The sequence below is a fragment of the Dyadobacter sp. genome (assembly GCF_039919315.1).
Lineage (GTDB): Bacteria > Bacteroidota > Bacteroidia > Cytophagales > Spirosomataceae > Dyadobacter.
In genome coordinates this window covers 1-115343 of the sequence record NZ_JBDSFX010000033.1, presented here as the reverse complement: position 1 = coordinate 115343, position 115343 = coordinate 1, and the positions used below count along the sequence as shown (strand labels likewise).

Annotated in this window: 116 protein-coding genes and 1 riboswitch (1 of these 117 running past the window's edge); of the genes, 62 read left to right on the top strand and 54 right to left on the bottom strand. The window is 44.4% G+C overall.

The features are described 5' to 3' along the window. From ABIO93_RS09705 to ABIO93_RS09695, 3 genes are all read left to right on the top strand, one after another. Nucleotides 1-194, top strand: partial view of an RNA polymerase sigma factor gene (locus tag ABIO93_RS09705; protein ID WP_348066968.1) — the 3' end only. It extends 421 nt beyond the left edge of the window; the window shows 194 of its 615 coding nt (coding positions 422-615); its start codon lies off the left edge, out of view; the stop codon is at nt 192-194. Then, entirely contained in the window at nt 184-1695 is a 1512-nt protein-coding gene (locus ABIO93_RS09700) for a hypothetical protein (RefSeq protein ID WP_348066966.1), read from the top strand. Before ABIO93_RS09705 ends, ABIO93_RS09700 begins: the two co-directional genes overlap by 11 nt. A gap of 92 nt (nt 1696-1787) precedes the next feature. Then, nucleotides 1788-2672, top strand: a complete 885-nt coding sequence (locus ABIO93_RS09695; RefSeq protein WP_348066964.1) for a phosphatase — start codon at nt 1788-1790, stop codon at nt 2670-2672. A gap of 33 nt (nt 2673-2705) precedes the next feature. On the opposite strand, the gene ABIO93_RS09690 is transcribed toward ABIO93_RS09695, so the two are convergent. The 10 genes from ABIO93_RS09690 to ABIO93_RS09645 all read right to left on the bottom strand — a co-directional run bounded on the left by ABIO93_RS09690 (nt 2706) and on the right by ABIO93_RS09645 (nt 14474). Further along, complete coding sequence (locus tag ABIO93_RS09690) at nt 2706-3074, bottom strand: SxtJ family membrane protein (RefSeq protein ID WP_348066962.1); 369 nt, start codon at nt 3072-3074, stop codon at nt 2706-2708. Between the two features lie 100 nt (nt 3075-3174). Then, nucleotides 3175-3324, bottom strand: coding sequence for a DUF5989 family protein (locus tag ABIO93_RS09685; protein ID WP_169719989.1), 150 nt, complete (start codon nt 3322-3324; stop codon nt 3175-3177). 73 nt (nt 3325-3397) lie between these two features. After that, on the bottom strand, nt 3398-4519 hold the full coding sequence (locus tag ABIO93_RS09680) for an SGNH/GDSL hydrolase family protein (protein WP_348066959.1): 1122 nt from the start codon (nt 4517-4519) through the stop codon (nt 3398-3400). 27 nt (nt 4520-4546) lie between these two features. Next, nucleotides 4547-6409, bottom strand: coding sequence for a carbamoyltransferase (locus tag ABIO93_RS09675; RefSeq protein ID WP_348066957.1), 1863 nt, complete (start codon nt 6407-6409; stop codon nt 4547-4549). 236 nt (nt 6410-6645) lie between these two features. After that, nucleotides 6646-7680 carry a hypothetical protein gene (locus tag ABIO93_RS09670; RefSeq protein WP_348066955.1) on the bottom strand — a complete coding sequence of 345 codons (1035 nt, stop codon included), beginning with the start codon at nt 7678-7680 and terminating at the stop codon, nt 6646-6648. 183 nt (nt 7681-7863) lie between these two features. Then, complete coding sequence (locus tag ABIO93_RS09665; protein ID WP_348066953.1) at nt 7864-8898, bottom strand: hypothetical protein; 1035 nt, start codon at nt 8896-8898, stop codon at nt 7864-7866. Between the two features lie 135 nt (nt 8899-9033). Beyond that, nucleotides 9034-9420 (bottom strand): acyl-CoA thioesterase, encoded by a 387-nt coding sequence (locus ABIO93_RS09660; protein ID WP_348066951.1) that lies wholly within the window; start codon nt 9418-9420, stop codon nt 9034-9036. Nucleotides 9421-9510: 90 nt separating this feature from the next. Then, nucleotides 9511-10653: an acyltransferase gene (locus ABIO93_RS09655; protein ID WP_348066949.1), complete on the bottom strand. Its 1143-nt coding sequence runs from the start codon at nt 10651-10653 to the stop codon at nt 9511-9513. A 161-nt stretch (nt 10654-10814) separates the two neighbouring features. After that, the gene (metE, locus tag ABIO93_RS09650; protein WP_348066947.1) at nt 10815-13136 is read right to left on the bottom strand and encodes a 5-methyltetrahydropteroyltriglutamate--homocysteine S-methyltransferase; all 2322 of its coding nucleotides are present in this window, start codon (nt 13134-13136) and stop codon (nt 10815-10817) included. Nucleotides 13137-13338: 202 nt separating this feature from the next. Further along, nucleotides 13339-13567: riboswitch (cobalamin riboswitch) on the bottom strand. A gap of 172 nt (nt 13568-13739) precedes the next feature. Next, the gene (locus ABIO93_RS09645) at nt 13740-14474 is read right to left on the bottom strand and encodes a glucosamine-6-phosphate deaminase (protein ID WP_348066945.1); all 735 of its coding nucleotides are present in this window, start codon (nt 14472-14474) and stop codon (nt 13740-13742) included. Between the two features lie 157 nt (nt 14475-14631). Here ABIO93_RS09645 and fumC point away from each other — a divergent pair, with 157 nt between their 5' ends. From fumC to ABIO93_RS09585, 12 genes are all read left to right on the top strand, one after another. Continuing rightward, nucleotides 14632-16032, top strand: a complete 1401-nt coding sequence (fumC, locus tag ABIO93_RS09640) for a class II fumarate hydratase (protein WP_348066943.1) — start codon at nt 14632-14634, stop codon at nt 16030-16032. A gap of 82 nt (nt 16033-16114) precedes the next feature. After that, on the top strand, nt 16115-16636 hold the full coding sequence (locus ABIO93_RS09635) for a hypothetical protein (RefSeq protein ID WP_348066941.1): 522 nt from the start codon (nt 16115-16117) through the stop codon (nt 16634-16636). A gap of 85 nt (nt 16637-16721) precedes the next feature. Further along, the gene (locus ABIO93_RS09630) at nt 16722-17663 is read left to right on the top strand and encodes a D-2-hydroxyacid dehydrogenase (RefSeq protein WP_348066939.1); all 942 of its coding nucleotides are present in this window, start codon (nt 16722-16724) and stop codon (nt 17661-17663) included. 4 nt (nt 17664-17667) lie between these two features. Next, nucleotides 17668-18870 (top strand): galactokinase, encoded by a 1203-nt coding sequence (gene galK / locus ABIO93_RS09625; RefSeq protein ID WP_348066937.1) that lies wholly within the window; start codon nt 17668-17670, stop codon nt 18868-18870. Nucleotides 18871-18908: 38 nt separating this feature from the next. Further along, the gene (locus ABIO93_RS09620) at nt 18909-20051 is read left to right on the top strand and encodes an aldose epimerase family protein (protein ID WP_348066935.1); all 1143 of its coding nucleotides are present in this window, start codon (nt 18909-18911) and stop codon (nt 20049-20051) included. Between the two features lie 43 nt (nt 20052-20094). Beyond that, a complete protein-coding gene (locus ABIO93_RS09615) occupies nt 20095-20283 on the top strand; it encodes a DUF4160 domain-containing protein (protein ID WP_348067036.1) in 189 nt (62 codons plus the stop codon). Nucleotides 20284-20341: 58 nt separating this feature from the next. Then, nucleotides 20342-20710, top strand: a complete 369-nt coding sequence (locus ABIO93_RS09610) for a DUF2442 domain-containing protein (RefSeq protein ID WP_348066933.1) — start codon at nt 20342-20344, stop codon at nt 20708-20710. Nucleotides 20711-20734: 24 nt separating this feature from the next. After that, the gene (locus tag ABIO93_RS09605) at nt 20735-21358 is read left to right on the top strand and encodes a hypothetical protein (protein WP_348066931.1); all 624 of its coding nucleotides are present in this window, start codon (nt 20735-20737) and stop codon (nt 21356-21358) included. A gap of 136 nt (nt 21359-21494) precedes the next feature. Continuing rightward, nucleotides 21495-22145, top strand: coding sequence for a PspC domain-containing protein (locus tag ABIO93_RS09600; protein ID WP_348066929.1), 651 nt, complete (start codon nt 21495-21497; stop codon nt 22143-22145). Between the two features lie 57 nt (nt 22146-22202). Further along, entirely contained in the window at nt 22203-22388 is a 186-nt protein-coding gene (locus ABIO93_RS09595; protein ID WP_348066927.1) for a DUF5668 domain-containing protein, read from the top strand. Nucleotides 22389-22392: 4 nt separating this feature from the next. Further along, nucleotides 22393-23445, top strand: a complete 1053-nt coding sequence (locus ABIO93_RS09590) for a DUF5668 domain-containing protein (protein WP_348066925.1) — start codon at nt 22393-22395, stop codon at nt 23443-23445. A 30-nt stretch (nt 23446-23475) separates the two neighbouring features. Further along, nucleotides 23476-24234 carry a M15 family metallopeptidase gene (locus ABIO93_RS09585; RefSeq protein WP_348066923.1) on the top strand — a complete coding sequence of 253 codons (759 nt, stop codon included), beginning with the start codon at nt 23476-23478 and terminating at the stop codon, nt 24232-24234. Between the two features lie 5 nt (nt 24235-24239). Here the strand turns inward: ABIO93_RS09585 and ABIO93_RS09580 are convergent, their stop codons facing one another. Next, nucleotides 24240-24962 carry a head GIN domain-containing protein gene (locus tag ABIO93_RS09580; protein ID WP_348066921.1) on the bottom strand — a complete coding sequence of 241 codons (723 nt, stop codon included), beginning with the start codon at nt 24960-24962 and terminating at the stop codon, nt 24240-24242. A 225-nt stretch (nt 24963-25187) separates the two neighbouring features. On the opposite strand from ABIO93_RS09580, the gene ABIO93_RS09575 reads away from it, so the two are divergent. From ABIO93_RS09575 to ABIO93_RS09565, 3 genes are read left to right on the top strand one after another with little or no spacing between them, the layout of a single operon-like run. Then, complete coding sequence (locus ABIO93_RS09575) at nt 25188-25808, top strand: RNA polymerase sigma-70 factor (RefSeq protein ID WP_348067034.1); 621 nt, start codon at nt 25188-25190, stop codon at nt 25806-25808. A gap of 2 nt (nt 25809-25810) precedes the next feature. Then, a complete protein-coding gene (locus ABIO93_RS09570; RefSeq protein WP_348066919.1) occupies nt 25811-26836 on the top strand; it encodes a FecR domain-containing protein in 1026 nt (341 codons plus the stop codon). Between the two features lie 55 nt (nt 26837-26891). Further along, entirely contained in the window at nt 26892-28685 is a 1794-nt protein-coding gene (locus tag ABIO93_RS09565; RefSeq protein WP_348066916.1) for a hypothetical protein, read from the top strand. A 362-nt stretch (nt 28686-29047) separates the two neighbouring features. Here the strand turns inward: ABIO93_RS09565 and nadE are convergent, their stop codons facing one another. Beyond that, nucleotides 29048-31108, bottom strand: coding sequence for an NAD(+) synthase (nadE, locus tag ABIO93_RS09560; protein ID WP_348066914.1), 2061 nt, complete (start codon nt 31106-31108; stop codon nt 29048-29050). Nucleotides 31109-31216: 108 nt separating this feature from the next. On the opposite strand from nadE, the gene ABIO93_RS09555 reads away from it, so the two are divergent. Continuing rightward, nucleotides 31217-32452: an FtsX-like permease family protein gene (locus ABIO93_RS09555; RefSeq protein WP_348066912.1), complete on the top strand. Its 1236-nt coding sequence runs from the start codon at nt 31217-31219 to the stop codon at nt 32450-32452. 15 nt (nt 32453-32467) lie between these two features. On the opposite strand, the gene ABIO93_RS09550 is transcribed toward ABIO93_RS09555, so the two are convergent. The 4 genes from ABIO93_RS09550 to ABIO93_RS09535 form a co-directional block, all read right to left on the bottom strand. After that, nucleotides 32468-32935, bottom strand: coding sequence for an RES family NAD+ phosphorylase (locus tag ABIO93_RS09550; RefSeq protein ID WP_348066911.1), 468 nt, complete (start codon nt 32933-32935; stop codon nt 32468-32470). Beyond that, a complete protein-coding gene (locus tag ABIO93_RS09545; RefSeq protein ID WP_348066910.1) occupies nt 32932-33366 on the bottom strand; it encodes an antitoxin Xre-like helix-turn-helix domain-containing protein in 435 nt (144 codons plus the stop codon). Before ABIO93_RS09545 ends, ABIO93_RS09550 begins: the two co-directional genes overlap by 4 nt. Before the next feature lie 65 nt (nt 33367-33431). Then, entirely contained in the window at nt 33432-34592 is a 1161-nt protein-coding gene (locus tag ABIO93_RS09540) for a methionine aminotransferase (RefSeq protein ID WP_348066909.1), read from the bottom strand. Nucleotides 34593-34704: 112 nt separating this feature from the next. Next, nucleotides 34705-35322 (bottom strand): redoxin domain-containing protein, encoded by a 618-nt coding sequence (locus ABIO93_RS09535; protein WP_348066907.1) that lies wholly within the window; start codon nt 35320-35322, stop codon nt 34705-34707. Nucleotides 35323-35479: 157 nt separating this feature from the next. Here ABIO93_RS09535 and ABIO93_RS09530 point away from each other — a divergent pair, with 157 nt between their 5' ends. Continuing rightward, nucleotides 35480-37624: a TIM-barrel domain-containing protein gene (locus tag ABIO93_RS09530; protein ID WP_348066905.1), complete on the top strand. Its 2145-nt coding sequence runs from the start codon at nt 35480-35482 to the stop codon at nt 37622-37624. A 1-nt stretch (nt 37625) separates the two neighbouring features. On the opposite strand, the gene ABIO93_RS09525 is transcribed toward ABIO93_RS09530, so the two are convergent. Continuing rightward, complete coding sequence (locus tag ABIO93_RS09525) at nt 37626-38102, bottom strand: NUDIX hydrolase (protein ID WP_348066903.1); 477 nt, start codon at nt 38100-38102, stop codon at nt 37626-37628. 9 nt (nt 38103-38111) lie between these two features. Continuing rightward, nucleotides 38112-39161: a LacI family DNA-binding transcriptional regulator gene (locus ABIO93_RS09520; protein ID WP_348066901.1), complete on the bottom strand. Its 1050-nt coding sequence runs from the start codon at nt 39159-39161 to the stop codon at nt 38112-38114. A gap of 273 nt (nt 39162-39434) precedes the next feature. On the opposite strand from ABIO93_RS09520, the gene ABIO93_RS09515 reads away from it, so the two are divergent. The 7 genes from ABIO93_RS09515 to ABIO93_RS09485 all read left to right on the top strand — a co-directional run bounded on the left by ABIO93_RS09515 (nt 39435) and on the right by ABIO93_RS09485 (nt 46759). After that, nucleotides 39435-40205 (top strand): SDR family oxidoreductase, encoded by a 771-nt coding sequence (locus tag ABIO93_RS09515; protein WP_348066899.1) that lies wholly within the window; start codon nt 39435-39437, stop codon nt 40203-40205. 22 nt (nt 40206-40227) lie between these two features. Continuing rightward, on the top strand, nt 40228-41058 hold the full coding sequence (gene kduI, locus ABIO93_RS09510; protein WP_348066897.1) for a 5-dehydro-4-deoxy-D-glucuronate isomerase: 831 nt from the start codon (nt 40228-40230) through the stop codon (nt 41056-41058). Between the two features lie 6 nt (nt 41059-41064). Beyond that, nucleotides 41065-41412, top strand: coding sequence for a cupin domain-containing protein (locus ABIO93_RS09505; RefSeq protein ID WP_348066895.1), 348 nt, complete (start codon nt 41065-41067; stop codon nt 41410-41412). Between the two features lie 126 nt (nt 41413-41538). Continuing rightward, entirely contained in the window at nt 41539-43374 is a 1836-nt protein-coding gene (locus tag ABIO93_RS09500; protein WP_348067032.1) for a glycoside hydrolase family 88 protein, read from the top strand. Between the two features lie 12 nt (nt 43375-43386). After that, nucleotides 43387-44916 (top strand): tagaturonate reductase, encoded by a 1530-nt coding sequence (locus ABIO93_RS09495; protein ID WP_348066893.1) that lies wholly within the window; start codon nt 43387-43389, stop codon nt 44914-44916. A gap of 34 nt (nt 44917-44950) precedes the next feature. Continuing rightward, the gene (locus tag ABIO93_RS09490; RefSeq protein WP_348066891.1) at nt 44951-46231 is read left to right on the top strand and encodes an MFS transporter; all 1281 of its coding nucleotides are present in this window, start codon (nt 44951-44953) and stop codon (nt 46229-46231) included. Nucleotides 46232-46324: 93 nt separating this feature from the next. Next, the gene (locus ABIO93_RS09485) at nt 46325-46759 is read left to right on the top strand and encodes a nuclear transport factor 2 family protein (protein ID WP_348066889.1); all 435 of its coding nucleotides are present in this window, start codon (nt 46325-46327) and stop codon (nt 46757-46759) included. Between the two features lie 57 nt (nt 46760-46816). Here ABIO93_RS09485 and ABIO93_RS09480 read toward each other — a convergent pair whose 3' ends face one another. The 5 genes from ABIO93_RS09480 to ABIO93_RS09460 all read right to left on the bottom strand — a co-directional run bounded on the left by ABIO93_RS09480 (nt 46817) and on the right by ABIO93_RS09460 (nt 53152). Next, entirely contained in the window at nt 46817-47851 is a 1035-nt protein-coding gene (locus ABIO93_RS09480; RefSeq protein WP_348066887.1) for a PDDEXK nuclease domain-containing protein, read from the bottom strand. A 92-nt stretch (nt 47852-47943) separates the two neighbouring features. Further along, nucleotides 47944-48498, bottom strand: a complete 555-nt coding sequence (locus ABIO93_RS09475) for a hypothetical protein (protein WP_348066885.1) — start codon at nt 48496-48498, stop codon at nt 47944-47946. A gap of 210 nt (nt 48499-48708) precedes the next feature. Continuing rightward, nucleotides 48709-49923, bottom strand: coding sequence for an ATPase (locus tag ABIO93_RS09470; protein ID WP_348066883.1), 1215 nt, complete (start codon nt 49921-49923; stop codon nt 48709-48711). 151 nt (nt 49924-50074) lie between these two features. Beyond that, on the bottom strand, nt 50075-51526 hold the full coding sequence (locus ABIO93_RS09465) for a leucyl aminopeptidase family protein (RefSeq protein WP_348066881.1): 1452 nt from the start codon (nt 51524-51526) through the stop codon (nt 50075-50077). Nucleotides 51527-51601: 75 nt separating this feature from the next. Next, nucleotides 51602-53152, bottom strand: coding sequence for a M20/M25/M40 family metallo-hydrolase (locus tag ABIO93_RS09460; RefSeq protein ID WP_348066879.1), 1551 nt, complete (start codon nt 53150-53152; stop codon nt 51602-51604). A 146-nt stretch (nt 53153-53298) separates the two neighbouring features. Between ABIO93_RS09460 and ABIO93_RS09455 the strand changes: the two genes are divergently transcribed. Together ABIO93_RS09455 and ABIO93_RS09450 are read left to right on the top strand one after the other, a co-directional pair. Next, entirely contained in the window at nt 53299-54216 is a 918-nt protein-coding gene (locus tag ABIO93_RS09455; RefSeq protein WP_348066877.1) for a UbiA family prenyltransferase, read from the top strand. A 16-nt stretch (nt 54217-54232) separates the two neighbouring features. Then, nucleotides 54233-54892 carry a class I SAM-dependent methyltransferase gene (locus ABIO93_RS09450; RefSeq protein ID WP_348066875.1) on the top strand — a complete coding sequence of 220 codons (660 nt, stop codon included), beginning with the start codon at nt 54233-54235 and terminating at the stop codon, nt 54890-54892. Here ABIO93_RS09450 and ABIO93_RS09445 read toward each other — a convergent pair. Next, nucleotides 54858-55757, bottom strand: coding sequence for an EamA family transporter (locus ABIO93_RS09445; protein WP_348066873.1), 900 nt, complete (start codon nt 55755-55757; stop codon nt 54858-54860). The genes ABIO93_RS09450 and ABIO93_RS09445 overlap by 35 nt on opposite strands. Nucleotides 55758-55998: 241 nt before the next feature. Between ABIO93_RS09445 and ABIO93_RS09440 the strand changes: the two genes are divergently transcribed. Beyond that, the gene (locus ABIO93_RS09440; protein ID WP_348066871.1) at nt 55999-56796 is read left to right on the top strand and encodes an HAD family hydrolase; all 798 of its coding nucleotides are present in this window, start codon (nt 55999-56001) and stop codon (nt 56794-56796) included. A 4-nt stretch (nt 56797-56800) separates the two neighbouring features. Here ABIO93_RS09440 and fabF read toward each other — a convergent pair whose 3' ends face one another. The 8 genes from fabF to ABIO93_RS09400 all read right to left on the bottom strand — a co-directional run bounded on the left by fabF (nt 56801) and on the right by ABIO93_RS09400 (nt 63976). After that, nucleotides 56801-58054, bottom strand: coding sequence for a beta-ketoacyl-ACP synthase II (gene fabF, locus ABIO93_RS09435; protein WP_348066869.1), 1254 nt, complete (start codon nt 58052-58054; stop codon nt 56801-56803). Nucleotides 58055-58088: 34 nt separating this feature from the next. Continuing rightward, complete coding sequence (locus tag ABIO93_RS09430) at nt 58089-58295, bottom strand: DUF2798 domain-containing protein (RefSeq protein ID WP_348067030.1); 207 nt, start codon at nt 58293-58295, stop codon at nt 58089-58091. 75 nt (nt 58296-58370) lie between these two features. Continuing rightward, entirely contained in the window at nt 58371-59129 is a 759-nt protein-coding gene (locus tag ABIO93_RS09425) for an SDR family NAD(P)-dependent oxidoreductase (RefSeq protein ID WP_348066867.1), read from the bottom strand. A gap of 66 nt (nt 59130-59195) precedes the next feature. Continuing rightward, nucleotides 59196-59783: a TetR/AcrR family transcriptional regulator gene (locus ABIO93_RS09420; RefSeq protein WP_348066865.1), complete on the bottom strand. Its 588-nt coding sequence runs from the start codon at nt 59781-59783 to the stop codon at nt 59196-59198. 149 nt (nt 59784-59932) lie between these two features. After that, nucleotides 59933-61195, bottom strand: coding sequence for a sorbosone dehydrogenase family protein (locus tag ABIO93_RS09415; RefSeq protein ID WP_348066863.1), 1263 nt, complete (start codon nt 61193-61195; stop codon nt 59933-59935). Between the two features lie 76 nt (nt 61196-61271). Then, entirely contained in the window at nt 61272-61709 is a 438-nt protein-coding gene (locus ABIO93_RS09410) for a hypothetical protein (protein ID WP_348066861.1), read from the bottom strand. 67 nt (nt 61710-61776) lie between these two features. Further along, complete coding sequence (locus tag ABIO93_RS09405) at nt 61777-62331, bottom strand: DUF2911 domain-containing protein (RefSeq protein WP_348066859.1); 555 nt, start codon at nt 62329-62331, stop codon at nt 61777-61779. Nucleotides 62332-62383: 52 nt separating this feature from the next. Further along, nucleotides 62384-63976, bottom strand: a complete 1593-nt coding sequence (locus tag ABIO93_RS09400; RefSeq protein WP_348066857.1) for a serine hydrolase — start codon at nt 63974-63976, stop codon at nt 62384-62386. A gap of 115 nt (nt 63977-64091) precedes the next feature. Between ABIO93_RS09400 and ABIO93_RS09395 the strand changes: the two genes are divergently transcribed. Further along, nucleotides 64092-65249 carry a DEAD/DEAH box helicase gene (locus ABIO93_RS09395; protein WP_348066855.1) on the top strand — a complete coding sequence of 386 codons (1158 nt, stop codon included), beginning with the start codon at nt 64092-64094 and terminating at the stop codon, nt 65247-65249. Between the two features lie 2 nt (nt 65250-65251). On the opposite strand, the gene ABIO93_RS09390 is transcribed toward ABIO93_RS09395, so the two are convergent. The 7 genes from ABIO93_RS09390 to ABIO93_RS09360 all read right to left on the bottom strand — a co-directional run bounded on the left by ABIO93_RS09390 (nt 65252) and on the right by ABIO93_RS09360 (nt 72923). Beyond that, nucleotides 65252-66367 carry a sialidase family protein gene (locus tag ABIO93_RS09390; protein ID WP_348066853.1) on the bottom strand — a complete coding sequence of 372 codons (1116 nt, stop codon included), beginning with the start codon at nt 66365-66367 and terminating at the stop codon, nt 65252-65254. Between the two features lie 59 nt (nt 66368-66426). After that, the gene (locus ABIO93_RS09385; protein ID WP_348066851.1) at nt 66427-67434 is read right to left on the bottom strand and encodes an NAD(P)H-dependent glycerol-3-phosphate dehydrogenase; all 1008 of its coding nucleotides are present in this window, start codon (nt 67432-67434) and stop codon (nt 66427-66429) included. Nucleotides 67435-67737: 303 nt separating this feature from the next. Further along, a complete protein-coding gene (locus tag ABIO93_RS09380; RefSeq protein ID WP_348066849.1) occupies nt 67738-69156 on the bottom strand; it encodes an efflux RND transporter periplasmic adaptor subunit in 1419 nt (472 codons plus the stop codon). A gap of 96 nt (nt 69157-69252) precedes the next feature. Then, nucleotides 69253-70746, bottom strand: a complete 1494-nt coding sequence (locus tag ABIO93_RS09375; protein WP_348066847.1) for a TolC family protein — start codon at nt 70744-70746, stop codon at nt 69253-69255. Between the two features lie 115 nt (nt 70747-70861). Next, nucleotides 70862-72097, bottom strand: a complete 1236-nt coding sequence (locus ABIO93_RS09370; protein WP_348066845.1) for a nucleoside recognition domain-containing protein — start codon at nt 72095-72097, stop codon at nt 70862-70864. Between the two features lie 76 nt (nt 72098-72173). Further along, nucleotides 72174-72422, bottom strand: a complete 249-nt coding sequence (locus tag ABIO93_RS09365) for a hypothetical protein (protein ID WP_348066843.1) — start codon at nt 72420-72422, stop codon at nt 72174-72176. Nucleotides 72423-72674: 252 nt separating this feature from the next. Beyond that, nucleotides 72675-72923 (bottom strand): hypothetical protein, encoded by a 249-nt coding sequence (locus tag ABIO93_RS09360; RefSeq protein WP_348066841.1) that lies wholly within the window; start codon nt 72921-72923, stop codon nt 72675-72677. Between the two features lie 102 nt (nt 72924-73025). On the opposite strand from ABIO93_RS09360, the gene ABIO93_RS09355 reads away from it, so the two are divergent. Both ABIO93_RS09355 and ABIO93_RS09350 read left to right on the top strand, forming a co-directional pair. Beyond that, nucleotides 73026-73940 carry an IS1595 family transposase gene (locus tag ABIO93_RS09355; RefSeq protein WP_348066839.1) on the top strand — a complete coding sequence of 305 codons (915 nt, stop codon included), beginning with the start codon at nt 73026-73028 and terminating at the stop codon, nt 73938-73940. Further along, nucleotides 73937-74092: a hypothetical protein gene (locus ABIO93_RS09350; protein ID WP_348066837.1), complete on the top strand. Its 156-nt coding sequence runs from the start codon at nt 73937-73939 to the stop codon at nt 74090-74092. The genes ABIO93_RS09355 and ABIO93_RS09350 overlap by 4 nt, the downstream gene beginning before the upstream one ends. On the opposite strand, the gene ABIO93_RS09345 is transcribed toward ABIO93_RS09350, so the two are convergent. Then, complete coding sequence (locus ABIO93_RS09345) at nt 74089-74826, bottom strand: hypothetical protein (protein WP_348066835.1); 738 nt, start codon at nt 74824-74826, stop codon at nt 74089-74091. The two genes, ABIO93_RS09350 and ABIO93_RS09345, sit on opposite strands and share 4 nt — an antisense overlap. Before the next feature lie 118 nt (nt 74827-74944). Between ABIO93_RS09345 and ABIO93_RS09340 the strand changes: the two genes are divergently transcribed. The 3 genes from ABIO93_RS09340 to ABIO93_RS09330 all read left to right on the top strand — a co-directional run bounded on the left by ABIO93_RS09340 (nt 74945) and on the right by ABIO93_RS09330 (nt 77044). Next, nucleotides 74945-75307 (top strand): helix-turn-helix transcriptional regulator, encoded by a 363-nt coding sequence (locus ABIO93_RS09340; RefSeq protein ID WP_348066833.1) that lies wholly within the window; start codon nt 74945-74947, stop codon nt 75305-75307. 754 nt (nt 75308-76061) lie between these two features. Then, a complete protein-coding gene (locus ABIO93_RS09335) occupies nt 76062-76442 on the top strand; it encodes a hypothetical protein (RefSeq protein ID WP_348066831.1) in 381 nt (126 codons plus the stop codon). Between the two features lie 134 nt (nt 76443-76576). Further along, nucleotides 76577-77044 carry a hypothetical protein gene (locus ABIO93_RS09330; RefSeq protein ID WP_348066829.1) on the top strand — a complete coding sequence of 156 codons (468 nt, stop codon included), beginning with the start codon at nt 76577-76579 and terminating at the stop codon, nt 77042-77044. A 13-nt stretch (nt 77045-77057) separates the two neighbouring features. Here ABIO93_RS09330 and ABIO93_RS09325 read toward each other — a convergent pair whose 3' ends face one another. The 5 genes from ABIO93_RS09325 to ABIO93_RS09305 form a co-directional block, all read right to left on the bottom strand. Then, nucleotides 77058-77249 carry a helix-turn-helix transcriptional regulator gene (locus ABIO93_RS09325; RefSeq protein WP_348067028.1) on the bottom strand — a complete coding sequence of 64 codons (192 nt, stop codon included), beginning with the start codon at nt 77247-77249 and terminating at the stop codon, nt 77058-77060. A gap of 94 nt (nt 77250-77343) precedes the next feature. Further along, nucleotides 77344-77583: a helix-turn-helix transcriptional regulator gene (locus ABIO93_RS09320; protein WP_348066827.1), complete on the bottom strand. Its 240-nt coding sequence runs from the start codon at nt 77581-77583 to the stop codon at nt 77344-77346. A gap of 506 nt (nt 77584-78089) precedes the next feature. Then, complete coding sequence (locus ABIO93_RS09315; RefSeq protein ID WP_348066825.1) at nt 78090-78854, bottom strand: hypothetical protein; 765 nt, start codon at nt 78852-78854, stop codon at nt 78090-78092. Between the two features lie 108 nt (nt 78855-78962). Then, nucleotides 78963-79898, bottom strand: a complete 936-nt coding sequence (locus ABIO93_RS09310; RefSeq protein ID WP_348066823.1) for a sugar phosphate isomerase/epimerase family protein — start codon at nt 79896-79898, stop codon at nt 78963-78965. Nucleotides 79899-79904: 6 nt separating this feature from the next. Beyond that, nucleotides 79905-81164 (bottom strand): Gfo/Idh/MocA family oxidoreductase, encoded by a 1260-nt coding sequence (locus ABIO93_RS09305; RefSeq protein WP_348067026.1) that lies wholly within the window; start codon nt 81162-81164, stop codon nt 79905-79907. Nucleotides 81165-81375: 211 nt separating this feature from the next. Here ABIO93_RS09305 and ABIO93_RS09300 point away from each other — a divergent pair, with 211 nt between their 5' ends. Next, the gene (locus ABIO93_RS09300) at nt 81376-82971 is read left to right on the top strand and encodes a Na+/H+ antiporter (RefSeq protein WP_348066821.1); all 1596 of its coding nucleotides are present in this window, start codon (nt 81376-81378) and stop codon (nt 82969-82971) included. A gap of 9 nt (nt 82972-82980) precedes the next feature. Here the strand turns inward: ABIO93_RS09300 and ABIO93_RS09295 are convergent, their stop codons facing one another. Then, nucleotides 82981-84507: a S8 family serine peptidase gene (locus tag ABIO93_RS09295; RefSeq protein ID WP_348066819.1), complete on the bottom strand. Its 1527-nt coding sequence runs from the start codon at nt 84505-84507 to the stop codon at nt 82981-82983. A gap of 166 nt (nt 84508-84673) precedes the next feature. Between ABIO93_RS09295 and ABIO93_RS09290 the strand changes: the two genes are divergently transcribed. The 13 genes from ABIO93_RS09290 (at nt 84674) to ABIO93_RS09230 (ending at nt 96995) form a co-directional block, all read left to right on the top strand. Then, entirely contained in the window at nt 84674-85963 is a 1290-nt protein-coding gene (locus ABIO93_RS09290) for an aminopeptidase P family protein (RefSeq protein WP_348066817.1), read from the top strand. Nucleotides 85964-86028: 65 nt separating this feature from the next. After that, nucleotides 86029-86406, top strand: a complete 378-nt coding sequence (locus ABIO93_RS09285) for a DUF5618 family protein (RefSeq protein ID WP_348066815.1) — start codon at nt 86029-86031, stop codon at nt 86404-86406. A gap of 32 nt (nt 86407-86438) precedes the next feature. Next, a complete protein-coding gene (locus ABIO93_RS09280; RefSeq protein ID WP_348066813.1) occupies nt 86439-86675 on the top strand; it encodes a hypothetical protein in 237 nt (78 codons plus the stop codon). Then, nucleotides 86665-86997 (top strand): type II toxin-antitoxin system RelE/ParE family toxin, encoded by a 333-nt coding sequence (locus ABIO93_RS09275; RefSeq protein WP_348066811.1) that lies wholly within the window; start codon nt 86665-86667, stop codon nt 86995-86997. Before ABIO93_RS09280 ends, ABIO93_RS09275 begins: the two co-directional genes overlap by 11 nt. 86 nt (nt 86998-87083) lie before the next feature. Continuing rightward, nucleotides 87084-87713: an MgtC/SapB family protein gene (locus tag ABIO93_RS09270; protein WP_348066809.1), complete on the top strand. Its 630-nt coding sequence runs from the start codon at nt 87084-87086 to the stop codon at nt 87711-87713. A gap of 157 nt (nt 87714-87870) precedes the next feature. Next, nucleotides 87871-88767: an EboA domain-containing protein gene (locus tag ABIO93_RS09265; RefSeq protein ID WP_348066807.1), complete on the top strand. Its 897-nt coding sequence runs from the start codon at nt 87871-87873 to the stop codon at nt 88765-88767. 11 nt (nt 88768-88778) lie between these two features. After that, nucleotides 88779-89807, top strand: a complete 1029-nt coding sequence (locus ABIO93_RS09260) for a TatD family hydrolase (protein WP_348066805.1) — start codon at nt 88779-88781, stop codon at nt 89805-89807. A 1-nt stretch (nt 89808) separates the two neighbouring features. Further along, nucleotides 89809-90678, top strand: a complete 870-nt coding sequence (eboC, locus tag ABIO93_RS09255; RefSeq protein ID WP_348066803.1) for a UbiA-like protein EboC — start codon at nt 89809-89811, stop codon at nt 90676-90678. 40 nt (nt 90679-90718) lie between these two features. Further along, the gene (locus tag ABIO93_RS09250; protein WP_348066801.1) at nt 90719-91882 is read left to right on the top strand and encodes a 3-dehydroquinate synthase; all 1164 of its coding nucleotides are present in this window, start codon (nt 90719-90721) and stop codon (nt 91880-91882) included. After that, nucleotides 91879-93081 (top strand): metabolite traffic protein EboE, encoded by a 1203-nt coding sequence (eboE, locus tag ABIO93_RS09245; protein ID WP_348066799.1) that lies wholly within the window; start codon nt 91879-91881, stop codon nt 93079-93081. Before ABIO93_RS09250 ends, eboE begins: the two co-directional genes overlap by 4 nt. Continuing rightward, nucleotides 93074-94438 carry a nucleotide pyrophosphatase/phosphodiesterase family protein gene (locus tag ABIO93_RS09240; RefSeq protein WP_348066797.1) on the top strand — a complete coding sequence of 455 codons (1365 nt, stop codon included), beginning with the start codon at nt 93074-93076 and terminating at the stop codon, nt 94436-94438. Before eboE ends, ABIO93_RS09240 begins: the two co-directional genes overlap by 8 nt. A 58-nt stretch (nt 94439-94496) precedes the next feature. Continuing rightward, the gene (locus tag ABIO93_RS09235; RefSeq protein WP_348066795.1) at nt 94497-95690 is read left to right on the top strand and encodes a PQQ-dependent sugar dehydrogenase; all 1194 of its coding nucleotides are present in this window, start codon (nt 94497-94499) and stop codon (nt 95688-95690) included. A 60-nt stretch (nt 95691-95750) separates the two neighbouring features. After that, the gene (locus ABIO93_RS09230) at nt 95751-96995 is read left to right on the top strand and encodes a saccharopine dehydrogenase family protein (protein WP_348066793.1); all 1245 of its coding nucleotides are present in this window, start codon (nt 95751-95753) and stop codon (nt 96993-96995) included. A 44-nt stretch (nt 96996-97039) separates the two neighbouring features. Here ABIO93_RS09230 and folB read toward each other — a convergent pair whose 3' ends face one another. From folB to ABIO93_RS09215, 3 genes are all read right to left on the bottom strand, one after another. Beyond that, nucleotides 97040-97390: a dihydroneopterin aldolase gene (gene folB / locus ABIO93_RS09225; protein ID WP_348066791.1), complete on the bottom strand. Its 351-nt coding sequence runs from the start codon at nt 97388-97390 to the stop codon at nt 97040-97042. An 8-nt stretch (nt 97391-97398) separates the two neighbouring features. Next, nucleotides 97399-98406 (bottom strand): DivIVA domain-containing protein, encoded by a 1008-nt coding sequence (locus ABIO93_RS09220; RefSeq protein ID WP_348066789.1) that lies wholly within the window; start codon nt 98404-98406, stop codon nt 97399-97401. A 104-nt stretch (nt 98407-98510) separates the two neighbouring features. Then, on the bottom strand, nt 98511-99413 hold the full coding sequence (locus tag ABIO93_RS09215; protein ID WP_348066787.1) for a cytochrome D1 domain-containing protein: 903 nt from the start codon (nt 99411-99413) through the stop codon (nt 98511-98513). A gap of 59 nt (nt 99414-99472) precedes the next feature. On the opposite strand from ABIO93_RS09215, the gene ABIO93_RS09210 reads away from it, so the two are divergent. Further along, nucleotides 99473-100102 (top strand): 4'-phosphopantetheinyl transferase superfamily protein, encoded by a 630-nt coding sequence (locus tag ABIO93_RS09210; protein WP_348066785.1) that lies wholly within the window; start codon nt 99473-99475, stop codon nt 100100-100102. Here the strand turns inward: ABIO93_RS09210 and ABIO93_RS09205 are convergent, their stop codons facing one another. After that, the gene (locus ABIO93_RS09205; RefSeq protein WP_348066783.1) at nt 100103-100948 is read right to left on the bottom strand and encodes a transglutaminase-like domain-containing protein; all 846 of its coding nucleotides are present in this window, start codon (nt 100946-100948) and stop codon (nt 100103-100105) included. Between the two features lie 212 nt (nt 100949-101160). Between ABIO93_RS09205 and galE the strand changes: the two genes are divergently transcribed. The 7 genes from galE to ABIO93_RS09170 are packed head-to-tail and all read left to right on the top strand — an operon-like array spanning nt 101161 to nt 108333. Then, entirely contained in the window at nt 101161-102180 is a 1020-nt protein-coding gene (galE, locus tag ABIO93_RS09200) for a UDP-glucose 4-epimerase GalE (protein ID WP_348066781.1), read from the top strand. Continuing rightward, complete coding sequence (gene rfbB / locus ABIO93_RS09195) at nt 102177-103232, top strand: dTDP-glucose 4,6-dehydratase (protein WP_348066779.1); 1056 nt, start codon at nt 102177-102179, stop codon at nt 103230-103232. Before galE ends, rfbB begins: the two co-directional genes overlap by 4 nt. 51 nt (nt 103233-103283) lie before the next feature. Then, the gene (gene rfbA / locus ABIO93_RS09190) at nt 103284-104150 is read left to right on the top strand and encodes a glucose-1-phosphate thymidylyltransferase RfbA (protein ID WP_348066777.1); all 867 of its coding nucleotides are present in this window, start codon (nt 103284-103286) and stop codon (nt 104148-104150) included. A gap of 44 nt (nt 104151-104194) precedes the next feature. Beyond that, nucleotides 104195-104839 (top strand): class I SAM-dependent methyltransferase, encoded by a 645-nt coding sequence (locus tag ABIO93_RS09185; RefSeq protein WP_348066775.1) that lies wholly within the window; start codon nt 104195-104197, stop codon nt 104837-104839. A 34-nt stretch (nt 104840-104873) separates the two neighbouring features. Next, complete coding sequence (locus ABIO93_RS09180) at nt 104874-107399, top strand: LysM peptidoglycan-binding domain-containing protein (protein ID WP_348066773.1); 2526 nt, start codon at nt 104874-104876, stop codon at nt 107397-107399. 12 nt (nt 107400-107411) lie between these two features. Beyond that, complete coding sequence (locus tag ABIO93_RS09175; RefSeq protein ID WP_348066771.1) at nt 107412-108005, top strand: DUF3109 family protein; 594 nt, start codon at nt 107412-107414, stop codon at nt 108003-108005. Then, nucleotides 107998-108333, top strand: coding sequence for an MGMT family protein (locus ABIO93_RS09170; protein ID WP_348066769.1), 336 nt, complete (start codon nt 107998-108000; stop codon nt 108331-108333). Before ABIO93_RS09175 ends, ABIO93_RS09170 begins: the two co-directional genes overlap by 8 nt. Before the next feature lie 61 nt (nt 108334-108394). Here ABIO93_RS09170 and ABIO93_RS09165 read toward each other — a convergent pair whose 3' ends face one another. The 3 genes from ABIO93_RS09165 to ABIO93_RS09155 all read right to left on the bottom strand — a co-directional run bounded on the left by ABIO93_RS09165 (nt 108395) and on the right by ABIO93_RS09155 (nt 111274). Further along, entirely contained in the window at nt 108395-108793 is a 399-nt protein-coding gene (locus ABIO93_RS09165; protein WP_348066767.1) for a hypothetical protein, read from the bottom strand. A 239-nt stretch (nt 108794-109032) separates the two neighbouring features. Continuing rightward, a complete protein-coding gene (locus ABIO93_RS09160) occupies nt 109033-109611 on the bottom strand; it encodes a hypothetical protein (RefSeq protein WP_348066765.1) in 579 nt (192 codons plus the stop codon). Between the two features lie 187 nt (nt 109612-109798). Beyond that, entirely contained in the window at nt 109799-111274 is a 1476-nt protein-coding gene (locus tag ABIO93_RS09155) for a sodium:solute symporter (protein WP_348066763.1), read from the bottom strand. A gap of 107 nt (nt 111275-111381) precedes the next feature. Here ABIO93_RS09155 and ABIO93_RS09150 point away from each other — a divergent pair, with 107 nt between their 5' ends. From ABIO93_RS09150 to ABIO93_RS09140, 3 genes are all read left to right on the top strand, one after another. Further along, complete coding sequence (locus ABIO93_RS09150; protein WP_348066761.1) at nt 111382-111657, top strand: ATP-dependent Clp protease adaptor ClpS; 276 nt, start codon at nt 111382-111384, stop codon at nt 111655-111657. An 81-nt stretch (nt 111658-111738) separates the two neighbouring features. Then, nucleotides 111739-112353, top strand: a complete 615-nt coding sequence (gene recR, locus ABIO93_RS09145; RefSeq protein WP_348066759.1) for a recombination mediator RecR — start codon at nt 111739-111741, stop codon at nt 112351-112353. 23 nt (nt 112354-112376) lie between these two features. Continuing rightward, nucleotides 112377-113087, top strand: a complete 711-nt coding sequence (locus ABIO93_RS09140; protein WP_348066757.1) for a superoxide dismutase — start codon at nt 112377-112379, stop codon at nt 113085-113087. A 142-nt stretch (nt 113088-113229) separates the two neighbouring features. On the opposite strand, the gene ABIO93_RS09135 is transcribed toward ABIO93_RS09140, so the two are convergent. Further along, complete coding sequence (locus tag ABIO93_RS09135; RefSeq protein ID WP_348066755.1) at nt 113230-114573, bottom strand: tetratricopeptide repeat protein; 1344 nt, start codon at nt 114571-114573, stop codon at nt 113230-113232. A 240-nt stretch (nt 114574-114813) separates the two neighbouring features. On the opposite strand from ABIO93_RS09135, the gene ABIO93_RS09130 reads away from it, so the two are divergent. Continuing rightward, complete coding sequence (locus ABIO93_RS09130) at nt 114814-115314, top strand: TlpA disulfide reductase family protein (RefSeq protein ID WP_348066753.1); 501 nt, start codon at nt 114814-114816, stop codon at nt 115312-115314. Nucleotides 115315-115343: the final 29 nt, after the last annotated feature.

The window sequence follows — 115343 nt, the reverse complement described above, 5'->3', positions numbered from 1 at the left end:
ACGTGTTCCTGCTTTACGTTGTGGATGGCTACAACCATCGAGAAATAGCAGACCTGTTGCAACTCAACGAAGCTACGGTGAGATCCCATTATGTTCGTGCCCGTGCCCGTTTGCAGCATTTGATTAAACAATATTACCCAAATCTCTTCCCAAGTGATTGGGCCGTAAAGTCATTCAGAGGAAATGAAAACTAATAAATTTGAGAACACTATACGCCGGAAACTAGAGAGTATCGAACCAGACTTTCAAGAGCAGGACTGGGCGCGTATGCAAAATTACATGCACGCACACACGCCGCCGACTTTCTGGCAACAATACAGTTCATGGGTAGGCTATGCCGCAGCCGCTTCGGTGACGACGGTGATGGCATTCCTCTATGTGAACCAGTTGTCGAAAAATGACCACCTGGTTTCCGATGTTAAAAATCTGCAGAATCAGATTGAGGTGATTAAAAACCAACCTGCTCTGGCTGCAAAAACGGATACAGTGTATCTGGTGCAGAAGGAAATCGCTCCTGAAAATGCCTACGCTACTCCACAGATTCAGGAAAATCGTTTGAGCTATTCCGAAGCACAAGTACCTGCGAGCCAGAATTCGTCCGAAGGAAATCAGGTTCAGGAAGGTTCAGCCGAGCCTAATAACGGCGTGCAAAATCGTCCTGATGTAACTTCTTCCAACATACCAGAGCCTGTTGCCGCTGTTCCTGGTGAAAATGCCAATCCATACGGATCAGGGAAAGTTAATGCATCCTATCCGCGTCAAAATCCCACATTTAGCCGCCCGCAAGAAACGGTGGAATTGGCAAAAAATGACATTCAGAAATCGCCCGGGTACGCCGACGTCACTGACAATGCGGGACAAAAAGTACTTGGGGCAGAATCGGAAATTTATACGATCGACAATGCTGTGGAGATGAACAATGGTTATGTGCTGTCAAGAAAAATGAATTACGATTTGGCAAACAGATTGTCGGTACGGCAGGTACAGAAGATTTTAATGCCTACTAATCATGTACAAATTGCGAAAGCTCCGGTTTCTGACAAAAAGGTAGAAAAAACGACGCAGACGGAAAATGTAATTCCAAAACTGCCTTTGAAAGTACCTTATCGTTTCGGCGGAGGTATTCAATTTGAAAAAGGTGGACAGGCGAAAACCATTGTCGCAGAGGTAATTGTGGCCAAGAAGTTTTCCATTTCGGCCGGAATCAGTTGGTTGAAAGTGAAGCCAATGGAGTTTTTCACTGAAAAAGTTTTCCGTGAAAAAAACAGAAAGGATTTTAAGCAAACTCATCCGGGCGAGGTCCCGCTGATATTTGAGATCTATAATATTAAAGTAAATCCGACGCTGGTTCAGATTCCGCTAACGGTAGCTTTCCGCAATACATTGAAAGATGACTGGGCCTATTATGCCGGGGTCGGTACCAATGTCAGAATTTCTTCCAGAGAACGTATATCGTATGACTGCCAGGCACCTAACAACCTGTTTTTCAATCAGGCTTTCGACAGAAAAACCAGTACACCGGCTGTCAACTCTGTTAATTTTTCATTGGGTATAGAAAAGACCTGGCACCCGATCGTGGTGCAGGCAGAAGGCTATCTGTTTACCTATTTCAAACCGCTCACACCGCTTAGCAACAGTGCTGGTCCAGGTGTAAAAGTGAAGTTATTATACCAGATAGGTGGTAAAAAAATGTAAATGACATATCTGAACTTTCATGAACAATAATAGATACTTGTTCATGAAAGTTCTATTTTTGGCTTTTATTTACTCCCCTATTTGACCTGCTTTTGAAATTCGCTGCAATAGATATTGGATCCAATGGTGCCCGTATGCAAATATCTTCGGTATTGCAGGACGAGGGCGTCTCCCGCTTTAAGAAAGTTGAATATGTCCGATTTCCCCTCCGGTTGGGACATGATGTTTTTACACAAGGCAGAATTACTTCCAATAGTGAAGACCGGATGATGAAGCTGATGCTTGCGTATCAGCTGCTTATGGAATTACACGAGGTGGACGATTATATGGCTTGTTCTACATCTGCCATGCGCGAAGCCGACAATGGTTACGAAGTGCGGGAACACATTGAGCAACGTACAGGAATACACATTCAGATCATCGACGGACAGAAAGAAGCCGAACTGGTTAATAACGTTGTCGTAAAATCCCTGGGTGAAGGCCAATACATTCACATTGATGTAGGCGGTGGTAGTACCGAGTTGAATGTATATAAGGATCGCCAGAAAATCGTGGCCAAATCCTTCAAATTGGGCTCTGTGCGCTTACTGGAAGGAAAAGAATCTAAAAACTCTTGGCTTAAAATTAAGGAGTGGATTAACCAGCATGTCGACTATACAATGCCCATTCAGGCCGTGGGGACAGGAGGTAACATTAACAAGCTCTTCGATCTTTCTTCGAAACTGACAGAAAGCTCCACCAGCCTGGACGAAATTATCAGAATGAAGGATTACATTTCTCAATTCACATTAGAGGAACGTATCAATAAGCTGCAATTAAATCCCGACCGCGCTGACGTAATCGTGCCGGCTGGAGATATTTATACTTCGGCGATGAAATGGGCAGGGGCAGAAGTGATTCATGTACCGGATGTGGGCTTAAAAGATGGTATGCTTCAACTGTTATATGACAGAGCATGCCGCAAAAAAAAGGCCTGAGACCAGGCCTTCTAAGAAACTCTTCACGATGGCTTACCAAACCTGTTCAAGGTCCTTAGCCGAATATTTGTGATTTCTTTCTGTAAAAACAGTATCCTTTGCTTCCCTTTTCAGGTTCAAGGGATTTTTCTTGCTTAGTTTGGCGATTGCCGCTACAGGAAACAATACAATAAAAAATACGGCAGATAACAGAATCTTGCCATTTATTGCTCCTAATACTTCCGCAATTTTATACCATCCTTTTACGATCAGGTCTCCGATCACCGGAACAGCGATGCTTAGAACACCAACAGCCGCTGCTGCGATCAGGAAATATGGAGATTGGGGTTTGAAGATAAAGTGAAGTACTACCAAACCTGTGACTATGACCAACTGGGCTTTGGTCTTTTCTGATTCACTCATTTTATAATGTTAATGATTAATACAGTGACGTCGGCAATTATAAGACCAACGTCACTGTAATGAATTTAAATGTAAGGTTGAAGAACTCTGCCGAAACAGACTAGAACAACGTGTAGATAAAAGGAGCTACTGCTGAGCCACCTCCAATTACGATCAGAACGCCAATTAGCAACAATACAACAATGACAGGAGCTAGCCACCATTTCTTGCGCTCCTTCATAAATGCAAACAAATCTGTTAAAAAATCCATTCTATTATAATGTTTTGAAATATAAAGTTAAAAAATTTTAATATTCTAATACAATTTAAAAATCAACAAATTATTAGGGTTTCTGCATCGCTTCATACAAACGGTCTGCGATAAGGCCATTCAGGGTCGCGCTGCCATGCCCGTCATTCTTTCCCACTACCCTTTCTTTCTCAGGAATCTTTACAATTCCGTCATTAATACCGACTACGGTTACCCCTTTCGATTTCAGAAAATCTTCGACCGGCTTAGTATAGCCCGCACTTTTATCAACCTGAAATAAGAATGGAATGAAGACAGCGTACATTTTGGCACCGGTACTGTCCTTATATGCCGTCATTTTGGAAAGGTCCCGCAAATGCGAATTGAGTACTGTTGTATCGGTGTATGCGGTTTGGACAAATTTCTCAAAAGTGCTGAAACCGGTATGTGGTAATTGCCAGTAGATAAAATTAGGCAGGTAAAACCGCTTCACAATCGTAGCCATAGGACCTTTTAGGTCTGCATAAGGTTCAGCTCCTGAAAGCGTCAGTCCCTTTTCACGACCTACCTTTTCGATGTCATTCGGAAAATATTCCAAAATGATAATATCTGGCTTAATGGGGAATTCCTGCAAACGCTTTGCTTCATCCCGCGTATCCGCGCCGGACATTCCAAGGTTATAAATGCTGTATTGATCAGTTCCCAACTTGGCTCCGAGAATGTTTGAAAAACGCTCATTCACGTCCTTCAAGCCATGACCGGCTGCAAAGGAATCACCAATTACGAGCACCTGTTTTTTACCTGGCTCTTTGGCAACTTCCTTATCATGGTAACCCAATGCATTCACAGGGTTCCAGTATTTTTCCCACCATATCTGTGATGCTTTTGAGAGCACACCTTCGTGGCTTTGCGGAATGTACATGAAAATGATTTCTAGGAAAATGAGTGTCACAATCAATGGAATAATGATCGTCACTACATTCGCCACCAAACCCTTTGCCTTGCTTTTGACAACACCGTAGTAGAAAATCCTGAGGATTTCAATGATCAGAAGAAACCAGAAAGCGAACTTTGCCAGCCTGATGTACCAGCTGTCACTTTGCGGAAAACCCGGATAGTCAAATTTGATATGAAATTTATCCGGGTAAAAAAGGAAGATGAATATTAAGCCCAGAAAGAATATTCTTACCAGGCTCGTTACAATTTTAGATGCCATTTGTATATGCTGATAATAGAAAGGTGCTTAATCCAATACAAACTCTTCTTTCCAGTTATCCTTTTCGAGCCATTCAGGTTGTTGTTTTTTATCAAAAATAAAGTTTCCAACAACCAGATAGTCCATTTCCGTGCGCATAAAGCATCTGTATGCATCATTAGGTGTACACACAATAGGTTCCCCGCGTACATTAAAACTGGTATTCACGATCACAGCATATCCAGTGAGCGCCTTAAATGAGTCAATCAGCTCGTAGTAACGTGGGTTGGTCTCCTTATGTACCGTCTGAATCCTCGCAGAATAATCAATATGTGTGATCGAAGGTAAATCGGAGCGCTCAAAATAGAGCTTCTCGCGAAGATCCATTGAACCATAGTCGGATGGCACCGGTTTACGTCTGCTTTCAGCAACCGGATGCACCAGTAACATATATGGTGAAATACCTTCGTAGTCAAAATAGTCACCGCAATCCTCGGCCAAGACCGACGGGGCGAAAGGACGGAAAGACTCTCTATATTTGATTTTGAGATTAAGCTTTTTCTGCATTTCAGCATTCCTTGGATCTCCTAAGATGCTCCTGCCGCCCAAAGCGCGCGGCCCAAACTCCATTCTCCCCTGAACCCAGCCTACTACATTTCCTTCTGCTAATAACTTCGCAGCCTCGGTAGACAGGTCTTTGAAATTCTCGTAATGCGTGTAAACAGCTTTATATTTCTTGGCAGTCAACGCTACATCCAGATCGGAAAAAGTCGGCCCCAGATAAGAACCGCGCATCGCGTCCGCTTTCCAGGTAATTTTCCTTTCCTGACCGAAATAGATATGGAAAGCTGCCTGCGCTGCACCCAAAGCACCTCCCGCGTCACCAGCAGCTGGCTGGATAAATATGTCTTTAAATATATTAGCTTTTTGCAGCTTACCATTGGAAACGCAGTTCAACGCCACCCCTCCGGCCATACACAGATAATCGGACCCGGTAAGCCTTTTTGCCTCCTTCGCCATACGGATCACGGCTTCTTCCGTAATATTCTGGATAGCCAGTCCCAGATTACAATGTATTGCTTCGAGGGCGTCCTCGGGTCTTCTGGTTTTGAATCCGAAAAGCGCCTCCCATTTGTGCTCATTCACCATTTTAAGGCCGGTCGCATAATCGAAATAATCCTGATCAAGCCACACTGAACCGTCTTCCTTTAGATCAACCAGTTCTTTTAGAATGATATCTTCGTATTTTTTGATATCGGGTGAATCTGGGTTTCCATAAGGAGCAAGCCCCATCAGTTTGTACTCACCGGAATTAACCCTAAAACCAAGAAAATAGGTAAAAGCGGAATATAAAAGACCTAATGAATGTGGGAATCTCAGCTCTTTGAGGATACTGATATCCTTTCCTTCTCCAAGGCAAATCGATGCAGTCGCCCACTCACCTACCCCGTCGATCGTCAGAATTGCGGATTTCTCGAATGGAGAAGGATAATAAGCACTCGCCGCGTGAGACAAATGGTGCTCTGGGAAGAGAAGCTTAACTTTTTTCTTTTTGTCGTAGCCCAGTTTAACGAGTTCTTCATTAATAAGGCGCTTCAAAAACATCTTTTCCTTGATCCAGACCGGCATAGCAGTCAAAAAGGACCTTACACCTTTTGGTGCAAAAGCATAATAAGTTTCAAGGAGTCTCTCAAATTTCAAAAGTGGCTTGTCGTAGAAAACAATTGCATCCAGTTCATTGAGCGTCAACCCACCATATTCCAGGCAAAATGCGACTGCGTTGGAGGGGAAACCTGGATCGTGTTTTTTACGGGTAAAACGTTCTTCTTGTGCTGCGGCTACTATTTCACCATTATCAATCAGAGCGGCTGCCGAATCATGATAGAAAGCCGAGATACCTAAAATTTTCATTCAAATATTTAATTATATATGTATAGTTTGTGCCTATGGGGTCCAAAAGGCGTGCAAGTTAAGCATTTTGATCAACCCTGCAACCTGGCCGAGGCTTGGTATTAGTGTACGGCTTATGCTAAGTTGCCAGGAATCTAACGAGTACTCCTGACTATCTACTACTATTCCTGGCCACACCGAATTACAACTTTTCACAAAGTACTGAAAATCAACAGCCTTTTATTTCATACAGCCACTTACAGCAACTTTTCCTTTACAATAAACTGTGCGATTTCCTTGGCAAACCTCTTCGTTCCTGGTTCACTAAGGTGGCATACATCGCAAAAAAGAGACGAATCCTGCGGCATTATATTCTCCATGTCGAGAAAAGCAATTCCCTTGGTTCTCGCCAGTTTCCTCAATATTCCGTTATGGATTCGAATTCCCTTTTCTATGTTTTCCGACTTTCCCCATAAACTGGTAACCGTTCGGTATTGACAATTTCCAAAATATTTAAAATCTTCTGCTCCCCCGGTTAGATCAGTCCTCCTGGGAAAGTAAGACGCATAACTCAGCATCAACAACTTTTCATTTCTCGAGCCGGCAATGCTGATGATGTCTTCCAGATTTTTTTTAAAGGATTTAGCCGTTTTAATGTCCGAACCAAACTGTGTATAAACGGAATCGACACCGTTTTGATTAATGTAAACTTTGTGTAACAATAGATTTCTCGTTTCCATGATCACCTTTTCGAGAAAAAAAGGGACAACAGTGAAATTTATCTCACTATGGGCTATTAGAAGTTCTATATCCTCATACCATCTGATGTGTGAATAATCCTCTCTAAAATCTACTTCTGGAACGTTATTGGCCCTATTTTCATTAATCGCCTCATAATAAATAACCAGATCGAATCTCTTACCTTCCAAAGCTCTGTATTTCAATAAATTATCCATTGAAGTGTGAGCGGGGACTGCAACATTATGCAGCACATATTTTCTCTTATCTCCCAACTCATTTACCAGGATTGTAGGTAACAAACTATCCAACTTTGAGTATCCAGTGCAGATAACCGACCCACCGAGGACTAGTATATCTTTAATCTCATCGTCATTTCGAATTTCCCTCGTCAATACGGGTCGTAAAACGCCGTAGTACTTGTCCAAAAAATACTCTTTAGGCATCAAAATCGGATATCCAAGAAAACCGAGTGCCATACGTAACGCCACTTCAATAAAAACATATACACTCAAAAAGTAAATCAGGTAAAACGTACATCTTCTGGCATTCATGTTTCGCAGCTATTTTTGAAGCCCGAAGAACACACTCCAGAAAAAAATCCGCAAAAGCGCTTAACCTGTGGAAGCAGCTAATTATCTAACGGAGTTACAATTAATAATCGATTCCTAGTATTACATTCCAAAACAAGCCGTACCACGCGATTACCACCCAAGCTATTTAGTTTCAGTAACCATTCAAAATGCGCCGTTTTCTACAATACATCGCACAATTTCATGAGCAAAACGCTGCGCTCCGGGCTCGCTCACATGGCATACATCACAGAACAAACTGGAATCTTTCGGCATCCGGTTTTCCATGTCCAGGAACAAAACGTGATTGGCAGCGACCAATTTTCTCAATATACCATTATGAACCTGCACCCCTTTTCTCACATTTTCAGGGCTTCCCCAAATGGTGACGGGCGATGCATAATTACAGCCCGCAAAATGCTTCATATCGCTTTCCTCGCCCGTTAATTTGAAGTTTGGCGGAAAATAGGTTGCATAACTCATTAACACCAGTCTGTCTTTTCTGGATTGTGCTGTCGTTATGATTTTCTGAATATTTTTTTGATAGGTTGCGGCGGTTTTTATATCACCACCAAAACCGGCAAGGGCGGGATCAACCTTCTCCTGACTGATGTAAACCTTATGCGTAACCTTATCTCTCACGGTAGAGATCAGCATGTCGGCCAAATAGGGTATCACAGTAAAATTAATTTCGGGATGTGCCCTCAGCAGATAGATGTCCCTGTACCATTTGATATGAGAATAATCTGCCTTGAAATCCTTTGCCGCAATGTTGTTGGCCCGGTTTTCATTAATCGCCTCGTAGTATATGACGAGGTCAAACCTTTGCTTCTCCAATAAGCTGTATTTCAAAGCATTATCAAGAGATGTATGCCCTGCACCGGCAATATTATAAAATGCAAATTTCTGTCCGGTGCCGTAGTGTTTCCTTAAAATGCTATCAAGCCGCGCTTCCAGATGCGACCACGGTGTGCTGACAACCGACCCTCCCAGGATCAGTATATCCTTTACGGCATCATCACTTCTGATTGTTTTCTGAGTTACCTCCTGAAGATTATTGTAAAAACCTTTGTAAATGTAGTCTGAAGGCCTGAAGAATGGATATCCTAAAAATACCAGTGAGGCTCGAAGTAGTATCTCTGTAAAAATGAAAAGTATGGCAAAAAAGATACCTGAAAAAAAGAGTAAACGTAACTTCATTAGGGTCTGACGCGGTAAAATAGGGCAATAAAGATAATTTAATAAAATCACCTAATAATTAAATTAACCCAAATACATACGTTTTTTTTCATTAAACGGATTACCTACCCTCTACTTTATTTGCCTTCGCCTACCTTATATCAAGATTTTAACTGGTTTGTGATCTTCATCCAAGGCTACAAAAGTGAATATTCCCGTCACGGCCTTTTCGCGCCCCTCTTCATACATTTTCTCTACAAAAATGTCCACACGGACCTTCATGCTGGTATTTCCCACGGTCTCTACCCGGCCGATCAGCTCGATGATAGTCCCGGCTGGAATGGGATGGGTAAAATCGATTCGGTCGGAGGAGACAGTTACGCAACGAAGTCGTGAAAAACGGGTTGCTGTAATAAATGCAATCTCATCCATCATCGACAATGCGGTACCGCCGAAAAGTGTATCGTAGTGATTGGTATTATTTGGAAAAACAGTCTTGAAAACACGCGTTTCCGATGCAAGGATCTTTTCTTCTAAAGTCAAAACGTTGAAAAATTAAAATAACAGAAAATCGACGCAGTCTAAAACGTCAAACGCTGCTTTGGATGCTGATTCAATGAGCTTCACATCAACCTACTTTATCACCAGATCCTCCGCCCTTCTGTTTGCTACTCTTTTAAGGGAAAAATAAGACTTCAAGTTTATAAAATATTGTTCAAAGCAGTATTTTGACATAGTCGATACCATGATTAATAGAATCGTGCTAAACATAATGATCGACTGATCGGTCAAAATTACGCTGATTTCGAAGAAATACCTTATCGCACTAATCATTATGGGAATAAGTAGATAGGGCACCATAATATGAAAAATGTACAGCCCGTAACTGATTCTACCCAAATACATCGTCACAGAATTCTCCAAAAATGCCCCAAAGTAAGAGCCGAATCCTTTTTTGTAAGACGCGTTCGCGACCAGATATAAAGAAATCACTGACATCGCTAGTCTGAAAAACAATACTTTGAACAATGTATTATCGTGATTGAAGCAAAAATAGAGGAACAATAACCCCGCAATTGGCGCCGCCAGATTAATTATTTTTATAAATCTTCGGGGATTATCGTTGTTAACCAGGACATACGCCCACAAAGCACCCAGACCGAAAGAGTCCAGACAGGTAGGCATCAAAACACCAGCATTGTGGTCCACAACGAACAATAAGCCTCTTATAGCGACCCCGGCAAGAATTGTAGCCATTATTACCTGCTTCAAATTACGCGCATGGGCCTTGATGATCACAATTGGCCAGAAAAGATAAAACTGCTCTTCAACAGCCAGAGTCCAGAAAATCGATAGCACATTGGACCAGTTGCCTGTCTTATCAATCAGAAAATTTGATGAGTACAATAAGTAATGCAAAGGGTGCTCGTAAAAGTCAGTTTGGATGTCAGGAATGAAGGCTATTCTGGGTGCTAGCCATACAAAAAGCAGCATAAGATAATAAAGTGGGAAAATCCTCAGAACCCTTCTCACCATAAAGACTTTATAAATATCGGAGAAACGATAAACAGGCCGTAGCAGCCTGTTTTGTAGTAAAATTCGCGTAATGAGAAAGCCGCTTAGTACAAAAAATAAGGTAACTCCCAAAGGCCCATTCGATATTAAATTGAACCCTTTATCTACGGGAAACCAGTGAAACATGATAACCAGCACCACTGCTATCGTTCGCAGTCCGTCAAGTTGAGGATTGTAAATATCTTCTTGTTTCTGTCGCATGTGAGACTCGTTTGGATCGTGTTCTCATGCAAGAATAGGATCGCAGACCAGCCTCGTCTAATTTTCTTTCCAGCCGGGAGTTTCAATTATTCTAAGGCTCCATCCCCCATGATCAGATCAGAGTGGTTGAGTAAAGTCTACTCAACCACTCTGATCAATATTTACAAGGTAACTCCCACCGACAGACGCAATATTTCTGCCGCGGAAATCATGTTACGCAAAGCGGCTTCGGTCTCCGGCCACTTTCTGGTCTTTAATCCGCAGTCCGGATTTACCCATAAATTTCTGGCGGGTATCACTTTTAATGCCTTTTCAAGTAGATAAATCATCTCGTCGACCGTAGGAACCCGCGGCGAATGGATATCATATACACCCGGTCCGATCTCGTTGGGATAATTGAAGTCAGCAAATGCATTCAGCAATTCCATCTGCGAACGGGAAGTTTCGATCGTGATCACGTCCGCATCCATTGCCGCGATAGAGTCGATAATGTCATTAAATTCCGCATAGCACATGTGGGTATGGATCTGCGTCTGATCAGCCACACCTGCCGCGCTGAGCCTGAAAGCATCCACTGCCCAGGTTAGGTAGCTTTTCCAGGCGTGCTTCTTCAATGGTAATCCTTCGCGGATTGCAGGTTCGTCGATCTGTATCACTTTGATCCCGGCTTTTTCCAGATCTACCACTTCGTCGCGGATTGCCAGTCCAATTTGAAAAGCGGTATCCTTTCTGGGTTGATCGTCGCGAACAAACGACCATTGCAGAATGGTTACCGGGCCTGTCAACATCCCTTTTACCAGTTTTTTAGAATTAGCCTGCGCGAATGACGACCACTTCACAGTCATCGGTGCCGGGCGTTCCACGTCGCCATAAATGACGGGCGGTTTCACGCAACGGCTGCCATAACTTTGCACCCAGCCATTTTGTGTAAAAACAAACCCTGACAAACTTTCGCCGAAATACTCCACCATATCATTTCGCTCAAATTCGCCATGTACCAACACATCGATCCCGAGCTCTTCTTGCCAGCGCAACGAACTGATAATTTCTTCCTTAATCCGGCTTTCATAATCTTCTAATGTCAGCGAACCCTTTTTCAAATTTGCTCTCAGTTGCCTCACTTCATCCGTTTGGGGAAAAGAACCGATGGTCGTGGAAGGAAAAAGAGGTAGTTTTAATTTTTCCAATTGAATGGCCTGTCGCACGGAAAAATCATTCAGCCGCTCGAAATCCTGCTTTTCAATAGCAGCGGCACGTTTCTTAACCTCAGGCTTGTGAATCAGTAAAGAGTTTTTCCTGCTTTCAACAGCTTTCTGATTGAAAATAAAATCCTCGTCCGACGACCAGTCTGAGCCAGCTAACTTTGCGATGGTGGTCACCTCTTTCAATTTCTGTTTGGCAAATGCCATCCAGTTTTTAATGTCGGGCGTCAGTACCGCTTCATTTTTTTCAAGATCCAGATCATAAGGACTGTGGAGTAAGGAAGAGGAAGGCGCGACCATTACCCGGTTTTCACCCAGTACTTTAACTGCCTCCGTGACAAAATTCAGCGATTTCTGATAGTCATTTTTCCAAATGTTCCGCCCGTCGACAACACCTAGTGAAAGTATTTTGGACGAAGAAACGAATGCAGGATCTTCTAAAAGTGGCTTGAAGCTTTCGGCTCCTCTCGTTAGATCAATGTGCAACGCATCAACTGGCAAGCTTGTTGCGATCGGCAAATTCTCTTCCAAAGCATCAAAAAACGTGGCTACCAGCACTTTCAGTTTTGGTAATGCTTCCCTGATCTGTGCATATGCGCTTTGAAATGCGAGCTTTTCTTTCTCCGTCAAATCGAGTACCAGGCCAGGTTCATCCAGCTGCACCCACATTGCTCCGCGACTGGAAAGCTCTTTTAATACTGAAATATATACAGGCAAAAGATTATCCAGGAGATCAATTCTATCAAATCCCTCCTCTTTTTCTTTTCCCAAACAAAGATAAGTAACAGGCCCTAAGAGCACTGGCTTGGTCACAATGCCTTTGTGTAAAGCATCCTCAAATTCCAGCAAGACTTTATCAGAGTACCGACGAAATTTCTGGTTTTTGACAAATTCGGGTACGAGGTAGTGGTAATTGGTATCAAACCATTTGGTCATTTCCATGGCCCTGACATCCAGCCCGTCGCGTTGGATACCTCTGGCCATTGCAAAATACAGGTCCAACTCCCGATTGGATTTTCCGTCGATCAGCTGATGATAGCGCTCAGGAATGGCACCCACCATTAATGAAGTGTCGAGCACGTGGTCGTACAAGGAAAAATCATTTGAAGGGATCAGATCAATTCCGGCGTCCTTTTGAGTTTGCCAATTCTCGCGACAGATTTGCTGCGCAACTTTTTGAAGCGCGTCGCGGTTGATCTTGCCTGCCCAGAACTGTTCACTGGCTTTTTTGAGTTCGCGATGGCTTCCAACGCGCGGGTAACCCAGGTTGTGTGATAACATTGAATTTGTTTTAAAGAGTTAATAAAAACCCTGTGAAAACACCCTCCCATCCTGATGTAAAATTGACTGGATACTGATCAGTACTTCATATCGTCACAGCATTGGCGTGCTCTGTCCGGCACCAAAAGGACCCAGGCAATGCTGCTGATGCTGAAATAATATGTGGTAAATCAATACGTGGCTACTCCCCTTTCGTGAGGGAATAGTCATTGAGCGTAATGGCAAGTCTCCTGGCTTGCATCATTTTAACCGCCCTTCTCGTTGCACCGGTAACTTTACAACAATGGGACACAAGGGTTAAAATTTGTCCTTACTGCCTGGACTGATGCTTACAGTAGCACGACTGCCCGTGATTTGCACACGGTTCCTTTTTGTTTTGCCAAATGCTGGATGAGGGATCCAAAGCAAAAACCATTACCCCGATTGACGGGCGTTCACAAAGAACGTGTCAAATTTAAAGTGAAAATTTGCTGGTATTTTAAGATGTAACCGATTTAAGTGAAGCAGTCAGATATTTGTAATGCTCCGCGATAAAATATCTTTTTTGGCCAAAAATGAGAGGCTGAAAAAGTGATTTATTTAACCCGGTTTTTACGGTTATGATCACTTTTGAATCAATGAAGCAGCTTCTTCGTCGAGTATCAACTCTGCATTAAAGTGATTTTGCAAAGCCGTAGCAGGAACCTTGGCCGTTACCGGAAAAGCCAGTGCCCGCTTGATCACTTCTGCCTTGGAGCTGCCTGAAGCGAGCAATATTGCAGTCTTGGATTCCAGAATGTGCCTGATACCAACAGTTATTCCCCTGGTCAGGATAGTAGGTTTTTCAAAATATTTCTGCCCTACTTCTTTGGTAACAGTTTCAAGCTCTGAAATGTGGGCGTAAGTGTCCCACGGCGTTCCGGGCTCGTTCAATGCGAGGTGTCCGTTCATTCCTACTCCCAAAACAATGAGATCCAAGCCTCCCAGACTTGCCACTACCTTATTGACGCGGTCACATTCAGCTTGCGGATCAATGGCTTTTCCATCGAAAAACACGATCTGATTGTCTCTCAAACCAATTGGTTTCAAAAAATCCTTGTCCAACAGATCCCGACAGCTTCCGTTGTCCTCGGCTCCCATTCCGATCCATTCGTCTAAACCTATAAAGATACATTTGGAAAAATCGGCCATCCCTTTCTGATTCGCAGCGGCCAGCGTTTGGAACATCCCCAGCGGTGTGCTTCCAGAAGGTAAACAGATGACCGCATTGGGTTTATTGGCCAGTAAAGCAAGCACACGATCCGCGGCCGCCAGGCTCATCGATTGGTAGTCCGGGTAAATACTGATTTTGGGAGTCATATTGTAAGCTGGTACTAAACTGGTAAAAACGCCAATCTAAACATTCTTTTCAGGCGGTTGAACATTTCTCTTGAAAAAACGCCAAAAACTGCAAGCCCAACCCTAACTTTACCACCAAAATCAGCATTGTTCATTTACATTATCCTTATACCTTAAAATGGAATATCGTATTGAAAAAGACACCATGGGCGAAGTGCAGGTCCCTGCCCATGTATATTGGGGCGCGCAAACGCAACGCTCTATCCAGAATTTCCCTATTGCCCAGGACATCAATAAAATGCCAAAGGAAATTATCAAGGCCTTTGCATACTTGAAAAAAGCCGCTGCTATTACCAATTTTGAAGCGGGCATATTACCGGAAGAAAAAAGCATTCTGATCGGCCAGGTTTGTGACGAGATCCTTACTGAACAGCTGGAAGATCAGTTTCCGCTGGTAGTTTGGCAAACGGGTTCAGGAACACAGTCGAACATGAACTGCAACGAGGTGATCGCTTACCGCGGACACGTTTTGCAAGGCGGCGACCTGGCTGACAAATCGAAATTTCTTCATCCTAATGATGATGTAAATAAGTCCCAGTCGTCCAATGATACTTACCCGACTGCGATGCACATTGCGGCATACAAAATCCTGGTGGACGTCACCATTCCAGGTATTACCAAACTGCGTGACACATTGAAAGCTAAATCTGAGGCTTTCAGAAGTGTTGTTAAAATCGGCCGTACGCACTTCATGGACGCTACTCCATTGACATTGGGTCAGGAGTTTTCGGGTTATGCGTCGCAGCTGGATCATGGCTTGCGTGCAATCTATAACACCCTTGCCCACCTTTCAGAACTTGCATTGGGCGGAACCGCTGTTGGAACGGGTATTAATACGCCCGAAGGATATTCAGAGAATGTGGCGAGACATATCGCTGCATTGACTGGTTTACCATTCATTACAGCGGAAAACAAATTTGAAGCTTTAGCTGCTCACGATGCGATCGTGGAAGCGCACGGTGCATTGAAAACAGTTGCCGTAAGTCTGATGAAAATCGGGAATGATATCCGAATGCTGTCTTCCGGCCCACGCTCAGGTATTGGCGAGATCCATATTCCTGATAACGAGCCCGGAAGCTCGATCATGCCTGGCAAAGTGAATCCTACGCAATGCGAAGCGATGACCATGGTAGCAGCGCAGGTAATGGGTAATGATGTCGCGATCGGTATCGGCGGATCAAATGGTCATTTTGAATTGAATGTATTCAAACCTTTGATGGCTTATAACTTCCTGCATTCAGCACGTTTGATCGGTGATGTTTGCGTTTCTTTCAATGATAATTGTGCGATCGGTATTGAGCCGTTACATGAAAATATCAGAAAGCACGTGAACAATTCATTGATGCTGGTAACTGCATTGAACACCAAAATCGGTTACTACAAAGCTGCTGAGATCGCTCAGACTGCTCATAAAAACGGATCAACGTTAAAAGAGACCGCCGTAGCCCTGGGTTACGTCACTCCTGAGGAATTTGATGCTTGGGTAAAACCGGAAGAAATGGTCGGCGACAATAAATAGACGGTCAAATCATCATTTTTAATGCTTATTTTCAGTGCTCCGTTTACCAGCGGAGCACTTTTGTTTCAAACAGGTAGGAAAAATGAATATCAAAACCGAGCTGCTCACCGACCCCAGGCATTCCAAATTGATCGCAATGCGGATCGCTACCTATGCCTGTACTTCCGATGCTGCATTTAAAGAACTGATGCATTGCTTTCTTTCTGACGACTTTCGTCTTGCCCAGCGCGCAGCATACAGTGTTAGTATCGGATCAAAACAAAAACCAGCAGCCATTCAACCGTATATAGGAGTACTGGTGAGCCAGCTGAAACGAACCGGCATTCACGATGCTGTAATCCGGAATAGTGCGAGAGTACTGGAAGACATCAGCATTCCGGAAGAATTTCACGGCGAATTAATGGACGCCTGTTTTGCATTAGTCCAAAACCGGCAGACCGCCATTGCGATCAGGGCATTTTCACTAACTATCTTGTTTAATCTCTGTAAAATTTATCCTGAGATCAAAAATGAATTACGTGTGATCATTGAAGAATCCATGGAGTTTGAAACTCCCGCATTTAGATCGAGAGGAAAGAAAATATTAAAGTATATCGCAGTTTAACAACAATTATATCTACCACGACAGTTAAAGCGAGTGCAAAAACAGGTAAAACGTTTTACCTTGCTTCTTTAAACTTAAAAAATAAATGATCATCTACTGCCATTCCATGCTGGATGAACCGCTCAGGCAAAAGCTCATTGACACATTATCGCCTCAGCATATCATTCATTTCAGGACCGAAACCACCAGTGACGAAGAGGCATTATCGTCCTTTCAGTCAGCAAATTATATCCTCGGCAATCCGCCAGTTCAGTGGTTTGACAACGTATCCGACAATCTCAGTTTCTGGCAGCTGGACTCCGCTGGTTTCGACCAGTTTGCCTCCATACCATTGAAAGACGGCGTGAAAGTGGCCAATATGGGCGACTGGTTTGCCCGGCCGTGCGCGGAATCCATCGTGGGCGGCGTACTGGCATTGTACCGGGGACTTGATACATTGACATTACTAAAACAGAAAACAGAATGGATCGGCGCCAAACTCCGGACTGAATTAAAGATTTTATACCGGCAGAATGTGATTATCCTAGGCGCTGGTACGATCGGACAATCCGTTAATTCCATACTGAAAGGGCTGGGTTGCAACACACATATGTTGGCCAGAACTTCTCCCGATGCTGATTTGCACAGCCGCGAGGACCTGATGAATGAGCTGCCGAATGCCGACTTGGTTATCAACACATTACCTGGAACCGCTGCTACTTTTGTAGACACAGCGTTTTTTGCTCAAATGAAAGAACATAGCGTGTACGCAAGCGTGGGCAGGGGTAGTACCACGGATGAGAATGCATTAATTGCAGTACTCAATTCAGGAAAACTCGACGGTGCTGTGCTGGATGTGACGGAAGTAGAACCGCTGCCAGAAGAGAGTCCGTTATGGAAAATGACCAATGTGATACTTACCCAGCACACCGGCGGCGGCCATAAAAATGAGCATATGGGCAAGGTAGATCTATTTCTCAACAACGTTTTCGCGCTGGAAAGTGGCGGCAATGTGGCCAACGAAGTAAATCTGCTGAAAGGCTATTAATTAAATGATCAGTTCAGAAATTTTGACAACAGAAGTGAATATAGTTGACAGTATCAAAGAAAAATATTTTCTCAAATTTGGGAATACAGGTGATGCCGAAAAAATAAGGGTTTTCAGGTCACCGGGCCGCATCAACCTCATTGGAGAACATACGGACTATAACAATGGCTTTGTACTGCCAGCCAGCGTAGATAAAGCTGTTTATTTTGTGATCTCACCCCGCGAAGATGACCAGGTGATTCTTTATGCTGCTGACCTCAATGAATCTTACACATTTTCTCTCGGTGATCTGTCCAAGCCCGAAAAGTCGTGGCCACATTACCAACTGGGTATTATCGAACAGATACAGAAAAACGACCTGACCATTGGAGGTTTCCAGGCAGCTTTTGGGGGCGATGTACCGGTTGGTGCAGGCTTGTCTTCCTCGGCGGCATTGGAATGTTGTCTTTTGTTTGCTTTAAATGAAATGTATGGCCTGAACCTGGATCGTTTCAACATTGTAAAAATGTCCCAGAAAGCCGAAAATGAATATGTCGGCGTTCAATGTGGCATTATGGACCAGTTCGCTTCCGCTTTCGGAAAAGAAGAAGCTGTAATCCGCCTGGACTGCCGCTCATTGGAATACGAATATTTCCCATTCCCAATGGACGAGTACCTGCTTGTACTTTGCGATACGAGCGTAAAGCATTCACTGGCCAGCTCTGAGTATAATACCCGGCGGCTGGAATGTGAGCGTGGTACTGCCATTCTTCAAAAATATGATTCGAAAGTTCTCAGTTTACGTGATGCTTCTCCCGAGTTGGTTGAAGCGCACAAAGATGAATTGGCGGATGTGGTATATCGACGCTGTAAATTTATAACCGAAGAGATCCAGCGTGTTCAGGATGCCTGCGACCTGCTTATAGAAGGCGATATGGCTGCTTTTGGTAAAAAAATGTACGCAACGCACTATGGCTTGCAGCACGAATACGAGGTAAGCTGCCCCGAGCTGGATTTCTTGGTTGCCGAAACGCAAGATAACCCGGCCGTACTGGGAGCGAGAATGATGGGAGGAGGATTTGGCGGCTGTACGATTAATCTTGTAAAAAAAGAGGCCGTTCCTGAGTTTGAAAAACAAATGAAAAGCGCCTATCTCGAAAAATATCAGATCGATCTGCCGTGCTATAAAGTGAAAATCACGACCGGTACCGAAGAAATCATTAACTAACCTGTTCCAGCAAACCTGCAAACGCTAAACCTTTACTTATGAAAAGACTACCCATTTTACTCACCGCACTGATCGGATTTGGCCTTTTCAGTTGCTCCAAAACAAACAAAGAAGAAAAAATGATCAGTACCATTTCCAAAGAAGCATTCGGCGAACTGCCCGATGGCCAGAAAGCAGATCTTTACACGCTGACCAATGCCAACGGCATGACCGTCAACATTACGAATTACGGCGGTATCATTACCAAATTGACTGCTCCCGATAAAAAAGGTGAATGGGCTGACGTGGTACTTGGATTTGACTCACTGGCCCCGTATGTGAAAGGTCATCCTTTTTTCGGAGCACTTGTAGGCCGTTATGGCAACCGGATCGCGAAAGGGAAATTTAAATTGGACGGAAAAGATTACACTTTGGCTATCAACAATGGCCCCAATGCATTGCACGGCGGGATAAAAGGTTTTGATAAAGTAATTTGGAAGGCTACGGAAATAAATCAGGATTCGGTTGTTGGTCTTCAACTGGAATATGTAAGCAAGGATATGGAAGAAGGCTATCCTGGCACGCTGACTGTTAAAGTGGTTTACACATTGGATAATGATAATGCATTGTCTATCAATTACACAGCTACTACCGACCAGGCTACGATAGTGAACCTGACCAACCATTCATATTTCAATTTGACTGGTCTGAAAAGAGACATTCTGGATCACGAGGTTATGATTGAATCAGATACTCTTGTCCCAATTGACTCCACATTTATTCCTATCGGAAAGTTGCAGTCTGTTGAAGGAACTCCGTTTGATTTCAGAAAACCTACCAAAATCAGTGCGGGTATTGTTAAAGTGGAGGATGAGCAAATCAAAAACGGTGGTGGGTATGACCATTGCTGGGTACTCAAAAGAACAGAGCCTGGCCTGATGTTGTTTGCAACCGTTAAAGATCCGGAAAGTGGCCGCTTCATGGAGGTTTTCACTACTGAGCCTGCTGTTCAGTTTTATACAGGAAACTTTCTGGATGGCAAGCTGACAGGGAAAAATGCGACTTATTCTAAAAGATTCGGGCTTTGCCTTGAAACAGAACATTACCCTGATTCTCCAAATCAGCCCCAGTTTCCTACAACCGTGCTGAAACCAGGCGAAACCTATAATACTACTACCAAGTATCGTTTTTCGGCGAAGTAGTTTAACATTATAAGCTAAGTCTCGAGAGCGAAGAAAATAGGATCTGACAACCTATTTTCTTCGCTTTTCCGTTTTCCGTACTTTTTGGTACTTTTGGCAATGCCTACCGTTTTATATAAATGGATTTCGGTTTTTCTTTTATTTGAACGAGCATGAACCAATTCATGTTCACGTTTCAAAGGGAGATAGTGAGGCCAGAATAGTCTTAGTACCTGAACTCGATATTTCTTAAAGCCGGGGATTTAAGAAAAACGAGCTCCGGAGCATTATTGAGATAGTTATCGAAAATTATGAAAACATCATTCAAGCCTGGCGCTCCACCTTCGGTAAGTAAGGATCTGACGGAATTTCTTTCTGCTCAGGATGATAACGACATTATCATCGACACTGACGATCTGGACAAAATAATTCTGAGTAATAATTTAAAAATTAGACACTTTACAGTTTTTAGAGATTTGGATTTAGTTGTATTTATCTTGAATAATAAACGTATAATCCAGAGACCTCTTTCGTCGTATCCAGCACTTGAAAGCGCCATTGACTACGACTTATATCAATATCAGATCTCAGATTCAGGCATACATTGGCCGGAAATAGACGCAGATCTGAGCTTACGAGGCCTTTTATTGGAAGAAACTGTTAAACATGCAGCCGTTTAGTTTTCGAATTCATTTTTATTACCAATGCTTACAAGAACAGTAAAAATCAGCAATGTTACCAATTTGTCCGATGCACGTTATTGCGCCGGAATGGGTGTGGAAATGCTTGGTTTTTCAATAGATGAAGACTCTCCAAATTATATCTCTCCCAAAAAATTCGAAGATATTTGTTCCTGGCTGGCGGGTGTTACGCTCGTTGCAGAAACGGCACAAACCAATGCTGAGTCAATATTAAAGACATTAAGTAGCTACCCGGTGCATGCCATTCAGGTTGAGGATCCCGGACTTTTAAATTATTTACGGAGCGAATTGAGCCTTCCGTTGATACTTCGGATCAGCGCAGACCTTTACGAAGCTGACGAGATCAGCTCCATTCTGAGTCGTTATGAAGGTGATGTTACCCATTTTCTCCTGGAAAGCGACGACAATGCCGAGCTTTCTGAAACATGGATCAAGGTATTGGAGCAATTGGCTATCGAATATCCAATTCTGATTGGCTTTGGCTTGGACAATGAATTCACTGTCAGCGCACTGACTGAGCTTCTGCCAAATCTTGGCATTGCGTTACGCGGCAGCGACGAGATACGCCCTGGCTACAAAGATTTTGGCAGCATGATGGACATTCTTGAAGCTTTAGAAGAACAATAGCCTCATTTTCTCCCTAAAAATCTAACTCTCCTCAAAAATATCCGTTTAACACGCCGTTTTACCGATAATAATTTTCCGGTTTACAGTATCTTGCATTACCTACTACCTTTGATTACAAATAAACGCTAAGCTAATCATGGAAAAGAAATTGCACCGTATACCTGACCAGGCAGTTTTTGGAGGAGTTGCTTCCGGAATTGCACAGTATTTACAAATTGACGTTGTAATTGTTCGGGTTCTCTTTGTTGTAATGTTGTTACTGCCCATACCTCCGAGCTTCGGATGGACCGGTATTTTATACATTATTCTCTGGGCTGTGCTCCCTACCGGACCTGCTGGTGAAATTTATACAACCACTACCAGCTTCGACTCTAATGAAGCCAAACCTTCGATCCCATTCTTTGACAAAAAGGGATCGGATCAGACTGTGATGATTCTGGGTGCTGTACTTGTTTTCTTCGGTGCTGTCATGCTGATTGATGATTTCCCGATCTGGTATGAGTTTAAAAAGTATTTCTGGCCGATTGTTTTGATCGCCATCGGTGCATTTCTGATACTGCGCCAGAGAGACAAGCAGCAGGAAACTAATTCCACGGTATATCCGACTACGCCACCACCCCCGGTACCCTCTGAGCCAATAGGGCCGGAGCCTATCGTACCAGAGCCTGATCCACAACCATATACGCCTTTTACGCCAAGTTCAACAACACCGACACATTTTCCGGAAGATCCCGAAAGCAAGAAACCGGATGATGAAGACGACGATCAGGTGATCAAGGTGAACTAGCATCGCAGAAGACTTATCAACTCTCTTGTATCTTTCATTTTAAACAAAACCATAGCCATGAACTTTCGAAATATTTTCTGGGGAGTGATCCTCATCATCACAGGAGCTCTGTTTCTCGTCGAAGAACTAACTGCGTTTGATTTTGGCCGCTTTTTCTGGCCCATTATCCTCATTGTCACCGGTGGTTTGCTTTTATTAAAGAATTTCCTTCATTCTGATATTTCCAACCGATCAAACATATAAGACTATGAAAAACTCACGCGGCATAGTTTGGGGTGGATTGCTTGTCATTTTGGGAACGCTTTGGCTCCTCCGCAGCATGAATCTTTTAGATATCGACTGGGATGAAGTACTTCCCTACTGGCCTGTTTTACTGATCCTTGCGGGTGCGGTGTTGCTCGCTTCCGGCAGGGAACGCACGTCCGGCGGGGTAGTTGGCCTACTGATCACACTGGCGGTATTCGGGGCAATTGTCAATCGTACCGACCGTGCATTTGACCGACATGGCAACAATTGGAATTTCGGTTGGGATGATGATGACGACGACGATGACCACGACTATGGGCATAACAACAACGATGATGAAGACGATAATGATGACAATGACGACGCAGAGGACAAGGATCATGACTATCAAAAGGAACATTGGGACAGCAAAGGCCAAAAGGCGATCAATGGTTTCTATAAATACGATATGGAAGATTTTATCCAGAAGGCTAATTTCCATCTGGAAGGCGGAGCAGGTTCTTTCACGCTGAATGGTAACACGCAGCGGTTGTTCGAAGCCAATACAAAAAGTTCGATCGTTGGCTTTTTATCAAATACTTCCATCAATAAGCTCGACAACTCGGCGACCGTAAACCTGAAAATGGAGGATGGAAATGTCAAGATCAAAAACGGCGAAATTTCCAATGAAGCCAAAATTCAGTTAAACGAAAAACCGGTATGGAACATTGACCTGGGTATCGGCGCTGGAAAAGGCAATTTCGATTTCAGTAATTATAAAGTCGAAAAGCTGAAAGTGAGTACAGGTGTTGCGGATATGGACATTAAAATGGGTGATAAGCTAGCCACTTCGAATTTAGATATTGAGGCAGGTGTAGCGTCCATTACCATCGAAGTACCAAAATCGGTAGGCTGTGAAATGCACATGGACGGCGCATTAAACGCTAAAAGCATGGATGATCTGGACAAAGTAAGTAGCGGTTTATATCGTTCGCCAGGTTATGATAGTGCCGCCAAAAAGATCATCATTCACTTCGAAGGTGGCCTAACCAGCATCAATATCAAGCGTTACTAGTAGCTAGTTTCAAAACCGGCATTCATACAAATGAATATCTTTGCAGCTCATTGCAGGGATATTCATTTTTTTATGCTCAAAAAAGTCATTTTTTTAGGTTTGCTTTTGTTGGTATTCGGTAGCACGTCTTTTGCCCAGGAATTAAAAAAAGAATGGAATAGAAATACCATTCCCGACATTGAGCAAAAAATGATTATTCAGGGATTGATAGATGTTCAAAAGGCGAATCCTGATATTCTCGTGGAATTGAAATACGCTACTACTGACAATTTCATGCGGAAAAATGTATACGAAGATCTTACCCGCGCCTACCTGCAACCCGAAATGGCGAAACGGCTGGCCAAAGCAGCCACGCTTTTAAAACAATCCAAGCCAGGTTATCAATTGTTGGTCTACGATGCTGCAAGGCCTAATTCCGTGCAATATAACCTTTGGAATGCATTGGACGACTTGAAAATTCCCGCAAAAAGTAAAACACAATATGTCGCCGATCCGAAAATTGGCTCTAACCATAACTTCGGTTGCGCGGTAGACCTGACCGTGGTGGATGAAAAAGGCAAACCGCTGGACATGGGTACCTCATTTGATTTTTTCGGCCCGCTTGCCTATCCACGCTCCGAGCAGGAAATGTTGAAAAAAGGCAAGCTCACCCAAAAGCAGATCGAAAATCGTCAGATCCTCCGAAAAGTAATGACCCAGGCCGGGTTCAAAACCAATACCACCGAATGGTGGCATTTTGATGGCATGTCGAAGAGCCAGGCCCGGGCCAGATATGGGATGATCAAGTAGCCTGATTATTCCGGACGCACTGTACTGCCTCCCGAAACTTTCTTTTCAACAGCCGGGCTACCTTTGTAACGAACGCTGCTGGCACCGCTGACATCCACGTCCAATAGTCGGGAAACGGATACACGTGCATCGCTCGCTCCGGAAACATCCAGATCGGACTCTTCGGCTGCCCAGTCAAATGCATTCAATTGAGAAGCACCGGAAAGTTCGCCGTCCATAAATTTACCATCTCCAAATAGGTCCAGACGCGATGCACCGGACAAATCGATTTTCAGATTTCTGGCCGATCCTTCAAAATCACATTTCGTTGCCCCGGATAGCTCGAATTCCAGTTCAGGCAGATTTTCAAACCCTTCTATTGATGCAGTAACGGCTCCTGAAAAATCAACAGCTGCCAAATCCGGCATTGTAACGTCGATATCCATGGGCTTCCTGCGGTTTTTCCAGGAGTTGTTGCTGTAGCGGGCTACCAATTTTCCGTCCTGAACAAAAACTTCAAGATCATCCAGGTCATTCAACTCGCCCGTTGCAGAAACTGCAAATGCTGCTCCTTCGATCACATTGACGCGAAATGCACTGCCCATTTCCAGCTCATCAAAATTTTTGAAATCGTAGGTACGTGTGCCTTCGCCACGTGGTTCGATATCGTCGTCATTAACATAAACACAAGACTCCGAAAGCGTTAACAGTGATAATCCGGCAAAAACTGAAAAAATAAAATGTTTCATGGCTAATAAATTGTAATTGAAATGAATGCTATCACAAGGTTTTCAATGTTCGTTGCCTTGCTTGGAATAGACAACCCACTGTATTAACCCCCCTATTCAAAAAAAATAATTTTTATTCATAGGGGTAAGCGCTCCCTCAATTGTCATGTTCAAAAGGAAATTTCAAACGTGGCAGCGACCGCTCTTCTATATCCGGATTTACTAATCGAAAGAGATTATCTATTTTTGACCGAAAATCAAAAAACGAAATCGGTGTACTCTTCCGACCCAGATATAGTAGGCGCAATACGGCGAGGCGACGAACAGGCTTTCGAGCAAACGTTCCGTAGCTTCTATCCACGCCTTTGTAATTATGCATGTACGTTGCTTAAAGACGAGGAGGAATCGGAAGAGGTGGTTCAAACCGTGTTTTTGACGATCTGGGAGAAACGGGAAGATCTGGAAATCACACTTTCCCTGAAATCATATCTTTATCGTGCGGTCCATAATCATTGCTTGAACCGATTCAAACACGCGTCAGTCAGAGAGGTGCATCGGGAGCATACATTGAATTTTTCAGCGCATTCGTACGAGTCGGTGACGGAGGTTATTCATGCCAATGAATTGGAAGAACGCATTGAAAAAGCGGTGAGTACCCTACCCGAACAATGTCAGAAAGCATTCAGATTAAGTCGTTTTGAGGAATTGAAATATCAGGAAATAGCGGATCAGTTGGGAATTTCCATCAAAACCGTCGAGAATCAGATTGGTAAGGCTTTGAAGATATTACGCGCGGAGTTGGCGGATTATTTGCCGACGTTGCTTTGGCCGGTTTATTTTATTGTTGAACAGTTAATCAGATCGTAACCATGAACTTTCATGAACACATATCGGAAGAGCTGTTAGCACGTTATCTGGCAGACACCGCTTCCGAAGTAGAGAAAAATCAAGTAGAAATATGGTTGGCGCAGTCCGACCTTAACAGACAGGAATTTGCGAACTACCGTCTGATCTGGGATCATGCCGGTTCGGTTCAAAAGAAATTCAATGTCGATACCGACGTGGCGTGGAGCAAGATGAAAATGAAGATGGATAAAAAGCCAGCGACAATTTCATCCAGTGAACCCGAGCCAAAAGTTCGCGAAATCGATTTCACGCAAACGACGAATCAGAGAAGGTTACCCATCAGAGTTTGGGCAGCAGCTGCCATCGCTTTGCTTGTTCTGTCATTTGGCTGGTTCTATTTCCGTTCAATGCCTTCTGCCGAACAACGGGTTGCTACTAGTAATAACACAACCGAAAAAATTCTGCCGGACGGCACCAAAGTATTTTTGAACTATAACTCTTCCTTAACATTCCCTGAAAATTTCAATGGTGATTTCAGAACGGTTTCATTACAGGGAGAAGCGTTTTTTGATGTAAAACCTGATGGCGCCCACCCTTTCATTATCAATGCGAATGGAACAGAAATACGTGTTCTTGGAACTTCATTCAATGTAAAAGCATACAAAGAAGCGCCCGTTCGTGTGGATGTGAGCACTGGCAAAGTACGAGTGAGCAAAGCCTCACATAAAATCGAGCTGATCAAAGGCGAAAGTGCGGAAGTACTGGCAGACACGATCAGAAGTTTGCAAGCCAACATGAACATCATGGGCTACAAAACCCAGATCTTCGATTTCAATGCTGCTAATCTGAATGATGTCGTAATGTCCATTCGCGAAGGATACCACGTAGATGTGCGACTATCCAACCAACAGATAGCTCAATGCCGGCTCACAATACGGTTTGAAAAAGAACCATTAGATGCTACACTGGCTGTGATTGCTGAAACGCTTGATCTGGATTTAAGAAAAGAAGGAAAAGTATACTGGCTGGATGGAAATGGCTGTCAGTAAATCCCCATATCATCCATTTGGTTTGAGAACCAGCATTTTCGGATTCAGTCTTTTCATGATTTTGTTGTTCGCAGATTTGAATGTGTCTGCGCAGGATTTGTTGGAAAAACGCATTTCAATCCGGGTAACGAATCAGCCACTGGACGAAACTTTGCAAAAAATTGGCGATCTCGGCGATTTCAGTTTCTCTTATAGTCCTGATATGATTGATGTAAAATCGAGAGTTTCTATACAGGCTATAAACCTGAGCGTAAGGGAAATACTGAATGAGATCTTCAAAGACAAGGTCACTTTCAAAGAGAGACGCAAGTACATTATCCTGCAAAAAAACAACGATTACGAAAAACCCGAGAAGCCTGATAATTTCAATCTCAATGGCTACATCATTGATACCAAAACCGGTCGTAAACTAGCCAATGCGAGTATTTACGAGTCTGTCACATTGGCTTCTGCCGTCAGCAACCGATACGGTTATTACAAAATCCGGCTTCCAACTGCACCAGCGGCCATTCGCCTGGAAGTGCGGAAAGAAGATTACATTGGAAAGACCATTGCGATCGCAAACCGGCAGGATACCTACTTGCAGATAACACTTACCCCAGACACATTAAAACCTATTTCTGGAAAGCTAGCGCCCCAAACCAAGGCGCGGGTTGATTCTTTGCATCACAAAGTAGAAATTCCACAGTTCCAGGTAACATCAGCTCCAGTCATTTTTGCAGACACAGTACGACCCCAAGTGGCCATGAACCGGGGACCTGATAGGGCAGCGATTGAATACGAAAAGTTTAGAAGCACATACCGGAGAGTTCAAAGCAAATTTGTAAACGCCTTCGCATCCGCTAGCCAGGCCATTCACACCAGAAACATTGAGGATTCTTTACATCGACCATTTCAAGCATCCATTTTACCGTTTTTAGGGACTAATCACCAGCTTAGCGGGAACATAGTAAACGATTATTCGATCAACCTGATCGCCGGATATTCGCTTGGAGTGAACAAGTTGGAGGTAGGAGGTATTTTCAATGTAGTAAGGGGAAATGTAACGGGTTTTCAACTGGCTGGCATTGGCAACATTGTCGGAAACGACGTCACAGGGTTCCAGTATGCTAATTTTCTTAACCTGACGCTCGGTAACTTCACCGGTTTTCAAGGTGCCAATTTCATCAATTATACCGGCAAAAATTTCAAAGGATTTCAGGTATCAGGTGTGGGTAATGTAGTGGTCGGTGTGTTGGAAGGGCATCAGTTTTCAGCGGGTTACAACTATGCGCATACGGTTCGCAAAGGCCGTCAAATCGGATTTGTAAACTATGCTGATTCCTCCGCGCGTGCTCCGCTTGGATTATTCAGCTTTGTTCAGAGCAATGGTTACCGTCGCTATGAATTTTCGTCAGACGAATTCAATTATTTCAATACCGCGTTCAAAACCGGGGTTAGCAGCTTTTACAATATTTTTAGTTTGGGTTTCAATGGTTTCTTGTCAGAAAAACCATTGGTTTCGCTTGGTTATGGCTTTGGTACTGCGCAGAAATTAGGCAGGGGCTGGATGGTGAATGCAGATGCGACAGGCAGCGTTGTCGTTCTAAAAAACCAAAAGATTGAAGACATTAACCTCGGAATGTTCAAGTTCGCGATTGGCATCGAGAAAAAAATAGGGAATCAGTTCGCCCTTTTTGCCGGTCCGACATTTAATGCCCTTTGCGGCGAAGACAGAGGATTCATCAACAGATCCAAGGTAAAAGGCATCAAGCCCATCTGGGTCGGCGAGGAACCCAATCTTTTAACGAAAGACTACACTTGGCTGGGGTTTCAAGCTGGGATCAGGATTTGTAATATAACTCGTTAGTATTTCACGACTCTGGATCTTCTTGATCAATCTGGTAAAATAACTTTTCCAGTTCTGAGCTTTATAACTCATAGGCTTTTTATAAATTCCCTTGCAGATCGGCTACCAAGTTCCCCTTCCTCCACAAGTTTCATCTCTTCAACGCCCTTCCGAATATTTTCAATAACCTGCTCATCGGTATCTTCATCATCCAATTCTTCTTTTATCCTGACAAAAGGAAAACGATCAAGAAGATTTTAAAAAAAAGACAATTCCCTATCCTCAACTTCAACGGTCAGTGTTGCCATAATGCTTGACTATTTTGGTTAGCAAGTAAATTTACAAAATTGAATACCAACATATTACTCGATAAAAGGATTTTATTAAAACCCAATCCGCTTCCTGCCATTCTGAATCGCAGCGCCGCCTACATACTCTTTCAGCTCGGCCAGTTCTTTCTCAAAGCCACCTGAAAGTATCGGGAAACGGCACCAGGACCTTGGGTCGAGATTGTGATCATCGAGATGAAAAGATGGAGCATACCGCTCTCTTTTCCATTGATTGCGGCTCCAAAGTTTAAAGAAACGCTCCGTCCAGCCGAGCAACTGTTCAGTACTGTAAAGACCTTTGTAACGAACATACAAATTCCGGTAAGAATCCAATGGCGACTTTTTATCGCGGATAGCAAGCTTTTCCAGGTCATTCAAAAACTCGTAAGGCATCAGATCGGCCTCATCGGTTTGCGTTTGTGACAGCGGACGTAATTCCGCAGTAGGCTGCAAACCGTTTACTTTTTTAAGCCCTTCAATTTTAATGTGCTTCCCTTTCACTTCACACCCTACCGTTTCAAGCCAGCGAAGCCACTGCCGGAGGTAATGCTTATCAATCCCAGCCAAAGGGCTAATGCTGCCAGAAGTATCCCCGTCCATCGTTGCATACCCTACTGCCGCTTCCGAGCGATTGGATGTAGCTAGAAGCAAGTGATTGGATAAATTAGTAAGTAGCCAAACTCCCGGGGCACGCACCCTCGCCTGAATATTTTGCAATGCAATGTCGTCCTGCTCCCAGCTCAATTTCCGGCCTATCTGCCCTTCTATCAATCCTTTGTAAGTTTCGACAAGGCCATTGATATTGATATTATAAAACGTAGAACCAATCGATTCCGCCAGCGACTGTGCAGATTCAAGTGTATCAGTCGAACTGTTTTCTGTACCCTGGTAAATGTTGTGAATCAACGACCGCGCAAGGTCTTCCTCTGTTTTCGCAGATTGAATTTCCTTAATATATGATAGCTTTTCTTTCAAACGCTTCATGCCAATGCTCTCATCCGCCAGCCTGATCATTAAACCACACAATGCAGTACAAGCACAAGAATCGGCGCCGCCGGAAAGTGAAATGGTAAATCCATTAGAGCGGCTTTTTCGCAGATAATCAAACAACGCCAGACATACTGCTCTCGCAAATTCCTCTTCCTTCAATGCACCACCTTTCTCAAATGGCTCAATTTCAGGAACCTGCGGCAATACGGGCTCTAACTCTGGAAAGTCAAACCGTGCCGGAATGCGCCAGGTCCTTTCCTTCGTAGGCATTGCAATTTTACTTTGCACCTGACTCAGTCGGGTAATTTCTGTGTCGATCACCGCGGTAGTAATCACAAAATTTTCATAGCTGAACCGGGGGCTCGACGCTAGCAATTCACCATTGGAAGCAATCATCGCGTCACCGTCGTAAATCGCACGACCGGCTTCATTACCTAGTAAATTAGTATAGATATAACTGCAAGAAAATGCCCTGGAAGCATCAACAACTAGTTTTTCACGGGTCAAAAATTTATTAAATGCAAAATGGCTTGCGCTGGGATTCAGGATAATGTCCACTCCCCGCTCATAGTGTCTGCGGGCAGGGCGGTTGGAAACCCAGCCATCTTCACAGATCTCAAAAGCAATTTTCACTCCATGTGATCCGCCCTGAATAGGCCCGCTTGCAACATCAAAAACGATATCACCGATCGGGTAGAACATTTGGTTTACCTCAATGCTTTCCACCACGCCTGGCTGCCAAGGACGGAACCAGCGTGCTTCGTAGTGTATGCCGTTATTGGCCAGGTTCTGTTTGCAGTAAAAACCCGCGATCTGCTTATTAGAAATCAGGCAGGCTGCATTGTAAATGCTACCATTATGCCGAACCGGCAACCCCACGGCGACAATGATCCCAGCTGTCTCTTGCACAATTTCAAGCAAACATTTCTGGGCTTGCTCCACCATATCCGGTGCAAAAAAGTAATCCTCACAACCATATCCGGTGATGCACAGCTCCGGCAGACAAAGCAGGCTTACCTGATGCTTTTTGGCCTCCTCAATAGCGTGAATGATATTTCTGGTATTGGCTTCCCAGGACATGGGCGTCTGATTTACTACCCCGGAAGCTGCTTTGATCAATGGCATGGAAACTGATTTGATGGATATACCGGCAACTTAATAAAATTTGCCTTTTCGTACGGGCAAAGTTTTTCTCTATTTTTGTCAACATAAAAATTAACCAACAGATTCCTCTTGCAATTCCCCTCATTCATCGCCAAACGGATACGCCATAACGAAGCCGGCTCCTTCTCAGCCACAGTTTCCAGGATAGGTGTCGCCAGTATCGCGGTAGGGGTAGCGGTCGGAATTATTGCATTTGCCGTATTGCTGGGTTTTAAGCAAACCATTCAGGAAAAAATCTTCCTGTTCGGGGCGCACATTAATGTCAGCGCGTTTTCACAGGGAAATACGTATGAAGAGGGCCCGCTCGCGCTTCATAATCCAGTGTCGGAAGCATTACCTAATATGCCGGAGATCAAACGCTGGCAAGCAGTGGCACACAAATCAGGTATTTTGAAAACGCCCGATGAGATTAAAGGTGTGGTCATGAAAGGCGTGGGCAAGGATTATGACTGGGATAGTTTCAAAAAGAATTTAATATCAGGAAAACTGATCGGTCACACCGATTCTACTTCCATCAAATACGGCTACTCATCGGAAATTCTGATCAGTGAAAGAATTGCGTCGCAACTCCGGCTTAAAACGGGTGATGACGTAATCATGTATTCGCTGCAAAACCCTCCACGACCCCGAAAATTGAAGATTAGCGGCATTTATGATACCCAAATGGAGGAGTTCGACAATAACCTCATCATTGGAGATATTGCACTCGTTCAACGGCTCAATGGGTGGGGCAAGGATTCCGTAGGCACTTATGAGATCTATCTCAAAGATTTTCAGAAACTGGATGCTGTCGCGGGTGATTTAAGAAGAGTGCTTCCCCCGGCTGTATACTTGCAAAAAGTGACCAGCACATTCCCACAGATCTTCGACTGGCTGATACTCCTTGATCGTAACACCGCTGTATTTCTGACGCTCATTCTCTTCGTAGCATGTTTCAATATGATCTCGATCCTGCTGGTCATGATCATGGAAAGGACACCATTGATAGGTCTTTTGAAAACATTGGGAAGTCCTAACAAACAAATCCGAATGGTATTTCTGAGGGTAGGACTGTATATGGTCAGGCAGGGACTGATGATCGGTAATATAAGCGGATTAGCTATTTGCTGGCTGCAGTACCAGTTCAAACTCATTCCGCTCGACCCGGTCAATTACTACATGGATACCGTCCCCATTGTTTTCGACTGGCCCATTTTTGTAATGGTCAACATTGTTACTGCGATTATTTCCGGTCTAATACTATTGATTCCAACCCTCATTATCACCAAGATCCAACCCATCAGAGCCTTACTTTTCAAGAAGTAGTTGATTGATCTTGAATTAGGAAAGCAACTTACTGAGCAAACGAAAATCTGTAACAAAATCCACCGGCGCCAGAAACTTCACTTGCTTGAACGCCGTCGACGCCGGGTTCAATATTACATTTCTCTCGGAAGGAATAATGGCAGAAGGTACTGTAAAAGCTACCATAGACAAGTCAGCAAGGATTTGTTCCCCAAGCCATTGTGAATAGGTAATGTCATCAGCCCACGATTTTTTCAAAAGCTTTTCATCCGTATTAAAAATCAGGTCAGGATCATCCGGAATCTCAATGCGTAGCAATGCAATGCGTTCCATATTTTCCTTATGATTGGCGTGGACAAATTTTTCCAGGAGTGCCAATGAAATGTGCTCGCTGGCATAAATGCAGCCATGCCCCACCGGGTTCCATCGTCCGCCAAACAGCTTTGCGCCTGTTCCCGTAAAATCATTGATGTATTGCTTTGCCGCCAGCCGGTACACGATCATATGTAAACCCCGTGTTCGATGCGCCCCAGCTCATTGCAGATCAGCTTTACTCCCCAGAAAGATTTCAGAGTAGAAAAATCCTGCACCTGCCCCAGCACAACCCTGGGTGTGCGCAGCCATTCTTCCAAAGCTTTGCTCGTTGCAAAAACCAGAAGTCCCAGCTCGGCCATATTAGCCAACTGATGAAGATGCTCGGCGTACAGACCTTCAAATGGTTTATTTTCTTTGAGGTACCGCTGCAAAGTCCTGTCACTGATGTGCAGGATCTCCGCCCACTCTACCTGGGTAAACGGTAATTTTTGAGATAGCTCATGAAACTGGCTGACCTGGAAAAGATCAATACGTTTCAGGGCCATATACATTACTTCCGGCTCAGCCGCAATTCGTAGAGGATTGCTTTGCTCTGGCATTTTATACTGTATATTTTTCATCTTCACCCGAATTTTGTCACACTAAGGTACGACTTTTTTCGTGTTTAAAAAAATCCCAATCATTTTTACCAGCCTGCTCTGTGTAATGCCTCAGCTGCCCGCAAAAGTGTTTCATCATGCTTAGCAAAACAGAATCGCAGGGTCTTATAATCCGTAATTTCGTTATAAAAAGAAGATACCGGAATCGAAGCTACGCCTGCTTCAACGGTTAACCTTTCAGCCAGTACCTGATCTTTTTCGTCTGATAAATTTTCATAAGACACATTCTGGAAGAAACTCCCCTCAGAAGGTTTCATCACAAATCCAATGTCCTTGATCGCATCCAGAAAAAGATCCCTTTTACGCTCATAAAAAGTCGAAAGTTCGAGGTAATGTGCCGGCTCAGCCAGGTACTCGGCCACAGCAAACTGAAATGGTGTAACTACGCTAAACACCAAAAACTGATGTATTTTCCTGAATTCCACCGTCAGCTCGGCCGGAGCGAGACAGTAACCCAGCTTCCAGCCAGTGGTGTGAAAAGTCTTCCCGAAGGACCCGCACAAGAACGTACGTTCCGCAAGTGATGGAATGGACGCAGCTGAAATGTGCGAGCGGCCGTCAAACACAATATGCTCGTAGACCTCATCGCTGATCACCCACAGATCATGTTCCTCTGCAATCTGTGAAAGTTGCTGCAAATCTGAGAGTTCCCACACTTTACCAGTCGGATTATGAGGAGTATTGATGATAATAGCCCTGGTTTGCGGACTTATTTTCGAACGAACATCCTCCCAGTCAATGGATTCGTATTGCGGATCAAGCGTTACAAATACCGGCACACCCCCATTCAGTTCAATGGCAGGCACATAGCTGTCGTATGCAGGTTCAAAAACGATTACCTCGTCGCCCCGATTTACTACTGTACTGATCGCCACATACAATGCCTCCGTAGCGCCGCTGGTAACAGTTACATCCGTTTCCGGATGATATTCCCGGGACCCCAGTGCATAAACTTTCTGCGAAATCGCCTCCCGAAGCACCATTACCCCAGCCATCGGCGCATACTGGTTTTTGCCCTGTCTGATGTATTGATCAACCAGTTTTTGCAAATCGGGCGAACAATCAAACTCCGGAAAACCTTGTGCGAGATTAATGGCCTGATGCTCCTCCGCGAGCCTCGACATTCTGGTAAAAATAGTAGTTCCAACCCGTGGAAGTTTGGACTGGATCTTGGCCTTCAAAACCATATCAGATCAATAATTTAAATTCATGGTTCAACAAAAAACCCACATCGGGCAGGCTCTGTCAAATATAATGGATGACAGCCTGGCTGATGCGGGCTAGTACTAATAAACAATGCTATTTCTTACTTTTCCATTCGTAAATCTCCCTTAAAACCGATTTCACGTCCGGCGTATTATCGAAATTTTCATCCAAAAATGAGTACGCTACCCTGCGGTCCTTACCAATTACAAAAAGCGAAGGAGTGAAAACCTCCTCTGAAATACCCGCAATCCGGTCCCAGATCGGCGATGTTTCGGAATACACCCCATATGAACGTGCCACATTGTAATTTTTATCGTGGTAAATAGGCAATTCCGTTTCCAGTTTCTTTGATATCCGCTCAATCTCCTTCTGCGTTTCATTGGTCAATATCAATAGCTGCCCGCCAAAAGCTTCCACTTTAGGTGCTAGTTTCTGGATCATCGCCAAATGTTTCGGTGCGTAACTTCCCCAGCAATTACAATAGAAACTCAACACAAGCGGCTTAAACTGAACCAGATCAAGGATCGACCTTGAATCATTGGCTAACGAGAAACCTGTCAACGAAGTAACAGGAAATCCTTCTTCATTTTTAAGATAAAAGAGCGGGGCAAGATCACCATTTTTCAATGGCTCTACCGGCTCTTCGGTCACGCGGTGTTTTATCTGAAGGGTAGCAACATTACCCAGTTCATCTTCAATTTCGTAATACATAATTGTCAGGGGCTGTGTATTAATTGAGCTTCTGATTTCAAAGTTATTATTAATCTATATATCCTACAAATTTAATAGACTTATTTTTTGTAAAATATTTTAGTATAAAATCTCAATACACACTTATAGATTTAATCAAAGCCCAAGCCTGAACTCCATGCATACCATTCGCCCACTGCTGCTAACCTTGTTTTTGAGTATCATTACGCCCTGCCTTTTTGCACAAACCATTCAATGGCAGGAGATATATCCCGGCGTTTGGAAGGGCCTGGTAGGCAAGCCTGACGACTATGACTTACTAAAAGCAGCTGATACGAGCCCGTCCCCTACCTTGAAGACGCTTGCAAAGGAAGATTTTCCTTTGAACAAAGCCGACATTACTGTCCAGTTTAATCACGGTAAAACCTACTTGCGTTTACCGCTACAAGCCAATGAGCAACTTTTTGGTTTTGGCTTAAATTTTCAAACCGTACATCAGCGTGGTAAAATATTGCAGCTACATGCCGACCATTACGGCAAATCCGACAATGGCCGCACTCACGCGCCGGTACCTTTTTATGTGTCTTCGTTAGGCTATGGCGTGTTTGTCAACTCAGCTAAGTACATTGACGTTTACGCTGGATCCAATGTTCGCAAAGACAGTAAGAACCCGCCCAAGGTCATGGACCGCAATACGGACAAAAACTGGGACGCCCACCCCTATTCCGATGCAGTAGAAATGTTGATTCCCGCGGAAGGGATAGAAATCTACGTCTTTGCAGGGCCTAAGCCACTGAATGCCATTCAACGTTTCAATCTACTGAGCGGTGGCGGATGTTTGCCACCACGCTGGGGCCTGGGTTTTACGCAGCGGGTACATCGTCTGTACACTTCCGAGCAGGTTAAGCAGGAAGCGAAGGCGTTCGAAGAAAAAGGTTTTCCGCTGGATTTTATCGGCCTCGAACCTGGCTGGCAAAGCAAATCTTATCCCTGCACATTCGAATGGGACAAATCCCGTTTCCCTAATCCAGCCGGTTTTGTAAAAGAAATGGATGCAATGGGCGTCAAAATCAATCTCTGGACGAATCCTTACGTTTCACCAGATGCCAGTATATATTCCAAAATACAACCCTATACCGGTTCGCATACCGTTTGGAACGGCCTGGTACCAGATCTTTCCATGCCCGAAGCAAGAAAAATACTCTTTGACCAGTTTGAAAAAGACCACGTTAAGATTGGTATCGGCGGTTATAAGATTGATGAAGTAGACGGTTTCGATTCCTACCTATGGCCCGATGTCGCTACTTTTCCTTCGGGACATACTTCCGAGCAAATCCGTCAGACTTACGGATTACTGGTTCAGAAACACAGTTACGAAATGTTTCGAAGAAATAATTCCCGCACATACGGGCTCGTTCGCGCTTCCAATGCCGGAGGTGCCTCATTTCCATATGTGATTTATAATGACAATTACAGTCACGAAGATTTCATCACCGCATTGATCAATAGCGGCTATGCCGGTGTACTGTGGACTCCCGAGGTACGCGCTTCCAAAACAGCCGAGGAATGGCTGAGACGTTTCCAGACCGTTTGTTTTTCGCCTATGGCCATGATCAATGCGTGGTCGAGCAGCATGCAGCCGTGGACATTCCCCGAAGTTGCGCCGCAAATCAAGGCGATAGCGGAGCTGCGCATGCAAATGATGCCCTACTGGTACTCCGAATTCGCCAAGTATCATTATGAAGGTACACCGCCATTCCGTGGAATGAGCCTGGAAGAGGGTTTTGGAAACTCGGTCAAAAAGGAAATTACGAGTGTCAATCACCAGGAAAACCCTTACGAAGAAGCAGTTACGAAGGAAGTAAAAGACCAGTATATGGCTGGCGAATATTTACTGGTAGCCCCACTCTTCACGGGGCAAACTTCCCGAAAAGTAGTGCTTCCAAAAGGCAAATGGTACGATTTCTACACCGGAAAACTGGCAGGTGACGGCGAAGTGATCACGGTTTCGCCCGGCCTGGATATCATTCCTGTTTTTGTAAAGGACGGCGGTATTGTACCCATGATGCCTCCTATGCTCCACGCCCCCAAAGCCGGACAGAAAGTCAATCTGGAAATTCGACATTACGGCGAAAGCAATGGAAGTTACAAGCTGTACGATGATGACGGTACCACTTTTGACTACGAAAAAGGAAACTTTACCTGGCGACAAATCAAGGTAGAGCGTCAGAAAAATGGGCAGTTGCAGGGGAGCATTTCAAAAGAAGAAACCGGAATGCCTAACAGCGTCGGAACCGTTACATGGCGTTATATGACCAAATAGCTTAGAATGCGTCGAGATCCAGGAAGTTCGATGCAAAATGCTTTGTTTCCAATGGGTTTCTGGCCAATTCTTCGGCCAGGAATTCAGGGTATATCGAAACGGTAGTAAGTTCATTGACGTCAATCCACTTAAAAAGTAGCTCTTCCTGGCCTTCCGTACCCAGAAAATCGTCCTGGTTTGTTAAATCAGGAATAGTCATTTTGAAATAAAACCCGATCTCGTGATGCTTTTTGTTGTTATAGCGAAAGAAATTTTCGGAGACCCAGAGCATTTCACGGACCTGTACATTCATCCCCGTCTCCTCCTCCATTTCCCTGATCAATGTATCTTTTGAAAACTCAAACAGCTCCGCGCGACCACCCGGCAGGCTCCAAAAGTTATCCGAAGGCGTTTTATGCAAAAGTACCTTCCCGTTCACGATAGCGACACCCGCAACCCGGTAGTTGAACAAGGCATCATCAATAGGCAGACTTATCATGCGCTAATTTTAAATTGCTTCTTGTTGTTCAACAGGTTTACCGCCAGATGATTCCCTGATAATCAATGAAGTTTTCAATGATCTGATCTCGTAGTCCCCGGTTTTCTGCGGGTGTTCGATCAGTCGGATCAGTAATTCCACAGCCTGTTGGCCCATTTCCATAGCAGGTTGAACAACCGCGGTCAATGGCGGGTTAAACAATTCGGCCACACTAATATTCGTAAAACCTACGATCGCAATTTCGTCAGGAATCTTGATTTTACTCTTTTGTAAAACCGACATGCAGCCGGTGGTAAGCCGATCGCTGGCCGTGAAAATCGCGTCGGGAGGCTCCGGCATCGCGAGCATTTCATGTACGGCAGCCTCATTTTCACTCACTACCTTGCCGCCATGATGGCAATATTTGACATACGATTCTTCAAAAGGAATACCATAATCCTCCAAAGCCTGCTTGTAGCCAGCCAGCCGTTCCGTCGTGATCGACAGGTAAATGGGACTCGTTAAATGGGCAATGCGCTTCCTACCCGATAGAATGAGGTGCTTCGTGGCTTCGTAGCTGCCTGCAAAATTATCCGCTACTACCTTATGTGTTTCAATTTCCTTAGGTACCCGGTCCAAAAAAACAATGGGGAGACCTTTTTCCATCAACTCCTGAAAATGCCTCAGATTAGTAGTCAGGCTGGAAAGCGATATCAGCAAACCGTCAACTTTGCGGGACACCAGATAATTGGTGTTGGCGACCTCACGTTCGTAAGATTCGTGGCTTTGAAAAATCACGACGTGATAACCAAGATTATAGGCAATGGACTCAATCCCGTTGATAAGCTGCGAGAAAAAGTGATTGGCAATTTCAGGAATTATAACCCCAATAGACTTGCTTTTGCTGTCTTTTAAACTCAGTGCGATGGGATTCGGCCGGTAATTCATTCGCTCGGCATACTCCATCACCAGTTTTTTGGTCTCCGGATTAATTTCGTAGCTATTGCGCAAAGCCCTCGAAACCGTCGATGTCGACAGGTTCAGTACTTTGGCAATATCTTTTATGGTAATTGTTTCCAAGAAAAATGGGTTTATTCCAATTTAATGTTTGATTAAATATACTTTTTTCAAACCTAAGTCAATGCATTAAATGCAGAAGAATTTCGAAAGCGAGACAACATTTTTTCTGCTTTGTCTCAACTGATAACGTTCCCGATAACGATTGCACAAAAAAAGACAATTCATTATTTGATATTTCTAATTATTCAATCTAAACTCGTTTGGCGAATACGCCCTTTTAGAGCGACGCTAAAAACATCGGATACCCCGAAAAAGACAAATTAGAAACCCCTAATGAATATTGTTAATTTATTTGACCTCAAAGGTAAAAAAGCGCTCATAACGGGGTGTAATCGCGGAATAGGAAAAGCAATGGCGGAAGCACTGGCAGAAGCCGGCGCCGATATCATTGGCGTATCGTCTTCCCTCAGCCTCAATGATAGTGAAATTCACCAGTCCATTAACCAAACAGGCCGTAATTTTTATCCTTACCAGGTCGATCTTGGAAACAGGGAGAGCCTTTATGCATTCATTGAAAAGGTAAAAAGCGAGCATTCACAAATTGATATCCTGATCAACAATGCCGGAATCATTCTGAGGCAGCCCGCCGCAGAACATTCCGATGCATACTGGGACCAGGTTTTGAGTATCAATCTGGACGCTCCGTATATCCTTTCCCGGGAATTGGGAAAAGAAATGGTGGCCCGCGGTTATGGCAAGATCATCTTCACAGCTTCCCTGCTCACTTTCCAGGGTGGCATCAATGTCCCCGGATATACTGCTTCCAAAAGTGCTATCGGCGGGCTGATCAAAGCACTGGCGAATGAATGGGCGGGCAAAGGCGTGAATGTCAACGGAATCGCGCCGGGCTACATTAACACCGACAACACAGAAGCATTAAGAAACGACCCTGTCAGAAGCAGATCCATTCTCGACCGCATTCCTGCGGGCAGGTGGGGTATGCCGGAAGACTTCAAGGGACCAGCCTTATTTCTGGCATCCGACGCATCCAGCTACATAAATGGCACCATACTGACCGTCGATGGCGGCTGGATGGGAAGATAATATTTCAAACAACCCACCAACCATGCAAATCAGATTTGAAAGTAGTCGCAAAGAAGTATCCCAAATGAATACTGAGGCTTTGCGCGAGAATTTTTTAGTACCGGATATTTTCGAGAACGATAAGATCAATTTTGTTTATACACATTACGACCGCGTGATGATCGGCGGGGCTATCCCAGCTACGACATCGCTTACACTGCAAACCTACGACGCTTTAAAAGCAAAGTATTTCCTGGAAAGACGTGAGATAGGGATCATTAACATTGGCGGGGACGGAAGAGTAACAGCGGACGGCGAAGTCTTCGAAATCAGCAAACTAGGTTGCGTTTATGTGGGAAAAGGAACACAGGAAGTGACATTATCAAGCAATGATCCTGCCAATCCTGCCGTATTTTATTTGCTATCCTCGCCTGCACACCATTCGTATCCTGCGCGGGCATTCACCAAAGAAGACGCGACACCAGTTACCATCGGTAGCGTGGAAACTTCCAATCATCGGACCATTTACAAATACATTCACCTGGACGCAATCCAGAGTTCGCAGCTTGTGATGGGGCTCACGGTATTGCAAACAGGAAGCGTATGGAACACCATGCCCTCGCATGTTCACGACCGAAGAATGGAAGCATACTGCTATTTCGATGTGCCCGCAAACCAGCGGATTTTGCATTTAATGGGAGAACCTTCCGAAACAAGGCATTTGTGGGTAGCTGACAGACAGGCGATTATCTCACCACCCTGGTCGGTGCATTCTGGCTGCGGAACGTCCAACTATTCATTTATATGGGGCATGGCCGGAGAAAATAAAGATTACACGGATATGGACGCGGTTGCCATCGCGGATCTCAAATAAATTAAAATGGAAAGCATAAAAGGAAAACAGTTTATTTCAGATTCAGACATTCCCTGGGAGGATTTGGGTGGCGGGTTGAAAAGAAAAATCATGGCTTACGATGATAACCTGATGATGGTCAAGGTAGCTTTTGAAAAGGGCGGAATTGGTGCATTACACAGCCATTTTCATACGCAAATGAGCTATGTCGAAAGTGGTGAGTTTGAGATAACCATATCGGGTCAAAAAGGTAAACTTAAAAAAGGGGACGCCTACTACATTCCGCCAGATGCTATCCACGGTGCATTATGCCTCGAACCGGGTACGCTGGTTGATATTTTCAATCCAATGCGGGAAGATTTTGTGAATAAGTGATCAACCAAAGCTACTGTCAACATATTGATGTATAAACTTTTACAACGATTTCCGGCCTTACTTTTCCTCGCAGCTATAACAGCTGGTTTTACTGCATTTGCGCAGGAAGTCCCGCTTTCCCGTCAAATGGCCGATACCTTTATTGCCAGACACAAGGATTCGATTCTGGTTGGAAAAAACACCATTACCCGGTGGGATTACGAGCAGGGACTAATGCTCAAAGCCATTGAAAAAGTATGGTACCGCACTGGTGAAGGGAAATATTTCGAATATATCCGCAAAGACATTGATCAATATGTGCGGGCCGACGGCAGTATCCGGACCTACAAATTCGACGAATTCAACATTGACAACATTCCTCCCGGCAGGGCACTGTTAACATTATACCAGCAGTCTCAGCCGGATAAGGAAAAGTACAAAAAGGCCGCTGACCTGCTTTGGAAGCAATTGGAACAACAACCACGGACCAAGGAAGGTGGTTATTGGCATAAAAAAAGATATCCTAACCAAATGTGGCTCGACGGTCTGTTTATGGGTGAGCCGTTTTCCGCGGAATACAGTTTGTTATTCAACCATCCCGATCATTTTGAAGACATTGCAAAGCAGTTTGCATTGATTGAAAAATACGCAGTTGACGAAAAAACAGGACTGGTATATCATGCTTACGATGAAAGCCGTGAGCAAAAATGGGCAGATCCCAAGACCGGCAGATCGCCGAATTTCTGGTCCAGGGCGATTGGCTGGTACGCCGTTGCATTGGTGGATGTACTGGACTACTTCCCCAAAGATCATCCAAAACGTGCCGATCTGATCCAATATCTGCAAAGACTCGCACCGGTTTTGGCCAAATACCAGGACAAAGAATCTGGCGTATGGTACCAGATGATCGATCAGGGAACGCGGCAAGGCAATTACTTTGAAGCATCAGCCTCATGTATGTTCGTGTACGCGCTCGCCAAAGGTTCGCGGCTTGGGTACATTCCCGAATCCTTTGCTGAAAATGCAAAAAAAGGGTATCAGGGCATTCTCAAAAATTTCGTAGAAAAAGAAGCCGATGGCTTGCTAAGCCTGAACAAAACGGTGAGCGTAGGCGGCTTGGGCGGAACCCCGTACCGCGACGGCAGCTATGAATATTATCTTAGCGAACCGATCCGAAAAAATGATTTGAAAGGTGTTGGCCCATTCATTTTTGCCAGCGTGGAAATGGAAATCGCGAATGAAACTGCGGTTGGAAAAAATAAGACTGTCGGGCTGGATTATCATTTCAATCAGGAGTCCAGAAAAGGCGCGACAGGTGAAAATGAGCGATTTCACTATACCTGGGAAGATCGGCAGCATTCGGGTTTCTGGCTATGGGGCAACACAATCCGTGAGCTGGGGGCCAAAACAGTTTCTGTCCCCGCTCCTACCGCAGCCAGTTTGAAAGGCATCGACGTTTACATCATCGTTGACCCGGATACCAAAAAAGAAACGGCTAACCCCAACTTTATCGGTTCGAATGACATCGCCGCCATTGAAAAGTGGGTGAAAGCCGGCGGTGTGCTGGTACTGATGGCCAATGATACTTCGAATTGTGAAATCCCGCATTTTAATCAGCTGGCAAAGGTTTTCGGCATTCAGTTCAGCAACAAAAACCGGAATATGGTTCAGGGGACGCAGTTTGAACAAGGAAAATTATTGATACCTGCAGATAACAAATCGATTTTTAAAACCGCCAATAAAATCTATATCAAAGAATTGTCGCCGCTGATCCTGACTCCTCCTGCTAAGTCTGTATTAACTGACGAAGGTGACGTCATTTTGGGTGTTTCCAAATATGGAAAAGGGCTGGTATTCGCTGTGGGGGATCCATGGCTGTACAATGAATATGTTGATGGCCGGAGGATTGATACAAGCTTTGAAAACTTTGAAGCAGGGAAAGATCTGGCCGGTTGGCTACTGAAACAGGTTGTTAAAAAGTAAAATCATAACGTTATGGGCAATCTTTTTCGAGAAAATCTTCGTCAATTAAGGAGCCAGTCGTCGGTTATTGTTCCGGACGATACCATTTTTCATTTACCCGAAAAAGTCCTGCAATTCGGAACCGGGGCTTTCCTGCGCGGACTTGCTGATTATTTCATAGATAAAGCCAACAGACAGGGTGTTTTCAATGGCAGGATCGTGGTCGTGAAGTCAACCGACGATGGCGACCTGAAAGCTTTTGAGCGGCAGGATAATTTGTACACAATCTGTACCCGTGGCATTGAAAACGGCGTAAGTAAGGAAGAAAACATTATTTCCTCGGCTATCAGCAGGGTTTTATCGGCCAAGACCCAATGGTCGCTTGTGCTGGATCTAGCTAAAAATTCCGCTGTCAGCATCGTCATTTCCAATACGACGGAAATCGGCATTCAGCTTGTGCAGGACGATATATATCAATGGCCTCCCGTTTCATTTCCTGGTAAATTGCTGGCTTTTCTCTATGCCAGATACGTAGCTTTTGGAGGTAATCCAGAATTTGGTGTGGTGATCATTCCCACCGAACTGATCACTGATAATGGTAAGAAGCTGGAATCGATCGTGCTGGAACTCGCCCACAGAAATGGCCTGGAAGCTGCATTTATCGATTGGCTGGAACAAAGTAACTTTTTCTGCAATTCACTGGTGGACCGCATCGTGCCCGGTAAGCCTGAAGAAGCCGTTCTCAAAGACCTGGAAGCAGAACTGGGATACCGCGACGAACTGCTCATTACCGCCGAACATTACCATTTATGGGCCATTGAAGGCGACGAGACTATCCGCAAAAAGTTGCCTTTTTATGGTGTAGATGCCGGTTTAATCATTGAACCTGACATTGAGTTATACCGGGAATTGAAATTACGTCTGCTCAATGGAGCACATACCCTTGGTGGTGGGCTGGCACATTTGTGCGGATTTAAAACCGTTGTTGAAGCGATGGGAAATCCGTTCTTTTCAACCTATCTGGCCAATTTAATGGAAACCGAAATCGCACCGGCCATTCCCTACCCGGTCGATCCTGAAGTTGCCCTGAATTTCAGCCGTCAGGTGATTGAGCGTTTTCAAAACCCTTACATTCAGCACAAATGGCTGAACATTACCCAGAATTATTCTGCCAAGATCCTTTCCAGGGTCATGCCAACGTTCGTGAACTACGAAAAGGTTCGCGAAACCGTGCCCGACTATATGGCTTTCGGATTTGCTGCTTACATCTATTACATGAAGGCAGTTCGGAAGGATGGTGATAATTACTATGGGCTGGCTCATGGTGCGCATTATCTGATCCAGGATCAAAAGGCGGCATATTTTTATCAAAAATGGCAGGTCCCAACATTGCCGGAAACGGTAAAAGCGATTCTAAAAGATCAATCCATATGGGGAAAAGATCTGGCCAAAGCAGAGGTACTTTCACAAAATATCGTCTCATATCTTGAATCCATTAAGCAGCATGGCGCAATGGAAACACTCAAATCATTTCTGGAAAAAGTGGAGTACGCCGGAGCATAGCAGTTTCAATTATACATAACCCTTAAAACCTTACATGGAAAACAAAATGAGCGGATACCGCTGGCGTATTGTGGCCTTGCTGTTCTGTGCGACAACCATCAATTACCTCGACCGCCAGGTGCTGGGTTTGTTAAAACCTTCCCTGGAAGCAGATTTTGGGTGGACGGAATCCGATTTCAGCCACATTGTGATGGCATTTCAGGCAGCCTATGCCATTTCGCTCATTGGTTTTGGGGCTATTATTGATAAGATCGGGACTAAGTTAGGTTATGTGATTTCGGTTGTCGTGTGGAGTATCGCGGCGATGCTGCACGCCCTGGCAAGTGGTACCATCAGTTTTGGTTTAATGCGGGCACTATTGGGGTTAGGCGAGGCTGGTAATTTCCCGGTAGCGATCAAAGCCACGGCCGAATGGTTCCCTAAAAAAGAGCGGGCATTGGCGACAGGTATTTTCAATTCCGGTGCGAACATTGGTGCCGTGGTAGCACCGATTATGGTTCCCTGGATATTGGGTTCGTATGGCTGGCAGGAAGCATTCCTGATCACCGGTGCATTAGGTTTTATTTGGTTGATATTCTGGTTCAGATATTATGAAGTTCCCGCTAAACAAGCGCGCGTCAATCAGGCTGAGTTCGATTACATTCACAGTGATAATGAGCCAGATACCAGCAAAGAATCTCCCGTCAAATGGCTCGATCTATTCAAAGTGAGACAAACCTGGGCATTTGTATTCGGAAAAATGCTTACCGACCCGATCTGGTGGTTTTTCCTCTACTGGCTTCCATCCTATTTCGCAGAAGCCTTCAAACTCGATCTTTCGAAACCCAGTCCCGAGCTGGTCATCGTCTACACTGCTACCACGATCGGAAGTATCGGTGGCGGCTATCTTTCAGGCTATTTTATTAAAAAAGGCTGGCCTATTTTTCGGGCAAGGAAAACCTCGATGCTCATTTTTGCATTTCTCGTAACACCCATCATGCTCGCCCAGTACACGACCAATATCTGGCAGGCAGTTATCCTGATCAGTCTGGCGGCGGCAGCGCACCAGGCGTGGAGCGCAAACATCTTTACCACAGCCTCCGATATGTTTCCAAAAAAGGCTGTCAGCTCAGTCGTGGGCATTGGCGGCATGGCGGGATCAGTAGGAGGCATCTTTTTCCCGCTTTTGGTAGGGATTATCCTCGACAATTACAAAGCAGCGGGTAACATTGGTGCCGGTTACAACATCATTTTCATCATTTGCGGATTTGCCTACCTCATTGCCTGGGGTGTCATGCATTTCTTCGCGCCAAAAATGGAGAGGGTTGATATTTAGGCTTTCGGCGATCTAGCTGTCGGCATAGGGCCTGCAATGATGTTTTAAACGTGACCGCCGACCATTGACGAAAAAATCTTAACTTAAAAAAACATGAAAAAGACATTCTTGCTAGCCGCGTTTCTTTTACTGGGAAATGTTCTGGCTTTTGCACAAAGCGCCGATGAAAAGGCAGTAGCAGCCACGGTGGAAAAACTTCGCGTCGCGATCATTGATGCCAATGAAGCGGAGCTTTTAAAACTGACCGCACCGACATTGTCTTATGGGCATTCCAATGGTCTTTTGGAAGATCAAAAAGAATTTATCCGTGCCCTCACCAGCGGAGAGTCCAAGTTCACAAAGATCGATCTGAGCGAACAGACCATATCCGTTTCGGGTGACGTAGCAATGGTACGCCACAAACTAATGGGCGATACGCACAACAAAGGCAAAGACCCCGCTGCTGTAAGACTTGGCGTTTTCATTGTCATGCAAAAAGTAAAAGGAAACTGGGTAATGCTAGGCCGACAAGCATTCAAGTTGCTGTAAATGTGACTTTTAAAACAGAAACGGCCCGCTATTTAGTAAGTAGCGGGTCGTTTCTGTTTACGGAACCTGGCGTTCCAATTTAAGGCGTGCTATCTCCACCGCCTTATGAAGTTTCTCCTGTAAATCTTTCTGTGAAGGTAATGCGGTCAGATAGTCCGCCACCCTGATATTACTTTTATCCAGCTGCATCAACTCAATGTGTTCCTGACTTTTCCCAGTGCAAAGTATCAGGCCAATCGGAGGGTTTTCTCCTTCAATTCGTTCGTATTTTTCCAAAAACCGAAGATACAATTCCATTTGACCTTTAAATCCAGCTTCAAATTCTCCTATTTTTAGGTCTACCACCACAAGACACTTCAATCGACGGTGATAAAAAAGCAGATCAATGTAGTAATCGCGGTTATCGATTGTGACGCGCTTTTGCCGAGCCATAAAGGCAAAGTCGGTGCCCATTTCGGTAATGAATCGCTGCAACTCCACGATAATGGAAGTTTCGAGATCTTTCTCTGAGTACATATCCTTCAATCCCAAAAAATCGAGGAAGTAGGGATCCCGAAAAACTAAATCTGGATTGAGCTTTTGCTCAGTTTTTAGTAGAGCAAGGTCATTAACAATGGTTTCCTCAGGCTTCTTACTAATCGCAGTTCGCTCATACAGCATTGACTTGATTCGGTCACGAAAAGTCTTCACACTCCAACTTTCATGAACACACATTTGAATGTAAAAATCCCTTTTTAAGGGATCCTCCATAGGAATGACTGCAAGAATATGAGTCCAACTCAATTGTCGTATCAGCGATACGACAATCTTCTCCTCAGGAAAGGAGGTAGCAAACTGCACCATTCTTCTTAGATTCGTCTCAGAAAAAGAGGCACCGTACTGGACTTCTAGCTGCAGCGACAACGTACCAACAATCTGCTTTCCATATTCCGCACGCTTATCTTGTAATACTTCAATGTTAATTGCTTTTCCTATCTGCCAATATAGCAGACTCATACTGGCATTAACCGAAACGGCGATTTGCAATTTACTTTCTTCAATCAGTCTTTTTACCGAGACGAACAATTGTAGGCCTTGAACTTCTTCATTCATATTTCTCCGAATTACAGTAAAGAATTTCTTCTTTTGACGTGCATTCAGGGAAAAGGTCACATATGTGTTAAAAAAAATAGCATTCAAAAAAATCACTTCTCATCATACACCTTCAACGCTCCCTTATAAAAGCCCTTGATGTGTTTGCCGCTGTTTTCGACGCAATCGAAGGTGATTGAATACTCTGTATTGATCTTTTTGACCGAGATAGTACCGGCTATCATTTCATGCAAATCAGCGTCCCAATCTGTGAAGTCATTGTCAAAAGTAGCGTAGGAATAAAAGAAGCTTTTTGCTTTAAATGGGCCCTGGGAGAAGTCAAATGTATATTCTCCTTCACCAAGCTGATTGGAAGAGGCTCCGAAAAGCTGAAAAAAGATGCCATGCCCGCGGCCATAAATTGAATCGATCTTTCCAGCCGTTTCCCTGACTGTTACACCGGAAGATGAAAGGAATAATTCCTGGCCATTCCCTTCATTGGGTGGAAAAGTACCATAGTCGACCATAATGGCTTTTGACAACTCAAATTCTTTGCCATCATAGGTCATACTGGGCTTAGGAACCACTTCGTCATCCTTCTTATCACAGCTTGTCGTAGCCGCTCCACATAGCAAGACAAAGAAAACGGATTTGATAAAATTGCGCATAAGTACCTGATAGTTAAGAGACAAAGGGGGTGATTAAATTTAAAAATTCACAAAAAAAGCATTCAGGTTGTACTACAAATGTGCTTACAACCTGAATGCTCCAAGGCAATGTTATGAAAATATGCTATTCTTTAATCAAATCCGTTGAGTCTGTCTTATCTGGCAAAATACTAAGGTAACAAAAAGATTATAAGTTGGTTACGTTTGATTTTAATGCGAAGGCCTGTCCGGTGCCGGTGCCGATGCATGGTAATCTTTCTGAATAATAGCGGCGTACTTGTCCAGTAGTTCAATCACCTTTTCGCGCGACTTGGAGCGCACCACCAGGCCTACATGATAAGGCTCGTCCATCTGCCAATCGATTTCAGGATCATTAAAAACTGACAGATCGGGCCACTCCTGACGTGCTAGCGAAATGATAATCCCCGAAAAATCCTTCCGCACAGGAGGTAGCTTGTAATTTTCTCCCTTCGCCTCAGCCGTTTCCATCTTTGCCCATTCTTTCCAAAGATTAATACCCGAAGAAGCTTCTACCATTTCCGAAAGATTCGCCCCGCCTACGCGAGAAGATGTTTCGAGAAAATAGTACTTGCCATCATCATAGCAGCGGATAACCTCCGTGTGAGAAGCACTGTGTTTCAGCCCGAAAGCCTTTAAAAGATCCACAGCCAGCGTTTGCAAAGCGTGCTCCTCCGAGGAATCGAAAGGAACAGTTACCGACCGGAAAATTCCCCCTCCATGCGCCACGTCAAACGGTGGTGCGAGATATTTACTGTTCCAGGAGAAGATCACCCGGCCATTATACGAAATTGAGTCAACGTGATAAACATCCCCGGGCTTGAACTGCTCAACCAGATAAGCATGCCGCTTATCCCCCAGCTCGTGAATGGTTTTCCATAATTCCTCCGCGTCATGCATTTTTTTAATGCCGGTCGCAGAAGCTTCCGAGCGTGGTTTGATCATCCACGGGCCCGGATATTTTTCAATAAACTGATTAATGTCCTCATCATTGAACAGCGAAGAAAACCCTGGGACCAGAATGCCCGACTCAGCTGCTTTGGTACGCATAGCCAGCTTGTCGCGGAAGTACCGGCCAGTAGTCTGTCCCATGCCCGGAATCCTGAAATATTCACGGATATGAGCCGCTTTTTCCACGTCAAAATCATCCAGCGCCACCACGCGGTCAATAGACCTGCTTCGCATAACGTATGCAAGCCCATTGATAATCTCGTTCATATTGTAGGTCCCGTCCTCTCCTTCCTGCACATAAAAAAACTCATCCACCGCTTCCCTGGCCCACGGTTTGTCTTCCAGTTTTTTTGCCGTAATCAAAAAGACCTTATTACCGGCCTCTTTGCAGGCTTTCAGAAAATCATTTCCCTTGAAATATGTCGATATGCACAGAAAAGTGAGCGTTTGGGCCATAAAAATCAAATTAGTGGAAAGTAGGTATTACAAACCGCTGAATACTGCGTGCTTACATTCTCAAATCTAGCAAAAAGAACCAATTTTGCAAGAAGTGCCGGTGTTAAATCTTCCCGCCAAAAATTCACTTTTTCTTCCCGATTAACACTGATTACCCTTGTCCTGCTGTCGTCAGGTAAGCAAGTAGTAAGCGAATGCCATACGCCGTTCCTGCGCGTCCAGGCGCAAATTCCGTATCTCCAAACGCAGTTCCCGCTATGTCCAGATGCGCCCACGCCTGATGTTCGCCCGTGAAAGCTTCGAGAAATTTGGCAGCTACAATGGCCCCTGCCAGTGGTTTTCCATGATAATTTTTAACGTCGGCAATGTCGGACGAAATTTCTTCTTTGTATTCATCCCATACCGGTAACCTCCACACGCGTTCGCCCGTCACGTCACCAGCCGAAGATAGCGCATTTGCCAGTTCATCATTAGGTGTAAACAGGCCAGCCGCTTCATAACCCAGAGTTTGGATCACACTGCCCGTTAATGTCGCCAGATCAATGATCACGTCCGGCTGAAATTCCTTCACCGCGTAGCTCAGCCCGTCGGCCAGGATCAGCCTGCCTTCCGCGTCCGTATCAATCACTTCAATGGTTTTTCCTGAATAGGAGCCGATCACATCACCCGGCTTCATCGACGAGCCGTCAACACAATTTTCGGTGGAAGGAATAATACCGATCAGCCTCACGGGCAATTTCAGCTGTGCGGCCAGTTCTACCGTGCCCAATACCGCAGCCGCGCCGCCCATATCACTTTTCATCAGATGCATATTGGCAGCAGTTTTAATCGAAATCCCACCGGTATCGAATGTCACACCCTTTCCTACCAATGCAATGGTCTTTTGATAGTGCTCAGGCGTGTATTCTGTCACGATCATCACGGGTGGCTCGTCGCTGCCTTTGCTCACGGCCAGCAGGGCGTTCATGCCGAGTTCCTGTAATTCCTCTTTTTCAAAAACCGTCACCCTATATCCATTCGCTGCACCGGAATGCTTCGCCCATTGCCCCAGGCTAGTTGGCGTTTTGTAGTTACCGGGAGCGTTCATGAGATCCATGATCCGAAGCTGCACCAATGCCGTTTTTTGCGCAGTTGCAATGCTGTTTGTAATGGTATCCGAGTCTGACGTATCCACGCCGGACGTATCCACGCCGGACGTATCCACGCGGGACGTATCCACGCCGGTTAAAACCCATAATTTACCTTCCTCAAAAAATGTACTGAACGGCTTCGGCTCTGTTTTATAAAGTTGCAGGTTATAACCTCCCAGAATAATCCCGTTGATCGCATTACCTGCCCATTCCGCCTCCCTGCCTCTTGCATCCAGTATAATTTCGTCCGGCCAGCGGTCTTTTCGTTTGAAAAACAACGAGCGAAAAATCTTAATGATAGTGGGAAGCTTGGGTGATTTCCCGAGGCCCAGCCACAGTTCTTTGGAAGAGTACCACCACAATTCCCCTTTCTCCGCTTTGAACATAGTCTGATTTTCCGGCTCAGAACCTTGTTCAAATGATCGTATGATCAAAATGTCTTCGTCCGCTTCTTGTCGTTGTAAAATCTGCATTGTATTTGTATTCGTTGAAATAAAAAAAGCAAAGACAATATAAGTCTTTGCTTTCAATAAAAAGGTATGATTTCGTTAATCCAAACCGCCTCTGCGCGTTGGTTTCCTTTGCTCTGGCCATGCCCCGGGCTCACCCTTCGCATTCACAGGCAGAATACTCTTTTCGCGGGATGTTTTGGCCGGATCTTCGCTAGCCTGATAGGCCATGATAGCCGCCAGGATCGCATTGCTGCGAACATCGTCAAACACGATTTTATCATACGTATCGCGGTTGGTATGCCAGGTATAGGTACCGTACGACCAGTTAAGCGAGCTGAGTGAAAACGCAGGAGCTCCCGCAGCTACAAATGATGCGAAGTCGGAACCGCCCGCACCGGGTGCTCCGGGAAACTTGGATTCAATCGGCGTTTTGATAGCCTCAGGCACTTTCGTCAGCCAGCGGCTCAGGTATTCATAAGAATTAAGGAAGCCTTGTCCCGACAGGTTAACAACCCGGCCAGTACCATTGTCCTGATTAAAAACCGCCTGTATATTCTGAATAATTTCAGGATGGTCTTCCACAAAAGCACGCGAACCATTCAGTCCCTGCTCCTCGCTCCCCCAATGTCCTGCCAGGATCGTACGTTTTGGATTAGGATACACTTTTTTCAAGATGCGCATGGCTTCCATCATTACTATCGTCCCGGTACCATTGTCTGTGGCTCCGGTACCACCGTCCCAGGAGTCGAAATGGGCTGAGAGGATCACGTATTCATTGGGTTTTTCAGTCCCCTTTATTTCACCGATCGTGTTAAAAGTCTGGCTCACGCCAGTTTCCTTGGCATCCGCCCGCACGCTGATTTTCGGCGTATGTCCTGATTCGGAAAGGCGGTAAAGCAGTCCGTAATCTTCCAGCGAAATGTCAATAGTAGGAACCATTTTGGTATAAGCCCCAAATATTTTGTTCGCACCAAAGCCTTTTGACCAATAAGACATTACCACGCCAGCCGCGCCCGCTTTTTCCAATGCAACAGGCAATGTGCGAGTGGTATATCCGGTCTTTTTTAAGCGATTGGTCCAGGCCTCAGTCTGCGCGTCACGGTCTTTTTTCATTTTTTCAAATGACTCCTTCGTGCCAAATTCCTGCCAGTTATAATCAGGGCGACCAGTTGGCTGGTTCATACTGATCATTACAAATTTACCTTTTACCGACGGCAGCCATTTCTGGAAAGAGGTCGAATCAGCCACATCAGCAAGGATAATTACATCGGCTGTGACCGTCTTTCCTGCCGTTCCCGGGCTCCATGCCAGCTGCATACCTTCGAGTGATTTCACCCGCGGAGCTACCATATCAATATGCGAAACACCCCGCTCCCATCCGCGCCATTCGCCCCACTTTTCATTTTTGGCGGTAATGTTCCATCCTTTATACTTGCCCACGGCCCACTCATGCGCCTGCTGCATTTGCGGCGAACCCACCAGCCGCGGGCCGATCACATCCATCAGCTCATGCGCCAGTTTTTCCAGTTGTGAATTTTCCGTAGCTTCTTTGACGATATTTTCCACGATCGGATCTTTACTCTGAGAGAATCCCGGATTGACATAAAATGCAAAGACCAGGGTAAAAATCAGGGAGATTTTTTTCATTTAAGTGATGGTTTAAGAATTGTATATGTTTTCTAATTTAAGGAATCTCGTTGTAGATTAGCTAGCCGTCTTTAAAAATTCTAAATCGATATTTTAATTGTATTATTCCTGAGGTATCCTTGCCGCCAATGGTTTAAAATGTGCACATGGGGAACAGAATTGTAGCTTTCATTTTCTTTGCAAATTACTTCGTGGGTTTGCTGGCCGTGGCATTGTCTGTCGAAACTGCTTTCCAGCTCGGCCTGCCGCTTAACTCTGCTGCTTACTACATTCTGCTTTTTAGCGCCACCGTTTTTTATTATACCAAAGCGTATTCCGTTCCGGTAAGCCTGACTGTTTCTGCCAACCCGCGAACGGAATGGTACCGAGTACATCCCGGTTTTGTACGGGCAAGCCAGGTGACATTGATTTTCGTTTGCAGCGCGCTGATTTTTTGGATTTTAATGAAGGATTTTGCCAAGATCATCAGTTTACCATTCTATTACTGGATACTGCTGGCAACGGTACCGGCTGCTGCTATTCTCTACTACGGCCTTCTGCCTGAATCACTTATATCATTAAATCTGCGAAGAACGGGTTGGTTCAAAGCATTCGTGATCGGGTTTGTGTGGGCGGGCTGTGTGAATCTTTTTCCGGTCGCTGTGGTGCGGATCGAGCAGGGAATCACCATTCAGGAGCCGGTTCTGATGTTTTGGTTATTTGTAAAGAACTGGATGTTCTGTACCGTCAATGCCATTATGTTTGACATGAAAGACTACGAAGATGACGCCAACATTGAACTCAAAACATTCGCAGTCAGGATGGGGCTGAAAAATACGATCTCATATGTACTGGTACCTCTACTTTTGATAGGCCTGCTTTCCTTTCTCACATTTGCGGCTTACAGACATTTCAGTACGCCTACCATTTTATTGAACCTGATCCCATTTGTCTGCCTTTTAGTTGTCGCCTTTTCGCTTCACCGACCGCGCAAAATTCTTTACTACCTCATTGTGATCGACGGACTGTTGCTCGTCAAAGCGGTTTGCGGTATTACTGGTATTTTTTTTGAGCAGCTTTTATAAGCATTTAACACACAGCATGACTAACAATTACGATCAGGTCGCGGGGAGTTATGATATGCTCAGCAGGCTGGTATTTCGAAACTCAATCGTGCATGCGCAGCAAGTAGTGCTTCCTTTTTTGAATGTGCCGTGCCGTCTGCTCATTGTGGGTGGCGGTACCGGTTGGATATTGGAAGAATTGGCGAAAATTCATCCGAGCGGGTTCGTCGTTACCTATGTTGAAATTTCTGGCAAAATGATTGACCTGGCTAAAAAGAGGAATGCCAAACAAAACCCGGTTTCATTCATTCACACAACCATTGAAGATTTTGAATCGTCCGAAAAATTTGACGTGGTAATGACCCCTTTTCTGTTCGATAACTTCGGTAACGACAAAGCGGCAGCTGTTTTTGCAAAACTAGACCAGTTATTGCTTGAAGGCGGTAAATGGCTTTTTGTTGATTTTTATATTGATAAAAAAATCAATGGAATCTGGCAAAAGATCCTGCTCAAAAGTATGTACTGGTTCTTCAAAATAGTATGTCGCGTTGAAGCCAGCAAGTTACCCGAAATGGAAGCGCTCTTTCGCCTGGGAGAATACAATGTGATTCACAAAAGCTACCACTATCGCGGATTCATTCAGTCCGTAGCATACCAGAAAGTCAAACCAGCGCAGCCCGCCTTCTTCCAAAAATAAACCGCTCGTTAAACACCACAATGGAGATCAGGATCAGCGAATACGCGATAATTTGGATGGAATTGATCGGCTCATTGAAGTATAGCAAGGCGATCGCAAAGTTCATGAGCGGGTTAATATAAAGCAAAATCCCCATAGTGGAAGAAGTAACTCCCTGCAATGCATACAGATTCATAAACAACGGCAGAATTGTAAAAACAATGGCAATCAGGGCTATCAATGCATAAAAAGAAAATTCTACCGGAAGCGCTACGCTGTATTTTGGGTAAAATGGCAGTAATATCAGGGCCGAAAAAAGAATCTGTACAGTGAGTACCAGGAATTTATCCAGACCTATATTTTTCCGTTGACTTACCAGATAAAATGCATAGGAAGCTGCCACAATCAGACTATATGCAATGTCAGCAATGTTATTGAAAGACAGCAACATACAACTCAGTACGCTCATCAACACCGCCGTCCATTGCCATTTGCTCAGTTTTTCATCCAACACGAAATAGGCGATTACGGTGGTCATGATAGGGCACACCAGATACGCAAAGGAAGCTGCTTTGACGCTGATATGGTTCATCACATAAATGAAGAAAAACCAGTTGGCGGTCAGCAATACCCCACCAGCTAAAGTCAGCAGCGAAACGCGTTTCCGCTGAGCCACAGGCATTTCTTTAAACTTTTGAATGTTCTCTTTCAATACTTTGACGCGAACAAAAAGGCTGATCACTGCCATGATCGCCGCACACATAAATACGCGGTAAAAAAGAATGTCGAGAGACGGGTAATCGTGCAGCGGCTTTAATGCCAGACTAAAAAAGCCCCAGATAACGAAGGAAAGAAATGCGATGAGGTAATATTTTGAAAATTTCATGAAGTGGTGGTATTGAGCCTGTTGCCCGGCGAACGCCGCCCGGCAAACGTTGCGCGGTGGACAATTGTTCCAACAACAGAATAAAAAAGCCAGTTCATCGGTTGGACTAATTCGTGTCAAATGTGAGAAAAATAAGATTGTCCGGTTGGGTCTGAATAATTAGTCAACCTAAAAAACATGTCATACTTGAACCATAGCGTGTATATTTGGCTTGATTAAGTAGCTAACATTTAAAAATAATATGACTTTTTCGGATATCAGGCTGGTGGCCACGGATATGGACGGTACGCTTTTGAACTCAAAACATGAGATAAATGAAGCATTTTACCCGGTTTTCAGAAAATTAAAAGACCATGGGATCATTTTCGTAGCTGCCAGTGGACGTCAGTATTTTAATCTCACCAAAGCGCTTGACAAGGTGAAAGACGAAGTCATTTTTGCTGCTGAAAACGGCAGTTACATCGTTTTTCAGGATCAGGAAATCCACATTCAGGCCATTGACCATCAGATTGTTAGAGAATTGGTATCAAAATCCCGAAATATCCCGAACACTTATCCGATCATTTGCGGGAAGAAAAAAGCCTACGTGGAAAGCGACGAACCTGAGTTCATCAATCACCTGAAATTGTATTTTGAAAGGTATGAGGTCGTGAAGGATCTTACTGAAATTGAGGATGATCAGTTTTTGAAGTTTACATTATGCGATCTGGCCGGTTCCGAGGGCAACAGTTATCCGCATTACAAACACTACCAAAACAGCCTGCAAGTGAAGGTTTCAGGGCCAATTTGGCTGGATATTTCGCATAAAGATGCCAATAAAGGCAAGGCAATGGAGGTTCTTCAGGAAAAATTCAATGTGACTTTTGATCAAACGATGGTTTTCGGAGATTACTTGAATGATCTCGAAATGCTGACCAAAGCGCATTACTCCTACGCGATGGCCAATGCGCACCCGGACATCAAAAAAATAGCCCGTTTCATCGCCAAAAGCAACGATGAAAACGGGGTAGTTGAAGTACTTTCGGAATTGACAGACTAGCCGTTTATTCCGCTGTATATTTCTTGAAGATGGAGGTAGCAGTGTGGCCTCCAAAACCGAATGTGTTATTAAGCGCGTAGTTAACGGTCTGTTTCACGGAGTCACCCAGGATAATGTTCATTCCGTCGGGGATATTTTCGTCCAGGTTTTCCGTGTTAATAGTACCCGGGATGATGTCATTTTGAACCACTAATGTACAAATGATTGCTTCCAATGCTCCGGCCGCTCCCAACAAATGTCCTGTCATCGACTTCGTAGCACTGATTGCAACCTGATGGTCACCGAACACTGTTTTCATACCATTCAACTCGCTCATATCGCCTAATCCCGTGGACGTAGCGTGCGCATTCACGTAGTCGATCTGATCCGCTGCGATCCCCGCTTCTTTCAACGCTTTTCTCATTCCCAGGGCAGCGCCCATTCCGTCAGGCGGTGTTCCCGTAAGGTGATAAGCATCAGCTGCCATTCCACCACCGACAATTTCAGCATATATTTTCGCACCTCTCGCTACGGCATAATCCAGGTCTTCCAGGATCAGTGCAGCGGCACCTTCACCCATTACAAAACCATCTCTGTCTTTGTCAAATGGACGCGAAGCTCTTTCAGGATCATCGTTTCTTTTTGAAAGTGCCTGGGCTGAACCAAATCCTCCCAAGGAAGAATAGATAATCGCAGCTTCCGAACCACCTGCTATCATTACTTTCGCTTTGTCCATTCTAATGGTATCGAAAGCGCTGATCAATGCAGTATTGGAAGATGCGCAGGCCGAAACCGTGCAATAGTTAGGTCCGTGCAGTTTGTGACGGATAGAAATAACACCCGCCGCAATGTCCACGATCATTTTCGGAATAAAGAAAGGACTGAACCTTGGTACACCTCCCGAAGCGTGAAATTCCAGCAATTGCTCTTCAAAAGTGCCCATTCCTCCATTACCGGTCGCCCAGATCACGCCCATGTCGTAGCGTTCAGTCACGTCAATGTTGGCAAAATCCAGACCGGAATCCTTGATAGCCATATCCGACGCTGCAATGGCGTATTGGGTATGCAGGTCGTACTTTTTAAGTTCCTTTTTTTCGATAAAATCCTCCGGGTTGAAGTTCTTCACTTCACATCCAAACTGCGTCTTAAACTTGGAAACATCCATCTTCGTAATGGTGGCGGCACCGCTAACACCATTGACAATATTTTCCCAGAATTCGTCTACTGAATTTCCGAGGGGAGAAATGACTCCCAGACCTGTAACAACTACTCTTTTCATAAAAATTTTAGAAGTTTTTCGAAGACATCAGAAGTTATGTGTCAATCTCCTGAGTCACTGCATCTTTGAACATGCCATTCACCAGTTTTTGAACCTTCGGCCCGACCAGTAATATCACGGGAATGACCAATAAATAAGCCATGCTCCAAGATTTCAGCCAAATCACCAAAAAATTGGGAACAAATCCAATATTTATAGAAATCAAAGTAAAGGAAATTATACCCGTCGTGATAATTCCCATGATCATAGCAAAAGCGATTTTCTCTCTCACGATAATATAAGTTGTAGGATTAATATTGAAATGAACAACAAACGGCTAAGCCACTTTCTGTTGAATACCAGGATTCATGGCTAGTAAAGCATCGGCAGGAGACTGTAAAAACAATTGGAAAAGCTGTGCGGTGCGCCCAACCTGTATTTCATAAGTATCGTTTTCAAATGCATTGATCAGGTCGTCTGCCACTTCTTTGGGAGGAATACCATTTTCACCACCGATTTCAGTAGAAAATTCAGTATTAACCAGCGGCGGCATCAGCTCAAATACCTCGATATCTGTTGCTTTTCCCAAAGCAATCCGAAGTGACTGACTGTATGAATGCAATGCTGCCTTACTCGCGGCATAAGTTGGGATCACATGGTTCGGCACAAAAGCGGCGATGCTGGACACATTCACGATGGCTGCTTCGCCGTTATTTTTAAGCAATGGCAACAATAACTGGTTCAGGCGAATTACCGAAAGGTAGTTGGTAAGCATTTCTTCTTCCGCGTTGGTATAAGCATCCACATTTTCGTCCAGACCGTAGTAGGAAGCTTTGCCAGCATTGTTGATCACGACATTCAAAGAAGGAAAATCATTTTGCAGGATCGCTACCAGGTTGGCCACATCGCTTGCACTTGTAACATCCGTGGCGATGTGTGTTACATTTTTAAGTTTTGAAGCCGCATTCTGTAATCTCTCTTCATTTCTTCCGGTGATGATCACGTGGTTATCTTTTTCAGAGAAAGCTTTTGCGATCTCAAAACCGATTCCGGCGCTGCCGCCTGTTACTAATATTGTGTTTCCTGAAGTTTTCATTTTTGTATTATTGAATTGATTTGAATATTAATATACCGATCGGTATATTTTAGTTTAAAATTTTTTTTAGCTTAAATCATTGATCATTTTTGAGACTGATTTCATAATGCATGTCCGGTAGCTGAGATTGCCCGTTACCTTGCTCACCATAATGCCTCCTTCAATGAGCGCAACGATGGTAATGGCAATTTGCTCCGGGTCCAATTCTGCGCTGAACTCATTGTCTGCGATTCCCTTTTTAATTAGCGTCGCAATGCTGTTTTTCCACGACGTGATCGCATCAGCAGCCTTCTTCCTGAGTGTAGGGTGGGTGTCATCAGCTTCTGTGGAAGTATTAAGGATCGGACAGCCTCCTTCGGGAAAACGGCTACCCATAAAGTTTTCGTAAACACTGGCGTAAACCTGCAGCTTCTCTTTAACCGACGTCTGCTTGTCCATTTCGCTTTTGATCACACCGAACATCTGTTTAACGTTATGATCAAATGCGGCCAGGGCAACTTCATCCTTATTTTGAAAATTGCCGTAAATGCTTCCTTTGGTAAGGCCGGTCGCCGTCAGCATATCATTGAGCGAAGTACCCGCATACCCTTTCACATTGAAAATCGGTGCGGTTTTCTCGATGATAAATTGCCTGGTTTTTTCTGCCTTATTCATGTGATTAAGATTAACGATACAAAAATATACCTATTGGTATATTTTTCCAAACATTTGTCAGAATTTATTTTAAAATCTTTTTTCAAATCACAAAAAAGCGGCCTGATCATCCCGACCAGGCCGCTATTCTATCCCTCATAGCTAATGTCTTAATTGGCGGTTACGCGCCATATCGTATTTCCCGAATCGTCATTTACAAGTAGCGAGCCATCTTCCATGACTGTCACTCCAACCGGACGACCGTAAACTTTCTCTTCATTTTCAACAAAGCCGGTCAGAAAATCCTCCGGCTTCCCGGCTGGTTTTCCATTTTTGAATGGAACGAATACCACTTTATATCCAGCCAGCTGCGAGCGGTTCCACGAACCGTGCTGACCAATAAAAGCACCATTTTGATATTTGGCCGGAAACTTGGTCTTATCATAAAACGCCAACCCTAGTGAGGCAGTATGTGACCCAACCGGGACATCCGGGACTAAGGTCTTAGCCACCAAGTCGGGACGCTCGCCTTTTCGTCTGGGGTCTTCATTTTTACCAAAGTAAGCATATGGCCAGCCATAAAAACCGCCTTCCTTCACGCTGGTAATGTAATCGGGCACCAGATCATCGCCTAGTAGATCTCGCTCATTCACAGCAGTCCAGAGTTCATTGGAGCCCGGTGCCCAGTCCATTCCTACCGGATTTCGCAAACCGCTGGCAAACACTTTTTCTCCGGTACCGTCGGGATTGATTTGAAGAATATTTGCCCGCCGCTTTTCCACAGCTATTCCATGGTCCGCCACATTACTGGCCGATCCCACAGATACATATATCTTCGAACCGTCCGCATTGGCAAGCAGATTTCTCGTCCAGTGATTGTTATATCCCCCAGCCGGCAGGTCAAGTATCTTCTCTCCTTTGCTGGTTATTTTAGTCTCTCCTTCTTTATATGTGTATCGGTACAACCCATTTGTATTCGCGACATAGAAATAATTTTTGAGTACCAACATCCCCAAAGGTTTGTTGAGCTTTTCTATAAAAATCTCCCTCAGCTCCGGTTTGCCATCTTTGTTCACATCCCTTAAAAGTGTAATCCGGTCAGCACTTTTCTTGGTACTTGACTCTGCTACAAAGACATCGCCATTGGGCGCAACATAGGTCCAGCGCGGGCTGTTGAATTTATCTGCGTATCTGGTAACGGTAAACCCTTCGGGAGCTTTCGGCGTCACTCCATCCGGCCATCCTTCCTCCTTCGGTCGCTTTTCTACTGATTTGCTGGCAAACGGAGCCGGTAGCACGAGACTATCCGTAACTGTCTGCACCGAATCCGGGCCACTTTGGGCAGCAGCTTCCTCCTCTTTATCCTTACTGCCGCAGGCCAACATGGCACTGAGCGCCAAAAAACATGCAACATTGATATGAATTCCTTTCATGGTTTTTTGGCGTTAAATGCAAAAAGCAGATCATTGGTTTGTAGTCAATGATCTGCTTTTACAATAATAATGCCAGCTATATCAGCCCTCTTTCTTTCAAAACTGCCTGCTCGTCACCAGTGATGTAGGCGAATATTTTCAGTGCCCCGTCCAGATGCTGAAGAAAGTACATGACCGTAAATTCTATGGAATCGGTGGTTCCATCCTTTTCGTAAAACGATTCCCAATACACTTCCACCATGTAGTGAAATTCATACAATTCGGTGATATCCAACTGCCTGATCTCCATTTTGGTAGTACCAATGGATCGGTAGAAATCGTATCCCTTTGGAATAGCATCCAGAAAATCCTGGTCGTTTTTCCCTCCGGTCACACCCACCGGGCTCGCTTCCACGAAAAAGTCTGCAAATGCATTGGCGGTATCTTCCGCTATCGGATTCCCCGCCAGGCCTTTCTCAAATCTCTTTTCGTAGGATTCAAAAAACTGTTCAATCTTGTCATTTATATCCTCCATATTTCTAATTGCAATGGTTAGGAGGTAATTTCAGGAAAGAACTGTGCCAAAAGCCTTTATACAAATACTAGAAAGTAACAGGTACTTCTACAACCGCTGAATCCCAACCCAGGAACATTTTAGCCGAAGTATCCGACACTTTTTCGAAAACAATAGAGAAGTTTTCAATCGGTGCATCCGCCTTTTTCACAGGAGCAATAACGCGAAGTACATCACTACCCTCTTTGTATTTGTATGCGCCCCAATAGTCCAGATCGGAGTTCAGAATGATCGTCCACTCCTTTTCGCCAGGGATTGAAAACAATGAGTAAGTCCCAGCCTTCACTTTCTTGCCTCCTATCGTAGCATCCTGGTAAAATTTGATTTCAGTCGACTCGTCAGCACCGGTTCTCCATACTTTTCCGTACGGTTCCAGTTTGCCAAATGCCTCACGGCCTTTCAAATATGGACGGCTATACGATACTTTTACCAATGCTTTCTCTCCATCCTTGCGATCATGTGCGAAATGGTCAGGGAAGTACGCTATATCACGCGGACTTTTGTCCAACGCCCTGAATTTCTGAGCCTGCGCTCCAAATGCTAATACTGTCAATAAAAGGGAAAGGATAATGTTCTTTTTCATAGAAACAGATAAGTTGTTATTAATTGATTGAGTTAGTGAATGAAAGATAATTCTAAGTAAGCATTTTACCAGTTAAAACCGGGCGGGGATCTTTGGTATTACCCAAAATGGCAAGGCTTCGCTTAAATGAAACCTGTACATTATCGCCTTCAAACTGGCAGGTAACCGTTTCGTAGTGAGCTGTTTCAATAAAACGCCAGGTCATTTCAAAGGTATTATCGTCGATCCACGCACCGTTCCCCGCGATCTTGGATTTGATCTCTCCCGGAACCGGCGTAAGTACCAACTTCAATGGCAATGTCGAAAGGTCCGTCATGCCGATCTTCCAGCTGCCAATACCGTTCACGATCAAATGCTCCCCGCCATCGTCTTTTAACCTGAATAAGCACCAACCTTTTGCGAATTCAAATGATACCTTATTAATTTTCAGTTCATTATCAGCAATTTTGAAACTCTTGCCATTCAGCTTAGCGGCCAGGGTGCCCTCCGGTTTGCCTGGCGTCAGCGGCAGATTTAATGCAGTCAGTTTCTTCTGCAACCCTGCCAGCACATCTTTGTCTTCCGAAACCCGGCCAATCTTTACGGATTTTAGAATATGGTTCCAGACGTGATCCAGAATGGCTTGCATATTGCTGGTTTCGCTGGTAATGGCGATCACCATGTCCTCTTTGGGCAGCACGATGCAATATTGTCCATACGCGCCATCACCCCGGTAGCTGTCATTGCGGCACCGCCAGAACTGGTACCCATAACCCTGCAACCAGTCATTTTCCTCAGCCGGACGAGATCCTCCTTTCGATTGTATGTGTGACCGCGTCGCTTCCTCCACCCAGGCCGCAGGCAGTATCCGTTTGCCATTCCATTCGCCTTTTTGCAGGTATAACTGGCCAAATTTCGCGATATCCTCTGTTTTCACCCGAAGTCCCCAGCCGCCGGTATTAATTCCGTTGGGATCAGTTTCCCAGTCCATATCTTCAATGGAGAGTGGCTGAAACAGTCGTGGTTTGAGATATTCCAAAAGTGTATTCCCGGTAAGCTTCTGGATAATGGCGGAAAGCATATAGGTTGCGCCACTGTTATACACAAAAAACGTCCCCGGCGTATGCTCCACAGGCTGGGCCAGGAATGATTTTACCCAATTTTTATCCGGTCCTCCCCGCAATGCTGGCGTGGAATCTTTATCGTGGCCCGTCGACATGGTTAGCAGGTCTTTTACGCGCATCGCAGCGAGGTTAGGACTTACAGTCGCCGGTTTATCATTTGGGAAAAACGAAATAACCTTGTCCTCAACAGTCAGCTTACCTTCTGCTACGGCCAGCCCGATCGCCGTGGATGTAAAGCTCTTGCTCAATGAATAAAGCGTATGTTTCAGATCCGGCGCGTACGGTGCCCACCAGCCTTCCGCAACTACTTTTCCCTGCCGGAGAATCATCAGACTATGCAGGTTCAGCTTATCGGCTTCAACGGCATTGGCAAAATCCATGATGCCTTTCGCAGTCATCCCCTGCTCATCCGGCGAACTTCTCGGTAACTGGCCATATTGGAGAGACGATGCCCATACTGAGGCCGGAATGGCGCTGATCACGCCCAACTGGAGGGCGCCAAATCCTAGTTGTTGTAAAAATTCCCTGCGATTGTAAGACATTGTGATAGAAGTAAATGTTCGGTAAAGTCATAAGGTAAGGCAGTGGCCGGATCGATTAGTCTGAAATGTTTGCAGGTAATGGTATCTTTGTGCTTTTAACAAAACTTTTGACCCATTGTCAGATAACACCGCATCTTTCAAATCGCTTGGCCTGTCCGAACCACTATTAAAAACCATTGCAGAACAGAATTATACTCAACCTTATCCGATTCAGCAGGAAGCGATTCCCGCAATTTTGAAAGGAAATGATGTTCTGGGAATTGCTAAAACCGGTTCAGGTAAGACTGCTGGTTTTGTTTTGCCGATTCTGGAATTATTTCAGGACAAACCGGCAGCGCCAAACAGGCATATCACAGCACTGATACTGGTTCCGACCCGTGAACTGGCTGTACAGATAGCGGTTGTGTTTCAGACATTTGGTGAAAGACTGCCCAGAAAAGTGAAAACATTGGCGGTTTATGGCGGGGTTTCCATTAATCCGCAGATGATCTCTTTGCAGGGCGTGGAGATATTGGTCGCGACTCCGGGCAGGCTTCTGGACCTGCTGTCGCACAAGGCATTAAGTCTTGCGGAGACGCGAATCCTGGTATTGGATGAGGCCGATAAAATGCTAAACCTCGGCTTTGCCGATGAAATGAAGGATATTTTCTTTCTGCTTCCTAAAAAACGCCAGAGCATTCTTTTCTCGGTCACATTGGGGGACGAAGTGGATGCTATCAACAAAAATCAGTTAAAAAACCCGGTACGGATTGAGATTGAAGAGGAAGAGCAAAACCTCGATCTGATCAAGCAGACGGGTTATTTTGTAGATCCTGAGCGGAAAGGGCCATTGCTAAGGTACATCATCAAAACCCAGGAAATGAAGCAGGTACTGGTTTTCGTATCCGCTACCCGCACGGCTGATAACCTGGTTGAAAAACTCAATAAAAACGGAATAGAGGCTATGGCGATGCATAGCAAAAAAAGTCAGGGCGCCCGTACGGAAGCCCTGAATAAATTTAAATCCGGTAAGTTGACTGTCCTCGTGGCTACCGACCTGGTTTCCCGAGGTATTGATATTCAGTTTCTTCCCTATGTGATCAATTTCGAATTGCCGCGCTCACCCAAAGATTACGTTCACCGCATTGGCAGAACGGGCCGTGCTGAATCTCCCGGAGAAGCATTGTCATTGATTTGTCCGGAAGACGTTCATCATTTCAAGATCATTCAGAAAAAAATGGGCAAACGCGTTGAAATGCTGGAATCTTTTGACCTTGAATTACAAGGCTACTAACCTTACTTTTTCTCTTTCGCCGCCAATTCTACAATATCCTTTTTGCTACCAGTCCAGAAAGCCACTTTCCGGCGATTGAATGTATAGGTAACTGCTACCGAGTCGCCCCAGCTGATAATGGCTGGGTAAGAGTATTCGTCTTCTTTTTTACCCCTGGCAATGTCGATCTTATCTGTCCAGTTTTGTCCGTCGTCGTATGACAGGATTAAGGACAATGGCGAGCGTGAGCCCCAGTTTTCGTTGTCAGGATTGTAAGCAAGCACCAATGTGCCGTCCGTGATTTTAGTCAGGTCAATGCCGCTGTTGGGGTTAGGCAAGCTCGTTTTTTTAATGGTTGACCAGGTTTTCCCAAAATCTTTAGAATCGCTGCGTGCAATCACACCGCCCGTAGTCCTGATCAGCATGTGTACATGGCCAGGAGTAGATTCCCACAATGTAGGCTGAATGGCTCCTTTGCCTTTAATTTCAAGCGTATCAATTTTAAAATACGGACTAGCCACCCAGGTTTTGCCTTTATCCGTGCTCCTATCTACAAAAACCTCCCAGCGATTCACTTCATTGGAAGCACCGGCGAGCCAGTCACCATTCGAGAGTTCTATCAATTTATTTTTGACAGGTCCTCTGCCGCCTTTGTCACCTTTTACCAATTCGTAGGCTTCCGACCAGGTTTCTCCATTGTCAGCCGAGGTTTTAACCCAGGTCTCCCATTGCGCTATCTCTTTTCCTACTTTGAAATACAAAATCACCTTGCCGTCCTCAGTTTTCTGCAACACAGGGTTCCAGTGCGCATCTTCACGAATTTTCGCGACTTCTTTCGGGGCACTCCAATTTCCCGGCTTGCCTTTTGAAACCCATATTCCTACGTCCGGATTCTTTTCTTCTGTTCCTCCAAACCATGCGATCAGAAACTGGCCATCATTCAAACGTACCAATGTAGACGCGTGACATTGAGCGAAAGGACGATCATCTCCAAACACAAATTCTTTCTTGCTGGCCAGGGTATCTGCTTTTTCGCCGTCGGCTGTTTCCGTTTTTTTTGAATTACAGGAGGAAAGTATGAGGGTACCGAACAAAAGGACGGCTGCCAGACAGTTATAAAGGTTTTTGGAAATAGTCATATTTGCTTTTAAAAGTGAGATATATGGAAAAGTACCCTGCATAATACTAATCAGGCTATTTATTTCAGTAATTTCTTCAATTCTTCCATGACTAGTGAAGGCGCTTGATCCTCGTACAAAATACTGTAAACCGCATTGGTGATAGGCAGGTTAACATGATGCATTGTGTTAAGTGTGTGAATGCTTTTAGTAGCATAGTAGCCTTCCGCAATCATTTTCATTTCGAGCTGGGCGGCTTTCACACTGTACCCACGGCCGATCATATTACCGAAAAGTCGGTTACGACTAAACTGCGAATAGGCAGTCACCAGCAAGTCGCCCAGGTAGGCCGACGAGCTCAGATCACGTTCGCGGGGATCTACAGCTGTTACGAAACGACCTATTTCCTGCATTGCATTAGAAACGAGTACCGCCTGAAAATTATCTCCGTAACCCAAGCCATGTGTAATGCCGCAAGCAAGCGCGATAATGTTCTTCATCACTGCCGAATATTCAACACCATACAAATCGTCCAGCGGGTTGGCAGTAACGTAGCGGCAGGTCATCAGTTTGGCAAAATCCTCAGAAGTCTCGCATTCGGTGGAAGCGATAGACAGGTAGGATTGCTTTTCCAATGCCACTTCCTCAGCGTGGCAAGGCCCTGCAATGACGCAGGTTTCATTCAGATCAATGCCGAATTCATTGGAAATCCAGTCCGTGATGAGAATGTTCTGCTCGGGTACCATGCCTTTGATGGCGGAGACAATGCGTTTTCCCTGTAAATGTTTAGCTGTTAAAAGTTGTAAAGACTCCTGAACAAAAGCGGCAGGTACCGCCAAAATCACATAGTCAGCGCCTTTGACGGCGTCAGTGGTTTTTTCAAAAACCTTTATTTTTTTGGGAGAAAGTACCACATCGCTGAGGTAACTGGGATTGTGGTGAAATTTGCGAATATGCTCAATGTCTTTCTGATTTCTCAGCCACCACCTGATCTGCACATTATTCTGTTCGCACAATATCTTGATCAGTGCCGTTGCCCAACTGCCTCCTCCGATTACTGCAATTTTGATGTTATTTAAGAAACTCATCCCTTACCCGGTTTAAAATGATCCGGCCATATATTCGCAAATTTGACCGATCGGTTTCAAAAATGGGAAGATTTTGACAGAAATGTATCAGCACATTCTATTTTTTGACAGCGACATGTACACCAAATAAATACTACACTACATATTCTACAAGCGTTCCGACTGAGCTGTTTTAACATTAAAAACCTCACTATAAGTACATTAAACAGCATAAAATAAAAATTCCTTGCAGCAAAGCCGCAAGGAATTTCTTTTTTAACCTAAACTAAATCGAACTTATTACATTTTTACAACGTACCAGTTCTAGTTTTCATTTGATTTTTTCTCGTCTTTTTTCACTTCTACTTTCTTTTTTTCTACCAGGTCACCATTATTCAGGTTTTTCGACACCGCAATGTACGGTCCTGAAATAATCTGATCACCCGGTTTAAGCCCTGAAAGGATCTCTATATTCTCAAAATCGCTGATGCCGGTTTTCACTTCCTTCATCTCCGCCTTTCCTTTCACGTCGATAAACACAACCTCTTTAATTGCTTCTTCCTTTTTAGGTTTTTTGTCGTTCTCCGCAGGCGCATCATTATTAGGCGGGCCTTGCGTAGGAGCGCCCGCAGGCGGCGTGTTGCTACGGGTGGTCACCGCAGCGATCGGCACCGATACGACACCATTTTTTCTTTCAGTTATGATCTCCACAGAAGCCGTCATACCTGGTTTGAATGGGTAAGATTTTTTCGACTTCGATACCATCAGGTCCTGAAACGATTCATTCAGTATTTTGACTTTTACCTCAAATTCCGTCACAGCGTCGGAAGAGGCACTTGATGCAGAAGCACTTCCCGTTGCCGAGGCCAAACCTGCCGCTGTATTAGCGATTTCTTTGACAATACCTTTAAATTTCCTTCCGGATGAACTATACGCATCCACATCAATTTCAGCAGTATCGCCGAGCTGCACCCGTACAATGTCATTTTCGTTTACATTGACGCGAACTTCCATATTGCTAAGGTTGGCGATCCGCATCATTTCAGTACCCGCCATTTGAGAGGTTCCTACTACGCGTTCGCCCGCTTCCACATTCAATAACGAGATTACACCGCTCACAGGAGCGAAAATACTGGTTTTACGCAGGTTCTCAGCTGCATCACGCATGCTGGCTTCTGCACTTTTAATGTTGAATAAAGCGGCCGAAACATTTGCCTTTGCCGACTCTATATCCTGCTGCGCTACTCCATAGGTTGAAGAGAACTGCTCGAAATCGGCTGCCGAGATAACTTTGTCGGCAAATAGCTTTTTGTTCCGTTCGAAATTGGATTTAGCCTGTATCATTCGCGCTTCCGACTGCGCTACCATGGCTTTGGTCTGCTCATAATTGGCTTTGCTTGAATTCACTGCGGCCTGTGCACGGGCCATTAAGGATTCGTAATTATCAGGACGGATCTTTAATAGTAACTGTCCTTTCACCACTGAATCGCCCTCGGCCACATTGAGTGCAATAATCTCTCCTGAAACATCAGGGCTAAGCTTCACTTCCACTTCCGGCTGAACTTTCCCGGACGCGCTAACGCGTTCGATGATGTCCGATTTCTTTACGATCGTGTATTCAACCTCGGTGGTCTTAGGCTTTCCAATGTAACCCGCCTGCTTGGCCCCGAATAAACCGGCAACGAGAAGTACTACAAGGCCTGCTGTAATCCACCAGATTCGTTTCGAAGATTTACGTGCCATATTTTTTAGATTACAATTAATTGTTGGTTGCTGATATCAATGGAGTTTTCTGATCGTATTTCAAAAAACCTGAGGGTAATGATTGGAATGCGAATGTCAAAAATCCGAGAGCGGGCGGTTCATGTAGAAATCAAGGATCTTAGTCCTGAAAACATAGTCATACTTGGTTTGAACCAGGTTTCCGTTTGCTTTGTCGAGATTGGCTTTGGCGATGTTGTATTCTACTGAGTTAATGGCGCCAGCATCGAAACGTACCTGCGAAACCCTGAATGTTTCCTGCAAAGCCCTCACCTGATTAGCGGTAGCAGAATAGCGTTTTGCTGAATTGTTCATATCAATATACGCCTGCTCCACATTTTTACGAATGGTGAGCAAAACCTGCTGCGCCTGATACTCGTATGTTTTCTGCTGAAGTTTCGCGTTCGCCACATTGTACTTCACTCTGAAATTGGTGAAAATCGGAATGTTCAGATTGAGGTTAATGGCAGAGTTGCGGTTAAAGTTCAGCTGATCCAGGTATCCGAATGTTCTTAATGCACCATTAGGAACCGATATTTTCTGAACAATCGGCACTTGTTGGTTATTGACAATAATGTAGTCGGTTTTTGAAATCACGTCAGTATTGGTAAATCCCGATCCGTCTGAAACAAACCGCTCTTTTGGCGCGGCACTTGAATATGCAGTATAAACTCCTCCGCTCAGTGTTAATGACGGCATAGCGGCGCCTTTTGCAAGATCTACATTGGTTTTGGCTGCCTCAATTCTCATATTGGCGGCTTTCATCTGGGGCAAATTAGCCAGGGCAGTTTCAAATATTTCCTGAATAGTTGCGTCGTAAACTTTCAGACTTGGATCAGCAACTTCAATCTTCACCACATTGATCTGCTCGCTGCCGGGCATGTTCATATATTGTTTCAAATTCAGTTTAGCGGTTTCGAGATTATTTTCGGCATTCACCAAAGTTAGTTCATCATTGGCGAGCTGTGCTTTCAAATCGAGCAAGTTACTTTCGGCGAGTGTTCCGGCTTCTACCAGTTTGGCTGTTCTGGCAACCTGTAAATTAGAAGCGTCAACCTGTCTGCGCGCGACCTCGATCAGTTCCTGGTTAGTGATCACCTGTAAATAAGACAATGCCACATTCAGCATGATATCATTCCGGGTCGCATCCAGGTCTTTGGCACTCGCATTGTAATTCGCCTCGTTGAACTTGATCGTGTTTTTGATCTGAAACCCGTTGAACAAAGTGACCTGACCGCCCAGCTGGTAGTTGTTGGAGTTAATGTTCTGCTGAACAAACTGGTTGGTAAACGGGTCAATATTTCTACCGGAGCTGAATCCCTGGCCTGCGCTAAAACTGATACTCGGCCAGCGCTGCCACTTGGACTGGGCATAAATATTGCCGTTCGTTTGTACCGTAAGTTCCGATTGTTTCAGCTGCGGATTGGTTTCCAGCGCAATTTTAATGCAGTCTTCCAGCGAGTAAGTATTGGCTGGCTGAGTTACATCATTTTGTGCAAATGCAGGCCCTACGGCCATTGTTGCGTAAAATATCAGGAAAACAAATGAGAAGCGGCGTAACGAATTAAACATAAGCTGTTCAGAGTTAGATGACCAATATTAATGTTTACCATAAAAAACAACCATCCAAATTATACGGACGGTTGCATAACAGGGTAAAAGGGCGATTTAAAGAGAGTTGGAAAAATCAATGAAAAAATAAGTATCCCAGCCAGATTCCAGCCAAAACGCCGATCAGATCTGCGATTAATCCCGCTACAATGGCATAACGCGTGTTCTTAATTCCGACAGAACCGAAGTACAGCGCTACTATATAAAGTGTGGTATCAGCCGACCCCTGAAAAATACAAACCAACCGTCCGACGAATGAATCCGGGCCGAATTCCTTCATGGCGTCTATCATTAAGGCACGCGCCCCGCTGCCACTCAGGGGTTTCATGAGAGCAACCGGTAATGCATCAGTGAAATCCGTATTCAGACCTGTTAGTGAAAACATCCATTTCAAACCATCAATCAGATAATCCATTGCCCCGCAGCTTCGAAAAGCACTGATCGCCACGAGCAGCCCCACGAGGTAGGGAATAATCATTACGGTCGTGCTGAAACCCGCTTTCGCCCCTTCGATAAATGATTCAAATACGTTGACTTTTTTGAATAAGGCTGTCCCTAAAAATCCGGCGATCACCGCGAGCAAAACTGAATTGCCTACAAAAATGGATATCGTCTCGATCTGCTCTTTGGGTAATCCTGACAGGTACCACAGCAGCAATCCCAAAACCGCGGTAATGCTACCAAGCCAGGACATTACGGTCCAGTTAAAAAGGTTGATCCTTTGCCAGGAGGCAGTAATGATCATCGCCGTCACCGTCGTAATGTAAGTCCCTACCACACAAGGTATGAAGACATCGGAAGGACTTTCCGCCCCTAGAATCGCTCTTTGCGCAATAATGGACAAAGGTATGATCTGCAAACCCGAGGTATGCAGCACCAGAAACATGATCTGCGCATTGGAAGCAGTGTCCTTGTTTGGGTTTAATTCCTGCAGGCTTTGCATGGCTTTGAGCCCGAACGGGGTAGCCGCGTTGTCGAGTCCCAGAAAATTGGCAGAAAAATTCATGATCATCTGACCATTCGCCGGGTGATCCTTCGGTACTTCCGGAAAAAGCTTGTTAAAAAACGGCCCGATGATTTTGGCCAGACCATTGATAATCCCCGCCTTTTCGCCCACATTGAGAATACCCAGAAAGAACGTCATCACACCCGTCAATGGCAATGCAATGTCCATTACCGCTACTTCGGCCATTTTCAACATTCCCTCGGTTACCTCTTTGAAAGTCTGTACATCGCCTGTGAGTATGAATTTTAGAAATGCCACCGCGAAGGCAATTAAGAAGAATCCTACGAAAATATAGTTTAAAGCCATAGTTGGGGTCTTGTGTGGGAGGCGGGATTATTAATAATTTGGGCAATGATATACCAATTTACACCTGTTTCTTACCTTATACACGGTCTAAATCAGATAGAATTGATTCAAGCTCCCTTACAATGACTGGATTTTTAGAAGTTTCCGGCATAAGGGAAATAAGTTTTCCCATTGGCACATAGTCGGTTTTCTCTGTTCCGGGGAGAATCTCCACGAACTGATAGTCATCAAAAGTTGCGCCACCTTTTCCGTTTGTGAGAAGAACTCTCTTATCGAGGTAGCCCCTGGCTTTCTTGACAATCTTGTCGTGCTGCTCTTTTGTCATGACTTGTCGAATTTCGTGATATTTATAAGAAACGATAAGTATTATGAAAAATATTGAAATAAAGATCGAGGAACCTATTGATCGTTTTCCAAAATTCAAAAATTGGATTAATGCTTTACATTTGAATGTTCCAATATCCGAATGTGAAACTCAAGAGATATCGAAAATGATCATCGATCTTTTAAACGCCGACCTAATTGGTGACGAAGAAAAGATTAGTGTATTTAAGAGATTGATAATGAAATTTAACGGCTATTCTGTAAGAAAATCCACAGGTTTGGCAAATGTGTCTAACATCTCTTGAGCATCAAAATCCTTGGTTACTCCTTTATCTGATATAAATCTTGTCTTAGTTACATATTCTTCACTTTCGAATAAAACCAAAACTTCCTTACACATATACCGATCAAATGTAGCATTGTTTTTGTCGGTATAGGTTATTACGCAGCCAACAACTACTTCCGCTCTATTTTTAAGTTCTTCTGCTTGGTCTCTGGTCATTATAATAGATGTTTAGGGTTAAATTTAGTATAAAATACTACTCAAAAACCTAGGTTTAGTGTAAACTTCTTCTTATCTTTATATCTGTAACTCTCTGATATTATGATAGGTGAATTCAAAAGTATACTTGATTTGGTTAAAGCATTTCCTACAGAACAGGATTGCATTAGTCACTTGGAAAAGCTTCGTTGGAATGGGAACGTTGTCTCTCCTTTTGACGAGACTTCAAAGGTTTATTTCTGTGCTAACAATCGGTATAAGTGCAAAAACACGGGGAAATACTTCAATGTTAAAGTTGGTACTATTTTTGAGGATACCAAAGTACCATTGATTAAGTGGTTTATGGCCTTATACATCTTTTCTTCCCACAAAAAGGGGATTTCATCTCACCAACTTGCTAGGGATATTGATGTTACACAAAAAACCGCTTGGTTTTTACTACACCGGTTGAGATATGCTTTCGACCATCCAGATTTCAAGAAAGCTCTGGCAAACACTGTAGAAATAGACGAGACCTATATAGGTGGAGATGAAAAGAACAAGCATAAAAGCAAGAAAACCAAAGGAACTCAGGGCAGAAGTACCAAAACCAAAAAGCCGGTCTTAGGGATGCTCGAAAGAGGCGAGTATGTTATTGCCAATGTGGTTCCCAATACTAAAATGGCAACTTTACAGCCTGTAATAAAAGCTAATGTTAAGTGTAATACCAAGGTTATGACGGATGAATGGAAAGCCTATAACAGCCTTCATAAGACGTACGAACACAAAAGAGTCAATCACGGTGCCAAGCAATTTGTGAACGGAATGGCTCATACGAATGGAGTTGAGAATTTCTGGAGCCACCTAAAGCGAGGTATCGACGGCATATATCACTGGGTGAGTGTAGGTCACTTGCAATCATATGTTGATGAATTCTCATACAGATATAACACAAGGAATTATACAACATCCCAACGTTTTAACGTAGTTTTGGAAAACATGACGGGTCGTTTGACGTATAAGGAGCTTATTTCATGAAGACAATTGATAAACAGAAGACAACGAAGAACAAGAAAAGCATAAAGTCCACAGATTCAGAAAATCCTGAACCTGAGGTTGTTTTGAGGGCTGAGTTCGACGGAAAACTGATTGCTTTGATGAAGGTTAAGCCTCCCAAAAAGGAAGATTAATCGGGTAGTATGAAAGAACAATCACACATTTTGCTTTGGTCGAAATTGTGATTTTCTTGGCATTTTATGAATGTTCCGAAGGTGCCTGGTTCTGTGCTAGTCCATGTTTTCCACCTATAAAAGTCTTCACTAGCGTATTTCTTAGCTTCAAGTTGAAATTTTCGGGAAACCTTATAGTGTCCTTGTATTAAGATTTTAACGGCCTGTCTCCCGTACTTATCCTCTTCCTCCATTCCCTTAAACACCATCACAAAGCCCTTTGGGTTCCAAGGTTCTGTATAGAGATAACCTCCTATCTTGTCAAGCTGTAAAATATGATAAGTTTCCGGGTTCCAGCTGACAATTAAGGTATCTGGGGTCGTTTGATTTGAAGGTTCATTCCTCTTTTCTAAACATTCTTGATAAGCCGGATACTTCGAAAATCCCCCTTCACTCAGCGGTTTCCCATCATTTCCATATAGGGTTGCACATTTATCGATAATATCCATGTATGCCTTCCCATCCGCATTTAATGTCCTGTATTTTTCACCAGTATACTTGTTCTCTGCATGGCTACCTTCACCGTACATTAGTGCTCGATAGGCATTTTCGCAATCACATATTGAGTAGCTAGCCTCCTTTTTGGTGGAATTACGATCAGAGCCTAGCGATTTAGTTAAGCGCATGATGCCCAAGATTCCAATTGTGACCAAAAAGATCAAACCGGATATTTTGTAAGCCTGATTCTCAGTCATTTATTCAGAAGGGATAAGTAATTCATTATTCACCAAAATTATGGCACCCTTTGTAAATCGCCGGTTTATTTTAGAACTGTGAGGATTTATTTAGAACTTGGGAAGAAATAATGATTCAATGGAAATCGGAGAAAAAATCAAGAAGATTCGGGAGTTGAAGAACTTCACCCAGGAGTACATGGCTCAAAAGCTGGAAATGACTCAAGCCGGATATGGTAAAATCGAAAGGAATGAATCTGAACTATCTTACCCTAAGCTACTTAAGATTGCCGAAGTGTTCAAAGTGACCGTTGAAGACATTATCAATTTCAATGAAAAGATGATTTTCAACGTCATGCATAACCAGACAGGAAACGGGTATGTCGTAAACAACGGCTTATCAGATCAAGAAAAGAAGCTTTACGAACAGATCATTGAGCAGCAAAAGGAAGAAATTATCTTTTTGAAGAAAATTATTGAAAAACATCAAACTAACGATTAATTTATCAAACCAGATGTTATGCAGGCTTTAATCTGTCAGGCTATCAAAAATCATAAAGTAATCTCGTTCATGTATGAGGGAACCACAAGAACAGTTGAGCCTTTCACGTTAGGTTGTCTCAAAACCACAGGACACCTGACTTTGGTGGCGTATTGCCTTAAAAATAGTAAACCAGATAAAACTCTTCCGGGTTGGAGAAAATATACTGTCAGTAAGATTACTGCTATTCAAATTTTAAATACTGGAATTCTTTTATCGAGAGAGGGTTACAAGAATCCAAGCTCCGAAATGAAGTCCCCTATAATTGACACTATCTAGTTAAGCTTTGGTTGAACCATTTTAGGCCATCAAGTATTTCTTGATCCGATAATGTATCTTTCCACGATCCGACTGTACTTAGAATTCCATAATCGCATCCTAGGTTTTCCAATAATCTATTAATCTGATATTTTATCTCATGGTCTGTATCTGTAAATAGCTGCTTTGTATCGGTTTGTTCCATACGAGTTGTTTTACTATAAATATGGCCTGGCTAAATTTGTTTGACAATTACATGAACCTTAGATACATTTTTTTGAGCACTGTTGATGATATTAGACAAAAGCTAAACGGAGAGAAATACCATTTACTTAAAGCATGTGGACTACTACGTCATCTATTTCTTGACGGTAAATGCATGTTCTACCAACTTTGCAAGGAATGTAACTATGATCGAAATATCATATTTAAAGCTCACGACCTCAAAAATGATCCCATGATCAACAAGGGAACTTTGCTCATCTGGCAAAAAATTTCCCCAGAAAATGCGATTCATACAAAATTTACTCTAAAAGAGTTTTTAGCATTAGTCTGCCTTCACTACATGGGAGAGCAATTCACTGTGAAAGATGTTTTAAGAGCGTGTTCACATGTTATGGGAGGTGTGCATACTGGCAATCCTGAGAGTGAAAGAGAAAAACTTCTTTGTGATTGGTTCGAAGACTCAAATATTCAGTTCGGCGCAAGAATTGAAACGGATCGAGACAAGTTCGACATTATATTGCGATCTGATGAAACTGCCTTTCAAACGATAAGAGATATCTGTGAAGTCTGCTTGGAAGCTTTACGTCCCTATGAGGAACGAGCCAAGGCTTAAACTTTAGTGTAAATTGGTATATCATTGCCATAATTTGTTTACAATGTAGGGAGGAAAATATTTTATTTAATGCAAATAACAAAGGTATATTGCAAAGTAGTCATGTTCCTGTTAATCAAAATTATCCTTTACCAATGAAGTATTGCTGCATTCTTTTTCTGCTCACATTGTTCGCCTGCAACCAGCAAAACAACTCCGAAGGCTCCTCAGGCGACCCTGACCAAGCGATCAATGATACTATTCCACTTATCAGAGACAAGGTAGAAAACGGTCCCGTCGCCAGTTTCAGCGAAAAGGTGAAAGACCCATTGAATGACTGGAAATTTGCTGTTGAAGTGTATGAAACCAAAGCTACATTTGAATTTTTGGTTAAAATAAAATACAAGGAACTGGAAGCCGAGGACAACCTGAAAATCCCGAATTTCGGTATCATGCCAAAGGTCGAAATTCAAAAAGGTCCACAGGAACAATCCTGTATCATCGGTTTTCTGGACAAAAATGGTGTTTTTAAAGAGTACAAGCTGGTCAGAATCAGAGATCAGCAATTGAAAATATCTACATTGAAGTATTACGCAAGAACTAAGTATAAAGTGAAGAAATAGTTGGGAATTCTATCTACTCAAAATGCAACAATTCACCAAAAGGCGCTTCCAGCGCCAACGAAATTTCATACAACGAAAAAAGTGAAGGCGAGACCTTCCCATTCTCAATTCTTTCAAGCGATTGCCTATCCTTGTAACATGCACGTGCAAGGTCTGACTGACTCCAACCCTTCTCAGATCTGAGTTGAATGATTCGCTTACCCACCTTCTTTTGAAGTTCAATTTTATCCACGGCTCCAATTTATTCTATTTCCTAAAAAGCTGGCTCGGGCAAAAGAGATGTTGAAAACGGACGCTATTCAACCTTTTTTCACATTTGAAACTAGAAGTTCTCTAACGTCAACTTCTAAGACGTCAGCAATCTTGAACAAAGTTTCGATAGGTGGTTGAACATCATTTGTACACCACTTTGAGACTGTGGTTTTATTTTTCCCTAGTTCTTCTGCCAGCCAAATATTGGTTCTTCCTTTTTCCGCTAGAACTGCCTTTATCCTGTTATAAGTTTTATTTTCAGCCATTGAAGTGAAATCAAATACCATTTTAGTGGTAAGATAATCACATCTAAAATCTCGTCTCTAAGTATAAAACAGCATTATACTGCATTTAAATATATAATTTCAACACTATAATTGCATATTTTTACACTTATTGCCACTTTTGAAAAATATCATTAGAAATTAACGCAATGCACATTCTTCCACCTAAGCCTCGCCAACTGAAAATTTATTCAAAATTCCAAAGAACCTCACAATGGCGGACCAAGTTTGTTCCCGAAATTCGGCTTTGTGGGAAGTGGTTTTTGGCACTCGTGTTCCTATAAAACTTGTTTGATTACCTGGAAACCGGTGATTCCATAGAGACTTTCTCGGAGGATTTTGAAGGCGTGAGCAAAAATCAAGTAGTCAAAGTACTTGAAACATCTACACACGTTTTACATGAAAATTTTGCTTGACGAATGTGTCACAAGGCGCCCAAAAAGGTAGGAAAATCCGGCTCATTATCTGGGACTGCAACATGACTTTTCGCGGGAAAGCCGATGTCCTCTCTACTTCCCGTATGCTATGATTTTCTTTGTTCTTCTGATGCCGGACCCTATGGTTCTATATCCAACAAGTTCTCCATTTTCCTGTAAGTAATCAATATTTGTGAGTTGATCAGCGACAAGACCAATACCTGATGCATATTGCTTATAACCCAGTCTAAAATAAAGTGGACCTGTGGTATCGCTCCGTTCGGATACCTTGAATGTCCTGTCAAATTTCAGGGAATCGATTGTTAGAGGTTGATCCAGATCTTCATAGTGAAACAAATATCCCGATCTGTCATCATCTTTATCCAGATTGAAATATTGGTACCCGTTCCAATTTACCGCAGGTGTGTATGGGAACACAAGAGAAGTGAAGATCTCGTTGCCTTGATTAAGAATGATTTTATCAGGATAAGATGTGACACTATATTCGCTGACCTTTTGCCAATAACCTGATAAAGTGGTTCGAATTGAATGAGAAGCAATGTAGACTTCGCCACCGCTAAATTCTACATCCTTTCTTATAATTTCATCTTTCTCATACCAAGAACTGATTTTTGGATTCTTCTGGCCCACCGAATACACCATTTCATCCACCTGATAAATCTGATATCGCCCAATCCCCAGCGGAAAATAGTCGTATGGATTGCTAGGTGACGTTTCAGGACTATTGCAGCCTTGAATTGCAATGAACAAAATGGTAGCTGGCAACACTACTGATCTTCGAAACAGGGAACCGTACCATTCAGGCAACGATATGCAGAATTTTTTCATGTCTTCCATTTCCGTTTTACGCCATTAGCTCAAAGATAGAAAAACCACTTGGTCAAATAACAAACAACGCCGCTCCAAGAATGAAGCGGCGCTGTTATATAACATCAAATTTTCTTTCTAAGCCTTAAAAACCTCATCCATTTTCTCACGGATGGTTAGCAAACGTTTACGGTCACCGCCAGGGACTTCGGCCGATGCCCAGCCTGAATAACCCACCTTTTGAAGTGCTTTGTTTACTTCCGGCCAATTATTATCGCCTTCCATAAACTCTACATCAAACCCTTTCCAAAGACCCAGATCATTTTGTTTCTTAAAACTGAATTCTTTCAAATGGAGCTTTAAAATGCGTTTGTTCAACGCTTCGATCCAAGAAACCGGCCAGCTGTACCGGAGCACATTACCAATGTCAAGGTACCAGCCAACCATTGGATTGTTAAAGTCATCGACAAACTTTGCTGCTTCCAAAGGACTCAGCAAAAACTGGTTCCAGACGTTTTCAATGGCGATTTTCACACCTGTTTTTTCAGCAATGGGAATTAGCTTACGGATCTCCGCCTGAGAGCGTTCATATGCTTCACCATAGGTAACACTGGCGTTCACTACCCCTGGCACTACCAGTACCGTGCTGCCACCGTACTCTTTAGTATCCCACAATGCTTTCTCAATTGATTTTGCGCATTCTTCCCGCTTTTTCGGATCAGGATCGGACAATGGCAACTTCCAGTGCATGGAATTAACAGTTCCTGGAATCAGCAAACCGGTTTTGTCCCTGGCCGCAAGGACCTCTTTCATATCCAGTTTATCGGGGGAATCGAGCTCTACACCGTCGTAACCAAGATCTTTCAGTAACTTAAATTTGTCCATTACTGACAAATCTTCCTTTACCATTCCCCACATCAGGCTCTTTTTCACCATTGGTCTGGCCAATGGATTAGTCAGTGCCGCAGTATTTGAAATGAAACCTTCTGCCGAAGCATTGGAAACGACAGAAGCACCGACTGCCGTGGCCGTAGCCGCTAGAGCAGTGTTTTTAATAAAATCCCTTCTTTGCATATAATCTTAAGAAAAGGCAGTGATACCAGGTTTCGCAACTTCAACTACCGGAGGTTTCATATCAAAGCTGTATTGATCTGGTCCCAGTTTTTCAGTTGAATTCATTGCTTCTTCCCAGGTAACGCGCTTTCCGGTATACGCAGCCATTCTACCCATGATGGCGAGCAGCGTGCTTTGCGCCATAAACTCACCGTCATTGATCAGCTTACCGCTTCTGATGGATGCAAAAAGTTCGTTATGTTCAGTCTGGTACATATCATTTTGTGCACCTTCGTATTTCCATGGGTTTTGCCCGAAGATCTCGTGTACGTTACGCGCGCAGTTCACCATTGCACGACCTTTTGTTCCGATCGTTTCAACCAGGTAGCTGTTTTCGCAGTTAGCCTGTTGTCTTGAATGGTGGAAACCTTTTACGCCGCCTTCATATTCGTAAGTCACCGCGAAGTGATCGAAGATATTACCGAACAATGAATCGGTACGAACCTGGCGTCCGCCGGTTCCTACTGCCGACAAAGGCAATTTTCCGCCCATTGCCCACGACATCATATCGATGCTGTGTACCGCCTGCTCCACAATGTGGTCACCAGCCAGCCAGGTGTAGTATGTCCAGTTACGCAATACATATTCCGCATCTGTCCAGCCCTGTACGCGTGGGAAAGACCACAATGTACCGGTATCGTAAGTGTTATAAATCGCAGAAATATCACCAACCGCTCCGTCCAGGATCTTCCCGAAACTTGCGCGTTTTGGCTCATGATAACGCCAGCAGAAACCTGACATTAAAGAAACATTTTTTTGTTTGGCCAATTTAGCCGCATCCAATACCTTGCGCACACCAGGAGCGTCAACCGCTACCGGCTTTTCGCAGAACACGTGCTTACCTGCATTGATCGCAGCAGTAAGGTGCTCGGGGCGGAAATGCGGAGGCGTTGCAAGGATCACCACGTCCACACCAGACTCCAATACTTTTTTGAACGCATCAAATCCAACGAATTTATGACCTTCATCCACTTTCACTTTCGGACCATGTACCTTGGTCAGGTTTTCAAGTGAAGAATCCATTTTATCTTTGAAAATATCTCCCATGGCATGAAGCACAACATTAGGATCTGCTTTCAAAGCTTGGTTAGCAGCACCGGAACCACGTCCGCCGCAACCGATCAAGCCCACCTTAAGGGTCTCAGCATTAACACCGCCAAAGGCACGATTTGGATTCAGAATTGTAATAGCTGGTAATGTGCTGCCTGCAAGAGCAATACCCGCCATTTTCAGAACATCTCTTCGAGAAGTACTCATTGGTAATTAGGGATTAGGTGATAGAATTGTCAGAAAGAGCAATAAAGATATAGAAAACTCTCATTTTTTCAGCAGAAAAAAACCAAAAAATCATTTTGCGTGCTCGTTAACACACAAAACTATATAACGTTAATTTGACAATTTATATACATTTATACCATCGTTTCTTGAACCCACCTATATGATCCACGATAATTTACTATTAATAATATCCCTCTTATTCGTCGTTTCAATGCTGACGATGCTCAGCGAAAAAATTGGAGTTTCTTACCCGATCTTCCTGGTAATTGCCGGTTTACTTATCAGTTTTATTCCGGGAATGCCCCATTTCGAACTCGATCCTGACTGGGTTTTCCTCATCTTTCTACCTCCGCTTTTGTATGGGGCAGCCTGGAATACTTCATGGAAAGATTTCTGGCACTGGAAGCGGCCCATACTCCTGCTTTCCATTGGGCTTGTCGTTTTTACTGCTACCTCCATTGCCTACCTTTCCCATGCGATGATCCCAGGCTTTACATTGGCGATGGGCTTTGTGCTAGGCGGCGTTATTTCTCCGCCCGACGCGGTCGCAGCAACTTCTGTGTTGCAGGGCCTCAAAGTACCCAAGCGTGTAGTGACTATCCTGGAAGGAGAAAGTCTGGTAAATGATGCGTCATCGCTCATAGTTTTCCGGGTTGCGCTGGCCACCATGTCTACCGGTCAATTTGTGCTCTGGCAAGCAGGGGTCGATTTTTTTACGGTAGCAATCATGGGGATTATCATTGGTCTCGCGATAGCCCATGTACTCTATCTGGTGCACCGGTTTTTCCCTACCACACCGAGCATTGATACCGCGCTGACGTTCATTTCTCCTTACTTAATGTACATTGCCGCCGAGCATTTTCATTATTCGGGTGTACTGGCGGTGGTGAGTGGGGGTTTGTTTTTGAGCTTCCGTGCGCATGAGCTTTTTAGCTACCAGTCTCGTATGCAGACAAATTATGTGTGGGAAACCGTCATTTTTCTACTCAATGGCATTGTTTTCATCATGATTGGCCTGCAACTGCCTGAGGTAATGACTGGCCTAACGAAATACACATTGCTAGAAGTGATTACCTACGCGGTTGTCGTTAGTGTTGTCACGATCCTGATCCGGATTATCTGGGTTTTCCCCGCCACTTACATTCCGAGAATTCTTTTCAAATCCATTCGGGAGAAAGAGCCGCGACCTAGCTGGCAAACTGTATTTATCGTAGCATGGAGTGGGATGCGCGGGGTGGTTTCACTGGCGTCGGCCCTGGCTGTGCCGTTAATGCTGAAAGGTTCCGCATTCCCGCACCGTGACCTGATTCTGTTCATCACCTTTGTGGTCATCCTTTTTACATTGGTTTTGCAGGGGTTAAGTCTCCCCTACCTGATCAAATGGTTGAAAATAGAAGACGACGATGAAAACCTTGACGAACAGAATGCGATGCTGAATTCAAGACTGGCGACGGTAAGTCTGGACTATATGCAATCCAATTATGACGGAGAAATTCAAGAATTCGAGCCTTTCCGGTTGTTAAAGGATCGCTATACGAAGATCATTGAAATGGCTGATGCCAAACTTTTTCATTCGGAAGAAAATGTCAGCAAGGCATTTGTCCTGAAATACCGAAAAATGTTACTGGAAATTATTCACATCAAAAGACAGGAAATACAGAGGCTACGAAAAGAGAGAGCTTGCGCTGATGAGCTCATTAAAATCAAGGAGCGTGAGCTGGACCTCGAAGAAGCCCGGCTCAGAAAGTCACCTTAGAAATGCGGGTCAGTTCCATTCCACCTCTACCACATAATCCCGGAGATCAATGGTGGTGAACTTTTCGTTGTTCTGGCGTTTGAGAGAAATTTTGCCGTTTTGTACCTTGGCTACCTGCTGGGATAAAACGTCTTTGTCGTTTTTCTTTCTGTAAATCGCCACCAGAGAATCCTGGCTGGTCACTTCCACGTCACAAGTCCTGCCTTTAGCATTAATAAGTTTGGCATTATCGGGTAGGTAAGGTGCCTTGGCAAGCGCAAGTGCACGGCTGGCCTGAGGTACGCCATATCCTATATAGTTATTGCCATAAGGATACAAATGGGACGATCTTTCGATCAATTTAAGGAGTTCTTTATTAGATAATCTTGGATTCGCTTGTAACAGGCAAGCAGCAAAACCGGTAATGACCGGAGCAGATAGTGAAGTACCGTAGAGTGAGAAACACGATACATTAGGTTTCACATAAGGTAAAAATTCAGGGCCGGTGCTGCTGTAACCGATTCTGTTCCAAAGCTTTCCGTTGGTAGCACCAACTGACAACACACCTTTTGCATCAGCAGGAGCCGACACAATGCCCCAGCTTTTATCGTCTCCTTCATTACCAGCCGACACTATTAGCATGATCCCTTTTTTGTCGGAAGCAATCTGAGCGGCGCGGGAAATAGCGCTGGTTTTGCCGTCCATTTGTGAAGGCGTATAATTTTCTCTTGGATCTGAAAACCCTTTGGCATAGCCCAATGAAGTATTAATAAGGCGCACACCGAGGCTGTCCATCCATTCCATGGCCGCGATCCAGTTATCCTCTTCGCCACGGTATTCTCTTAAAGAATAGTCGGTACGCGCGAGATAAAACTTCGCATTGGTCGCCATACCATATTGAATCTGGTCCTGGTAATCGATTCCTGCAATAGCGGCCAGTACTTCCGTTCCGTGCATGTCGGAGAATGATTCCGCAGTACTGAACAGCAGGTCGCCTGCACGACCCGGTTTCACATAATCGCGGATACCTAAAATCCGGTCATTTGAAAAAATCTGAGATAAAGAAAGCGAAGAATCAGCTCCGTAAAAACCTGCGTCAATCACCCCAATCGTCACATCCTTGGCCGTAATTCCTTCTTTCAGAAATGCATTGGCCTGAACCTGTGACATTACCGGTGCCATTTGTGCTTTTTCAATGGGCTGAGTGCGGGCGATGTAAAATCCGGGATCGATCTGAACCACGTCCTGAACAAAATCGAGCTGCCTTACCTTCATGGCCTGCTCGCTAGTCATCACGGCTGACACTGCGTTCAGCCATTTGGAGCGGTTAATAATGTTGACAGATTGTTCACGAAGCGATTGCTCATAGTCTTTTTTGATCGGAAGATCCATGTCATCTGAAAGTGCCAGACCCAATTTCTGACGGTTTTCCAATGTCAGCGGGGAAACAGCTGGCGCAGCATTCAGATCTTTATTTTTCAGGTAAATCCAATACTTCGGACTTGCCGAGGAAATAATGGGAATCAATACAAATGCTAGCAAAAACAATCTTTTCATGAACAATATCATAGTTAGGTATTCTCTGTCAATTTGGTAGATACGGGCATTTATTCTTCACAAAACATGTAGAAACTACTGTATTTAGCGTTTCGCCCCGTATAATTTTTGAACAAGATAACCGTAATTTTGCAAATTAAATGACCAGTTACAAAATTTACCCGCTATGCGATACTCCCCTATTGACAAATCCCTGTTTATAGAAAACCGACGTCGACTCACTGAATTATTGAAGCCAAATTCTTTGGCTATATTAAATTCAAATGACATCATGCCCACCAATGCGGACGGCAGTATGGGCTTTAAACAAAGCACGGACCTATTTTACCTGACGGGTGTCGACCAGGAGGAAACTGTGTTGTTGCTATTCCCCAACCATCCTGACGAAAAATTCAGGGAAGTACTGTTTTTGAGAGAAACCAATGAACTGATCGCGGTGTGGGAAGGCGAAAAGCTCACCAAAGAGCAGGCAAAGGAAGTAACCGGGATACAAACGATCTTCTGGACGCATCAATATGAAACGGTTTTCAGGAATATCGTTTTCGAAGCTGACAATGTATACCTGAATACCAATGAACATACCCGCGGCGACTCTCCGGTGCAAACGCGCGAAGCACGTTTTGTGATTGATTTCAAAGAAAAGTACCCTATACATTCACTGCAAAGACTGGCTCCGCTGATGCACAGGCTGCGGGCGATCAAGCAGCCGATTGAGATTGAGCTACTTCAAAAAGCCTGCGACATTACTAAGCTTGGCTTTGAGCGACTGTTGAAATTTGTAAAACCGGGCGTTCAGGAATTCGAGGTGGAAGCCGAGTTGGTGCATGAATTTGTAAGAAATCGGTCGAAAGGGTTTGCTTACCAGCCCATCATTGCTTCTGGCGCCAATGCTTGTGTACTGCATTACATTCAAAATAACCAGCCTTGCAAGGATGGGGACGTACTGTTGCTGGATGTAGCAGCTGAGTATGCTAACTATGGAGCTGATCTTACCCGGTCCATTCCCGTCAATGGCAAGTTTTCCAAGCGTCAGCGGGAAGTTTATGAGGCTGTTTTACGGGTCTTCAAAGCCGCTAAGGGAATGCTGGTCGCCGGTAACATTTGGGATGAGTACCATTTGGAAGTGGGCAAAATCATGGAAAGTGAGCTCATCGGTCTCGGGCTGATCACTAGGGATGACATTGACAAGCAAGATCCCGAGTTGCCGGCTTACAAGAAATATTTTCCGCATGGTACTTCTCATTTTTTAGGTCTGGATATTCATGATGTCGGCAATAAGTATCGTCGTTTCGAGGCAGGTATGGTTTTTACCTGCGAGCCCGGTATCTACATTAAAGAAGAAGGGTTGGGCATTCGGCTGGAAAACGACATTCTCATCACGCCAACCGGCAACATCGACCTCATGGAGCATATTCCCCTGGAAGCTGAGGAAATTGAAGAGATTATGAATAGCTGAGACAAATGCTTTTTGTTTTTGTAAATTTGAGTTCTAAGCAAACATACACTAAAAGCATCGAGACAATGAGTTCAATTCAGGAAGCCAAGCGTTACATTGATAATGCAAAAGAAATTCTCCGGGAGAAAGCGGTTAAGGAAGACGGGTATTACCAGGATCCCAAATACGTTAAAATGGCTGGCCACACGGCCTACACCGGAATATTACTGGTTTTGGACAATTTATTAGGAACGAAAACAAAAGGTCGCAAAGACGTGGATTGGTACAAACAACATCTTGACCAAATGGACAAAAAAATGTTGAATTCATTTCTGACAGCCTACCAGGTACTTCATCTAGATATGGCTTACGATGGGGCCAAAAGCGCTGATCTGGCGAAGCTTGGAATGGAGGAAGCTGAAAAACTGATTTCCTGGGTTGAGATTAAAACTGCAAGTGCATAGCAAGCGGTAAGGATAATTTAAAATGTAACAAGATGGAAAACACGATCAATTTTACCATTCCGTTGTCGTTTCAGCAGCTTGTAGATTTGGTAAGGCAGTTACCAAGGCAGGAACGTGAAAAACTGGTTAATGTTATTCAAGAGGAGCACCTGGACGAAGATGAACCAACCAAAGCTCAGATTCTTGAAAACTTGAAGCAGGATTACATTTCTTTGAAGGCAGGAACATTAAAAACTTGGCCTCTTAAAGACGTTTTGAATGAGCTTTGAATTAATTGTTTCCACACACTTTAAAAAAGAATTAAAACGACTTGCCAAAAAATATGCTTCATTAAGAGAAGACGTTTTTGAGCTTGGTGAAAGCCTCGCCGATAATCCTGTTCAGGGCACACCGATTGGAAAGGACTGCTTTAAAATTCGCTTGGCGATTAAAAGCAAAGGCAGAGGGAAAAGTGGCGGTGCAAGGGTGATAACCTGTGTTTTTACTTTGCAAGAAAAAGTTGTGCTCCTCAGCATTTATGACAAATCAGGAAAAGAAAATATCAATGCAAAAGAGCTAAACGATTTGCTTGACGCTATTGAAAGAAATTAATAATGCAACACTCACATTCACCAAAAGCCGGGAGATTCTGAATCTTCCCGGCTTTTCATTCTAAGGCCAGGACTGAACTTACGAAAATGGAATTATTACCGGAAGACGTTTACAAGCTGCTTTTATCCTTTTTACTAGGTGCTATCATTGGTACTGAAAGGGAATACCGCAGCAAATCGGCCGGGTTGAGGACGATGATCCTGATCGCGGTAGGCTCTACACTTTTCACCATTCTTTCCATTAAGATCAGTTCCGATGCCGGGCGCATTGCTGCCAACATTGTGACCGGTATTGGTTTTATTGGTGCGGGGATCATTTTTCGCGAAAATAACCGGGTCGTGGGTATTACTACCGCTGCCATTGTGTGGGTTACGGCGGCGCTGGGAATGGGCATCGGCGCAGGTTTCTACGAAATCTCGATTGCTTGCTTCCTTATTTCCGGCCTTTCGCTGGTCGTTTTGGCACCTATTCAGCAATTTATCCGTCGGAAAAGTCAGATCAGGAATTACCGGCTGATGTGCGTTTATCAAAAACAAAGCCTGAAAACGTACGAGGAAATGTTTAAACAATACAATCTGAAAATTCTGAGAGGCGAGCAAAGCCGCACAGGAAACCACATTACCGGAAGCTGGACGTTACAGGGATCCGAAAAAAAACACGACGAGCTGACGCATGAATTATTGAATGACATCAACATTCAAGAGTTTGATTTCTAAACCATTTGATTGGACGGAGCAGATTAGTTTTTCATTAAAACTACGGGAATAAGGCATTTTAATGAGTCTTATCCTTGCGTAAAAACGTTATAATATCGCTGCCGGAAACTTTATAATAGTAAATAGGCATTAATAAGAAAATAACCCGCAATAAAGAATGATTACCCGGATGCGTCCGGCGCTGATCAGATCACAGTCGTACATTATGTCGGACATCATTAAAAATAAAATTTGGGAGATAGTAACCCGCAATACAACCGCCGCTGAGGCCGATTGGCTCCAACAAAAAGGTACTGCCAGCCCCATGGAGCTCATGACCGCATTTGTAGCTGCACCAAGGTTTCTTTCCAAAAAAATCATTACCATCAGCACAGATATTCCCTGGGACCTGAACTCGGAAGTTTCGGGATTTTCGGTGGAAAACTGGTCGCTGGTGAGACTGAGTAGGGTTTGGCTCCTCACCCAGCTTGACCCTTCCGACAAAGAAGCTTACGTCAAGAACATTGAAACACTTTTCGATACTGCGGAAATGAATGAGTTGGTGGCGCTTTACTCCGCACTTCCGCTCCTTTCTTACCCCGATCAATGGCTTTTCAGGGCAACGGATGCAGTTCGTTCCAATATGGGTTTTGTTTTTGATGCCATCGCATTGCATAACCCGTATCCCGAAAAATATTTCAGCGAACTGGCGTGGAACCAGATGGTTTTGAAGACCATTTTCAATGATAAGCCCATTCATTTTATCGAAGGACTCGAAAACAGGTCTAACGAAAAACTGGCTGTCACACTCTCCGACTTCGCACATGAACGCTGGGCAGCTGGTCGCAGCGTACCTCCACAGGTATGGCGACTTGTGGGTAAATATATGAACCCGGCTTTACTGACGGACGCGCAGCACCTCTTTGATTCTGCAAACCTCGGAGATCAGAAAGCCGCAGCTTTGGCTTGCAACGAATCATCACTTGCCGCCGCACATTATTTATTGGCCAAATATCCCGACCTGGAAAAATCTGTAAAATCAGGGGAATTAACCTGGGCCGAACTAGAAAACTGACATCTAAACCTATGTGCCTTAACCATAACGATACTACCCAGAACCCTTCGCACTTTGAAGAAAGTGAAGAGGTCGCAGCTGCCCCCGCGCACCGCGACATTGCCTGGAACGACTATAAAGACCTAATTAAAGGAATGCGGTTTTTCGATCCGCATATCCATATGGTATCCCGCACTACGGACGACTATCAGGCCATGCACCAGGCTGGCATCGTCGCATTGATCGAGCCTGCTTTTTGGGTAGGACAGCCGCGGACGGGATTATCCAGCTTTAAGGATTATTACAGCAGCCTGGTTGGCTGGGAAAGGTTTCGCTCTTCCCAGTTTGGCATCAAGCATTACTGTACCATGGGATTGAATTCCCGCGAGGCCAATAACGAGGCACTTGCAGAGCAGGTAATGGAAATTCTGCCATTATATATTTACAAAGAAGGTGTAGTAGGTGTCGGCGAGATCGGGTTCGATGATCAGACCCCCGCGGAAGAAAAATATTACCGTTTGCAACTGGAACTCGCCAAGCAAGCGAAGCTACCTGTACAAATCCACACGCCGCACCGCGACAAGAAAAAAGGAACGGAGCGCAGTATGGCGATCGCATTGGAGCATGGACTTGATCCATCCTGGGTGATTGTCGACCATAATAATGAAGAAACTGTTAAAAGTGTTCTGGACCAGGGATTCTGGGCTGCTTTTACGATTTATCCTTTTACTAAAATGGGCAATGAGCGTATGGTGAAAGTAGTGGAGCAATATGGCCCCGAAAGGATTATGGTCAATTCAGCGGCTGACTGGGGTATTTCCGATCCGCTGGCTATTCCTAAAACCGCCGCTTTAATGAAAATGAGAGGCATTAGCGACGAAACGATCAGACTCGTGACTTACCAGAATGCCATAGACGCGTTCGGAAAAAGCGGACAGATCGATGTTTCAGATTTTGAATCCGGATACGCCATTGACCATACCGAGAAATTCCACGGAAACAGCATTTTGAGAGGCGGACAGCAACCTGTTCCTGCCAAAGATTCCCTAGTAATTCAATAACGTGAGCAGTCTTAAACCTTACCTGCAGCTAACACGTCCTGCCAATCTTGTAACCGCCATTACCGATATTCTGGCGGGTATGGCTATTGCACAATTTACTTTTTCAAGTTTTTCACCCGCGTTGCTCGTAGTTTCAACATTAGGCCTTTATGGCGGTGGTGTGGTCATGAATGACGTTTTTGATGCCAAACTAGATAGTGTCGAACGCCCCGAACGTCCTATTCCAAGCGGGAAAGTACCATTATCCTCGGCGACCATGCTCGGGATTTCACTTCTGTTTCTGGGCATTCTGGCGGCAGCGATGTTCAGTTTTCAAAGTGGGATGATCGCCATCATTGTTGCATTGCTGACCGTACTTTACAATCGATTTGCAAAACATCACGTGTTTTTTGGTCCGCTGACAATGGGTATGTGCCGGGGCGGAAACCTGATTTTAGGAATGAGTGTCCTGCCGGAATCTTTCCAGGGGTGGGCTTGGGTAGCTTTGTTTCCGATCATTTACATTGGCGCGATTACATTAATCAGTCAGGACGAAGTACATGGCGGGAAAAAGACTACTCTCTACATTGCCGCTGTTTTTTATGCAATTGTGTTACTATCGCAGTTAAAACTGGCTGACGAGCATGGTAACCTACTTTATACCGTCCCATTTGTATTGCTTCATGCGTGGTTTATATTCAGGCCATTGTGGAATGCGATGCAAAATCCGATAGGCCCGTTGATTGGCAAAGCAGTGAAAGCGGGGGTTATTTCACTTATTGTGATGAATGCCTCCTGGTGCGTGGCTTTTGGTTTATGGCCGGTGGCATTAGCCGTTTTGGCATTATTGCCGTTATCTATGCTCTTGGCAAAGGTTTTCGCAGTAACTTAGTATTAATAATTATTTTTTTGCGTGTTCAATGTCGATTTCGATGCAAACCATACAACAGCGTTTCAAAGTAGAATACAATTATGCGGTATTCTTCACACAGCATTTATTTGATCAGAAAAACCCATTACTGAAAGATTTTTTCAAGGATTATACCGAGCAAGGTTTTCAGCGCAAAGCTTTGGTGATCGTGGATGAAGGGTTTGCTCAATACCATCAAGATTTAGCGGACCAGATCAGGTCCTACTTTTCCATAGCTGTTCCCCATATCCAATTAGCCCCCGAAATCATCATTGTTCCGGGCGGTGAAGCGTCGAAAAACGATCCGGCCTTGTTTGAAAGTCTCGTGAAAGCGGTGGATGTTTACGCCATAGACCGGCATTCATTTGTCATTGGTATTGGCGGCGGGGCCGTTCTCGACCTGGTCGGGTACGCCGCCGCAGTTTCGCACAGAGGTATTAAACTGATCCGCATTCCTACAACCGTTTTGTCACAAAACGATTCAGGCGTTGGCGTAAAAAACAGCGTTAACTTTCATGGTAAAAAGAACTTCCTGGGCACATTTGCACCGCCTGTGGCTGTTTTCAATGACCTCACTTTCCTGAGAACACTCGATGACCGCGACTGGCGCGGAGGAATTGCAGAGGCTATCAAAGTGGCTTTGATCAAAGACGCCTCGTTTTTTGAATGGATGGAAGAACACGCAACAGCACTTGCTAACCGCGATGAAGAAGCCATGGCCTACCTGATCCACCGCTGTGCCGAAATGCATACCGACCACATTGCAGGTGGTGACCCATTTGAATTTGGTTCTTCACGACCGCTGGATTTTGGACACTGGGCAGCTCACAAATTAGAATATCTTACTGATTTTCAGGTGCGTCACGGGGAGGCAGTAGCGATCGGCATTGCACTGGACTGCGTGTATGCGGCCCAGGTTGGAAAGCTCCCGGAAGCAGACTTAGCTCGTATTCTTGACCTTTTGAACAAAGTGGGTTTTGATCTGTACCATCCTAAACTGGCTGAAAACGACAAGATTAACCTTCGAAATGGTTTGCAGGAATTCCGCGAACATTTGGGCGGCCGCCTGACCATTATGCTTCTTGAAAAAATCGGGAAAGGCGTGGAAGTACACGAGCTTGATGCTGATATCATTGCGAGATCAGTGGATTATCTCGAAGGCTCTAAAATCATCCATGCCCTATGATAACCCCTTACGGACACCTTACCTATTGCAGTAACATACATCCGGGCGAAAAATGGGCTGACCATTTTCAATCGCTGCGCGAAAATATTCCTTACATCCGTCAGCAGCTTGCGTCCGGCCAGTCTTTCGGGCTTGGACTCCGCATTGCCAATGAGGCGTCCATTGAACTGAGCAAGCCGGAAGTATTGCTTGAATTTAAAAACTGGCTTACCGAACAAGACGTTTACGTTTTTGTAATCAACGGGTTTCCTTACGGCGGCTTTCATAATACGGTCGTGAAAGACGATGTACACACGCCGGACTGGACTACTACCGATCGCCTGGAATACACGATTCGCCTGTTCAATATATTAACCGAGCTGCTTCCGGAAGGAATGCATGGCGGTGTATCGACTCCCCCGCTGACTTACCGGCTTTGGTGGAAAACGGAGGCGGACAGGCAATTAGCTACCGAGGCAGCCACAAACCACGTGCTGCAATTACTCGATAAACTGATTAGTATTGAAAAAGAGACCGGCAAACTGCTGCACCTGGACATTGAACCGGAACCAGACGGAATGCTGGACAATATGGTCGATTTTGTGAACTGGTACCGTAATGTGTTGCTTCCAAAAGGCACTATACATTTGTCGAGAAAGTACTCATTTTCGGAAGAACAAGCCAAAGAAACCATTCTGAAACACATCCAGCTTTGCTATGACATTTGTCACGCGGCTGTCGGTTTTGAGAACCCGGAAGAGATATTGGCATCATTGAATGAAACCGGCATCAAAGTGGGCCGCATTCAGATCAGCTCGGCACTCAAAGTAAATTTTTCGAGCGAAAAGGAAATTAAACTGAAAGCCATTGAAACTTTCAATGAGCCGGTATACCTCCATCAGGTAGTATCCAGGAACAGTGATCAGACCAAATCGCATTATCCTGATCTCAAAGAAGCATTGGCGGATTGGAATGAAAACCAGGAAGAATGGCGTGTTCATTTCCATGTTCCGCTTTTTATCAATTCTTATGGCGTTCTGGAATCTACTCAGGGAGATATCATTAAAACCCTTGCACTTCACGTAGAAAACCCATTTTCTTCATTTCTTGAAGTCGAAACTTACACGTGGGGCGTACTGCCGGAAGATATGCAAAAACCTATCGGTGAGTCTATTGTGAGGGAAATTGAGTGGGTGAAGAAAATATTGAGTTATGAATAAGACTGTTGTCATTGACATAGTAGCATTAAGTGCCAACCTGATCGGAGAACATACCCCGTTTCTTGCCGGATACTTAAAAAACAAGCATTTAACACCCATCAAACCGGTTCTTCCTGCCGTTACTACCACTTCCCAGAGCACTTACATTACCGGTAAATGGCCGGCGGAGAATGGTATAGTTGGAAATGGCTGGTATGACCGCGAAGATTCGGAAGTAAAATTCTGGAAGCAGTCTAACAAGCTGGTTCGTGGTGAGAAAATCTGGGACGCTGCGAAAAAACTGGATCCTGGTTTTACGTGCGCCAAAATGTTTTGGTGGTACAATATGTATTCTACTGCCGATTTTTCTGTCACTCCTCGTCCGCAATATCACGCTGATGGCGTGAAGGCTCCCGATTGCTATACTTACCCGCCAGAACTCAGGGACGAATTGCAGAAAGACCTGGGTCAGTTTCCGCTGTTCAATTTCTGGGGACCTAATGCCAACATTAAGTCTACCAAATGGATCGCTGACTCTTCGATGTGGGTGGAGAAAAAGCATAATCCTACGCTGACATTAATTTACCTTCCGCATTTAGATTATTGTCTGCAAAAGTTCGGCCCGGATTTTTCAAAAATCAGCAAAGAGCTGAATGAGATCGATGCGATTGTGGAGGAGCTGGTGAAATTTTATGAGGCCAGAAATGCAAAAGTGATCCTGCTTTCCGAGTATGGCATTAATCCGGTCAGCAATCCGATCCATATAAACCGAATTCTAAGAAATGAGGGACTGATTTCGGTACGTAATGAACGCTGGTACGAGTTACTCGATCCCGGTGTTTCCAAAGCATTCGCGGCTTCGGATCACCAGATTGCCCACGTTTATCTCAATGATCCTTCTGTCAAAGAACAGGTGATCAATGCATTGAAAAAAGAACCGGGCATCGATTTGATTCTTGATAAGGAAGCTCAAAAAGCATATCACATTGAACACGAGCGCTCCGGCGATCTGGTAGTCGTAGCCAAACCCAACAGCTGGTTTACCTATTACTATTGGCTGGACGACGAGAAAGCACCCGACTACGCACATCTGGTTGACATTCACAGAAAGCCTGGCTACGATCCGGTTGAAATGTTCATGGACCCGAAAAATCCATTAATCAAGCTTCGCGCTGGCTACAAGCTCGCCCGAAAACTGCTCGGTTTCCGCTACTTAATGGACGTCATTCCATTGGATGCAACATTGGTCAAAGGATCGCACGGCAGTCCCAATGTTCCCAAAAAATACTATCCGATCTGCATCACCGATGCCGCATTGGACAAAACTGAAATAGAGGCAGTGGATGTGTACGATGTGATCTGGAAGCATCTGATTTAAAAGGCATTCGCAAAACAATTGGGGTTTCATGACGTTGTAAAAAGAAAACTTCAACGTCATGCAAACAGCCTCACTAAGAACAATACTCCCGTTTGCCCTCGTCATGCTGACCCTGGCATGCTCCTCCAACGATAAGGACGTAGAAGAGTTGCCAGAGGTGCCCGAAAACACCGTGGGGTCGAAAGAGGCCTTTCCTGCTCTCACATTTGATCAGCCTGTGGATCTTCAACAAGCTCCCGGCGACAGCAGCCGCTTTTTTGTAGTGGAAAAAGACGGGGCTATTAAAGTTTTTGACAACTCGGCTTCCGTAAAAACCAGCACTACCTATCTCGACATTAAAAGAAAAGTAACATCGGGGGGAGAACGCGGTCTGCTAGGGTTGGCTTTTCATCCTGATTTCAAAAGTAATGGCTACTTTTTTGTCAACTATACCGCCGGTAGTCCATTAAAAACGGTCATTGCACGCTACAAAGCAGCCAGTGCCACTTCCACTCAGGGCGACGCTGAAACTGAGGCGATCCTGTTTACTTTCAATCAACCTTACGATAACCATAATGGCGGTTCTTTGCAGTTTGGCAAAGACGGCTTCCTCTACATTGCCACTGGCGACGGAGGTAGCGGCGGTGATCCTCAAAACAATGCTCAGAACCGAAAAAGTCATTTGGGCAAAATATTGAGAATTGATGTAAATACCACTGATAAAGGCAATTACGGAATACCTGCTGATAATCCTTACGCTACTTCCACAGAACAGTTTTTACCAGAAATTTATGCCTATGGACTCAGAAATCCGTGGCGCATTGCCTTTGATAAGGAAACTGGCCGTTTGTTTGCAGGCGATGTAGGACAAAATGAAAGGGAGGAAATTGACATGATCACCAAGGGAGGCAATTACGGCTGGCGGTTGAAAGAAGGCATCGATTGCTATAATTCAGCCAATTGCGACCAGGCCGGCCTGATAGAACCCATCCACGATTATGCTCAAAGTAATGGCGACAGGTCCATTACGGGTGGCTATGTTTACAGAGGTTCTTCGATCAAAAGCCTTGTTGGCAAATATATTTACGGAGATTATGTCAGCGGGCGGATCTGGGCCTTGGAACTGGACGGGGACAAAAAGAAAAGCAACAGTCTGCTAATGGAGAATAAAGGCGCTATCTCGTCTTTTGGACAGGATCTCAGCGGCGAGGTGTACTACCTGCATTTGGGTAATGGCAAGATTATGAAATTGGTTAACGGAAATTTAAATTGATAAATTGAACCGGCATTTTATCTTTGCGGGAAATATAAAGACTTACCAAGTTTTGGAAACTTGGTAAGTCTCAAAACTTTCAAACGAAATAAAATGTCGAAGGTCCTAATTATTGGTGCAGGAGGTGTTGGTAGTGTTGTAGCCCACAAATGTGCGTTGAACAGCAATGTTTTTACTGAAATTTTACTAGCCAGCCGTACCAAGGCGAAATGTGACAAAATAGCAGCTGAAATCAAGGAAATGCACGGTGTTACGATCCAAACCGCACAGGTGGATGCCGATATCGTTGCAGAAACAGTGTTGCTGATCAAACGTTTCCAGCCCAAGATGCTTATCAATGTAGCGCTTCCCTACCAGGATCTTACGCTCATGGAGGCCTGCCTGGCGACCGGCATACATTACCTAGATACCGCCAATTATGAGCCAAAAGACGTTGCAAAATTTGAGTACAGCTGGCAATGGGCTTACCAGGAAAGATTTAAAGAAGCAGGCTTAATGGCCTTACTTGGTTGTGGCTTTGATCCCGGAGTTACCCAGGTTTATACAGCCTATGCCAACAAGCATCACTTTGACGAAATGCATTACCTGGACATTATTGATTGTAATGCAGGTGACCACGGAAAAGCATTTGCGACAAATTTCAACCCCGAAATCAATATCCGCGAGATTACCCAGCCGGGTCGCTACTGGGAAAATGGTGAATGGATTGAGATTCCCGCCATGTCAATCCACAAACCAATCGAATACCCAGGCATCGGGCCTAAAGAAAGCTATGTTCTTTACCACGAAGAATTGGAATCATTGGTTAAAAACTTCCCAACATTGAAACGTGCGCGGTTCTGGATGACATTTGGCCAGGCCTATATCACGCATTTGAATGTGTTGGAAAATGTAGGAATGACGAGTATTAAGCCTATCAAATTCCAGGGAATGGATATTGTACCATTGGAATTCTTGAAAGCTGTACTGCCCGCTCCTGATTCCTTGGGAGAAAATTATTCAGGGCAAACTTCCATTGGCTGCCAGATTAAGGGCATTGAGAATGGTGAAGAAAAGACGTACTATGTTTGGAATAACTGCGACCACGCTGAGTGCTATCGCGAAGTGAAGGCTCAGGCGGTCAGTTACACGACCGGCGTTCCTGCGATGATTGGCGCAATGCTGATGCTTACCAATGAAGAATGGTTGAAACCAGGCGTATACAATGTAGAAGAGCTTAATCCTGATCCATTTATGGATTTGCTAAACCAGCACGGTTTGCCCTGGAACGAGCGCATTAACGTGCCGTTGCCACACGAATATTGATGTTTGTCACACTGAGCGTACGGGTACGCTCAGTGTGACAAAAGTTACCCCTCCATCGTAATCACCGCCCGCGTACAGACTCCTCCTACGGGTGGGTTGAATTTTGAGACCCTAACGGTAATGTTAGCTACCGACGGATAGTGTTCCCTGATCTTTTCAATGACCGTAAAACCAATGTGTTCCAATAGTTTGGCAGGCTCCTGCATGACCTTGGAGGCAATCTGGTAAATGGTTTCGTAGTTGACCGTTTCGCTGAGCTTGTCGTACTGCGCGGCTTTGAAAAAATCGGTCGTAATGGTAATGTCTAAGGCATATTTGTTACCGATCCGCTGTTCTTCGGGATAGTAACCATGGTACGCAAAAAACTCTAATCCTTCCAGGCTGATGGTTCCCAATGTATAAATTAGATTTGATCAAAAAATGAACCTCCTCCTGTTTTCTTTGGCTGCGCGCTTTCCCGGGGGCGGTTAATGCCCGGTGAAGCATCTCTCGCTTTTTCAGCTGATTTATGCATTTCTGCCAGCGCTTCATTTGCTTCATCGGCAGCGCTTCTGGTTTCTTCTTTTACCCTGTACTGGATTTCCTCCACAACCGGCTCTGGTTCTACTTCCGGTTCAGGCTCCACAACAGCTTTTATTTCCTCTTCTTCGTACTGCAATTCCGGCTGAATGTCTTCCTCCTCTTCGACCAGGTCACTCTCGACCAGATCATTTTCCGTATCGACCACTTCAAAGACTACATCCGGTTTTTCATCCTGTAGTATCACATTCACCTCTGCTGCCGGTTCTTCTTCTAACGGATTAGCAACCGAATAGAAAACGGGCTTTTTAGGAATTTCAATTTCGGAAACATGTTGCTTGATCTCCTCCATTTTATTCAAAACCGACTCCTTGTCATATTTCTGCTCGAACCGTTCAACCGTCTCGATGGTGTTATTAGCGAGTGAAGAAAGCTGCACGATCAGGTTGTCCCTGAAATTCTCGATCGCCCTGAAATCCCGCTCCTGGATCTTCACCTCAGCCGCAAAATCCTCTCTAAAACGCTTCAACCGATCCTCGGTTTCTCTGATAACCTGATTCGTCCTGGCCTCTGCTTCTGTTACCAGATCATTGGCTTTATTTTTGGATTCCTCTATTGTTTTTTCAGCCATTTCAAGGGCTTCTTTTTCAATCAGCTTGCTGGTATCTTCTGCTGCTTTTAAGGTCCTGAACAGCGTAGATTCAATATCTTTCAGCTTCCCAAGCTCCTTCTCAGCATATTCCAGCTGCATTTTCAGCAGACTGTTTTCACTCGAAAACCGCTCCCATTCCTGCGACAATGAGTTCAGGAAAGCATCTACTTCGTCCGGGTCGTAACCTCTGAAAATCTTCTCAAAAGTATGCTTGCGTATGTCTATAGCGGATATTTTCATGATGCATTCAATGCTTTGTTACTTATATAAAAACGGTCGTGTAAGTTAAAGATATATGAATCATTTTTCAAAGTATTTACCAATATTACCATATTATAAGTACTCTACGCGGTCACCTCCCAAACCGAAACTGTGCGGTCGTCACTGCATGAAATCAGCTGATTTTCGAAGGTCGTCCAAAGCAGCTTGTTGACGGAAGTACCATGTCCGGCGTGGCGTGCCCGGTCAATGATTTTTTTAAGTTTAAAAGTGGCCGCATCCCATACTTTGACCGATTTGTCCATACTGCAGGTCGCGAACAATGTACGATCCGGACTGAATGCAATGTCATTGATCGCGTACAAATGCGCAGGTATGTCGGTCACCATTCCGTAAGCGTCGTTTACGTCCCAGATTTTAAGGTGCGCATCGCGACCGGTGGTGAACAGATATTTCCCGTCCGGTGTGTACTTAACGGAAAAGACAGAGTTTGAATGTGATTGAATTGTCTTTTTTAACGAAAAACTGTCCAGATCGAAGATATTAACGTTCCATTCACTGTCGCCCACTGCAAATTCATTGGTCGCAGGATTGACTGCAATGGTACGTATGCTTTTTGATGATACCTTAATGTGTTTCTGCACCGAAAACGAGGGAATGTCCATCACCACCACCACGCCGTCACCGAGTGCGATCAATGCTTTCTCACCGAAAAATTGGATGTCAAATATAGCCGCAGTTGTGATTTTGGAAGTTTTTTCGATCTTGTTATTGATACTGTCCAAAACCTGTATCCCCTCATAGTTTTGCCCGATCCACAATGAATTATCAGCCTGATTGAGTGCCATTGCATAAACTGATACGCCCACCTTTGCGACCAGTTTTCCAAGATCAGGCTTGTTCAGATCCCAGTGAATGATGAAACCGTCTCCTCCCCCAGAGTAAAAGCCATGAGCAGTGTGATCAGAAATAATTGTATAAACACTGTCTCTATGACCGGAAAAAGTATCTACTTTGCGAATATTCATCCTATTAATTTTGTAACAGAAGTTGAGGGTCAAAAATAAAGATTGTAAACAGAATAACTATGCCGCTCGTTCATTCGGAAATGATTGAGGAGACCAGTACTTTACTGCTTTGGAAATTAACGGAAACCGAAACCGAGCTCAGAAACAACCTTGGTCATGGTTACAATGCCGAGGAATTAGAAAGCATATCTCATCCCCAGAAAGTGCGGGAATGGCTCGCCAGCAGGCTCCTGATCAAGACCCTCGCCGAGCAATTTGGCATTGCATACATTGGTACCCACAAAGACGAACACGGAAAAGCATACCTGATCGACAACGATTCGCACATTTCCATTACCCATACATTTGACTACGTGGCCGTGGTGATCAATCCTTTCGCGGCGGTGGGCATTGATATGGAGAAAAGCGATGAAAAATTGCAGAGAACTTCCAAAAAATACCTCTCACCACCCGAATTCGCGCATGCGAGCGACCAGCTTCCTTTACTGAGCATGTACTGGTGCGCCAAAGAGGCTTTGTACAAACTATATGGCAAGAAGAAAATCAGCTTCAGAGATGCTATCTATATAGAACCTTTTGACGAAAATTCGGTAAATCTGAAAGGAAGGTTATCGGATGCGGAGCTTGTAGTTAGCTCCGATATATATGTCCGGTGGTTTGGAGAGCATTGCCTGGCCATTGCCTTATAGCTATTCGATGATATCGTCCAGTGTCGACTTCAGAATTTTTTCAATTTCCTTGATCTTATCCTGCTCGCTTGTTTTTTCGTAGGATAAAATAAGGTTGCGAAGGACCCGCTGCACAATTTCCAGATTAGTACAGGGCTGATAAAATATCTCTTTGGACTTAATATTCAGCTGGGCAATGTAATGGTCGATGTCTGTCTTCGAAAATATGATCCCACGGTTGAAGACATTGATATAAAATTGCGTTTTATCGCTTTTATAGGTCAGTACGAAAAGATTCGGAAGGTTGACTCCATACACCGGTAGCCCCAGTTTGCGGGCTACGAGCAGGTAAATGACACAAAGCGTAATAGGATTCCCTCTACGGCTTTCCAGCACCACATTGATCATCGAATTGGAAGGAGAATGGAAGTTCTTCGTATTCGCCGCAAAATTCATCACTCCAAAAAAGATACTGTTAATGCGCTTGATCTGGTCCACCGCATTCATTTCCTCCTGAAACTGTATCCAGATATCATAGTAAAGCTGTTCAATGGTCGTTTTCAGCTTCTCTATCGAAAGGTCGGGATAATGGTAGGTCGAAATGATCCACATGCCTTCCAGCAAATCCAGTCCGCCTCCATTTTTCCACGATTGCAAACGCTCAATCATGATACTCAATTGAAGCTCGTGGATCAGTTCCTCTATTTTACGCTGTACGTGCGGATTAAAGCTTTCCTCCCATTCTGTTTCCAGAAAAGGGATCACATTGCCTCCTAACGACAGTATTTTACCCTCAACATGCTGGCTCACTTCATGATCTTCGTCATCAAGCAAGGATATCAGTGCTTTAATTTCTCTCTGGTTCATTTTCCTCAAATCTGCATTTAACAACCAACGGATAAATAAAAACATTTTTTTTTTATGGACATCAAATTTTCTACTTTTGCCCGGAAAAAAATGCAGCCGAAATGGATTCTATTCCATTGTAAGTCTGTCAAAAATTCCTTTTTATTGCATATCTGATCGCTTTTTCAATTTCATCTATACCACAAGTTTTTTTCAAATCTAGATTATAACGCATGAAAATTCTCGTTACCGGAGGAGCTGGGTTTATAGGTTCTCATACTGTTGTTGAATTAGATAAAGCAGGATTTGAGCCCGTTATTGTTGACAATCTTTACAACTCGAACCTGGATGTTCTGGAAGGAATTAAGAAGATCACAGGAAAGGAGTTTCCTTTTCACCAGATCGATTGCAATGACGCTGAACAAATAAGGGCATTGTTTGCAAAAGAGAAATTCGACGGCGTTATTCATTTCGCTGCCTACAAAGCGGTCGGCGAATCCGTTGAAAAGCCTTTGAATTATTATGAGAACAACCTCATTTCCCTGCTTGTATTGTTGCGGGCGATGAAGGAGTTTAATGTAGATAAATTTGTTTTTTCCTCTTCTTGTACTGTTTACGGCCAACCTACTGAACTACCGGTAACCGAAAACACGCCGCGTCTTCCCGCTAATTCACCTTATGGCAACACCAAAGCCATTGCGGAGGACATTATCCGTGATCACGTTCATTCCGCTCCGGGTATCAAAGCCATTTGTTTGCGGTATTTCAACCCGATCGGGGCACACGAAACCTCACTGATCGGTGAACTGCCGAATGGAGTACCCAGTAACCTGGTACCATTCATCACGCAGACGGCCGCTGGTCTGCGTCAGTCGCTGACCGTGTTCGGAAGTGACTACGATACGGCTGATGGCACCTGTGTCCGGGATTTCATACACGTAGTTGACCTTGCAAAGGCACATGTGAAAGCGCTGGGGCTACTGGACGAACAAACTGACGCCGACTATTACGACGTCTTTAATGTAGGAACGGGAGAAGGTTATACCGTTCTGGAACTGATCAAAACATTTGAAGAAGTAAATGGTGTAAAACTGAACTACACGATCGGGCCGCGTCGCCCGGGTGATGTGGAGAAAATTTACGCCCAGTCCGATAAAGTAAACAACGTTATGAAATGGCATGCTGAGAAATCCATGGCGGATGCACTTCGCGATGCATGGAACTGGCAATTAAAAATAACACCTCAAAAATGAAAAAAATCTTAATCACAGGCGGTGCAGGTTTTATCGGGTCGCATGTAGTGCGCCGGTTTGTAAACTTTCACCCGGAATACCATATCTATAACCTGGATGCACTGACTTACGCAGGAAACCTTGAAAACCTGCGGGATGTAGAGCATGCACCCAATTATACTTTTGTAAAAGGCGATATTGTTGATGCAGCGTTTATCGATAAGCTGATCAGCGAAAATGACTTCCACGGGATTATTCACCTCGCCGCCGAAAGTCATGTTGACCGCTCCATTACCGACCCCATGTCATTTGTAATGACGAATGTCGTGGGTACCGTTAATTTGCTCAATGCAGCCAAAACGGCCTGGAAAGAGGATTTTACAGATCGTCGTTTTTATCATGTGTCCACCGACGAAGTATACGGAGAGCTGCATGATCCGGGGACATTTTTTGTGGAAACAACCAGTTATGACCCACGTTCACCCTATTCTGCCTCCAAAGCATCGTCCGACCACTTTGTGAGGGCTTACCAAAACACTTACAAGTTGCCGGTAGTTATTTCAAATTGCTCCAATAACTACGGCCCCAACCATTTCCCGGAAAAACTGATTCCGCTGATGATTCACAACATCATGCAGAAAAAACCGCTCCCTGTTTATGGGAAAGGTGAAAATATCCGTGATTGGTTGTTCGTGGAAGACCACGCCATTGCGATCGACGTGATATTCCACAAAGGCGCAAACGGTGAAACTTACAATATCGGCGGCCACAACGAGTGGAAAAACCTGGATCTGGTTCTTTTGCTTTGCAGCATTATGGACAAAAAACTGGGCCGTGAAGAAGGAGAAACTGAAAAGCTGATCACCTACGTAACCGACCGCGCAGGACACGATCTGCGTTACGCGATCGACGCGACCAAACTTTCGGAAGAATTGGGCTGGAAACCTTCATTGCAATTCGCAGAAGGATTGGAAAGAACAGTTGACTGGTACCTGAACAACGAAGAGTGGCTGAACAATGTCACCTCAGGATCTTATCAAAAGTATTACAACGAAATGTATTCGGACAGATAATGCCGGACAGTAGTTCGCAGTCAACGTTACTCAAATTTTGAAATTCCTATTATGAAAGGTATTATTCTGGCCGGCGGATCCGGGACAAGATTGCATCCATTAACATTGGCAGTGAGTAAACAGTTGATGCCTGTTTATGACAAACCAATGATATATTACCCGCTATCCATTCTGATGCTGGCGGGAATCCGTGAGATATTGATCATTTCAACGCCTCACGATCTTCCTCATTTTGAAAAACTGCTGGGCGACGGTAGCAGGTTAGGCTGTACGTTTACATACGCCGTACAACCAAGCCCGGACGGACTCGCTCAGGCATTTATCATTGGTGAAGAGTTCATTGGAAATGATAAAGTGGCATTGATCCTGGGTGACAATATTTTCTACGGGTCCGGTTTGTCCCAATTATTACAATCCAATAATGATCCGGACGGCGGCGTTATTTTCGCATACCAGGTACATGATCCTGAGCGGTACGGTGTAGTCGAATTTGATAAGGCAAACAATGTAATCTCGATAGAAGAAAAACCAGAATCGCCAAAGTCTAATTACGCGGTTCCTGGACTCTATTTTTACGATAATGATGTGGTGGAGATCGCCAAAACCATTCCACCATCACCCCGCGGAGAGTTGGAAATCACGGATGTTAACCGGGTTTACCTGGAACGCGGCAAGCTGAAAGTAGGCGTACTGAACCGCGGTACTGCATGGCTCGATACCGGCACTTTCCAGTCGCTGATGCAGGCAGGACAGTTTGTTCAGGTGATCGAAGAAAGGCAGGGCCTAAAGGTCGGCTGCATTGAGGAGATTGCTTACCGAATGGGCTTTATTAATGCAGCACAACTAAGTGAAATCGCGAAGCCACTAGTTAAAAGCGGCTACGGAACTTATCTTGAACGCATCGTAGCAAACGGCTGATTTCATGAGGTCAACATTGCTAGTTTTTCCAGAATACATTTGAAATGAAGTTTTTGGCAGAGGAAATTGAGGAGTATTCCGTGCTGCACACGGAAAATGAGAGTGAGTTGCTAAAGTCTTTGAACAGGGAGACCCACGCCAACATTCTCAATCCCCGTATGTTGTCCGGGCATCTGCAAGGAAGGTTCTTATCTATGATTTCCAGAATGATCCGTCCGGAGCGCATTCTGGAAATCGGCACATATACCGGCTACTCCGCTATATGTCTTTGCGAAGGGTTGCAACCCGGCGGAAAACTCATTACTATTGACATTAATGAGGAGCTGGAAACCTTCACCCGCAACTTTTTTAAACGTTCTCCGTTTGAAGATTCTATAGACTATCGCATTGGAACTGCGCTTGACATCGTTCCAACACTCGGTGACACGTTTGACCTGGTCTTCATTGATGCGGATAAAATAAATTATTCTTCTTATTTTAACCTTTGTCTTGAAAAGGTTAGGACTGGCGGATTTCTGATTGCTGACAATGTGCTCTGGAGTGGCAAGGTTATCCAACCAGAGCAGACGAAAATTGACAGGGACACTCAAGCTTTACTAGATTTCAACCGCATGGTTCACGAAGACAGCCGTGTTTCCAATATTTTGCTTCCTATCCGGGATGGGTTAATGATCCTTCAAAAACTATAAATACACTAACTCTTTAAGCCAAGCATTTCAATTTATGGCCAGGACTTTCACTAAAAACATCCATTATATCAAAGTTGCATGCCTGCTGTTGCTTTTCGCAGGTAGCCATGCCAATGCTCAAAGTCCCGAAATCCCTGCCAGTGTTTCTTTTGGTGGCATTACGGTGAAGTTTGACAGAAGCGCACAGGATATTATTGAAGCGGATGTTAAAAGCCTGATGTCCAATAAAAAGTTTTGGGAAGAGAAAATGGACCGCGCCATTCTTCATTTCCCGATTGTAGAAGGCATCTTAATGGATGAAGAGGTTCCCATTGATTTCAAATACCTGGCTGTTCAGGAAAGCTCTTTCCGCCCCGATGTGGTATCATCTTCCAATGCAGTAGGTTACTGGCAGTTTAAGCCCGAAACAGCACGTGAGTTGAATCTTCGCGTGGATAATGACGTGGATGAGAGAAAAAATATCAGTTCTTCCACCCATGCTGCGGCCTGGTACCTGAAAAAAAACAATCAGCAATTCAACAACTGGGTTACTACATTATACTCCTACTACCAGGGAGCGGGCGGCGTAAAAAAGGTGGTACCTGCCAGCTGGGCTTATGCCCGTGAGGTAACGCTCAATGGAAAGACAGACCGCTATATGCTTCGCTTTTTTGCACATAAAATAGCGCTTGAAGCTGGTATTGAACGATATAAAACCAACAGCGCCGTTGTACTGATGGAATCCGACTATGGTAAAGGCCAAAGCTTTGATCAAATTTCAGCGTCTCTTGGAATCGCTTCGGCAGATCTTAAAAGTTATAACAAGTGGCTTACTGACGATAAAATCCCGACCGATCGTGAATACCTCATTACGCTGCCAGTTCCTGTAAATCAGGTCGCTTCTGTTCGTGAAAAGTTATCATTGCCACCACGTCAGGCCGCTGTCGCGTCGGTATATGAAGACACAGGATTCCCGGTTCTGAAAAAATCCGCTTCCAAGTCGAAAGACCCTAATGGTCCGGATCTGTATGAGATCAATGGTCTGCCTGGTGTAGAAGCCCGCGCAGGTGATAAACCGAAGACATTGGCCAAAGAAGGAAGTATGAGAGCGCCCAAATTCATGCGCTACAATGATATGGTGGCAGAAATGCCCCTCATTCCGGGTAAAGTTTATTACCTGTCCCGCAAGCACAAAAAAGCAGCGACTCCTTTCCACACCGCACGGCCCGGCGATACCTGGCATAGCGTATCCCAGCAATATGGTTTGAGACTAGTTAGTTTATTGAAATATAACCGGACAACGAGTCGTAATTATCCGATACAAACGGGGCAAGTCCTGTTTCTGACCAAAAAGAGACCACGGAAACAACCCATAGAAATCATTGCGCCGCCACAGCCAGCGCCTGGAACAGTTACTGCGGAAACTCCTATCGCGGCTGCAAGTGAAAAAGCTACTGCAACATCTCAAACAACCGCCAACAACATTCCTGATAAACCGTCAGGCAGAAAGAAATACACACCTGTATTGGTCGAAAAAAGTGACGCTGTTGCTTCCAAAGAAATAGTGGTTGAACCATCCGCACCTGTTGCCACAGCACCAGCCGTGGTCAATGCGGCGGCGGCTTCTACGGCGGCGGCTACCACGGCTGCTATTCCGAAGGCAAATGAGAGCGCTCCGGCAAAAACTTCGGCAGCTAAACCAGAAACTAACGACCGGGTGGTGGTGATCACTCAGGACAGTGCTGAATCCACATTTAGATCAACAGAAGAAGAAAACACGGCTAAACCAAGTGCACCGGCGAAAGTAATTACGCCAAATGACACACGGACCACCGCGTCAACATCTGTATATGCGCGTCAGAAAGCTGCCGCGGAAGAGAGAGCTGCCCGAGAAGCTGCATCGAAGCCGACGGCTACGGCTACGACCACGACAACAGGTACTGAACAACCTGCTTATCACACCGTACAGCCAGGGGAAACGTATTTCAGTATTGCTAGCAAGTACAATCTTACACTAAGGGAATTACTAACCTTGAACGACAGAAAAGGTCAAAATAGGCTTGTTTCAGGACAGAAACTGTTGGTTACCAAAACTGCGGAGCCGATAGCTGCCTCAGAGCCTGAAAAAGAGAAAGTTGTCCCTGAAAAAATAGAAGTAAGCCGCACCGAACCGGCAGCTACATTCAAAACTCCTGAGGAAGTGAAGCAGGAGATCAAGACGACAGCCAGCCAGGGAAATGAATTTCATGTGGTACAGGGTGGACAGACCTATTACAGCATTTCAAAAGCATATGGTCTGACGATTAAAGATTTGTTTGCATTGAACAATCTGGACGACTCGGACAGGCTGAAATCTGGCCAGCGTCTGCGTGTGAGAAAAGTCGACGAGAATGAGAGCTCTTCGGAGGCTGTGAATCAAAATATATCTTCGGGCGCACAAACTCACGTCGTAGGCCCGGGTGAAACGTTGTTCCGGATTTCGCAGACTTACCACACGAATGTGGAAGACATCAAAAAATTAAACAATATCTCCGGTAACAATGTTATCGTAGGACAAAAACTAAAAATACCTCAACAATAGGTATACCGATTTATGATACTCATTGATAATACCTGTATTAGTGATGACATTGAAGACCAGCAATTTGTCTGTAATCTGGACAAATGCAAAGGGGCTTGCTGCGTGGAGGGGGATTCGGGCGCTCCTCTGGACGAAGATGAACTGGCTATTCTTGATGAGATTTACCCGCATGTTGCACCTTATCTGACAGAAGCGGGAAAAGCGGTCATTGCAAAAGAAGGAACTTATACCAAAGACTGGGATGGCGACTACGTAACGCCTGTGATCAATGGAAGAGAATGCGCCTATGCCACGTACGACAAAAAAGGGATCCTGAAATGCGGCATTGAAGATGCTTATAACGACGGGAAGATCAGTTATAAGAAACCCATTTCCTGCCACCTTTATCCGATCAGGGTGACCAAATATGAGCAGTACCATGCGCTCAATTACGATCGCTGGGAAATATGCAGCCCAGCCTGCAGCTTGGGCCAGGAATTGAAGGTACCCGTTTACAAATTTTTAAAAGAGCCCCTGATCCGTGCGTATGGTGAAGACTGGTACGGGCAGCTCACCCGGGAAATCGACGAACGCCAGGCAGCAAGATCAAAAAAGGCCAATGAATAAAGGGAATGAATTTTTCAATGACGTATATGATGTGGTGCGGCAGATCCCGGAAGGCAGAGCTACTTCCTATGGCGCCATTGCTAATTATTTAGGAGCCAAACGCGGGGCCAGAATGGTGGGTTGGGCAATGGGCAACAGTAACACGCAGAAAGACGTTCCCGCTCACCGGGTAGTCAATAGCCAGGGCGAACTTACCGCCAGACATTTATTTGAAACACCTACTACGATGCAGGAGAGACTGGAAAAGGAGGGCGTGACGGTGAAAAATGACAAAATCCAAAACTGGAAAAAATATTTCTGGGACCCGGAAAAAGAATTGCAGTTGTAACAAAAAATCCCGGCCTCGCGACCGGGATTTTTGCATTCATGGGGAACCCCTCCGGGGCGGCTTATTGTAACGAGATCAACTTTTCGTTGGTGCTCTGGATCTGCACTTCTTTCACGAGCTTGGTTTTATTGTTGAACAACTCAAAGATGTAAGTACCGTCATTCATTTCGGCAAGGTCGAAAACCCTGCGGTACTTGGCGTCTTTCTGGTTAAAAACTTCGGAGTAATAGATTTTGCCTCCTTTGTCTTTCAGGATCACTCTTAGTCTGTCGTTTGCATTTTTGTCGACTGACAGTTTTACCTTGTTGGTGTCCAATACTTTGTAAAGTGCCGCATCGAAAACTACCGCTCCGGCAGCTTCTTTTTCCTCATTGTTTTTCTTTTTGTCTGTTGTGAATGAGGCAAGAGACAAAGTGAGCGCTACTGCGCAGAATAGGTTTGAGACGATTGAAATTTTCATGGCTAATGGATGTTTATAGTTGCCCATACATTCTTGCATGGTTGAACTATATATAAAAAAGGATGTGCCAAAGTCTGATTTAGTTAAAATCAGCATGGTACATCCCGTACTTAATCATTTAATTTTCAATTAGTTAAATAAATATTTACAGTATTTATTTAACTAATTGCCAGTGTCCGCTTATGTTCAGAAGCGAACGCTTTGATTTAAAAGCGAACGGTCAAAAGGTTACAGCGAAGTCAGATTTTATTTTTACCTCTGCTTTCGTTGGCGATTTTTTTGATCATCGGCAGTCGACTGGCCGGGATAAGATGTTTATAATCCCAGAATGCTGATACACAAACGATTTTCCATTCGCCATTGATTTTTTCCATTACCCTCACTTCCTTACTGTGATGGAAGTTTTTCTCCATTTTATCACTATTGAACTGGTCCCAGGTAAGGTACGCTACATTGTCATCAAAAAATTTGAACTTCATGTTTTTCCGTTCTACGATCGGGTGGCTGGATAAGGGTTCTGGATTATCGGCAATGTACTTGCCTATTTGCTTGTTAATGTCGTCCCATCCTACATTAGAATCGAACGTACCGTCATTGTTGCTCCAAGCTTGAAATGCGTAATCTGTTTGCGCATAGTTTGCTTTCCATGCGTTATAATCTCTGGCGAAGAATGATTTGGTTTCGTTTTCAATGACTGCGGTAATGGCCTTTTTCTCTTTTTCGACATTCGTCGCGCGGTTAGCTTCGTCTTCCTTGGCAGTATCCTTACATGAGGTGCAAAGAAGTATTCCTAACAAAATAACTGACAGTGCTTTCATATTGCAAAAGTTTAGTTTGTTAAATAATTAACTCAACTTAATCTTTCAATGAACATCCATCAAAAGGCGTGAAATCACACCCGATTTTATCAGAAAGTTAATATTTTTTTGCATAAATGCAAGAAAAATAAATAGGAATATGTAACCGATTTAGAGAAAACAGGTTATTTAAGATGACTAAAACTAATTATTTCCTGGAAGAATAAGGCACCCATCCTTTCGGCTTGGGATCATGCAGCATCCACAGGCCTATGAAAGTAATTAAACCGTTGATAATCAATCTCTCAAAACCAAATTTATATCCATTGAACCACTCTGCAGAGTGATCGTTGATGATATACGTGATAATTGGAGAAAGGATACAAACCAGTGGCACCCAGCGATCTTTGACAGGTCTTTTGAGAAATGCCCCAAAAGCGAATAGCCCTAAGAGCGGGCCATAAGTATATCCGGCCAGATCGAACACGGCGGTGATCACCTCTTTACTGTTCAAGCGGTTAAAAATCAGAATGACCAGATAGAAAACTACTGAAAAACCCACGTGCACCCAGAACTTGATCGTAGAGCGCTTTTCCTCGGGTCTTTTTTCAATCTCCATAAAATCAATGCAGAAAGCAGTTGTCAAAGCCGTCAATGCTGAGTCGGAACTGGCGTAGGTAGCAGCGGTAATACCGAGCAGAAATGTGATGCCTACCACGAGCCCCAGGTGGTTCAATGCAAGCATTGGATAAAAATCGTCCGTTTTCGCTGGTGCAGGAATACCTTGCGCCTCAGCATATACGTATAGGAGCGCGCCCAGGGATAAAAACAGGAAGTTGACGATCACCAATACTACCACAAACCAGAACATATTCTTTTGTGCCTCACCAATATTCTTGCAGGTCAGGTTCTTTTGCATCAAATCCTGATCAAGGCCGGTCATGACAATGGCGATAAAGACACCGGCGAAGAACTGTTTGAAGAAGTTTTTGGGATCATTGGTTTCCCAATAGAAAATTTTGGAATAACCGCTAGTCTGGACCTTGTCCCAAATGTCCCCTATCCCATCAAGATGCAGTTCGTTTGATACCAGAATGATGGTTAGTATTACGGCCGTGATAAGGAAGAACGTTTGCAATGTGTCGGTCACAATGATCGTTTTGACCCCGCCTTTGAATGTATAGATCCAGATCAGGAAGATGGTAATAGCTACGGCGACTTCAAAAGGAATCCCAAGGGGCTTAAATAAAGCGATCTGTAAAACCTGCGCCGCTACATACAACCGCACTGCCGAACCAATGGTACGTGAAAGCAGGAAAAATCCCGATCCGGTCTTATAGGACCAGAACCCGAAGCGCTGTTCGAGGTAGGAGTAGATGGAAATGAGATTGAGCCTGTAGTAGAGCGGCATCAGCACGGTACCGATCACTACATAGCCCAGAATGTACCCTATTACTACCTGAAAATACGAAAATTGAATGTTAGCAACTGCACCAGGCACCGATACAAATGTGACTCCGGAAAGCGAGGTTCCTATCATCCCGAATGCTACGAGATACCATGGGGATTGCCGGTTGGCCGTGAAAAAAGTGTTAGTGTCGGCTCCTCTGGAAGTGTAAATGGAGACTGTAATCAGCATCCCAAAATACACGATCAGGATGACCAGGGAAATATATGGATTCATTAAAGCGGGTATATTTTGAATTTTAGCAACCGATTAAAAGGTAGTTAAAACTTCCGTTAATCTGCGTTTTTAATTAGATTTGCTAATCAAACAGAAATTTGGTTGTTATGCAAGCGCTTACTGAGACAGAGGAAGAAATTCTGGAAAAAACGGTAGATACCGATATAAAGAGGCTCGTGATCTACAACGATGACATCAATACTTTTGACTGGGTGATCGATACATTGGTTGAAGTTTGCGGTCATTCGAATGAACAAGCAGAGCAGTGTACGATTATCATTCATTATAAAGGAAAATGTTCGGTTAAAGAGGGAGCGTATCATGAATTGACCGGCATGCGCAACGAGATCTGCCGGAGAGGTATTTCTGCCGAAATCCATTAGAATTACATACGGTTCCTGCCCGGATGTCAACAAATCAGGTTTTGATCCTTACATTGCAAAACCATCACCTTAGCTTTTCACATGAATTACCCCTCACGTCTTATTGAGGATGCCGTTAGTGAAATTTCCCGCCTCCCGGGAATAGGAAAAAAAACAGCTTTACGCCTGGCACTGCATTTGCTGAAGAGAGAAGAGCAACAAACCAGGTCCTTATCGGAGGCACTTCTGAACATGCGCACCAAAACTACCTATTGTGTTAAATGCCATAACATTGCCGACGACAGGCTCTGCAACATTTGCAGCAATACCAAGCGTGACCATTCTATCATCTGCGTTGTAGTCGATACCAGGGACGTGTTAGCTATTGAATCCACGAATCAATATAAAGGCCTCTATCATGTCCTCGGTGGGATTATTTCTCCATTGGAGGGCATTGGGCCGTCTGACCTGCATATCGATTCATTACTTGCAAGGATAGAAAATCCAACGGATCAGGAAGCTGTTCAGGAGATCATTCTGGCATTGAGCCCCACCATGGAGGGAGATACAACAGCCTTTTACCTGCAAAAAAAATTACGATCAACAGGAGTTAAAATGAGTACTATTGCCCGTGGAGTCCCGATCGGTGGTGACCTCGAATATGCGGATGAAATAACCCTTGGGCGTAGCATTGTGAGCCGGGTGGCTTACGATTAATACTAAACACTTAATATATGGTTATGAATAGAACAGATTTTTTGCGGACCCTGGCAGGCAGCACGCTTGCCGTTGGCGCATTGGCTGAACAATCTTTCGCCGGATCCTCAACACCTTTTAAGGCAGAAATGGCTCCCTTTAAGCAAGCTCTCCTTCCTTACGACTTCGGCGCATTAGAACCTAGTATTGATAAAATGACCATGGAAATCCATTACGGAAAACACCATGCTGCTTATGTGAAAAACCTCAACGATGCGGTGAAAGGTACCGAGTTTGAAAAGAAATCACTGGACGAAATCATTAAGTCGATCAGCAAAGCACCAGCGGCGATCCGTAACAATGGCGGCGGACATTGGAACCACACATTCTTCTGGGAAGTAATGGGCCCTAAAAAGAGCGCAGCCCCAACAGGTGCAGTAGCAGATGCCATCAATGGCCAGTTTGGTTCGTTTGATAAGTTCAAAGAAGAATTTGCAAAGGCGGGTGCAACCCGTTTCGGTTCAGGCTGGGCATGGCTTGTTGCCAAAGGCGGCAAATTGGCGGTAGGATCAACTCCTAACCAGGATAATCCGTTAATGGACGTATCTGACGTAAAAGGTACGCCGATATTAGCGCTTGACGTTTGGGAACATGCTTATTACCTGCATTACCAAAACAAACGCCCTGACTACATTAAAGCATTCTGGGACGTTGTGAATTGGGACAAGGTAGCTGAAAATTTGAAAAAGGCTTAATAAGCTTATCAGCCTTGAACATTGAAAGGGCTGTGTCCTTAGTAATTGAATTGTCAAACCGAGCGCAGTCGAAGTGCATACACTTCGACTGCGCTCGGTTTGACAGCCTTTGGTAACCTCACCTTTACGACGTAATCTCAATCTAGTTACAATAATTGCCAATCACCTTATAAGCTTGCTGGTAACCCAGTTCGCCCGCTTTGCTAAGGTCCAGACAACCGTCATTGATTTCGCCCAGGCTGTTTTTCAATATACCTCTTAGATAATAAGCTTCCGGAAAATCGGAGCGCAACTTAATCGAGCTTGTAAAATCCAGCACAGCACCCATTTGATCGCCACTTGCCGAACGGATCATGGCGCGCGAGAAGTAGGCTGTCGCGTAAGTAGGGTTTAACTCCACCGCCGTAGTCAGGTCCTGAATGGCCCCTTTCGCCTCTCCTACCTTGGATTTATTGATGCCGCGGATGAAATATGCCTCAGCTCTTTCGTTGGTGAGGTTATCAATTTTAATGTTCTCCTTTACCTGTTCCCGCAATTCATCCAGCTTTTCGCGATTGATCTTCCCCGTGTAAGCTATCTTCTTTGGGTCGCCTACGTAAGTATTTTTCACTTCAATGGACTTGGAAAGATCGGCAATGGCGCCACGCGGATCATTCAGTTTGCTCTTTGAAAAACCTCTTCCATAATACGCATTGAAATCATCCGGATTCAGCTGAATGGTTTTGTCAAAATCAATGATCGCGCCCTGAAAGTCTTCGATCTTGTTTTTCGCAAAACCACGGCTGCTGTAATACTCACTTTCATTGGGACTCAGCTCAATGGCCCGCGTAAAATCCGCCACTGCTCCCTGGTAGTCGCCCAGATCCAGCTTGGCTAATCCCCGACCAGCATAAGCTCCTGTTCTTTTGGGACTCAGCTCTATAACCCTGGTAAAATCCGCGAGGCTTCCGGCGTATTCCTGCAAATCCTGCTTGCAATTTCCCCTCGCATAGAGTGCGGCCAGTTCGTCGGGATTCAGGGAAAGCGCGTGATCCAGATCCACCAATGCATTGCGATGGTTTTTCAGCTTGGCATAACTCACACCACGATTGTAATAGGCTTTGGGTTCCTCAGGATTGAGTTCAATCGCTTTGGAATAGTCTTCAATGGCCGAGCGAAAATCTTCCTGCAAACTTTTGCTCACCCCGCGACTTTGGTAGTATAATGCTTCTTTGGGATTAAGCTCAATGGCATGATCATAATCCTGAACCGCCCCTCGGTGATCTTTGAGGTTTGCTTTGGCCAGCCCACGATTAAAATAACTAGGTGCATGCTCCGGGCTCATGGAGATTACGGTCGTGTATGCCTGCAAGGCTCCGCTGAAATCACCGGTTCCGGCTTTCGTATTTCCTTCTTCAAAAAACTCAGCAGCTGAACGTTGGGCGAATGAATGGCAAGGCAGGATAAGCGCAATGAGGGAAATAATGCCAAAAATTAGAACTTTCATGAATGTAAACCGTTTCCTCAAATCAATTATTTTTTTATTATTCTATAAAAGTATTCAAATTCCGATTCAGCATCAAAAAAAGAAAAGCCCTATTTTTAGAAACCAGTTTTTAAATCAGTTTTGTCAGATTATGGCTACTTTTACCGTCCCGTCTGCGGCATTGATTACATTCTTTTCACCTAGTTACGCACTCTCATGACATCTGGCTCCAAGAAAATTTTTCTGTTTCTTTTAATATTCATGGCTGTTGGCGCAGTTTATTATGCATTCTTCAAACCTCCTGTTAATGAGGTCGTAAGCACAGAAAATGCAGCCCCTGACGCAGCAATTCCTGCATCGGTATATCTGTCCTCCATGACCGACTTGGAAGGAAAACCAGTTGCTATGGATGAAAACAAGTTGGTTTTTGTCAATGTATGGGCGACCTGGTGCGGGCCCTGCAACATGGAAATGCCGGGAATTCAGAAACTTTATGATAAATACAAAGAGCACGAAAAAATCGCTTTTTATATTATCTCGGACGAAGATGCCGGGACTGTGAATCCATTTATCGAAAGAAAGGGTTACAACCTTCCCTTCTACCAGTTTGCAGGACCTTATCCGCCTGCTTTGGACGGCAATGCTATCCCGAGAACCTACATTATTTACAAAGGAAAAATTCTGGCACAGGAAATCGGCGCATCGCAATGGGACCGTCCGGAAATCGTTGACCTGATTGAAAAACAGCTCGCTGAAATCTGAACGTACAGCACAGTAAAACGAAAAGCGGC

Bases quoted from the DNA above. Each gene is read 5' to 3' on its own strand.
- ABIO93_RS09700 (WP_348066966.1), top strand. From the start codon at position 184: ATGAAAACTAATAAATTTGAGAACACTATACGCCGGAAACTAGAGAGT.
- ABIO93_RS09690 (WP_348066962.1), bottom strand. From the start codon at position 3,074: ATGAGTGAATCAGAAAAGACCAAAGCCCAGTTGGTCATAGTCACAGGT.
- ABIO93_RS09685 (WP_169719989.1), bottom strand. From the start codon at position 3,324: ATGGATTTTTTAACAGATTTGTTTGCATTTATGAAGGAGCGCAAGAAA.
- ABIO93_RS09680 (WP_348066959.1), bottom strand. From the start codon at position 4,519: ATGGCATCTAAAATTGTAACGAGCCTGGTAAGAATATTCTTTCTGGGC.
- ABIO93_RS09675 (WP_348066957.1), bottom strand. From the start codon at position 6,409: ATGAAAATTTTAGGTATCTCGGCTTTCTATCATGATTCGGCAGCCGCT.
- ABIO93_RS09670 (WP_348066955.1), bottom strand. From the start codon at position 7,680: ATGAATGCCAGAAGATGTACGTTTTACCTGATTTACTTTTTGAGTGTA.
- ABIO93_RS09665 (WP_348066953.1), bottom strand. From the start codon at position 8,898: ATGAAGTTACGTTTACTCTTTTTTTCAGGTATCTTTTTTGCCATACTT.
- ABIO93_RS09655 (WP_348066949.1), bottom strand. From the start codon at position 10,653: ATGCGACAGAAACAAGAAGATATTTACAATCCTCAACTTGACGGACTG.
- metE (WP_348066947.1), bottom strand. From the start codon at position 13,136: ATGTTATCACACAACCTGGGTTACCCGCGCGTTGGAAGCCATCGCGAA.
- ABIO93_RS09645 (WP_348066945.1), bottom strand. From the start codon at position 14,474: ATGACTCCCAAAATCAGTATTTACCCGGACTACCAATCGATGAGCCTG.
- fumC (WP_348066943.1), top strand. From the start codon at position 14,632: ATGGAATATCGTATTGAAAAAGACACCATGGGCGAAGTGCAGGTCCCT.
- ABIO93_RS09635 (WP_348066941.1), top strand. From the start codon at position 16,115: ATGAATATCAAAACCGAGCTGCTCACCGACCCCAGGCATTCCAAATTG.
- ABIO93_RS09630 (WP_348066939.1), top strand. From the start codon at position 16,722: ATGATCATCTACTGCCATTCCATGCTGGATGAACCGCTCAGGCAAAAG.
- galK (WP_348066937.1), top strand. From the start codon at position 17,668: ATGATCAGTTCAGAAATTTTGACAACAGAAGTGAATATAGTTGACAGT.
- ABIO93_RS09620 (WP_348066935.1), top strand. From the start codon at position 18,909: ATGAAAAGACTACCCATTTTACTCACCGCACTGATCGGATTTGGCCTT.
- ABIO93_RS09610 (WP_348066933.1), top strand. From the start codon at position 20,342: ATGAAAACATCATTCAAGCCTGGCGCTCCACCTTCGGTAAGTAAGGAT.
- ABIO93_RS09605 (WP_348066931.1), top strand. From the start codon at position 20,735: ATGCTTACAAGAACAGTAAAAATCAGCAATGTTACCAATTTGTCCGAT.
- ABIO93_RS09600 (WP_348066929.1), top strand. From the start codon at position 21,495: ATGGAAAAGAAATTGCACCGTATACCTGACCAGGCAGTTTTTGGAGGA.
- ABIO93_RS09595 (WP_348066927.1), top strand. From the start codon at position 22,203: ATGAACTTTCGAAATATTTTCTGGGGAGTGATCCTCATCATCACAGGA.
- ABIO93_RS09590 (WP_348066925.1), top strand. From the start codon at position 22,393: ATGAAAAACTCACGCGGCATAGTTTGGGGTGGATTGCTTGTCATTTTG.
- ABIO93_RS09585 (WP_348066923.1), top strand. From the start codon at position 23,476: ATGAATATCTTTGCAGCTCATTGCAGGGATATTCATTTTTTTATGCTC.
- ABIO93_RS09580 (WP_348066921.1), bottom strand. From the start codon at position 24,962: ATGAAACATTTTATTTTTTCAGTTTTTGCCGGATTATCACTGTTAACG.
- ABIO93_RS09570 (WP_348066919.1), top strand. From the start codon at position 25,811: ATGAACTTTCATGAACACATATCGGAAGAGCTGTTAGCACGTTATCTG.
- ABIO93_RS09565 (WP_348066916.1), top strand. From the start codon at position 26,892: ATGATTTTGTTGTTCGCAGATTTGAATGTGTCTGCGCAGGATTTGTTG.
- nadE (WP_348066914.1), bottom strand. From the start codon at position 31,108: ATGCCATTGATCAAAGCAGCTTCCGGGGTAGTAAATCAGACGCCCATG.
- ABIO93_RS09550 (WP_348066911.1), bottom strand. From the start codon at position 32,935: ATGATCGTGTACCGGCTGGCGGCAAAGCAATACATCAATGATTTTACG.
- ABIO93_RS09545 (WP_348066910.1), bottom strand. From the start codon at position 33,366: ATGAAAAATATACAGTATAAAATGCCAGAGCAAAGCAATCCTCTACGA.
- ABIO93_RS09540 (WP_348066909.1), bottom strand. From the start codon at position 34,592: ATGGTTTTGAAGGCCAAGATCCAGTCCAAACTTCCACGGGTTGGAACT.
- ABIO93_RS09535 (WP_348066907.1), bottom strand. From the start codon at position 35,322: ATGTATTACGAAATTGAAGATGAACTGGGTAATGTTGCTACCCTTCAG.
- ABIO93_RS09530 (WP_348066905.1), top strand. From the start codon at position 35,480: ATGCATACCATTCGCCCACTGCTGCTAACCTTGTTTTTGAGTATCATT.
- ABIO93_RS09525 (WP_348066903.1), bottom strand. From the start codon at position 38,102: ATGATAAGTCTGCCTATTGATGATGCCTTGTTCAACTACCGGGTTGCG.
- ABIO93_RS09515 (WP_348066899.1), top strand. From the start codon at position 39,435: ATGAATATTGTTAATTTATTTGACCTCAAAGGTAAAAAAGCGCTCATA.
- kduI (WP_348066897.1), top strand. From the start codon at position 40,228: ATGCAAATCAGATTTGAAAGTAGTCGCAAAGAAGTATCCCAAATGAAT.
- ABIO93_RS09505 (WP_348066895.1), top strand. From the start codon at position 41,065: ATGGAAAGCATAAAAGGAAAACAGTTTATTTCAGATTCAGACATTCCC.
- ABIO93_RS09500 (WP_348067032.1), top strand. From the start codon at position 41,539: ATGGCCGATACCTTTATTGCCAGACACAAGGATTCGATTCTGGTTGGA.
- ABIO93_RS09495 (WP_348066893.1), top strand. From the start codon at position 43,387: ATGGGCAATCTTTTTCGAGAAAATCTTCGTCAATTAAGGAGCCAGTCG.
- ABIO93_RS09490 (WP_348066891.1), top strand. From the start codon at position 44,951: ATGGAAAACAAAATGAGCGGATACCGCTGGCGTATTGTGGCCTTGCTG.
- ABIO93_RS09485 (WP_348066889.1), top strand. From the start codon at position 46,325: ATGAAAAAGACATTCTTGCTAGCCGCGTTTCTTTTACTGGGAAATGTT.
- ABIO93_RS09480 (WP_348066887.1), bottom strand. From the start codon at position 47,851: ATGAATGAAGAAGTTCAAGGCCTACAATTGTTCGTCTCGGTAAAAAGA.
- ABIO93_RS09475 (WP_348066885.1), bottom strand. From the start codon at position 48,498: ATGCGCAATTTTATCAAATCCGTTTTCTTTGTCTTGCTATGTGGAGCG.
- ABIO93_RS09470 (WP_348066883.1), bottom strand. From the start codon at position 49,923: ATGGCCCAAACGCTCACTTTTCTGTGCATATCGACATATTTCAAGGGA.
- ABIO93_RS09465 (WP_348066881.1), bottom strand. From the start codon at position 51,526: ATGCAGATTTTACAACGACAAGAAGCGGACGAAGACATTTTGATCATA.
- ABIO93_RS09460 (WP_348066879.1), bottom strand. From the start codon at position 53,152: ATGAAAAAAATCTCCCTGATTTTTACCCTGGTCTTTGCATTTTATGTC.
- ABIO93_RS09455 (WP_348066877.1), top strand. From the start codon at position 53,299: ATGGGGAACAGAATTGTAGCTTTCATTTTCTTTGCAAATTACTTCGTG.
- ABIO93_RS09450 (WP_348066875.1), top strand. From the start codon at position 54,233: ATGACTAACAATTACGATCAGGTCGCGGGGAGTTATGATATGCTCAGC.
- ABIO93_RS09445 (WP_348066873.1), bottom strand. From the start codon at position 55,757: ATGAAATTTTCAAAATATTACCTCATCGCATTTCTTTCCTTCGTTATC.
- ABIO93_RS09440 (WP_348066871.1), top strand. From the start codon at position 55,999: ATGACTTTTTCGGATATCAGGCTGGTGGCCACGGATATGGACGGTACG.
- fabF (WP_348066869.1), bottom strand. From the start codon at position 58,054: ATGAAAAGAGTAGTTGTTACAGGTCTGGGAGTCATTTCTCCCCTCGGA.
- ABIO93_RS09430 (WP_348067030.1), bottom strand. From the start codon at position 58,295: ATGGGAATTATCACGACGGGTATAATTTCCTTTACTTTGATTTCTATA.
- ABIO93_RS09425 (WP_348066867.1), bottom strand. From the start codon at position 59,129: ATGAAAACTTCAGGAAACACAATATTAGTAACAGGCGGCAGCGCCGGA.
- ABIO93_RS09420 (WP_348066865.1), bottom strand. From the start codon at position 59,783: ATGAATAAGGCAGAAAAAACCAGGCAATTTATCATCGAGAAAACCGCA.
- ABIO93_RS09415 (WP_348066863.1), bottom strand. From the start codon at position 61,195: ATGAAAGGAATTCATATCAATGTTGCATGTTTTTTGGCGCTCAGTGCC.
- ABIO93_RS09410 (WP_348066861.1), bottom strand. From the start codon at position 61,709: ATGGAGGATATAAATGACAAGATTGAACAGTTTTTTGAATCCTACGAA.
- ABIO93_RS09405 (WP_348066859.1), bottom strand. From the start codon at position 62,331: ATGAAAAAGAACATTATCCTTTCCCTTTTATTGACAGTATTAGCATTT.
- ABIO93_RS09400 (WP_348066857.1), bottom strand. From the start codon at position 63,976: ATGTCTTACAATCGCAGGGAATTTTTACAACAACTAGGATTTGGCGCC.
- ABIO93_RS09390 (WP_348066853.1), bottom strand. From the start codon at position 66,367: ATGACTATTTCCAAAAACCTTTATAACTGTCTGGCAGCCGTCCTTTTG.
- ABIO93_RS09385 (WP_348066851.1), bottom strand. From the start codon at position 67,434: ATGAGTTTCTTAAATAACATCAAAATTGCAGTAATCGGAGGAGGCAGT.
- ABIO93_RS09380 (WP_348066849.1), bottom strand. From the start codon at position 69,156: ATGGCACGTAAATCTTCGAAACGAATCTGGTGGATTACAGCAGGCCTT.
- ABIO93_RS09375 (WP_348066847.1), bottom strand. From the start codon at position 70,746: ATGTTTAATTCGTTACGCCGCTTCTCATTTGTTTTCCTGATATTTTAC.
- ABIO93_RS09370 (WP_348066845.1), bottom strand. From the start codon at position 72,097: ATGGCTTTAAACTATATTTTCGTAGGATTCTTCTTAATTGCCTTCGCG.
- ABIO93_RS09365 (WP_348066843.1), bottom strand. From the start codon at position 72,422: ATGACAAAAGAGCAGCACGACAAGATTGTCAAGAAAGCCAGGGGCTAC.
- ABIO93_RS09360 (WP_348066841.1), bottom strand. From the start codon at position 72,923: ATGACCAGAGACCAAGCAGAAGAACTTAAAAATAGAGCGGAAGTAGTT.
- ABIO93_RS09355 (WP_348066839.1), top strand. From the start codon at position 73,026: ATGATAGGTGAATTCAAAAGTATACTTGATTTGGTTAAAGCATTTCCT.
- ABIO93_RS09350 (WP_348066837.1), top strand. From the start codon at position 73,937: ATGAAGACAATTGATAAACAGAAGACAACGAAGAACAAGAAAAGCATA.
- ABIO93_RS09345 (WP_348066835.1), bottom strand. From the start codon at position 74,826: ATGACTGAGAATCAGGCTTACAAAATATCCGGTTTGATCTTTTTGGTC.
- ABIO93_RS09340 (WP_348066833.1), top strand. From the start codon at position 74,945: ATGGAAATCGGAGAAAAAATCAAGAAGATTCGGGAGTTGAAGAACTTC.
- ABIO93_RS09335 (WP_348066831.1), top strand. From the start codon at position 76,062: ATGATCAACAAGGGAACTTTGCTCATCTGGCAAAAAATTTCCCCAGAA.
- ABIO93_RS09330 (WP_348066829.1), top strand. From the start codon at position 76,577: ATGAAGTATTGCTGCATTCTTTTTCTGCTCACATTGTTCGCCTGCAAC.
- ABIO93_RS09320 (WP_348066827.1), bottom strand. From the start codon at position 77,583: ATGGTATTTGATTTCACTTCAATGGCTGAAAATAAAACTTATAACAGG.
- ABIO93_RS09315 (WP_348066825.1), bottom strand. From the start codon at position 78,854: ATGGAAGACATGAAAAAATTCTGCATATCGTTGCCTGAATGGTACGGT.
- ABIO93_RS09310 (WP_348066823.1), bottom strand. From the start codon at position 79,898: ATGCAAAGAAGGGATTTTATTAAAAACACTGCTCTAGCGGCTACGGCC.
- ABIO93_RS09305 (WP_348067026.1), bottom strand. From the start codon at position 81,164: ATGGCGGGTATTGCTCTTGCAGGCAGCACATTACCAGCTATTACAATT.
- ABIO93_RS09300 (WP_348066821.1), top strand. From the start codon at position 81,376: ATGATCCACGATAATTTACTATTAATAATATCCCTCTTATTCGTCGTT.
- ABIO93_RS09295 (WP_348066819.1), bottom strand. From the start codon at position 84,507: ATGAAAAGATTGTTTTTGCTAGCATTTGTATTGATTCCCATTATTTCC.
- ABIO93_RS09290 (WP_348066817.1), top strand. From the start codon at position 84,674: ATGCGATACTCCCCTATTGACAAATCCCTGTTTATAGAAAACCGACGT.
- ABIO93_RS09285 (WP_348066815.1), top strand. From the start codon at position 86,029: ATGAGTTCAATTCAGGAAGCCAAGCGTTACATTGATAATGCAAAAGAA.
- ABIO93_RS09280 (WP_348066813.1), top strand. From the start codon at position 86,439: ATGGAAAACACGATCAATTTTACCATTCCGTTGTCGTTTCAGCAGCTT.
- ABIO93_RS09275 (WP_348066811.1), top strand. From the start codon at position 86,665: ATGAGCTTTGAATTAATTGTTTCCACACACTTTAAAAAAGAATTAAAA.
- ABIO93_RS09270 (WP_348066809.1), top strand. From the start codon at position 87,084: ATGGAATTATTACCGGAAGACGTTTACAAGCTGCTTTTATCCTTTTTA.
- ABIO93_RS09265 (WP_348066807.1), top strand. From the start codon at position 87,871: ATGATTACCCGGATGCGTCCGGCGCTGATCAGATCACAGTCGTACATT.
- ABIO93_RS09260 (WP_348066805.1), top strand. From the start codon at position 88,779: ATGTGCCTTAACCATAACGATACTACCCAGAACCCTTCGCACTTTGAA.
- ABIO93_RS09250 (WP_348066801.1), top strand. From the start codon at position 90,719: ATGCAAACCATACAACAGCGTTTCAAAGTAGAATACAATTATGCGGTA.
- eboE (WP_348066799.1), top strand. From the start codon at position 91,879: ATGATAACCCCTTACGGACACCTTACCTATTGCAGTAACATACATCCG.
- ABIO93_RS09240 (WP_348066797.1), top strand. From the start codon at position 93,074: ATGAATAAGACTGTTGTCATTGACATAGTAGCATTAAGTGCCAACCTG.
- ABIO93_RS09235 (WP_348066795.1), top strand. From the start codon at position 94,497: ATGCAAACAGCCTCACTAAGAACAATACTCCCGTTTGCCCTCGTCATG.
- ABIO93_RS09220 (WP_348066789.1), bottom strand. From the start codon at position 98,406: ATGAAAATATCCGCTATAGACATACGCAAGCATACTTTTGAGAAGATT.
- ABIO93_RS09215 (WP_348066787.1), bottom strand. From the start codon at position 99,413: ATGAATATTCGCAAAGTAGATACTTTTTCCGGTCATAGAGACAGTGTT.
- ABIO93_RS09210 (WP_348066785.1), top strand. From the start codon at position 99,473: ATGCCGCTCGTTCATTCGGAAATGATTGAGGAGACCAGTACTTTACTG.
- ABIO93_RS09205 (WP_348066783.1), bottom strand. From the start codon at position 100,948: ATGAACCAGAGAGAAATTAAAGCACTGATATCCTTGCTTGATGACGAA.
- galE (WP_348066781.1), top strand. From the start codon at position 101,161: ATGAAAATTCTCGTTACCGGAGGAGCTGGGTTTATAGGTTCTCATACT.
- rfbB (WP_348066779.1), top strand. From the start codon at position 102,177: ATGAAAAAAATCTTAATCACAGGCGGTGCAGGTTTTATCGGGTCGCAT.
- rfbA (WP_348066777.1), top strand. From the start codon at position 103,284: ATGAAAGGTATTATTCTGGCCGGCGGATCCGGGACAAGATTGCATCCA.
- ABIO93_RS09185 (WP_348066775.1), top strand. From the start codon at position 104,195: ATGAAGTTTTTGGCAGAGGAAATTGAGGAGTATTCCGTGCTGCACACG.
- ABIO93_RS09180 (WP_348066773.1), top strand. From the start codon at position 104,874: ATGGCCAGGACTTTCACTAAAAACATCCATTATATCAAAGTTGCATGC.
- ABIO93_RS09175 (WP_348066771.1), top strand. From the start codon at position 107,412: ATGATACTCATTGATAATACCTGTATTAGTGATGACATTGAAGACCAG.
- ABIO93_RS09170 (WP_348066769.1), top strand. From the start codon at position 107,998: ATGAATAAAGGGAATGAATTTTTCAATGACGTATATGATGTGGTGCGG.
- ABIO93_RS09165 (WP_348066767.1), bottom strand. From the start codon at position 108,793: ATGAAAATTTCAATCGTCTCAAACCTATTCTGCGCAGTAGCGCTCACT.
- ABIO93_RS09160 (WP_348066765.1), bottom strand. From the start codon at position 109,611: ATGAAAGCACTGTCAGTTATTTTGTTAGGAATACTTCTTTGCACCTCA.
- ABIO93_RS09155 (WP_348066763.1), bottom strand. From the start codon at position 111,274: ATGAATCCATATATTTCCCTGGTCATCCTGATCGTGTATTTTGGGATG.
- ABIO93_RS09150 (WP_348066761.1), top strand. From the start codon at position 111,382: ATGCAAGCGCTTACTGAGACAGAGGAAGAAATTCTGGAAAAAACGGTA.
- recR (WP_348066759.1), top strand. From the start codon at position 111,739: ATGAATTACCCCTCACGTCTTATTGAGGATGCCGTTAGTGAAATTTCC.
- ABIO93_RS09140 (WP_348066757.1), top strand. From the start codon at position 112,377: ATGAATAGAACAGATTTTTTGCGGACCCTGGCAGGCAGCACGCTTGCC.
- ABIO93_RS09135 (WP_348066755.1), bottom strand. From the start codon at position 114,573: ATGAAAGTTCTAATTTTTGGCATTATTTCCCTCATTGCGCTTATCCTG.
- ABIO93_RS09130 (WP_348066753.1), top strand. From the start codon at position 114,814: ATGGCTGTTGGCGCAGTTTATTATGCATTCTTCAAACCTCCTGTTAAT.